This is a genomic window from Blautia caccae, assembly GCF_040095955.1.
In the GTDB taxonomy this organism is placed as follows: Bacteria; Bacillota; Clostridia; order Lachnospirales; family Lachnospiraceae; genus Blautia; species Blautia celeris.
The window spans coordinates 1-115,343 of the sequence record NZ_JBBMFP010000009.1 but is presented as its reverse complement, the minus strand read 5'-3'; the positions used below and the strand labels follow the sequence as shown (position 1 = coordinate 115,343).

Here is a 115,343-nt window from a genome sequence, read left to right as displayed (position 1 = left end):
GATGCCAAGCCAGATAAGAAGATTCATCCACATCCAGCCATGGATACTCCGGGAGCCGTGGACGGAAAGGTTGATCAAATGCCACAGTGCCGTTCCCGGAAAAATCTCTAAGAGCGGATGCGTGATTCCAAACGCTGTGAGGACCGGCGGTATTGACAGCAGAACAGCAGGAAGCAAAACGATGATCATATAATGATTGACTGAACGGGCAAAGGATGCCGCCATCAATCCCATGAGATTAAAGACAACTGCGCCAAGGAACACACTGAAGGATAAGAGCACAAGATTCACCCCGGTTCTCATGGCAGACAGAACGATCAGGTCAGCCGATACCGTTGACAGGATTGCCAGAGATACGGATTTGGACCATACGTATTCCACCGGCCGGAGAGGGGAAACGCTCCAGAAACCATGCAGGCCTTCCCCTTTTTCAAGCAGCCAGATCCCGCCCATAAAGAAAAGGCCGAGCATTGCGGGGTCTGTTAAAATGATAAGGGATGCGGTTATACTTTTATATTCCCGGGGGATGATCAAAAGCACAGCAATGTACACAGCGCTGAAAAAGGCATATAGAAAATAAAAACCATATTTTATCTGAAAACGAATATCGTTTTTTAAGGCATTTAAGAGTCTCATTGCAGCCCCCTTCCGGTCAACGCAATAAATATATCCTCAAGTGTTTGTTCTTTTGAATGAATACTTGTCAGGCTGCCTTTTTTCAGCGCCGACTGGAAATTCTGGGAATGGGCAAGACCGGAGAGCGTACAGATATTTCTTATCTCTTTTTCGTTTTCCGAAAAACTGTATTCCACTTCTGTATCGGCACCGCTTTTCCGCAGAGCATGGGGAGAGTCAATTGCTTTAATGGTTCCGTCAACGATAAAAGCGACACGGTCACACAGCTCCTCTGCATCGTGCATGTTATGGGTGGTGAGAATGATGGTTTTTCCCATTTTTTTCTGCTCTAAGATCATGTCTTTCAGTATTCTGGCGTTTGCCGGGTCAAGACCGCTGGTAGGCTCATCCAGGAAAAGGAGTTTCGGCTCATGAAGCAGGGAGCGCACAAAACCAAGCCGCATTTTCATGCCTTTAGAATAATCCGCTACCTTTTTATCCGCGTCATGGCGAAGACCCACCTTTTCTAAAAGCTCCATCGGGTCCAGGGGCTTGCGGGAATAGAGGGACGCGAAATATTTTAAATTTTCGGCAGCAGTGAATTTACTGTAAAAATTGGGGAACTCAAAATCCACACCGATATTTTCATAATAATCACTTGTTCTGTTCTTCATCTCTGTATCAAAAACACGAACATTTCCGCGATAATTCCTAAGAGTCCCCGTTAAGATTTTCTGCATGGTACTTTTTCCTGCGCCGGACGGACCGAGAAAGCCAAATATCTCGCCTTGCTGAACAGCAAAACTGATTCCGCGAATGGTATCTGATTTGGCAGATGGATATTTTAGAAAGACATTTTGAACATCAATCACCTTCATCACTTATCATCTCCTTTAACACACCGTCCAGAATAAGTTCCATGATCGTCTGTTGATCAGCAGCGTTTTCCTGCTGCAGATTCAGGAAACTGATGGCAAGTGTCTGCAGTGTTTTTGTCGCTATCTCAATGCCGCATTTGAACTGAACACCATATTCCTGAAGCTTGATAAGTTCATGTCCGTCATCCTTTGTATGTGCTTCGATCACTTCAGGGGGCAGTTTGCGGTATAAATAATCAGCCGTTTCACTGTTGGCTTGTTTCAGCATGGGATACCGCTGTAATTCTTTGAACATCCAAAGAAAACACTGTTTGCAGAGCTCCCTTGGCGGTAAAGAACGGTTTTCATTTAAGAACGCATCCATTTCCCGCCACATTTTAAACTGCAGATTTCCGGCAATGTCCATGTAAAGGTGTTCTTTATTGGAATAAAAAGAGTAAAAGGAACCTTTGGCAATACCGGCAGCCTGTACGATCTCGTCAATGGTCACCTTTTTTATTCCATATGAAGTAAACAGCCGTTCTCCTTCCTGCATCAATTTCTGCTTTATGATTTCTTTTTCCGCGTCACTGAACTTTGGCATAGATTTATCCTCCAATCTATATGACTAAACAATATGTTTTAGTCATATAGATTATATTCCTTGTATTTGGCTTTGTCAATGGAAGAGTTGGAAAATCCCGAGGCAGCCAGTACGACATGGAATCGAGTGTCCCATGTCTGTACATTGCGAAGCCTGTTGCCGGACAAGGGACAGTAACCCAGGGGTGTAGAATTACGCCTGAATCGGCAGAAAAGAAATGACTTTCCTATATGTCTGTGATAAGATATGGCTGATAGATATGGAATTTGTATAAAAAACGCAGGGATAAGCTGATTTATATTTTAGGGGGATGCTGCACATGGTATTACTGGTGATTGATACGCAGAAGCTTATTACAAACACGGATTTATATCACTATGATATATTTGTATCTAATGTAAAAAAACTGATAAAAACGGCAAGAGAGACGCATACGGAAATCATATATGTCCGCCATGACGATGGGGCCGGCCGGGCATTGACAAGGGGAACGGAGGGTTTTGAAATATATGAAGAATTTAAGCCGTGTAAGAATGAGAAGATTTTTGACAAAACCGTAAACAGCCCTTTTAAAGAGACCGGTCTTCTGGAATATCTAAACGAAAAGCAGGTTGGGCAAATGATCGTGGTGGGGCTGCAGACGGAATATTGCATAGACGCTGCTGTCAAATGCGGTTTTGAACACGGATTTGAAATTATCGTACCAAAAGAGTCCAATTCTACGTTTGACAATGCCTATATGTCTGCAGAAGAGACGTATAAATATTACAATGATTTTATTTGGAACAAAAGATACGCAAGCTGCATTACGGTGCAGGAAACCATGGAAAGAATGTGCCGATAAAATGCAGGCCCTGATAATGGTTAGAAATAGAAAGTGAACAGGTATATGTCAAAGAGGCATATGCCTTTTTTTCTGTAAAAAAATGTGAGTAAATGCCCGTTTCCTTATAAAATCCTTAAAATTGCCTGCTATCATAACATCAGTAAAGAAAAAGGAGGCAAATTATATGAAACAGAGTATAGAAAAATCGGCGGCTAAATGTCAAAGGGAGGAGCGTATGACATCCGAGTATATCATAAAAACCCAAAATGTTTCTAAAAAGTTCAAAAAGACATATGCAGTAAAAGATTTGTCACTGTCTGTGAGGAGAAATACAGTCTACGGCTTATTAGGGCCTAATGGTGCCGGCAAATCCACCCTGCTGAAGATGATCACAGGGATTATAAGACCGACTTCGGGTGAAATACAATTCTGCGGTCGCCCCTGGAAACGGAAGGATTTATCGGTTATCGGTTCCCTGATCGAATCCCCTCCGCTGTATGAGAATCTAACGGCATTTGAGAATTTAAAAGTGCGGGCTGTCCTGATGGGAATCGGGAAAAACAGATGTTATGAGGTACTGCAGAAAATGGATTTGGCAGATGCTGAGAATAAGAAGACATCGGAGTTTTCACTGGGAATGAAACAGAGATTAGGGATAGCCCTGGCACTTCTGAATGATCCTCAGCTACTGATCCTGGATGAGCCAACCAACGGGCTGGATCCTTTTGGCATTGAGGAACTGAGAAAGATGATCCGGACATTCACGGAGTCGGGGATATCTGTCATTGTATCCAGCCATATTTTAAGCGAAGTACAGCAGGTTGCTGATGACATAGGGATCATATACAATGGCTCCCTTCTGTATGAGGATAAGATTGACGCGAATGAGGATCTGGAACAGTTATTTATGGATATTATCAGAAAGGAGCGTGCGTCCTGATGTTACAAATTTATTTAAAAGCAGAAAACATGAAATATAAACGTTCCCTGTTTCAGAAACTTGCGATCGTGATTCCGGTGGTCCTGATTTTGACCTCCATGGTATTTATGTATATCGGTATGGGGTTGGGAGGTTTTTCAAGTGTCATGGTCTGCAATTGGTCCATGCCAATCGCGGCATTGTCCGTTGTGTTTATGTGCCATTTGGTAAACAATAAGGAAAAGAAGCACCAATACCATACTTTATACAGCCTGCCCATTGACCTGAAGAAGACATTTGTGTCTAAAACAATCTTGATCGCAGGGAATCTTTTGGTCATATCATTGGTGCTGGCGATTGTCACGATTATCTGCGAATGCATTTTGTCCGGTTTTGCAGACGCGGTTCGTCTTGCAGGGTATCATATCCTGGGCTACTGCCTATTATGGGTATCTCTCTTATGGCAGATTCCGTTCTGTTTATTTTTGGAACAAAAAACGGGATTTGTCGCTTCGATGATCATCAATCTGATTGCCAGTGCAGCAAGCGGGCTGTTTCTCTACCTGACACCTTTGTTTTGGATCTTTCCATACAGTTGGCCGGCCAGATTTATGGTTACGGTCTTTGGCGTATTGACAAACGGATTGTTGGCTGAACCGGGATCAAGATTGATTTTAAATATGGGAGAAAGTTTATTGCTGGTGCTGCTGAGCCTGTTTGCTGCCTTCGCTCTTACGGCTTTCTATTCCCGCTGGTATGAAAGGCAGGTGTATCGGAAATGACGGTCACAAGGGAGTTCCTTTCCAATTTTACAAAGATCAAACGGACTCCAATGCTGTTGCTGCATTTGCTGACACCCATTGTGATCACAGCCTTATTTTTGCTTTACTACGGTTCTGCCGGATACCGTATCATTCCCGATGTGCGTTCGTTCTTCCTTTTGCTGCAGATAGGGTACCCCATTTTTGCAAGCATGGCTGTGTCGATTTTCATTCATTTAGACAGAAATATAAACGGGCTTCAAAATGCACTGGGACTGGTGGAGTCCCGAAAATGTGTGTATCTGGGGAAATTGTTCTTTCTGCTGTTCCTTTCGGCTGTAAATGTGATACTATATGAGGTGTGTTTTTATATTGGAGTCAATTGGTTTTTAAATAGCAGCATAATACATTTTGATTTTTATCTTGCGGTTTTTTGTATATTTTTATTCTGCAGCCTGTTTTTATACCTGCTACACATGGCAGCTGCTTTTCGGTTTGGGTCCAGCGTTTCTGTTTTATTGGGAGTATCCGGAACCATTTTAGCAGGTATCTTTGAGAATCCCATGGGTGATAAAATCTGGACCGCTATTCCGTGGGAATGGGGAGTTCGATTTTTAAAAGAATGTATGAATGTATCAGGCATACCCGTTTTTTTCGAGGTGGTTTTGCCTATCATTATAACTTTAGCGATTCTGGTTCTAACCACCCTCTGGTTTGACAGATGGGAAGGGAAAGTGACACAGGAGTAAAGTAATGAGGAAAAATGAATGAAACTTATTATATGAGGAGAGTAATTATGCCGAAATTGTTAGTGGTCGATGATGACCCCGATATGCTGGATCTGGTGCGTGCTGCCCTGGAAAGGGATGGACATCAGGTTGACACGGAGACAGATGCCGCTGCTGTACAGCCTGCCAGATGCCGGATGTACGACCTTTTGCTGCTCGATGTAATGATGCCCGGGGAGGATGGCTTTTCCCTTTGCAGCCGTATCCGGGCAGAGGTGGACTGCCCCATACTGTTTCTGACGGCAAGAGCCGAAGACGCTGCTCTGATACAGGGCTTTGGACTTGGCGCTGATGATTATATTAAAAAGCCTTTCCGCATAGCAGAGCTATGTGCGCGGGTAAATGCCCATCTGAGACGGGAACTGCGCCAGCCAACCCACACCCTGAGACGAGGCGGTGTGCGTTTTGATATGCAGGCGAAAGCAGCCATGGCAGGTGAGCACATACTGCCTTTTACCAAGAGTGAATATGCCATCTGTGAGCATCTGGCACTGCATGCCGGACAGGTATTTACCAAAGAACAATTATATGAAGCAGTTTTCGGTTTTGATGCGGAGGGGGATGCGTCGGCTGTTGCAGAGCATATCAAAAATATCCGCGCCAAGCTGAAAACGGCCGGCCTTAGTCCGATTGAAACTGTTTGGGGGGTGGGGTATAAATGGCGAAAAGACAGCGTTCTGTAAGCCTTTCCTTTGTGCTTTTACGTTTTGCCATAGTTATGCTTGGCTGTACACTGTTGTGCGGTATGATATGGTTTTCCGGTTTGTCGCGGTTTCAAAATACCGGTATTGTTTATCGGGGAATCGTTCCCAGCCAGCAGGTGGAAAAAATGCTTGCCGGTAAGCCGGAGACCTTTCATTCTCCCGGTGAAGATTTTCTGGCAGAGTACGCTTTATTTGGAAAAAACGGTGAAGTGCTGGAATGTAATGTAAAAGGAAAAAAGCTGAAAGCTTTAAACGATCTTCTGCAGGAGGAATCTCAAGAGGCCGATACTTTGCGGTATACCTATGCGGATGGGAGTACGGTGATTTTTCACTGGTATTACAGAGCAGAGTTTGCTGACCCTGTGCTGCGTAACCGGCTGCCGCCCTTTGAATACCTGTGGATTGCTACATTTTTTGCGGCAGTGGCGTTCTGCGTACTGGGTAATACCCTGTGGCTTCGCCGGCGCCTGGCTGCCAGGTTAAAGCTGTTCAGTGAGGTGAGTGAGAAGGTAGGAGCCCAGGAACTGGATTTTGTGATTCCACATGCCGGAATCCGTGAGTATGACCAGGCGCTTGATGCTATGGAGCATATGCGGGAGGCACTGTACAGTTCCCTGTCCTCCCAGTGGGCGGCACAGCAGGAACGGGAGGCCGAGATCGCAGCGCTGGCCCATGATCTGAAAACCCCGCTCACTCTTGTGGGAGGCAATGCGGAACTTCTGCTGGAGGAAGAGCTTTCTGAGAACAGCCGCAAAATGGTGGAAAAGATCCTGTCCGGCAATGAACGGGCAAAACAGTATGTGGCCAGCCTGCTGGAAACCGCAGCCGGCACGGAAGAGACATTTGCATATACCAGCCTGCCTGCTGTGTTCGAGGAACTCTGCCGGAATACAACAGGGATTGCGGAAACAAAGGGAGTCCGCCTGCAAGCCCAAAACGGCCTGGAGGGTGGTGCGGAGATTCAGAAAGAGCATTTGCTGCGTGCCCTTGGCAATGTGGTACAAAATGCCATAGAACATACACCGGCTGGAAAGAATGTATATTTGGAAGGCAGTATGACGGACAACGGATGGCAGATTGTTGTGCGTGATGAGGGAGAGGGGTTCAGCAAGGCTGCGCTGCGTCATGCAACCGAGCGCTTATGGCGCGGAGATGCGGCACGCGGGGCGGATGGACACAATGGCCTTGGACTTTGGTTTGCGGCAGAAGTGGCAAAAACGCATGCAGCACAGTTGGAACTGCGCAACTGCAAGACAGGCGGGATGGTTATATTCAGCTTCAGATAAGCCGGCAGGAAATTATTTCAAATGCAGATCACCCCACTGTTTTATCACTTCCAGAACCGACATGAAGCTTTCGCCTAAGTCCGTCAGCGTATACTCTACGTGGGGAGGAACCTCTTTAAAATCGTACCTGTTGATAAAGCCGTCAGACTCTAATTCCCTGAGCTGTTTGGTCAGTGACGATTCTGTTATTCCACCTATATGACGACGTAACGCACCAAATCTGCGGACATTCTGCAGGCCGATATAATAAAGGATTTCGATTTTCCATTTGCCGCCCAGTATTTTTTGAACGGTTGATATGGTTAGGCATCTCTGTATAGATTGTTCTGTTTTTTTCATATTTGTTCTGCTCCTTTTCTGTATTATATAAGATGGATATGTAAAAATCAATGTACAGTATTTAGACAGGGTACTACAAAAAAGTACAGTACTTTTAATCCTCGTGTACAATGATATAATCTGTGTAGAATATAGGAAAGGAGACAAGAGATGCATTATACAGGAACAGTATGGAGGCCGCCATATGAGGCATCTTCATTACTTATAGAGGCCACAGCCGGATGTACGCATCACAAATGTAAATTCTGCACGTTATATGACGATTTACCCTTCAAATTCAGAATGACGCCGCCGGAGGTTGTGGAAGCCGATCTAAAAGAAGCAAAGGAGCAATTTCGCTTATGGAATTATAATAGGGCAGCACGTGTTTTCCTTGTGGGGGCCAATCCGTTTGTCTTAAGTGCGGCCCGGTTATTGGAAACGGCGGCTCTTATCTGCAAATATTTTCCGGACAATAAAAGTATTGGCTGTTTTTCAAGAATTACGGATATTACTTTGAAAACAGACGGGGAGCTGGCGGAATTACAGAGAGCAGGTTATGATGGGCTGACCATAGGTATTGAAACAGGGGATAATGAGGCGCTGAGGTTCATGAATAAAGGTTATGGAGCACAGGATATTCTCACACAGTGCAGGCGTTTGGATAAGGCGGGTATCAGCTACAATTTCTTTTATCTCACCGGTATTTCGGGTGCAGGAAAAGGAGAAAAAGGAGCATATGATACTGCAGCTATATGTAATCAGTTACAGCCAAAGGTCATAGGGGCGAACATGCTTACGATTTATAAAAACGCAGAGCTTTATCAGGAGATTCAAAACGGGAATTGGCAGGAAGAAACAGAAATTGAAAAATATAAGGAACTGAGAACGCTTGTGGAGCATTTAAATATTCCTGTATGGTTTGCTGCGGGCGGGGCGTCAAATGCAATCCCAATTCAGGGGTATCTGCCGCGGGACAGGAAAAAGGTATTGTCTGTTCTCGAGGAAATCATACAAAATGTGAAGGAAGAAGAATTAAGGGATTACCGAAAAAATCTCCGCCATTTATGACAGCAATAAAAGTAATTTAAGGAAGTGATTTTATGCATTTTACAGGCAGAACGTGGCGGCCGCCATATGAAGCCGATTCATTTATTATACAGGCAGCTTCCGGCTGTACATATCATAAATGCCGGTTCTGCAGTCTTTATAAGGAGGAATGTTTTCGTATGGCACCTTTGCGTGAGTGGGAGGAAGATTTAAAAGAATTGAGTTCTTATCAGCCCACTGCCAGAAGAATTTTCTGGACAGGTGCCAATCCGTTTGTTATGAGTTTTGACAATCTGAAGACAAGAGCGCTGCTGGTACATGAGTATTTAAAAGAATGTCAGACGATGGCCATGTTTGCAAATATAAGGGACATAAAGGATAAGAAAGTGAAGCAGTTAAGGGCACTGAGAAGGCTGGGAATCAATGGTCTTAGTATCGGAACAGAATCAGGTGATAATGCTACACTGCGGTTAGCCAATAAGGGGTATACGGCAAAAGATATTATTGACCAGTGCCGCAAATTAGATGAAGCCGGAATAGAATACTATTTTGTTTACATGACCGGACTGGCCGGTAAAGGAAATGGCCATCGAAATGCGGTAAACAGCGCAAAAGTTTTCAGCAAGGTAAATCCCCGCTTCATTTCTGTAGATTCCCTGACGCTCTTTGAGGGAACCGAGTTATATGAAATGGCCGAGAGGGGAGAATTTGTGCCTGCCGGTGAAAAGGAACGCTTGGAAGAACTGCAGATCTTTATTCGGAATTTGCAGATCAGAGTGCATTTGTTCGCCAATAGTGTATCAAATTTTTATCCGACTGCTGCTTATCTGCCCAGGGACAGAGAACAGGTGATTGGGGAACTGCAGTATGTTCTTGATACTGTGGGGGAAGAGGAAATGCAGAGGTATAGAAAGAATTTAAAGTCATTGGGATAGGAAAGAAAGCGTATCTGTGATAAAATACGGACAGCAGATAAACGGTATTTATGCAGGAGCAGGAGAAGATATGGTAGAAAATGTTTTGCGGGAAGTTGTTTCCGAATTAAGCGGACTGCCTTTTGTGGAAGGGATTGTTTTGGGCGGTTCAAGGGCGACGGGTATGGCGATAGAAAGTTCGGATATTGATGTGGGGATATATTATGACAGTCATTTGATCGATTTTAGACAGCTCAATCTGATCGCTAAGAAGTTGGATGATGAAAGGCGGGAAAACCTTATATGCAGCGAAGGAGAGTGGGGAAACTGGGTTAACTACGGAGGGTGGCTGACCGTACAGGGATATGATGTGGATCTGATTCTGCGTGATATAAAACGTGTAGAGGCGTGTGTTGAACAGACAGATGCAGGGGATATATCCATGCATTATCAGACAGGACATCCGCATGCGTATTTTAATGTGATGTACCGCGGGGAACTGGCATCATCAAAGGTGTTGTATGGAAATGAAAAATTAAAACGATTGAAAGAAAGAGCGGAATGTTATCCGGAAAAATTGAAGTCAGCACTCCTGTCCTTTTTTATGTTTGAAGCAAAATTCTCGTGTACACTGGCAAAGAATTATATGAATAAAGAGGATATATATTACGGGATTGGTCATATGTTCCGTTCCGTTTCTGCTCTGAATCAGGTGATCTTCGCGTTGAATGAGATTTATTGTTTGAATGAAAAGAAAGCTCTGAAGCGTATCAAAAATTTTTCGGTTTCTCCATATAATTACAGTGAGCGAGCAAATCAGGCTTTGATGCTGAATGAAGAAAATATGATGGAACATATTGAGATGATAGAGCAATTGTGCTGTGAGGCGGAAGATTTGCTTAATCAGCAGATTCGGGCTTATTGATAAATGAAAAAAGGTATTGAAAAAGTAATCTGATTAAAATTTTTTGGAGAAATGACATGGGATATCAAACGTTCCATGTCATTTCTGCGTTTATGACGGGGATATGTGAAAATGGCATGTGCCTGAGTCGGACAGTTCCTTTTGGCCCTTTCTTATATCGCGTTTTATGATTTGCATAGAGCGCACAGGTTCCTCCCACAGAGGACTGTGGGCAGAGTTCTTAAATGTATAAAATGCCTTTAGCGGGGCTTTCATTGTTTCGTAATAGTTTTTCTGTAAAGAGTAACAACAGGTATAATCGTATATGCCGCCAAAGAAATAAATGGGAATTTCAAGATAGGGAACTTCAGCATAGGCATTAAACTCCATACGGTCAGATCCAACCGGAGAAGCTGCTGTAAACTTCTTTCCGCGCCAGATATTGAGTCTTTCAAGAGGCGTATAAACTTTGCACCGAAGGCTGGGTAAGAAAATGCCTGTGATAACAGATTTCATAGTGTGCATGGTCCCCACACCAAGATTGTGCATGGCATGATCTCGCAGTGGTGACAGGCAATACTCTTTATATGCCATTTCAGAGAATGCGATTTGATATTTTTCAAAGGCTTTTACCATTCTGCCATGGTTCATCTGACGGTATTGTTCAAGCATAAATTGATATGCAGTAATCTCAGATTCCGATTGATTAACTATTTGGGACATGGCAATATAAGCATGATAAAATTCAGGATGTCTAAATGCTGCCTGAATCCCGATGCAGGTGCCAAAGGAGTGGCCCATGAGATAGATCTTCTCTTGAGAAAACCTGTTTCTTAGATATTTGGTTACAGCGGCAGCGTCAGACAGATAGCATTCGGTTGTCAGGGAATCAACATTGATATGAGAATTATAAGAAATGGATGTACCACGATATTCCAGGTAACACACAGTAAATATATCAGCTAGTTTTGAGGGATTTTGGTATTCCAGAAGATATTCCGGTATACCGGGGCCACCTCCGAGAAAGAGTAAAACGGGATTTGACCTGCTTTTTCCGGTTATGAGCAGTCCGATTTTTGCTCCGTCTACATCAATATAAGTTTTTTCTGATATGCTGTCAGGGAGAATCTTACCGTTATTATCATAGAATAACGGCATTTTTCCCGGACCGGGCGGAAATATAGCCCAGACTGCTATGACAATGCATATGATCATAATCCATATTTCCATTTTTCGCCCTCCTATTTGCTGTTTTTTATAAAATAAATATTGTTTATTCTAAAATACTGAACTATAGTTCAGGTTAATTATATCTTGTTTGTAAGCAGATGTCAATATATTCTGAATTTTGGTTCACTTTTTTCTTTCTTACTGGTATACTAATGATATTCTATATTTTCGACGGGAGGGAAGAAAATGGGCACAGAGCGTAAGAAACAGCAGCGGGCTATTGAGAGCAGGAAAAAACTTTTGGATTCTGCTTATGCGCTTTTTGCGGAAAAGGGGTATTACAATACCAATACGAAAGAAATCGTCCGTTTTGCCGGTATTTCTATTGGTAATTTCTATAATTATTATCGGGATAAAGGTGATATTTACTGCGCTTTATTAGAGGATTACTGCAGCAACTCATGTAAGGCGATGAAGGAATTGCTGGACCAACTGGCAGCATTTGAAGACAGAGCTGCTTGTAAGGAATTTCTGCTGAAGGATTTAAATTCGTTGCTGGAACGTTTTGATGGTACCAATAGGTTTTTTGAAGATTCTGTTATTATCGCGAAAGAGAACACAAGGGTACAGGAGATTATATCCAGGGCAGAGGAAGATTTCATTGCCATGGTGGAAATGTTTTTGAAGAGGCGTTATCCGGAAGTGCGGGAAGATTTCTATATCAGAGCCAGGATGATATATATCATTACAGACAGAATAGCGAATGATATTTCATGTATCGGAAATGTACAGCAAAAGAGAAAATATATGGATTTGTTTGCAGAGGAAATTCTTCGTTATACGTTTGATCTGCAGGTGTCAAACCAGGAATTTCAGGAGCAGACGGATATAGGAAAAGCATGATAATTGAAAATTGCAATTTACAATTCTTTGATTGTGTTTATCTGCGCAAGATGTTAAAATACGAATAATGACTTATGGATCATACAAAAATGGGGGTAGATCAATGCCTGTAAGTTACAATAAATTATGGAAAATCCTTGAAGAACGTAAAATGCTGAAAACAGATTTGATCAAAGCTGCAGGAATCAGTACCAATGCAATGGCGAAACTTGGGAAAGATGAAGATGTTCGTGTGGGCGTATTGATCAAGATATGCAAGACCCTGGATTGTAAATTAGATGATATTATGGACATTATTTGAAGGAAGATGAGTATGTTTAAAATTACGGAAGGCGACTTTAAAAACCAGATATACGGAGAGGAAAGTTATCTGTCAAATTGGCCGATGCTCTATATACTGGATAATGGAAAGCAAGCTTATATTGGAGAATCTAATCATGTAAAAAACCGTATGTCTCAGCATCATAATTCTTTAGATAAGAAGATTTTTGATAAGGTGCATTTTATTTATTCTTCAAAATTTAATCAGTCGGTTACATTTGATTATGAGTCAAAACTCATTCAGTATATTGCGGCAGATGAGCTTTACGAGGTTCGCAACAAAAATGCCGGAATGGCTGAAAAAGAATATTATGGCAAAAAAGAGTATGATGAAAAGTTTCAGGTCCTTTGGAGAAGATTACAGCGTGAAAAAATAGTAAAGCATTCTCTGGAAGAACTGGAGAATTCTGATTTATTTAAATATTCACCATATAAGGAACTGAACGGTGATCAAAGAACCGCTGTAGAAGAGATAATCGGTTCCTTAAAGCAAGATGGGAAGCAGACAATTGTAGTAAACGGCTGGCCGGGAAGCGGAAAGACGATCGTTGCTATCTTTTTACTCAAGTATTTACGGGACAGTGAAGAGTTTAAGGATAAAAAGATTGGCTTTGTTGTTCCGCAGACATCTCTCAGAAAGACACTGAAAGGTATTTTCAAGAGCATTTACGGTCTTAGATCATCAGATGTATTATCGCCATCAGATGTGACTAAACAGTTTTATGATATTTTGCTTGTAGATGATTGTGCGATAATAGGACTACACCGAAAAGCGGCTTAAACAAAGGCTTTTTCCGGCATAGCCCTATTTTTATTCGACCTACTGGGTGGGTGAAGATCATGGGCAGCGCTGAACATAATCGAATAACCTGACACTTCATAAGGTAGAGGGGATTACCAGGTCTCCGGGGACAGACTGCCTTTGGAAAGGTGTGAGAAATGGGACTATGGATGTGATGGCATCCGTGGTCCTTATTTTTTACCCTCATGACAATCAGAGTGGAAGGCGACAATCATATGGCAAGAAAAGAATTCAGGGAGCTCACGGTAAGTGAGTCGTGCGCCGATGCTCTGGATACAGGGAATTTGGTTCCAGGTGCTGGGATTAAATCCCGGGGATCCGGTGCTCGTGAAATGCGAGGGCGGGAAGATCATCATCACCAAGGATGAGGCATTGCAGGAACAGAAAGCAGCGAAGAAGGCCTTCCTCGAGGTAGAGACTCATAAGCTGGAGCTGAAGTTCGCAGAGGAGAAAAAGCGCCTGCGCCAGATGTGCGTAGCGGATCGGGAAGCGAGGTATGGGGCATGAGCAGAGTATTGTGATAGGCGCCATGAAGGGCGGGAGTGCCAAGACGGCCAGCACTTACAATCTCGCATACTCACTTGCGGAGCAGGGGAAACGGTTCCTTGCAATCGACTTCGATCCTCAGAGCAATCTGACGACCTGCTTCGGAGTGGAGAAGACAGGTGAGGTGCCGGTTACTATCGGGCATTTGATGATAAGCGTACTGGAAGAGGAAGATCTTCCAGAGAAGACACGATTCATATGGGAGAGAGAAGGCGTTGACTTCATACCGGCGCCCATGATGCTGTCAGCGGTAGACGCAAAGCTGCGGCTGGAGATGGGAACGGGGAAAATCCTGAGCACGATCCTCGATGTGGTAAAGGATGATTATGACTATGTTTTAATCGATACCTGTCAGTCTCTGGGAGCGCTGACCATCAACGCGCTGTCGGTGGCAGATGATGTGATCGTTACCGGCAATCCTCAGCTGCTGGCAATGATGGGCCTGCAGGATTTTCTGAAGACCGTGACGAAGATCCAGAATCGCATCAACAATAAGCTGCAGGGCGCGGGAATCCTTCTTACGATATGTGATGCCAGGACGATCCTGAGCAAGACCATTGTTGAGGAAGTACAGGAGACCTTCAAAGGACAGCTGACGGTATTTGAGAATAAGATCCCGAATACGGTGAAGGTCGGAGAGAGTATTTATTACAGCCAGCCACTGATTGAATATGCTCCGTAAAAGACCTGCGCAGCGTATATCGGACTGGCAAGGGAGGTGATCGCGAATGAAGGCTAATGCAGCAAAGAGAAAGATATTCGACGCCGCCGTGGACCTGATTTCGGGTGCCGGCGATGTAGTGGCTAGACAGAAGGGCGTTGAAATGCTTCCAGTCGATAAGAACCAGCCCTATCATAATCATCCGTTTCATCTGTATGAGGGCGAACGGCTGAAGTACATGGTAGAAAGCATCAAGGAACACGGTGTCCTGTGCCCGGTGTTTGTACGGAAGAAGGGACGAGGGTATGAGATGCTCGCCGACCACAACAGACAGAATGCGGCAAAACTGGCGGGCCTTACGGAAATTCCGGTAATCGTCAAGGAAGAACTTACGGATGATGAAGCTTATGTCTATGTGATCGAGACGAATGTGCTGTAGAGGTCCTTTTCGGAGCTTAAGCCTTCGGAACAGGCTGCAGTGATGGAGGAGCACTATGAGAAGATGTGCGGAAATCTCCGCCACGATGAGATCACGAGGGAACACGAAGTCCTGACAGAAAAGAAGATGTCGTCCGGTGGTCATAATGGCCACCGTGCAAAGAGTCGGGATCTGATGGCAGCGGAATATGGATTCTCAAGCAGGACGGCAGCAAGAATGCTGCGGCTCAATCAGCTGATACCGGAGTTTAAGAAGCTGGTGGATGACGGCAACTTGGCCCTTCTCGCAGCAGTGGACATGTCCTTCCTGCCGGAGGTAGAACAGAGAATGACATGGGACATCATCGATCGGCAGGGGTTAAAGCTGAAGCCGAAGATGGCATCGGAGCTTCGTAAGCATGCAGGAAGTATGAGCACTGAGACTATCGCAGAGATCCTCGACGCGTTATCCGTCAGGCAGCACAGCGCCAATGCAGGTGTCAGTCTGAAGCTTCCGAACACGATCTGTGATAAGTATTTCAGTGGTATGGACACGGAATAGATGGCATCCATAATAGAGCAGGCTCTGGCCGCCTGGTATGAGGGTGGCGAGGTGAGCGCCCATGTATGACGCGAAAAGTTTGGCCGCGCTGGATCGGCAGTATTTCACCATTATCTGCAGTGACGAATACGACGTCACACTGATCTCGAAATGTACAAATCATGTCTGGAATCTGCGCTGCTGCGGTTATCAGGCAGAGCAGTCTACCATCAGCTTTCATAAGCACTGTATCCGGCGTCCCTACCATGAGCACGGGAGAGCAACCAGTCTGAAGCGTGCAATTCGCCAAATCAAGGCACATGACGCTTGGCAGATGGCCGGAAGACCGGAGCATCTCAAATCAAAATAGAGATAACTTAGAAGGAGCAGCCGGGATGACCGACTGCTCCAGTTGTTGCTGCGGATATTATGCGGGATTATTCCCAGTCTTTCAGATACTTACGCAGCTGCTTCAGGTTTACCTTGCGGCGGTACGAGATGGTGGTCTGCGGCCGGTCCAACTTCTCCGAAATCTTACGATCCGAATTGCTCTCGGCAAAGAGGGTGATGATATCACGGTCTGCCGGGTCCAGGTTATTCAGGGCCTCGTGCAGGATTTTGATCTTCATCTTCAACTCGATCACATCTTCCAGGCAGCTTCCGTCTGCCACATCCAAGCCGTCATCAAACATAGTGTCCAGGGAGAGCGGTGCGCCTTCCCTGAGGTACTGACAGGTCTTGCAGTCGCCGGTGCATCGTTTGTTGCCGAGATAGCATCTGCTGGCTCGTTCCTTACGTTTATGCTCACGCCAGAGAGATCTCTTATATTCATGGTAGATCTGCTCGCTGACCTCAACTTCCTGCCCATCAATGGTTACATAAAACTTCTTGTCTTTGTCTTGCATCTTTTTCCTTCTGCGATTTGCAAAATTTCTGCGGAAATTATAGGAAGGAAAAAGCTCTTGTGATTTCTCACAAGAGCTATCCAATCGTTCGGTAGGTCAGTTGCTATGGTTCGTAAGGTTCTTAAGATTCGGGTTTTTGAAATCCCAGATTTTTTTCTTTATACACTGTTCATGCGCCGGCAATTGATATTTTCAGGCTTTTCTGATATACTATATTTTAATGGGGTTTGTTAGGAACTGGCCAGAATTGCCGCATGTGTTTTCGCGACAGTAAATGAAAATAAATCGGAGGAAAATCAGTGACAATCAGTGAGTATCCGCGTCTTAGCGGAGGCACCTTCTTCACACTGATGTTGCAGGCACTGCGGCAGCGGATGAAAACAAGGGAGCATTATAAAGACGAGTGTGATGGGCTACGTGATCCGGAAGTCCTCATCGGACTCCTTACAGTTATCAATCCGGATTATGCTGCGCCGTACAATCCCAAGGAGACGCTTCAGACAAAGGCTAACGACTTTAAGTCGTGCAAATTGTCAAAGGGCGAGTATCTTCCGCTGGGTAATTCCCAGGAAGTCAAAGCCTTCGATAAGCGGGTTAAAACACAGTATCGACTTGCTTTTGCTGCGATGACTCAGTTTGTCTCTGACTACATTGAGATAGGCATTGCCGTAAAGAAGGACCTGAACCTTGTAAAGGCGCTTATTGATCTTGTTGACAGTGACGAGAGCATTCGGGATGAGGAGCTGTTCTATATCCATCCCGATGGCAGCACAACAAAAAAGGCCGCCTTTAGCGACCTTGATAAAGTGAATCTGCTGGTTTTCCTTCTGGGTATTTGGTACTATGTTGTTGTGTTCCGCAAGAACAATAGAGTTGGAGAAAAAACATATGACGCCTGGTGCCCTCCGAACGGTGGTGGTCCACGTGAATATTCAGGAGAAATGGGGCTCAGGATCACTAAGGATATTGAGCTGGAGCCAGGTGTAGATGACACCGATGAAACCGCTTCTATGGAAGAGGCAGCAGAATCGGAGCAGCAGACAGAATACGAGCAGCAGGAACCGAATGGACCTGCACCAGAACAGAAATACCAGCAGGTAAATAATCCTGTGGTCTTCAGTTTTACTATGAATGGAAACGGCCAGCAGGTCGGTAAGATCGATACTCAGATCAACCATTTCCACTCGGGAGAGTCGCATGAGTAATGAAATTGAAAAAAGGCCAGACGGCCAACTGCAGCCGAGCGGGAATTACTCCTTTACTCACAATGGCAGCGGCATACATCCCGCCGGTGCTGAATACCGAATACTACAACCTATTTGTCGCCGACCAACGTGCGTTGGATGGGTATATAGCGATTCCACGGAAGCAAGCGCTTAATGATTTTACAGAGCAAACCATAAGAGATATTTATGCTAAGCCAGGATTGGCTGCGGCAGATGATATCAAGGCACTTCCGTTACTCTTCGTCATCCGGAATCATTACGGAAATCATACTGATGAGGGCCAGGTGGCAGGCTTTGGATACGTACAAGATATACAGATTAAGGGAGATGCAGTGATCGTTCTGGCGACGCAGCTGCAGCCGATCCAGCAGGAACGCCTTAATAGCCTTGAGCAGGAGTTGCGCCTTTTGAGCGCTCCAGAGAACAATGAGCTGGATTGCGTTCATTGGGCGATAAAGAAAGTAAATTTATTGCAATTGATAGAGGAGAAGAAGTTATTGTCGGTGATGTACCGACGACAGCGGAGGAACAGTATGAGCACAGAATATGAAGCTATGGCAGTTGAAAAATGGGTAAACCTTGAAGATATAGCCGATTATCTCAGCGTGAGTACGGATACAGTCCGAACTTGGATAAAGAACGGAAAACTACCGTATTACCGCGCCGGGAAACGTTATAAATTCAAAATCAGCGAGGTAGATGAGTGGCTTAAAGCTGGCAAAATTTCCGACGAAAAATAGACAGGCAGGTATGTTTGATGGAAAAAAGAAAATCAGCGATTGAGCAGATCACTATTACAGAAAATACATACGGGTGCGAGATGGTCACGCCTACCTTTATAAACTTCTTCTATGGCAGAAATGGCGCCGGAAAATCCACTATCGCGGAAACAATACAAAATGGCGGAGACGCTATTCAATGGCGTCCGGGACAGAGCGAAGAAGATTACAATGTGCTGGTTTATGATCAGCAGTTCATCAGCGATCATTTTTCCAACTATGATGATCTGGCGGGTGTCTTTACGCTCAATAAGGTCAATATTGATATACAGAAAAAGATTGATCAGCTGGAGAAAGATAAGATCAAGCTGCTCGATGATCTGAGCAAAAAGAACGATGAGATTGACGCCACTACGAAGGCTCGTGCGGAAGCATCCGGAGAAAGCCAGGATCGCATGATGAGCCTGACGGAAGAGGTGCGGAAAAAGTTTGATGGCGCAATGTCAGGTAAGAAAATCAAGAAAACCTTCTGCCCGGAGGTCCTTAGATGGACTCCGGTAAAGCATGAAGAAGGCGGATGGAATATGTCCTTTCTGCCATAAGCTCTTAGACCACGATTTTGAGAAGGAAATCCGAGACTGCTTTGACGAGGCTTATCAGGATAGCGTGGATGCCATCGCGACTTTCCAGTCTGCATATACCAGTTACACAACAGAGATGCTCGGCGTACTGGATGAGAATCTGAGTAACGATTTTCCGCGCCTTGATCTGGAGATGTATAAAGAGAAGCTGGAGCGCCTTCGTACCATCATTCAGAGCAATCTGCAGGTGAGCCAGAAGAAAGTGGAGAAACCCGCAGTCCCTGTAAAGCTACAGGATATTCAGTCCCTGGTCGACGAGCTGGATGAAATCATTGTATTCGGCAATAAACTGATCCAGGCTAATAATGATGCGTTTAACAAAAAGCGTGAGACAAAGGTTCAGTGCAATAAAATGCTGTGGGAGCACCTGGCTTTCCTGGTGAAAGATGAGGTCGCTGATGCCTGTGCCAAGGATAAGGAGTATGCAGAGACCCTGGTCCGTCTGGACAAGGAGAAACGAGGCATCTGTCAGGGCTACCTGGATAAGGATTCTGAGATGAAAGCCGAGAATGGGAAAACGGTCAATACCGATGCCGCATAAGAGAGTATCAATACGATGCTTAAGGATTCCGGATTCCAGGGCTTCTCTTTACGGAAGAAGCGTAATGTAAAGAACCATTATGAAGTTGTCCGGGACGGCAATAAGCTCGTCACCCGCCTCAGCGAGGGCGAACGCAACTTTATAGCCTTCCTGTACTTCTACCACCTGATAAAAGGAAGCGGGGCTGCCGGCGAGCAGGCTATTATCAGCGGAACGGATATTCAGGATGTAACCGACGATCGCGACAAGATAGTCGTCATCGACGATCCGGTCACCAGCATGGATAGTGGATCGCTGTTCATTGTGAGCTCCATGGTCCGGGAGATGATCAGCGTCTGCCACAATAACGTGGAACTGCTGCATCCGGACATCACCGGTAGCTACATAAATCAGATATTCATTCTGACCCACAATGCTTATTTCCACCGAGAAATCACCTATAACATGGTCGAGCACTATGACACGGTGACATTCTTCATGGTCCGCAAGGTGGACAACCATTCGACGGTTACTCCGTGCGTTGACGGTCCGGACAGCCTTTCGGAAGATCCTCGCAATGTTAACCCGGTGCAGAACGCCTATACCGCGCTGTGGTCGGAATATAAGGAACTCAATTCTTCCATCCCGCTGCTGAACGTGATCCGGTGTATTCTTCAGTACTATTTTATGGAGATCTGCGGCTATCATGGCAACAACATCCGGGACAAGATACTGAAGGAGAACAAGGCAGAGTTTATCAGGAAGTTGCCTGACGGGAGCATTGACGATGTCGATTATCATCTGGCCAGCTCCATGCTCTCCTACATTGATAACGAGTACAGCTTCATTGACGGGTTCAACCTTGTGCAGGAATCCGTGGACCCGGAGCAGTACAGAAAGGTCATGGAGAAGATATTCGACAAGCTGGGCCAGGGCCAGCATTACAAAATGGTGATGAGCAATGCAATCTAAGTCCGGATTATAGGACGGTGGTGTAGCCATATTTATCATAGGAATACAAGGCTTTAAGACTTGTTTTAAGACTATGGACTTTAACAGATGAAAAATCCCAAGAGGAGGAGAGGTAAGAGTGGCGCTTTCTGAATTGAATCTGAAAAAACTATATCAAACAAAAAAGGTTGATATTGTAGAAGTTATGATGGCTCCTGCTCTGAAAGAGAGCATTCACTACGATTTGGGCAGTGGCTATTTTTCCCTTGGATCGCTTGCTGAACTTGCATCCGGGCTGGTCCCATATATAAAACATGGTGGTAATGTACGAGTGGTTACTTCCGTGGAATTGAGCGAAGAAGACGCTCGGATTTTTCATAATGGTCTACAGTTACAAGAATCTGATGTCATAGCCAAAATAAAAGAAAAGGTAAATGACTCAGTAACTGATGAAAACGCTTTACTGCAACTTGATGTAATTACGAATTTGATCGCCGCTGGAAGGATTGAGCTCAAAGTGGCTTATATGCCGGATGGATTATATCATGAAAAGATAGGCTTTTTCTCTGATGCAGAGGGAAATAGTATATATTTTTCGGGATCATCCAATGCGACAGTATCAGGCATCAGAAAGAATTGGGAAAACATAACTGTTCTTGCTTCCTGGTGGGGCGATGATGAATTGATAGCTGAACAGCAGGAATACTATGAGGATTTGTGGGCAGATAATGTTGATGAATTAAAGGTCATTTCTTTCCCAGAAGCGGAGAAGGAGGACCTGCTTCACAAGTATAAGATCAGTCCAGATTTTGATACTGCAGCACAAAAAATGCTTAATGGTAATCGACGAGGACGCAAAAAGAAGGAGCTTTACGATTATCAGAAAATTGCAGTCAGTCAGTTCCTTGATAATGATGGCCGTCATTTTTTTGAAATGGCAACGGGAACAGGTAAAACGTTCACGGCGGTTAAAGCCATCATTAAACTTGCAGAAAAAAATGAGAATTTGTCTGTTGTCGTATTAGTTCCACAGATAGATTTACAAACGCAATGGGAGAAGGCCTTTTCAGATGAGAATATCTCTCCCTTGTTCCTTGGCGGATATGCTAATGGGACTGAAACCGAATACAATCTGAGCACATTCCTGATCAATGCATTTAACGATGAAGAAATTAATGTTGTGGTATCAACATATGATACATTTTTCTCGAAAGCGTATAAGCGAATAGCGAAAATGACGTCAGCTCGCTTAATAGTTGTGGACGAGGCTCATAATCTAAGCCCGAAGCAGATATCATATTTACCCAAAGGGTTTAAGTATAGATTGGGCTTAAGCGCTACCCCGGAACGCTATAATCCAAATGAAACAGACAAGATAATTGACTACTTTACCGGGCACAAAATTGAAACCTATAAATATACGATCGAAGAGGCCATCAACGCGGGATATCTTTCAGAGTATCTCTATTATCCAGTCTTTGTTCATTTGTCTGACGAGGACTTTGAGTCGTATAAGAATTACACAAAGCAGGTTATGTATGCATTAAACGAAGAACCGCGTGATCAAAAGAAAATTACAGATATATTGACGAAACGTAGCAGCGTAGTCAAAAAGTGCAATAACAAACTATTAAAACTAAGGGATATGGTAAACGGCCGGTGCCATCAGTTATTTGATTTCAAAAATTCAGTGGTGTATTGCGGGCATGGAAAAGATTACGAAACTGATGACAGTATAATAGATTCTGTTACAAGAATACTTGCTGTTGATGGAAAATATACAGTTTCGCAGTTTACTTCTAAGACGATTAATCGGGCCCAGGTTTTAGATGAATTCGAAAACGAAAATTATGGTACTCTAGTTGCCATTAAATGTTTTGACGAAGGTGTCGATGTTCCAAAGCTAGATAAAATATATATCATGGCATCTGATGCACTAAAGCGCCAGACAATACAGAGACGAGGACGTGTTTTAAGGACATGTGCTGAGGCAGGAAAAAAGGTGGCTTACATATATGATTTTGTTGCCCTCCCGCCAGAAAGTGTTTTTGAAGGACTAGGGGTTAGAAATCTAGTGATAAATGAGTTTAAACGAGCATTTGAATATGCGCGATTGGCACGGAATAAAAGTGATAATTCAATTATTCTTTCCGAAAAAATGAACGCTTATGGAGTGGCAGAGGAGGAACTTGAGGATGAATTCGAAACAGAATCTTAAATCTGTACTAGATGAATTGCATTTTACAGAAAAAGAACAAAGCGTATTTGAAGAGGCTATATCTGCCGCACGTGATTATATGAGGGACGGCGATATTGACCTTGAAAAAAAAGTGACTCAGATCGTGGAAGAGGTGGTAGCAGATGAAGTTTAAAAAAATCAAATTTGAAAACTATCGCTGTTTTCTGGATGGGGAAATCACTTTTGAGGAGCACGATGGGAAAAACATAAACCTCATAATTGGTACAAATGGTGCCGGAAAGACAGAACTACTTTTTGCTTTTTGGTGGGTTTTATATGGCTTTAATTTCAAAGCATTAAAAAACAAAGAGGCTACTCCATATTCTTTGAATTCCTCTATCTATAAAGAAATACAAAGTGGAGCAAGAGAGAGCGCAACGTGTACTGTTGAGGTAGAAATAGAAGAAGCAGGGGTTACATACATTGTTGAAAGAAAAGCAGAGTTTAAAAAGACCGCACAGAGCGTAACTAATAAAGAGTATCAATCTATTCGGTACTACAAGCCAAATTATGAATTGTCCTTACCAATTCGTGATGAAGCCGAAGTGAACAAACTACTTACTAGAATCATACCTAAAGCCATTTTAAATGGTATTGTGTTCGATGGTGAGCGCATGAAACAACTGAGCTCCGTTGATGAGACCTCTGTAAAGGCAATTGCTGGGGTTGTAAACGATATTACTAACGTTGAGCTTATTGAGCAGTGCAAGGTTACATTTGAACAGATTCAAAGGAATCTGAACAAGAAGGCAAAAAAGATTGCTAAACAAAATGGAAATGTTAGTCTTTCAGCGCTTATTGCCGAGATTGATGATCTTCAAAGGTCCGTTAATAAAGCTAAGAAAACGAAAAGCGACTTATTAGATAGCATTACCAGCCTTCGAATGCAGGCGCAAGAACTCTCTCTTCAGCTTGATGATATTAAAGAGGCAAGACTGCTAGAGGCGCAGCGCAAAGAAGCTCGTTCGGAACTGGAGAAAGAAGAGAATCATAAGACTCAGTGCATCCATGACTTTATGGTCAGCATTTGCGATGGGTATCTAATGTGCTGTGAGCCGGTTTTTGCTGATGTTGAGACGTTACTCAAAGAATATGATGTTCCTGCAGAATTAACAGTTCCAGCGGTAAATAATATTCTGGTCCGCCCTAGATGTATTTGTGGTAATAGCTGGACCCCTGAGATGAGGAAGACTCTTGAGAGTCTACGTGAAAACCTTCCGCCGGATAATATTAACAGTGCTATGGGTGAAAAAGTTCATCAACTTCGTATTCAGAGTTCCGATAAGAAAAAGGCTGTTAAGGGAGATTTTGATGAACTGCGTAGCTGTAATGAAAAGATTAAGCAACTAAAGGACCGAATTGCAAGTCTTTCTATACAGATTACAAAGAGTGGCTCTGAAGCCGCGGAGGAAATTGAAAAACGGCACGAGCGAATTCAGAATGATATCGTAGATCAAACTGCTTCGATGAAGAACATTGACGAAAGATTACCGGCTATGGAGCGTGATCTGGAAGCCAAGAAAAAAGTTAAGACGGCAATGTCTCAAAGCAAAGATGAATCTGTAGTCATCGATAAAGAGTCTGCATTTGTAGAAAAATGTATTCGTGCACTGGAGCAGCTTAACAAGATTAATCGCATGACCGCGCTTCAACAGATTAACGAGCGCCTACAAGCGGCGTATCAGATGTTGAGCGATGACTATAGTTTAGGCAGACGAATCTACATTGTTCAATACGATGATAGCTCGCGCTTCCAGCTGATTACATATTACGAAGAAAAATATAAAGAAAAAATGGATTACATGAAGGCCCAGGGCAGAATCAAGAGCCTCAAGGCTGCAGGCTTTTCTGATGCTGAGGTTGAAGAAACCGCTATTATTAGCTGCGCACAATCCAGCTCCACCGGTCAAAGCAAAATGAATACTCTTGCATTCGTGAAGGCTATTCTTGATTATGCTAACGACCCTGGTAGAGAAGGTGTTTTTGAGGTAACAAAGAATTATCCGCTATTAATCGACGCACCGTTTGGTGATATTTTCGATAAGAATTTGGAGAAGAGCGCGGAAACACTTCATCTGTTCACGCATCAGATCATTCTAATGTTAGCAAAGGAAAGTTACAGCTCCGTTCAGGGGTATATTTCCCCTTATGTAAGTACTGTGCATAAATTCACTAAGGAAGAAAATGAAGACCATTCTACTGTTGGTCCGATTGCTTTGGAGGAAATATAAATGTCGATCTATATTAATACTAAGCTACGTATTAAACGAAGCGCGGCCCAGCAAGAGATGATGCAGAAACTTATGACGGGAAATAAAGTGTTTGATGCTTATCGCGATATTCTTGTTCTTTCTGCGGTGGTTGGGTTTAATAATAAAGCATTTAAATCGATAGAAAAGCAGGCAAGCGATGGCGTGTTGATGCAATTCTTTACAGAGACAGATTATGATTTGATGGATTTAATTGCATATGCGCACACAAAGGAGCAGTCCATTCTTAAGAGTGATGAGAAGTATGAAATATTCTCGTCATATGCTAACGGAGGATTTCCGATCTTGCTGCAATTATTGGACATTGATGCATCAACAGAAATAGATGCAAATAAGCAAGAAAGCACCTTGGTGAAACTTGCAAGCATATTGATGAGTAACCAGTTAGAGATCAATCCAGAGAATGATGATCTATTTATATAAAACCACCGAGGATTCATGGAGGTCAGTATGGCAATAGGCACTGACATTGAGATTAAAGCCAAACCGGTTTTGAAATGGGCTGGAGGAAAAACACAGCTATTGAACCAGATCATTTCAAGAATGCCGGATCAATTCAATAAGTATATAGAACCATTTGTAGGTGGCGGTGCTGTATTTTTCGCGCTGGCACCTGATGAGTCGATTATCGCTGATAGTAATCCCGAACTCATAAACCTGTATAAAGAATTGGCAAAAAACGCGAGCAGGGTTATTGAGGTCCTTCGCAGTATGGAAAACACAAAAGAAAGATTTTATGAAGTTCGTTCTCTTGAATGGGAGAGCCTTGCAAGCGACGTGGCCGCTGCTAGGACAATTTATCTTAATAAAACCTGTTTTAATGGATTATTCCGTGTAAATCGCAAGGGACAATTCAATGTTCCTTATTCTAATAATCATAAAGCTAACTATTGTGATGAAGAAACAATTATGGCTGCTGCACAGGTTCTATCTAAAGCAACAATAAGATGTTCTGATTATCATGACATTTTAATAGAGTATGCCCAAGAAGGGGATTTTGTTTTTCTCGATCCGCCATATGTACCGGTTTCTGAGTATGCTGATTTTAAGAGATATACGAAGGACCAATTTGGATTAGAAGATCAACGTCGTTTGGCTGCTGATGTAGCCATGCTGTGTGAGCGAGGATGTAAGGTGATGCTCACGAATTCAAATCATCAATTAGTCCATGAATTATATGAGCCCTATAGAATTGAAGTGTTCCAGACAAAGAGGGCAATTTCTAAAGATGCGTCAACACGAACGGGAGAAGATATTATTGTTACAACATATGAATGAGATAAATCCAAATGATCAAATAAACATGTATCCGCCAACAAGATTTATGGGTTCGAAGAATAAGCTGCTTTCAAGTATATGGGCAGCCACTGAGGATTTACACTTTAATTCTGTCCTTGACTTATTCTCGGGCTCAGGCGCGGTAGGATACATGTATAAGTGCCATGGGAAAGCTGTTGCATGTAATGATTATATGGCTATGGCCGCAACTTTCTCTAAAGCAATGATAGAAAATAATTCTGTTCGCTTAAACGAGGAAGCGATCAATAAAATATTGAGCTCCGGCGATAATACTGATCATTTTGTTGCAGATACATTTTCCGGCCTTTATTTTTCTGACGAGGACAATAATCTGATAGACAATATTAGACATAATATTTCAATGCTTGATGACCCGTATGAGAAAGCTATTGCAATGACGGCCCTCATTAGAGCTATTATGAAAAAACGCCCTAGGGGCATCTTCACGTACACAGGTAACAGATATGATGATGGAAGAAAAGATCTAAGAAAATCGTTAGAGCAGTTGTTTCGCGAGGCCGCTGTTGCTGTGAATGAAGCTGTTTTTGACAATAGGAAAGTCAATCTATCTTCTTGGCACGATTCGTTAGATTTAGATCTTCCACACTATGATCTAATATATATGGATCCACCATATTACACACCAAAATCAGATAACGAGTATGTACGACGTTACCATTTTGTTGAGGGACTTGCGAGGAACTGGGATGGAGTGGAAATCCAGGAGAATACTAAGACAAAAAAATTTAAGTCTTATCCTACACCGTTTTCTACATTAAGCGGTGCAGAGGAAGCATTCGATCACTTGTTTGAAAAATATAAATCCAGCATACTGGTTATTTCTTATTCGTCTAATAGTCAGCCGGATAAGGAACAGATGCTGAGAATTCTCTCAAAGTATAAGAATAATGTGAGGGTTACTCCTGTGGAGCACACTTATTCTTTTGGCACAACAAAAAACGTGAAGCGCAATAATGTTCAGGAATATATTTTCGTAGGGTACTAAGGGGGGGGCAAAGCATGGCAAGAGCGAAGACTGAGATAGTGCAGATCAGCGATTCTGATTGGGCGGTTATTAAAAAGTACAAAAATGGAAATGTCGAAAAGCGTGTAGTGAAAGATAAGATTGATATCTGGCTAATTGGCAACACCGGCATGCGTAATCCTTGGCGCATACCGGAGGGATTTAAAATTTATGCTGAATCAGATATGGTCGGCCATCTTCGCACGCCAGAAGAACAACGAGCATTTAAACGTTTGCTTGCTTATAAAGGAGCAATAGGTGGAGACCCAGAAAAGGATAAAGATGCAAGCATAACCAGAAAGTACAGACTTATATTTAGCAAATTTGGATTCACATATCCTGAAGTGACATCAAAGGATGGTTTTTCACAGGAGGAAATCGGACCAGTAGACGACATCACCCCGTTAGGAAAGGTATTCTACCACGCTACTACAAAGGAGATGCAGCAGGAGTGTTTTCTGAGAGGGCTTATAGTTCCAATGGAAGCAATTGATAGTTCGACCAGTTTTTCACCGTTGCTATGGACGCTGCAGGTGATGCTTAAGCTATACGACATGGTTAACGACTATCGGATAAACTTTATTGAATTTGCAACCTGTGTCCAAACCAGTAATCCTTTGAGCAATATTTCTGAAGTTTGTAATAGAATTTGCGAGATCCGTACCGATCGTAGAAATGCTGAAGACACTGATGAATATGATAAAACGCTGATTCATGATGAATGGTTGCATTACTGCAAAGATGAAGATAATTTTAAGCAATATGCAGATATGAATATTCGTTACCTGAAAGCCACAGGTGTCATCCAGAGTGCTGGAAATGGAATTACATTAGTCCCCGATTATAAACCTTTAATTATTGAAATTGCGAAGAATTCGATAAGCCATGAGAATTTGTTAAAACGATACCAAGAATTGTGTAATGGCTCACCACTCTTTTTTAAGTAAAAGGAGTCTGCGCTGTTGCGATGCCGGAAATGAAATAAGGCGGGCATAGGAAAGTATATTTAAACGAGGAGAAACGTATGATCATTGCTGAATAATTAAAGCCAATACTCGCTGGGTATAAGGCGTACTTTCCGAGCCATTGGGACGATGAAAAATATAAGTGGGAGGCAATAAAACACTTCCAGGACCACTGGGATATCGAGGCTGAGAACTTCGGAGAAATGTTCAAGCAGGCTACGGATAAGACCTATAACCTGCTGGCTTCCGGTTAGGCTTATCCTCGTGGAATGATTACGAACTTCGCAAAGGCTCACGATGAGGCAATAAGAGCGATGTTTCGTGCTCTCTTTAATGAGGAGACTGACCTGGCTGTTAGAATTGATGCCTTTCAAAATGCGGCTGAGGAGCTCCGCGTAAAGTATGATGATGGTACCTGGAGAAACCATTATCGGAACACGAACGTCATCAGCACATACCTTTGGCTGCGGTATCCCGACAAGTATTACATTTACAAGTATGAGCTTTATAAGGCTGCGGCGACAGAGCTTGGAGCGGATTATGCTCCGAAGCGCAATGGGTCAGAGACAGCTTGATCGGCGGATTTCAGATGTATGATGAAATCTGTGAGGCAATCAAGCTGGATTTATCGATAAGGGAAATGATCATTCCGTCATTGACATCGTCTTGTTATCCTGACCCGGAGCTGAAAACCGCTACAATCGACGTCGGTTTTTACCTTGCCCGTTTTTATCTGGAAGAGAAAAAGAGCGAGCATGAAGCCGATGAGTGGTTCTCGAAGGACTATTCTCCTAATTTGAGTGTCGATGACTGGGTTAGCTTTTTCCAGGATAGTTCAGTCTTCACCACCGGAAGCCTTCAAATTATGAAGAGAATGAAGGACTATGGCGGCCAGGCTACCTGCACCCAGCTTTCTGTTAAATATGGCGAGTCTAAGAATTTTTATAACAGCGGATCTACTTCCCTGGCGCGTCGTATCGTTGATAAGACCGGCTGCGAAGTATTGAAAGAGAATAACGACAACGCCCGTTGGTGGCCCGTCCTGTATATTGGCCGGTATGCCGACAAGAATGAGACAGGCAGCTACGTTTGGAAATTACGTGATGAGCTGTCAAAGGCTCTGGAACAGGTGGGCCTCGGCGACATTGAACTGTATGCTTCAACTGAAGTAGTCGCCGGCTCCTGTGGCTACTGGTGGTTGACCGCCAATCCGAAGATCTGGAGTTTTACAGATATCAAGATCGGTGAAGAACAGAATTACACGCTGTATAACGAGAACGGAAATAAGAGGCGTGTGTTTCAGAATTTCCTCGATGCAAAGGTCGGGGATATTGTCATAGGCTATGAGGCAAATCCGGTAAAGAAGGTTGTTGCTTTAGGTCGCATCACCCAAGGCAATGACGGGAAAGCGATTTACTTTGAGAAGACGGGGGGCCTTGCGAGTCCAATTGATTATCAGACCCTGAAGGAATGCTCCGAGCTGGCAAAAATGGAATTCTTTGTGCAGCCGAACGGTAGCCTGTTTAAGCTGACAAAGGGTGAATATGATTTTATCATGGACATCATCCCTGAGGAGAACCCGCTCAAGCAGCCGGACAGCGTGATACAGAAATATACGAAGGAGGACTTCCTGAGCAAGGTCTATATGACCGAGGAACGCTATGATGTTTTGGAGGCGCTTCTCCGTAACAAGATGAATGTTATACTGCAAGGTGCTCCGAGCGTGGGAAAGACTTTCACAGCAAAGAAGCTCGCATATGCCATGATGGGCGAGGTTGATGACAGTCGCATAGAGATGGTCTAGCTCCACCAGAACTATTCTTATGAGGATTTCATTATGGGCTATCGTCCGGATGGATCTGACTTCAAGCTGACAGAGGGCATAATCTATCGTTTCTGCCAGACGGCCGCAAACCATCCTGACAAAGAATACTTTTTTATTATCGACGAGATCAATCGCGGTAACATGAGTAAAATCTTCGGCGAGCTCCTGATGCTGATTGAGAAGGATTACCGCGGCACGAAGGTAACCTTGGCATATAGCGGGATGCCGTTCTCCGTTTCTGAGAATATCTATATCATTGGCATGATGAATACTGCCGATCGCAGTCTTGCAATGATTGACTATGCGCTCCGCAGAAGATTCTGCTTCTTTGAGATGGAGCCCGGCTTCAATTTCGAGGACTTCAGGAACTATCAGAATTCGTTTGCCAATGAGACCTTCAATGCTCTTATTGATCAGATCAAGGCGCTGAACAAGGAGATCACAGAGGATAGCTCTCTCGGACGCGGGTTCCAGATCGGCCACAGTTATTTCTGCGGTAGAGAGGAAGCAGGCTGTTCCGACGAATGGGTGCGTTCGGTCGTCGAGTTCGATATCTTGCCGATGCTCTCTGAGTACTGGTTTGAAGAGCCGGCGAAGCTCCAGCGTTGGGAAAAGAACCTGCGTGGTGTGTTTGATGACTAAAGATAAGAGCATCTATATCAAAAACATATATTACATGCTGTCCTACGCATTCCAGGTTCTGAAGCAGACAAACTGTGACAGCGTCAGCGCTGAGGATTTTGAACAGGTCCAAGTTTTATTTGCTGCAATCTTTACGAAGGGCGTGTCGCAGCAACTGAAACGAGGTCTCTACAGGGAGTACATTACCAGGAATGAGACCTTGTCGGTGATGCGTGGAGAACTGGACTTGCAGGAAACGATCCAGAATCGGATACAGAGAAAGACGAGACTGGCTTGCGAATTTGATGAGCTGTCGGAGACCAACCTCTTCAACCAGATTCTTAAGACGACAATTCATTATCTTGTAAGGGACGACGGCGTGGATGCAGAGCGGAAAGCTGCATTAAAGAAGGTGCTGGTTTTCTTTGACGGAATTGATTTGTTACAGCCTTCGGAAATACAGCGGGTCAGGCTTCATTACCAGCGAAACAACAAGAACTATGAGATGCTCATGAATATCTGTTACTTCGTCTTGGATGGGATGTTGCAGACAACGGAGAAGGGCGACTACAAAATGGCCGCCTTCTCGGATGAGCATATGGCGCGGCTGTATGAGAAGTTTATTCTGGAATACTACCGTCAGAGATATTCCTATCTTACGGAGGCCAAGGTAGCGCAGGCCAAGTGGGATCTTGTCGGAGAAACAAGCGAGTCCATGATCCGGTTCTTACCTGTAATGCAAACAGACATCTCACTTCGTCTGGGTGATAAGATGCTGATTATTGACGCCAAATATTATGGTCGGACCCTGCAGCAGCAGTACGATAAGTACACGCTCCACTCCGGAAATGTATATCAGATATTTACCTACGTCAAAAATCAGGATAAGGACAACACCGGTAATGTGGCCGGGCTGCTTCTCTATGCAAAAACGGACGAGGCCATAACACCTGACTGCATGTTTAACATGGGCGGTAATCAGATCGGTGCTAAGACGCTGGATCTGAATGTCGACTTTAAGGTCATTTCCGCTCAGCGCGATAAGATAGCTGAGGACTTCTTCGGCGCTCAGGTCGCATAGACAATTTCATAATAAAAACAAATGGCACTGGAACCTCTCACAAGAGAGTGACCGTGCGTAAGGGTCTGAGGACATGCTCCTCGGGCCTTTATTTTATTAAAGGAAAGTTCTCCTATCGGAGAACCCTTTAATGAAAATGCAAATTAAAATTATGCATAAAAAACAAGCGGTGGTTAAAAGAATTCAATATAGAAGCCTTCTTCAAATTCATCATCGCCAAGGTCATCATCTTCAGTTAGAAAGTAATGCATATCCAATAAATCGGAATCAGTTATGCTTCTGACCAGTTTGGGTGTCATTCCTTCTGGTGGATCTTTGATATATTTTTGCCTGAGTTCGTCTATAAATTTTTGCATCATCCTCCAATCTGTGAAAAAACAGTATGGAACAGATGGGAAGAGAAGTCAAGCAGACCGGGAGCAGGGATAAAGGCCATGCTTTATCATTATCCTTTTGTATAATTCCTCCAGAGAAACCCGTTCGTTTTTATGATACAGCTCAAGAAAGAGCATTTCTTTTTTGCAGTTTGGACATTGCAGAGGGGCATAACCTATGGTGAGCAGAAAACGATTGCGCCAGGTATTAAGATCAAGGATTATCCGGTGTTTCGATCTATGGACAGCCTTGTGAAGCTACTTATCAATCTCCCGGTGTCTGGCATAAAGCCCATAGTACCGGGTCATCTTGAAATTCTTTTCCGGGATATGCTGAATGAGCAGTTTAATGAAATCAATGGCAGGAAGGGTCCTTTGAACGAAAGAGTTGTCTTCATGCTTATTGTAATGGAAAGTTACCTTCTCCCCATCGTAGGAATCGATCTTGGAAAGTGCAATGACAGGGCGTCCAAGATAGCGGCTGACATATTTAATAATGGATTTAGGGTCGCAGAGACTGGGTTTTACATAAACATAAAATCCATTTTTGCCCTTATGGTAAATGTCTGCTTTTGTCTTTCGAGGAGGTGCCAATGCGTTTTTTCAGTCTATTTAATAAAACGGTCTGAAAAGATTTACGGAGGTAGGAATAACTGAAATAGTTGACATTACGCTAAACGCCATCATCAGAAAACTCGCCTTCAGTAAGGAGGCAATGGATGTGTGGGTTCCATTCGAGGGGACGTCCGAAAGTATGAAGGACGCAGATAAATCCAGGGACAAAGTTTTTGGATTGATTCAAGGAGAAGAAGAGTTCTTTAATGACATCAGAAACAGCCTCGAAGAGGCAGTTGAGCAAGTCACGGTTCTCAAGGAAAAAATGGCGCAGGAAATCGTCAATGGTAAAGACAAGATGCCTATGTGTGCAGTTGATCAATTTGAAGGACATAGCAGTAGACCTGTCATTAGAATATTTAGCTCCACAGGTAGGGCAAAACCTGGAATGGCAGCGAAAAGGGACGAACTTAAGGTTACTGCAATGTGGACAGCCATACATGGCCCCGCCATAGGAAGGAGCGCCGCAGTTGATGACCTTTTCGATGTTTTCCAAAACAACAGGCCTAGGTTTTAAATCATATTCAATTATTTCGTAATAGTCCCTAAGAATCTTTTGTATCACATTCATGAAATTATTATGTGACAAGATGACATAAAAAACAAGCCCTAATTTCCCTCATGAATGAGGGGCTAGGGGAGTTGAGGTGCCGAAGGCACTTTCTTATATAACTGTCAAAAACAGGAGTATAACAGAAGAATTGTTAACTTGCACTACGCCATGTTTTAAGGCATTTACAACTATATTAGCACGAAAGTAAACGAGCAACCATATCGGAAGTATCGACAGCACTGTATAATTTCGGTGCGATTTGAGGCTCGGAAATGAGCCGGCGCGGGATAGAAATTGAAGGGTAATATGGTTGGGTGGTATAGAATATCCCTGGCTGAATTGAGGTTCAGAAAAAGGAGTAGGTACTCCATTTTTGAAGGGGAAAAGGCACCGATTATTGACAGTTGATGATAGTGAAATACAGGAAACAAATGAGTCGTCTATAGATGACATCACTTTTGTATATTGAGGATTGCAAGTTGAAATTTTCGATGCTTTATGATACCATCTTATGTATATTAGGGGAATTATGTAATTATAGCCGCGACGATTAAGGAGAACAGATCATGGCAGTTAAGTATGATAAACTTTGGGATATTTTAAAAGAGAGAAACATGATGAAAACAAAGCTTGTACATGCTGCAAAGATCAGTAATAATGCTATGGTAAAACAGGAAAGAACGAGGATGTCAGATTCGAAATCCTCGTAAAAATTTGTCAAACATTGGATATGAGAGTAGAGGACATTCATCATGCAATTACCATTTTCTGAAGAACTGAATATTGGATATTTAAGCAGATTGTTTGATAACACCACCAACTGTTATAAGTTCTTCTGGTTTCAGGCAATTCTGCGCAAGGTGGATCGAAATAAAAATCGTTTTACCTTCAATGAACTCATCGATGAGATGATAGCGGATGCATGGTATATGGTAACAGAATATCATCTTCGACTGGGACCTCTTGGCATTACAGACAACCTGGAAGAGGTAGTGAAATACATATATCAGAACTACCAGATGATGCCATCCGAAAAACGCGAGAAGGTCCTGGATTTTCTTAGAACTACGGAAGATAAGAATATTCTCAAATATAAGCGTGATCTGACATTGAATGTACCGTACCGTCTGCAGGTTCCATTTTACGATTCAATTGAAATTGATCGTCAAACCTGGTATGGCCCTAAGGACAACCTGACTTCATTAATCAATCAGCAGAAGCGATTGATGTATTATTTCATTATAGTCCAGGGTTTGGATACTGTTATCGAAATAGATCCACACTGGAGCAGTTATCTGGAGAAACATAAGGAGATCCTCTTTGGCTGGACTAAACTGAAATTAATACTGTATCTGCAGAATAAAAATCCAAGTGTTCCTGGTATCGCAGATAAAATTGAGGTTCCAGTAGCACGAGATATCGAGAGAGTGCGTAAATACTGGAAACTGATTATTAAAATAGATCCTTCACTGCATGATATTTACGGTAATGTGGATTTATCCAATGAAGTTATTTCTGTGGATCATTTTGTTCCATGGCAGTACGTGGCGCATGATGAACTTTGGAATCTTCATCCGACAACAAGATCTATTAACAGTTGCAAGAGTAATCTGCTTCCAAGATGGGATCAATACTTTGATAAGCTCAGTGAAATAGAATATAGAGCCTATATCATGCGGAACAGGTTTGACATTGTTTCAAAAGAATTTAAGAAATGTGCTTTGTATCATCTGAATAATCAGGAGATACGTAATCAATTGTATATTCAGGGGCTTAGTGCGTCAGAGTTCAAAGGACGATTAGAGCATGTGATTAGGCCAGTGTATGAATCAGCTGCAAACTGCGGTTTCAGGGAGTGGAGTTATGATAGACAGAACAGTGGATTATTATAATGAAAATGCCCAAAGTTTCTTCGAGACAACGGTGAATGCAGATATGTCATTGCAGTTAGAAGATTTCATAAAGTTACTGCCTGCGGGAGGATATATTCTGGACGCTGGTTGTGGAAGCGGACGTGATAGCCTTGAACTGAAAAACAGAGGATTCAAAATAGAGGCCTTTGACGCTTCTAAAGAGATGTGTAGGCGAGCTTCGGAACTTCTTGGACAGCAAGTAAAATTATTTCGATTTGAAGAACTAAATTATATCGATCTGTTTGATGGTATCTGGGCATGCGCTTCTCTTTTACATGTAACATGGGAAGCAATGCCGGATGTAATTGACCGTCTTAATAAGTCCTTGAAAGCAAATGGTGTTCTCTACGCATCTTTCAAGAAGGGGATCGGAGAGCGTTACCGTGGAGAAAGAAGATTCACGGATGCAGATGAAGCTTATCTGCGAAGTATTCTTGAAGACCGATTTGATATTCTGGAAATTAGAGAAAGTATAGATGTTCGTCCTGGAAGAGAAAATGAAGTCTGGATGAATGCATTTGCAAGGAAGAAATAATAGAGGATAATCTGTACAAATACGTGGATTTTTCACGTATATGAAGACAGAAACGAGGTGCGCCTATGGATATTTTGAAAATTACGGAAATACAAAATGGCCTCCATGCTGCATATATAGATGGTGGTGTTGCTGCGAACCTAGCATACAAACCTGGTTTTGTATCTAATAATCCGGAGGAAGGTAAGAAGGTAATCTCATCTATCGAGGAAGAATTACTCCGTTGTGAACAGTTCCAAATCAGTGTTGCTTTTATTACCATGGGCGGTGTGACACCACTTCTTCAGACATTAAAAGAGCTGGAAGAAAAAGGGATTCCAGGTCAGATCTTGACTACGAATTACCTGAACTTCAGTGAACCGAGGGCTCTTGAGAAACTGAATGGGCTTAAGAACATCACTCTCAAGATGTATGACGTGGAAGCTGCCCAGCAAGGATTCCATACAAAGGGCTATATTTTCAAAAAGGAAGAAATTTATCGAATTATCCTTGGTAGTTCTAATATGACTTCAGCTGCGCTGACAGTAAATAAAGAATGGAATACCAAGTTAATTTCTACTGAGAATGGAGAAGTGGCCCAGGAGATCGTGAAAGAGTTCAAGAGCCTCTGGGACAGCGAGTATGCGCTTACCTATGATGAGTTTTATGAGGTTTATCAGGAACGATATAACATCATAAAGCATCAGAGAGAGATAGCAAAAAGAGATGAGATCCCATCTCTTGAGAAATACAGATTAAAACCGAACTCCATGCAGGAGCAGTTTATTGTAAATCTCAGAAAAATCTTGGCAGCGGGAGAAAAGCGAGCGCTTTTGATATCTGCCACGGGAACCGGAAAGACCTATGCTTCTGCATTTGCCATGCGTGAGTTGGGATTTAAACGAGTTCTATTTTTGCTGCATAGAGGACAACTTGCGCGTCAGACGAAAAAGTCCTATGAGAGAGTTTTTGATCGTAAGTTCAGCATGGGATTAGTTGGTGCAGGCTATCATGAATATGATAAAGACTATATCTTTGCAACGGTACAGACTTTGAATCGTGATAAACATCTTTTCCAGTATCAGAAGAATGCGTTCGATTGCATTATTCTGGATGAGGCACATCACAGTAGTGCAGATACCTATCAGAAGGTAATGTCATACTTTGAGCCAAAGCTTTTCTTAGGAATGACCGCGACCCCAGATAAACGAGATGACAATATCGAAGGACGAAATATTTATGAGCTTTTCAATTATCAGATTGCTCATGAGATCCGTTTGCAACAAGCTATGGAAGACCAGCTGTTGTGCCCGTTCCATTACTTCGGTATAAGTGATTTTTATAGCCTTGATGATAATGCAATTAAGTCAAGAAATCTTGCACCACAGGATTTCAACCGTATCACTTGCGATGAACGTGTGAATCATATCATCGAGCAGGCGAATTACTTTGGATATAGTGGAGATCGCGTAAAGGGATTAATCTTCTGCAGCCGAATTGAAGAAACTATCCGACTTTCTGCGAAATTTAATGAAAAAGGATTCCGTACCATTGCATTAAATGGATCTGCCAGTGAAACTGAAAGAGAAGAAGCATTTGAACGCCTTGCTATGGATGAAGGCGAAACAAAGAATGGGAAGACTCCTCTTGACTATATCTTCTCTGTGGAAATTCTGAATGAAGGTGTTGATATCGTCGAGGTAAATCAGGTTATTATGCTTCGACCTACTCAGTCACCGATTGTCTTTATCCAGCAGTTGGGACGTGGACTTCGTAAGGCTGCAGGTAAGGAGTATGTTGTTATACTGGACTTTATCGGGAATTATAATAATAACTTTATGATCCCGGTAGCCCTTTCAGGAGATCGTACTTACAATGCAGATACCATTCGTAAATATGTTATCAGCGGAAACAGCACCATTCCAGGTACATCCACTGTACATTTTGATGAGATTTCCAAGGATAAGATATTCAAGTCCATTGATAAGATCAGAGGAATGAAGTCTCTGATCAAGGAGAGTTATATTACTCTTAAGAGACGATTGGGTCGTGTTCCGCTTCTTTATGATTTTTATGAAAATCAGGAAATTGATCCGTTGGTTATTATTAAAACATACAAAACCTATTATGCCTTTATGGAGGCAATGGAAAAGGATAAGTACCGTAATGAATTAAATGAGCAGGAAAAACTCACACTGGAATATCTGTCTAAGACAATTCTCTCCGGGGTTCGTCCGGACGAACTTGCAATTTTGAAGCAACTCCTTGCCTGCGACATTATAGAATTTGCTGATTTTGCTAAGGAATACAAGCAGACCTATGGATATGAGATTCAACTGCCTCAGTTGCAAGAAGCTGTTCAGGTATTGCAGGGGTGTTTTGTCAGCAAGGAATCTGAGTATCAGAAATTCTGCCATATTGACATCCTGGAAGCAGATAGATCTGGCAGGATAAGAAGACTGTCCAGCTATGCAGAGAGATTGGCGCATGCGCAATTCTATATGCAACTGGAGGATATTATCAAGGTTGGTGTTGCCAGATACAAGGAAAAATATCTGCCTGGCAAAAAATTGGATACGCCTTTTGTGCTTTATGAGAAATATTCCAGAAAGGATGTTAGTCTTCTCATGAACTGCGGTAAGGATTTATCTTCTGTAATGTATGGTATGAAGCGTATTGATGAAGATGTATTCATCTTCATCACTTATCATAAGGAAGAAGCTCAGGACGAGAAGAACTACGTAGAAGGCAAGCCGGACTATGCAGATGCATTTGAAGATAACCTGATTTTCAAATGGGATTCACAGATTGGCAAAGGTCCGGATAGCTCTTATATGCAGGATGTGATGGGGGCTGTCAGAAAGCATCTGTTTGTAAAAAAGAGTGATGCGGAAGTGAACTTCTACTACATGGGTCAGTTTGATGTGGTCGAGGCCAGAGGTGCTGAGAAGGAAGACAATCACGGTCGCATGCAGCCAATCACGAAGGTGACGATGAAGATGCATCATGCGGTTAGAGATGATCTTCTCAGATACTTACAGTCAAATATCATAGCATAATACAATAAGCGAGGTGCTTTTCGACATGAAAACAATTAAAGTTGTTGCAGCGATTATCTGTAATAATATGCAGAAAAAGACTAAGGTTTTTGCAACTGCCAGAGGCTATGGTGATTTAAAAGGCGGTTGGGAATTCCCTGGAGGCAAAGTTGAACCAGGTGAAACTCCGCAGCAGGCTCTTGTCAGAGAAATTATGGAGGAGCTGAACACAGAGATTAAGGTCGGTGATTGCATTGATACCATTGAGTATGATTATCCGACTTTCCATCTTTCTATGGACTGCTTCTGGGCAGAAGTGACTTCTGGACAGCTGGAACTAAAGGAAGCAGCGGCAGCAAAGTGGCTGACCAAAGAACAGCTTGATAGCGTTGCTTGGTTACCAGCAGATATCACTTTGATTGAGAAAATCCGAGCTAATATGGGCTAAATGAAAATAGGTGAATTCGATTTAATGTTTCATATTCTGCAGAGATATATGGAGCGCCTCAACGGATGATTTCACCCTACATAATGCAGTAAGTATTCCTAAGGATAGAAGTGTATGGAAGAACTAACTAAGAAACAAATCGAAGATTACAAGAAGCTCTGCAATGAGCGAGATCACGGTAGACTCCTCACCCCGGTGGACTACGCTTTATCTGCGAAGCCAACAATATGGATCCGTTTCCAACATATTTGCGAGAAATATAACAAGACATACAAAGAAGAGTTACCTAAAATAACACCTCATGATTGAGTTATAATAAGGACAAGTTAGAAAACCCTAGGAAATACAGGGGGTTGCACTAATTTAGTCCTTATTTTTAATTCCCTGAAAAGGGGATAAATGAGGCAGCGCTGTCATTCCAGAATACGAATTATTGTAAGTCCAGAACACTGGATATGGATTTGCATACCACGAAAGCGGTGATAACTGAATATACTTATTTTTAGGACTGAATTAGCTCGCACGGACATTAGTTCCGACTGTCTGGTTCAGTCCTCTTTTTTATTTGAGATCAAAGAAAGGTGATAAAGAATATGGCAAAAATTATATCAGTAGTAAACCAGAAAGGCGGAACTGGAAAATCCGCATGTGCAGCAAATCTTGGTGTAGGGTTGGCTCTTATGAATAAGAAGGTGTTAGTCGTGGATGCTGATCCGCAGTCAGATGTGTCTGCTGGATTTGGATTCCGTGACTGCGATAATAGTAATGAAACATTAACAACGCTGATGGAAATGGTGTTGAGTGATGAAGATATTCCGGAAGACTGCTTTATCCAGCATACAGAGGAAGGTATTGATATTATCTGTTCCAATATTGGATTGGCAGGAACAGAAGTACAGCTTGTGAATGCAATGAGCCGTGAGTTTGTCCTGAAACAGATATTAAACAAGGTAAAAGACCGGTACGATGCAATTTTAATAGATTGTATGCCATCTTTGGGTATGATCACCATCAATGCCCTGGCAGCATCGGATGAAGTGTTGATTCCGGTAGAAGCATCCTATCTTCCAATCAAGGGATTGCAGCAGCTTTTGAAGACGATCGGAAAAGTCAGAAGACAGATCAACCCGAAACTGCAGATTGCCGGTATCCTTTTCAGTATGGTGGATGCCCATACAAATGATGCCAGAAACAACATGGAATTGCTTCATAATGCCTATGGAAATCAGATTCATGTGTTTGACAATTATATTCCATTTTCTGTCAGGATGAAAGAAGCGGTCAGAGAGGGACAGAGTATTCTTAAATACGAACCAAAAGGTAAAGTTGCGAAAGCATATATGAATTTTACGGAGGAGGTTCTTGAACATGGCAGGTAAAAAGAAATCAACGCCAATTCCATTACAGTCATTAGATGCCCTATTCGGAACAACAAGTGAGAAACAGGCAGGCATCCAACAGATTGCTCTGGATAATCTGCATTCCTTCTCTAATCATCCGTTTAAGGTTCTGGATGATGACAAGATGATTGAGTTGTCTGAAAGCGTGAGGACGCATGGAGTTTTGGTGCCTGGTATTGTGAGAATAAAGGACACCGGCGGTTATGAAATTATAGCAGGGCACCGCCGTAAGAGGGCGTGTGAGATTGCTGGCTTGAAAACCATGCCAGTCATTATTAAAGACTTGACAGATGATGAATCGACTGTGATTATGGTTGATTCAAACATTCAGCGTGAAGAACTGTTGATCAGTGAAAAGGCATTTGCCTATAAAATGAAATATGATGCATTGAAACGCCAGGGCAAACGAAGTGATTTAACTTCTTGCCAAGTTGGCAAGAAGTTGGCGGCAGAGGATATCAGCCAAAATTCAGAGGATAGCACACGGCAGATTCTCAGGTATATCCATCTGACGGAATTACTTCCGGTTCTTCTGGATATGGCTGACCATAAACAGCTCCCGTTTAATACTGCTGTCGAATTATCATATTTGAAAAAAGAGGAGCAGGATATATTGCTTCAGTATATGGGTAACCATGAAATGGTTCCGTCCATGAAGCAGGCACAGGAAATGAAGAAGTGTTCTAAGGAACATTTACTGACATATTCGGAAATTGATTGTATCTGTTGCCAGGGTAAAACAGAGAAATTACAGGTGAAGCTGCCGGAAAAGAAGCTCCGGATGTTTTTTCCGGAGAGTTATACAAAAGAGCAGATAGAAGATGTGATTTTTAAATTGTTAGAGGAATGGGCAGACAATAAGGAGCGTGTTCAAAATGACAATCATGGATGTGATTAAGAAGGCATTGTTACCACTGGCAGCTATGGCATTCTGGCTCTGGATGGTAAAAACGATTATGGGAGTGACCGGGAATACAGATTTATTTATGTTCCTGTTCCTTGCAGGGCTTCCGTTTGGAATACATAAAATGTGTATCATTTTAATCCCCAGAGGCTATGATGTTGGGGGTACTGTTGGAATGATCGCATTGAGTGTTATTGTGGGTGGTTTATTGGGAAGCCTTATGATCCCATATTATATTGTGAGGGCAGTCTATGTGACCATCCGGTATATAGTAAAAAGATAATGAATAGTAGATTTGAGGCAGGCTTGCGAAAAAACAAATTCGTAAGCCTGCCTTTTTTTGTGCGATAAAGCTGGAAAGTACAAAGCCAAGATTGTTTTGGATTTGTATTTGACGGCTAACGGTCATTGAGCAGCAAAGCTGCGAAATGTGCGATAAAGCAGGCAATTCAGGGGGAATCCCCTTTTGCATAAAGAAAAAGTTGGAGGAGAACGAACATGAGAGAGAGAATCAAGAACAAACAGATTACTAAAGAAATCAGAGGGCAGCTTCCGGTTATTACACCGGCTATGTTCCGGGAAAGAGGCTGTTCCTATTGCCCTTATTATGCAGGAAGTTATGAAAAATTTCCAAGATGCATGATGGCAGCCTGTGCCTGGGATGATGAAGAAGAACATTTCCATCCGGTTCTTCGCCAGATGCTTCCGGAATTTAAAAGGAAGATGGAGAAAGCAGAAGAGAAATATCTGGAATTAAAAACTGCCTATGAACTGCTTATGAGTATGTTTGAGGCTGAAATGGCACAGGAGGAACTGGAAAAGGATGAATGTTACGACTGTTGTTATGCCAAGTGTGGTCCATGTATCGGGCTGTGCTATAAAACACTGAAAGGATAGGAGGATCCGAGGTAATGAATACAGCAATTATTTCCGGAAGACTGGTTCGTGATCCGGGCTATAACGAGACACAGAATGAGAAAGGTCTTCATAAGATTGCCAAGTTTGTACTGGCAGTCAGAAGGAATTACTCAGACGATGTCAGTTTCATTCCGGTGAAAGCCTTTGCAAAAAAAGCGGAGTTTGTCCGTGATTATCTGGTGCAGGGGACAAAGGTAATGGTAGAGGGTGAAATCGTAACCGGCAGTTACGATAATAAAGAGACCGGCAAAAAGGTATATACGACAGAGCTTTTTGCAGACCGTATCGAGTTTGCCGGTGCAAAAGTGCAGGAGAAAATGCCGGAGCCGATGGAAGGGGATGGTTTTCTGAACATCCCGGAATCTATGGAAGAAGAAATGCCATTTCGATAGGAGGATAAGCCAATGGTAATGTTAAATAAAGAGTACATGATCAACCACATGAGAAATGAAAACGGTTCCATCAATATCAAAAATGTAGTATTGGCGGCTGCCTGTGAAGCAACCGAGCTGTTCCAGTGCCTGATTGTAATGGACAGCAACTTTACAGATTGGAGCCGTTTCGTTGACCGTCTGGAGAAGAACGTGGAGAAACAAGACTATGAAAAAGTCCATGAACTCTGCCAGACCATGTATGCCATGAGGCATCTGTCAGAAGAACTGGAAGGGTTGTATCTGGTAAGGGAAGATGCAGAGCTTTGTTCCCTGTATTATCAGATTTTTGTGGGAATGCTGGATTTGACTGTTTTCTCAACAGAGGCAATGGTCGATCTGAATGGAGGGAAGCATGATGAGTAATCAGGATTATATGCCGGTAGAGTGCCTGCTGGTGCCTAAGGCACTGTTTAAGGATGCGAGATATTGCTCTTTATCCACTACGGCAAAGGTATTATACAGCCTTATGCTTGACCGGCTGAGATATGCAGCACAGAACAGATGGATTGACCAGAAAGGGAAACTGTATGTGATCTATCCCAAAAGTGAAATGATCAGGGATCTGAATAGCACCAGGTACCGGGTAGATTACGCTGTTTCGGAACTGGAAAGTATGGGAAACATGGTTCGGGTTGTTAAAGACAATGGCAGACCGAACCGTTTCTATATAAATGATATTTCAAAGATGAATGAGGAGGAAAAGACTATGATGACAATCAATGATTTAATGACAATGGTAGGCCCGGAGGAGGCAGAAGAAATCATGGACAAGATGGTGACAGCTGCCAGGGAAATTGTGGATGACCTTATGAAAAAAGGCTACATCGAGATTATAAGGGAAGGCTGTCCGGAGGGAGGGCCTCTGGAGGATGGTGTACCGCCAATTGATCTGGGAGAGGACGAGTTTAATCCGGAAGATTTAAGTCCGATGGAATTCAGATGCTACTGTGATGAGAACGGTAACCTGGATGATGAGGCAATCGAAGATGATGCCAGTGAATTTGGTATGGACCTGGCTTTCGGTGTCATTGAATTACTGGAAAATGATCCGGATAGAATTGAGGCAATCCGCCAGTATTTCAACCATGTTTACAAGATGGAATCCATGAAGAGATTTATGGCTGTCGTAGAGACAACGGCTGTGATCTGCGGAAATTCCCCGGAATGGATCGAAGATATGCACGCCTGCAACAAAGGTGCCAGACGAATCTATCTGAAGGAACTGGTGAGTGTGTTCAACATGTACCTGAATATGTTCAAGAACAAAGAGATGGAATAATGAGGATGAAAAAATGGATTATGAATACTTCCGGGTAGAAGAATCCGAGCAGTTTTCATTTTTCCGTATTCCCAAGGCACTGTTTACAGAAAAGGAATTTGAAGGTCTGTCCACGGATGCAAAGCTTCTGTATGGTATCCTGCTGGACAGAATCAACCTTTCAAAGAAAAATGGCTGGGTGGATGCTGACGGTTATGTGTATATCATCTACACGGTAGCTGAACTTCAGGAAGTGCTGAACATGTCACACACAACGGTCACAAAGCTTCTCAGGGAGCTTGACAGTGTACATGGCATCGGTCTGATCGAACGGTATCGACAGGGCTGCAACCGTCCATCGGTGATATATGTGAAGAACTTCGTAAAACGCATCCGGGCAAAACCGGCAGTTTATTATCCTTCTGGAACGCAAGAAATTTGCTGTCCGGAACGCAAGAATCTGGCAGTCCGGAATGCAAAAAACTTGCTGTCCGGAACGCAAAAAAATGGAAGTCCGGAGTGCAAGAATTTTGCCACAAATAATACTGATATAAATAAGACTGATAAGAATGATACTGACAGGAGTAAGAGCCGCTCTTCGGAAAAGGAAAGCACCTGTCTGTACGGACGGTTTGGAAATGTCCGGCTTTCCGTGGAAGAAAACCGGGAGCTGCGGAAACTGTATCCGTATGACTTCCAGAGGATGATTGACCAGCTTTCTGCTTATATGAAATCCACTGGAAAAACCTATCAGGATCATTTCGCAACGATTCTTCTCTGGGCAGGAAGGGAAGAACTGAAAACCGGTTCTGGAAGATATGACTTTGAGGAAGGAGAGAGTCTATGACAGATAGCAGGAATGTGGCTGATTTTCTTGGGGAAGACGGATGCCTCCGGTGTGGTGTATGCGGGAAACGGAAACAGCTGAGGATCAATTTTATGGGAAGGGACCGTGTAGTGGGCTGCCTGTGTGACTGCGAGGCTCAGGCAAGAAAAGAAAAAGAAGAGCAGCTCCGCAGGGAAGAAGCCCAGAGGGAGCTTTACCAGAGAAAATCGGTAGGACTTAGAGACCGGAGGTTCTGGGAATGGCGATTTGAAAATGATAATGGGTCAAATGATAAGATGCTCATTGCCAGGCAGTATGCAAAAAACTGGGAGAAGATGAAAAAAGAAAATGTAGGGCTTCTCCTGATGGGTCCGGTGGGGACTGGGAAGAGTTTTTTTGCCGGGTGTATTGCCAATGCCCTTCTGGAACAGGGGGAGCGGGTGATGATGACGAACTTCTCACGTATCCTGAATGAAATGACAAACTATCAGGCAGATAAAAACCAGATTGTGCAGAATCTGGTGGATTACCCGCTTCTGATTATTGATGATCTGGGGATAGAACGTAATTCAGAGTTTGCCCTGGAGCAGATCTATAACGTGATTGACAGCAGGTACTGTAAAATGAAGCCTCTCATCATCACAACAAATCTCGGGTTGAATGATATGAAAGATGAATCGCTGGATGTAGCCCATAAGCGGATTTACAGCAGAATATTGGAGATGTGTGTGCCTGTCTATTGTGGCGGGGCAGACAAAAGAAGGGAAGAAGGAACGGAAAAGCTCGGTCGGATGCAGAGTCTGATCAGAGTCTGATCGGTTCTTTTTTGATGAAAGGGGTGATACCAATGGTCTTAGGTTGGGACAGCACGTAATACGCTGAAAGGAGGGAAATTCATGCAGGAAGAAGTAACACAGAAAACGGTGACTTTTTGTGTGCGTACCACAAAAATGACGGCAGATGTGCTGAAAAAAGTGATTGCCGCATACCTGCGGCATCAGAAACAGAAAAGTGCTGAGAAAAAAGCACAGAAAAATCAGCCGAAACAGGGGAAAATCACGGTGAGGGAGCTGGCAAAGCAGAATGCCGGGATGACGAATATTGAGATCACACCCAAGAACATCAAGTCTTTTGAACGGTATGCCAGAAAATACGGGATCAATTATGCCCTGAAAAAGGATAAGACCAAAGATCCGCCGGTTTATATGGTGTTCTTTAAGGGACGTGACCAGGATGCGATCACCGCAGCTTTCCGTGAATTTTCCCAGAAAGAGATCCAGAAGGCGAACCGCCCTTCCATCCACAAACGTCTGGCAGCATACAGGAGTATCGTTGCAGGGAAGACGAAGGGCAAAGCCAGGAATAAGCATCAGGAGGTATCCCGGTGAGAAAACTCACAATAGGGGGTCTGACCAACAAGCTGAAAGCAAAAGCCAGAGTTACGCTGTCCGCTTTGGATATGAAAAAGCTTGTTCTGACCAATGTTCCATATCTTTTCATCTTTTTGTTTGCAGACAGGGCATCCTGTTTGTATCGGGCAAGCCCCGGGGTAGATATGGGGAACAAACTTTTATATGCCATGGAGCACGCTGATCGGATCCTGACCGGGTTCCTGCCAAGTCTTTACTACGTGGATCTTCTGGTGGGGGCCGGGATTGCGGCAGTTGTGAAGATACTGGTCTGGCAAAAACAGGCAGATGCAAAAAAACTCCGAAAAGGAGTGGAGTATGGTTCAGCCAGGTGGGGAACAGCGGAAGACATCAAACCATTTATGGCAGATGATTTCTGGATGAACATTCCGCTGACGGCAACAGAATCCATTACCATGGAGAGCCGTCCGAAGAACCCAAAGTTTGCCAGAAATAAAAACATCTGCGTCATCGGCGGTTCCGGTAGTGGAAAAACAAGGTTTTTCGTAAAGGTCTCTATTATGATGATGAACTGTTCCATGGTCATCACAGACCCGAAGGGAACACTGATCGAAGAATGCGGGAAGATGTTAGCCAAAGGACCGCCAAAGAGAGACAAGCATGGAAATGTTGTGAAAGATAAATCCGGGAAGGTGGTGCATGAGCCTTATGTGATTAAGGTCTTAAATACTATAAACTTTTCCAAATCGCTCCACTACAATCCGTTTGCCTACTTAAAATCTGAAAAGGATATCCTGAAACTGGTGACGGTTATCATTGCCAACACCAAGGGAGAAGGGGAAAAGGCAACCGAAGATTTCTGGGTCAAAGCAGAAAAACTGCTGTATACGGCACTGATTGCTCTGATCTGGTATGAAGGAGACGAGGATGAGAAGAATATGAACACCCTGATCGACCTTCTGAATGAAAGCGAGACCAGGGAGGATGACGAGAATTACAAAAATCCAGTGGATATGCTGTTTGAGGATCTGGAAAAAAGGAATCCGGAACACTTTGCGGTACGCCAGTATAAGAAATACAAGCTGGCGGCAGGTAAGACAGCTAAATCCATCCTGATCAGCTGTGGTGCCAGACTGGCTCCGTTTGATATTGCCGAGCTTCGGGAGATCATGAGCTATGATGAGATGGAACTGGATAAGGTGGGAGACCGAAAGACGGCACTGTTTCTGATTATGTCAGATACAGATACTACCTTTAACTTTGTGATCGCCATGCTGCAGTCCCAGCTTTTCAATCTGCTCTGTGATAAGGCAGATGATCAATATGGCGGCAGGCTGCCGGTCCATGTGCGGGTCATCTGCGATGAGTTTGCCAACATCGGGCAGATTCCACAGTTTGATAAGTTGATTGCCACCATCCGAAGCAGGGAAATCTCTGCTTCTATTATTTTGCAGTCGCAGAGCCAGCTGAAGGCAATGTACAAGGATAGTGCGGACACAATTCTGGGGAATTGTGACACGATGTTGTTCCTTGGGGGCAAGGAAAAGACCACCCTGAAAGAGATGAGTGAGCTTCTGGGGAAGGAGACGATTGACCTTTATAACACCTCGGAAACACGCAGCAACCAGAAGTCATTCGGGCTGAATTACCAGAAAACCGGGAAACAGCTGATGACGGAGGATGAGATCGCAGTCATGGACGGCGGGAAATGCATCCTGCAGATACGTGGTGTCCGTCCGTTCTATTCGGACAAATACGATATAACCAAACACCCCAATTACCGGCTCCTTGCGGATTACAGTGAGAAGAACCGGTTTAAGGTGGAAAAGGAACTGGATCCGAAGTACTCACCGAAACCTGATGATGAGGTGGAAGTGATGGAAATGGATCTTTCAGAAGACGGGAATGAGCAGGAAAATAATGAGGAAAGGAATAACTAACAGGGTGCGCCGGTATTGTTACCGGCGTTTTTCATTCCCGGTTACACCCGGCAAAGTTAGTTTTGGTGATTTATATGGCATTTTTTACCAGTGCAATTACTACTCTGAAGACCCTGGTCGTAGCAATCGGGGCGGGCCTTGGCGTATGGGGTGTCATCAACCTTCTGGAAGGTTATGGGAATGACAACCCCGGCGCAAAGAGCCAGGGAATCAAACAGCTCATGGCAGGAGCTGGAATCATGCTGCTGGGAACTACCCTGATTCCCCAGCTGGCAACGCTGTTCGGTTAATGGGGTAATGGATGAACACCATTATCGAACGAATCACGGAAGCCATCAAGGAGATCCTCATCGGGATGATCCAGAATGGTCTGGAAGGGATGTTCGTGGAGGTCAATGATAAGGTGGGAACGATTGCCAGTCAGGTAGGGCAGACACCGCAGGGATGGAACACAGGGGTTTTTAACCTCATTCAAAACCTGTCTCAGACGGTGATCGTGCCCATCGCCGGTCTGATCATTACGTTCGTGCTTTGTTATGAGCTGATCACGATGGTCACACAGAAGAATAACTTCCATGAGTTCGAAACTTACAACATTTTTCTCTGGATCTTTAAGGCATATGTGGCGATTTACCTTGTGACGAACACATTTAATATCACAATGGCGGTATTCGATGTGGGGCAGCACATCGTAAACGGTGCAGCCGGTGTGATCTCCGGAAGTACGGCGGTGGATGCTTCTGCCGCCATTGCTACCCTGACGGAATCTTTGGAAGAAATGGAGATCGGGGAACTGTTTTTGCTGGCAATGGAAACACTTCTCATCAGCCTTACCATGAGCATCCTCTCCGTGATTATCACGGTGATCATGTATGGCAGGATGATTGAGATCTACCTTTATACTTCCGTGGCACCGATCCCGTTTGCCACCATGACCAATAAGGAATGGGGCAATATCGGGAACAACTATCTGAAAGGCTTGTTCGCCCTGGCATTTCAGGGATTCTTCATGCTGGTCTGTGTCGGTATTTATTCCGTATTGGTCAATGCGATGACCATATCCACGAACCTGCATGGGGCAATGTTTTCAGTGGCGGCATATACGGTCGTACTGGCATTTTCACTGTTTAAGACCGGAAGCCTCAGTAAATCAATATTCAATGCCCACTGATGGGCAGGAAAAGAAAGGAGTACTACCTATGGCGTATGTACCAGTACCAAAAGACCTTACCAAGGTCAAGACAAAAGTAGCATTGAACCTGACAAAGCGGCAGCTGATCTTTTTTTCGCTTGCCGCAGTAGTGGGAGTCCCGTTATACCTGCTGGCAAAGAAACCCCTTGGTTCCAGTGTGTCAGCGATCCTTATGGTAACTGTCATGCTGCCATTTTTCTTTATGGCAATGTATGAAAAAGACGGTCTCCCTTTTGAAAAAGTGATGGGAAATATCATCCGCCAGAAATTCATCTGTCCGGCGAAACGTCCGTACAAGACGGAGAACTTCTATCAGGCGGTGGATTCCCTCGTAAAGAAGGAGGGCGTGCCGGATGGCAAAAAAGAAGAAACAGGCACAGCAGCAGTGCCTGGAAGCGGCGGCAAGAAAAAACCGTCAGGAAAGAAGAAAAAGAAACGACAAAAAGGAAAGGGAAAAGGAAAAGCTTAGGAAAAAACAGGAGAAAGAAAGGAAACGGCAGAAGAACATTCCCCATACTGCCCAGCAGAGCATCCCTTATCAGCGGATGTTTGCGGATGGCATCTGCCAGGTATCGAAAAACTTTTTTTCCAAAACCGTACAGTTTTACGATATCAATTACCAGCTTGCCCTGAATGAGGATAAGACCACGATCTTTGAAAACTACTGTGATTTCCTGAATTACTTTGACTCGTCCATCAGTGTGCAGCTGTCTTTTATCAACCAGCAGGTGGATGTGGCAGAGTTTGAAAAGAGCATTGATATCCCGGACCAGAATGATGATTTCAACGAGATCCGGGAAGAATACCGGACGATGTTAAAGAACCAGCTTTCCAAAGGGAATAACGGTCTGGTGAAATCAAAGTATATTACGTTCGGGATTGAAGCGGAGAGTTTAAAGGTGGCAAGACCGAGGCTTGAGCGGATTGAGGCGGATATCCTCAACAACTTTAAAGTGCTTGGGGCACAGGCTCATCCATTGAACGGGGTGGAGCGTCTTGAGATCATGTACCATGTGTTCAATCAGGACCGGATCGAGCCGTTCCGGTTCAATTACAAGATGCTTCCACAGACGGGACTTAAGACAAAGGATTTTATCGCACCGACATCCTTTAATTTCTCAAAGAATTCCTCTTTTATGATGGGAAAAACACTGGGAAGCGTCAGCTACCTGCAGATCCTCGCACCGGAACTGACTGACCGTATGCTGGCAGATTTTCTGGATGTGGATGAGAGCATCAATGTGAATATCCATATCCAGTCTATTGACCAGACCTCTGCCATCAAGATGATCAAGAGTAAAATCTCTGACCTGGACAAGATGAAGATTGAAGAGCAGAAGCGGGCGGTGCGTTCCGGCTATGACATGGATGTGCTGCCATCTGACCTTGTGACCTATGGGGAAGAAGCGAAGAACCTTCTGGAAGACCTGCAGTCCAGGAATGAGAGGATGTTCCTTGTCACTGTCCTTGTGATGAATACGGCAAAGAAAAGGCAGAAACTGGACAACAACATTTTCCAGGTGCAGGGCATCGCACAGAAGTATAACTGTTCCCTGCGTCCTTTGGATTACCAGCAGGAAGCGGGGCTGATGTCCTGTATCCCACTGGGAGTAAACAGAATCGAGATCCAGCGTGGGCTTACCACCTCGGCAACAGCGATCTTTGTGCCATTTACGACACAGGAACTGTTCCAGGAAGGGGAAGCCCTTTATTATGGTCTGAATGCGTTGTCCAACAACATGATCATGGTGGACCGGAAGCGGCTTAAAAACCCAAACGGGCTGATCTTAGGTACACCGGGTTCCGGTAAATCCTTCTCAGCAAAAAGGGAGATTACCAACTGCTTCCTCATTACGGAAGATGACATTATCATCTGCGACCCGGAAGCAGAGTATTACCCGCTGGTGCAGGCACTGCATGGGCAGGTAGTCCGTATCTCACCGGTATCGACCCAGTATATCAACCCGATGGACTTAAACCTTAACTATTCCGAGGAGGATAATCCTTTATCTCTGAAATCGGATTTTATTTTGTCTCTTTGTGAGCTGATCGTGGGAGGAAAGAACGGTCTGGAACCGGTGGAAAAGACCATCATTGACCGGTGTGTGCGTCTTGTGTATCAGGAATATCTTTCCGATCCGGTGCCGGAGAAGATGCCGATCCTTCAGGATCTGTATGACCTGCTCCGGGGGCAGGATGAACCGGAGGCACAGCGGCTGGCAACCGCACTGGAAATTTACGTTACCGGTTCATTGAATGTGTTCAACCACCGGACAAACGTGGATATCAATAGCCGGATCATCTGCTTTGACATTAAGGAGTTGGGAAAACAGCTGAAAAAGATCGGGATGCTCATCGTCCAGGACCAGGTTTGGAACAGGGTAACGGTCAACCGTTCCGCCCATAAATCGACCCGGTACTATGTTGATGAATTCCATCTGCTTTTAAAGGAAGAGCAGACGGCAGCCTACAGTGTGGAGATCTGGAAGAGGTTCCGTAAATGGGGAGGTATCCCGACCGGTATCACCCAGAATATCAAGGATCTTCTGGCAAGCCGTGAGATTGAGAACATTTTTGAGAACTCGGATTTCATTTACATGCTCAACCAGGCATCCGGTGACCGGCAGATCCTGGCAAAGCAGCTGAACATTTCACCGACCCAGCTGTCCTATGTGACGAACAGCAATGAAGGTGAGGGACTTTTGTTCTATGGAAATGTCATCATCCCGTTTGTGGACAGGTTCCCGAAGAACAAACTGTATCAGCTATTAACCACCCGTCCGGAAGAGACGGGAGATCAGGCATAGGAGGAAAAACGATGCATGTATTAGCATATTTTCTGACATTTACAGCAGGTATGGTATGTGGTCTGGTTCTTACCTGTATCGTGCATGCAGGAAAAAAATGAAGGAGGTAACAGATGGCAGAACAGAGAATGAAAGCCAGGGAGAAAACTGTCCAGAAGATGACAAAGGACGGTTTAGTGGAAGAAAACCTGGCAGATAAATCCACTGTTCGTGTCAGCAGCCGTACCCGGGATGTGCAGATGTCAAAAAAGGATACCGGAAAAGGGATGGATCTTTCCAACCGGAGAGGGACGAGAGAGGACAGTACGGATCCGGTCAGGCATTCTGTGCAGAACTCCAGGGATGCACCGGCAAAGGCACAGACAGTAGACAAAGCAAAATCCCGGAAAATGATCCGGGAACAGGCAGAGGGCAGTTCCAAACTGTCACTGGAAGAGAAGAAAAACGGCAGTGGGAAACTTCAGGAGAAGCATACAGACCTTGCCCAGTCAAGGGGAGATGCGAGGAAGAAACAGAACGGAGGAAGTAAAAAGCCGGGGCAGAAGCAGAGGCTGAAGTTTGCCTATGAGGAGACGGCGGAGGCAGTCAGGGATGGTAATTCTTCAGCTAAACTGAACCGGATGGATGCGGACGGGGTAAATTTCCGCCATGATGCCCAGAAGAAACGGAACCAGAAGATGGCTCACACGGAGGCAGAAAGGAAGAACGCACCAAAGAAGCATTCCATGAAAGAAAAGGTCTATCAGGAAAATGCAGAAAGTGCAGGGGCGAAAAAGAAAAGCCGGCTGAAATTTGAAGGGGAAAGCCCGAAAGATACTTCCCTTGTCAAAAAGGCAGGCACCGCTGTGGCAGTATCTGTCCATCGCCAGGTCAGAAAAAATGATGATGGCAATGCGGCGGTGGAAGGCGCAAACAGTTTAGCAGAAGGTTCAGAGGGGCTTTACCATCTGGAACAGAGAAGTGCCAGAAGGCGGAACCGGAGAAAAAGCCGGTCAAGTGCTTATCAGGCAAAGAAAACAGCGCAGGCTGCGGCAGAATCTTCCATAAACCAGGAACGGTCTTATTTGAAGAAGCTGATCCAGAAACAACGGATCAAAAAGGAATATTCCAAAGCAAAACAGAGTGAGCAGGCAATGGGGACTGCAGCGGTCGGCACGATTGACTATATCAAGAAGATCGGCGGCAAAGTTACCAACTTTTTCAAGGAACACCGGAAGGTATATATCAGCATCGCTGCCCTGATCGGGATGATGTTCCTCATCATGACCAGTGTAACGTCCTGTTCCTCGGCATTTATGCAGAGCCTGATCAATTACACCGGAACCAGTTATATCTCTTCGGATGAGGCAATCCGGCAGGCAGATCTTTACTACACACAGCTGGAAACAAACCTCCAGGAGAGGATCAACCAGATGGAATCGGAAGAGCCGGGACATGACGAATACCGGTACAATATCGGACCGATTGAGCATGACCCGTTTGTTTTGATCAGCTACCTGTCTGCCAAGTATGAAGAATTTACCTTTGAGCAGGTCAAGCCGGAACTGGACAGGCTGTTTGCACTCCAGTACCAGCTGGAGACAGAAGTTGTGAATGAGACTGTGACAGAGACAACGACGGTCCGGGTAGGGGAATCCCTTGGAAATGTTGTGACGAGCGGTTACTGCAACTGCCCGATCTGCTGTGGCATATGGTCAGGAGGACCGACGGCATCCGGGGTGTACCCGACAGCGAACCATACCCTTGCGGTAGATGCGTCCAACCCGTTTGTTCCAATGGGGACAAAGGTGGTCATGAATGGTGTGGAATACACGGTAGAAGATACCGGGGCATTTGCCCGTTACGGTGTCCAGTTTGATGTGTATTATGACAGCCATTCGGCGGCATCCGCACATGGGCATCAGACCTGGGAGTGTTTCCTTGCGGATGATAACGGAAGCCGGGAGGTGGAAGTGACACGTACCAGGGATGTGGATGTTTTGAATGTGACGTTAAATTCCGGCAGCCTGACAGGCATCTGCCAGAGCCGTCTGGGGATTTTCCAGAGGGAACTGTTTGCCGCCTATAACGAAACAAAGGGCAACCTGCAGATGTTCGGGACACCATTTGATTTCAACTGGTATTACAACGTAAGCAGCTATTACGGATACCGGATCCATCCAATCTCCGGTGCAAACCAGCTCCACAATGGAGTGGATATCGGAGTGCCGGAAGGTACGGAGGTACTGGCAGGGCTGACCGGTACGGTAACAACTTCTGCCTATAATGACAGCTATGGCAATTATGTGGTGATCAAAGACAGCAAAGGCTATGAACTGCGGTATGCACATCTGAAAAGCAGAAGTGTTTTTGCAGGGGCTGCCATTACCAAGGGGGATGTGATAGGGCTTGCAGGAAATACCGGCAATTCCACAGGAAGCCATCTCCACATGGAACTTCTCAAAAACGGGGAACGCATGAACCCGATCTTCTATCTGGAAACAGGGGAAGGAACCATTTTTGGTGGAAATGAGTACACCAGTGAAGCAGCACAGAGGCTACTGCAGGAAGCAGCCAGATATCTGGGAACCCCGTATGTATGGGGCGGATATTCCCCAAGCGGGTTTGACTGTTCCGGTTTTGTAAGCTACTGCCTGACCAATTCAGGGGTAAGGAATACCGGAAGGCTGACTGCCCAGGGGCTTTATGATATCTGTACACCGGTATCAGAGTCCGATGTCCAGCCGGGAGATTTGATCTTCTTTACCGGAACCTATAATGCAGGTGTGCCGGTAACGCATATCGGTATCTATGTAGGCGGCGGGCAGATGATCCACTGCGGGCATCCGGTACAGTACACATCCATTTATTCATCCTACTGGCAGAGCCATTTTTATGGATTTGGAAGATGGTAAAAAAGGGCGGTGGTCATGCCGCCCGGAAAGGAGCAGTATGAAGAGCCTTGAAAAAGCAGTTGCCGATTATGAAAAGGCAAAGGAAAAAATGGAGGCATCCAGGGCACGGTATGAAGCAGACCTGAAGCGGTTTAAGGCTGCGGAAGCGGCAAAGACAGAAGCGGAGAACTTGGAAATCGTGCGGATCATCCGTGGCATGGATATGACCATACCGGAACTGAATGCGTTCCGGGAGAGAATGAAAACGGAACTGCCGACACTGGCAGGATTCCAGAAGGAGGAAACAAGAGCTGATGATGAATTTAGAGAAAATGAAAGAACAGAGGGCACCGGGCAGGCACAGGAAATGGGGCAGTAACGTAAAAAGAGGCGTTTTTGCAGTTACCACATTTTTATGTATGGCAACCCCGTTTTTTTCTGCCCGGAGCATTTATGCGGCGGAGAGCACAAACCCTGCCATCGCCATTGAAAAGCCGGACGGGTGGAAACAGGGAGATACTTCTGTTTCCATTACTGTAGATGCCAGCCAGATGGGGGAAGGCTTTAAAGTCGCAAAAATCGAAGCAAAGACTGGGAAAGATGGGAGCTGGCAGGACGTTACGGAGTCCAGAAGCATTACCATCAACGGAAACCAGACAATCTATGTGCGGGTGACGGATGCAGAAGGGACGGTGTATGAACAGAACCGTTCCATCCGCTGTTATGATACGGAAAAACCAACGCTTTCTGCCTCCCTTACGGATGGTGTGCTGACCATCCAGGGAAATGATGCGGTATCCGGGATCTCTGCGGTAACTGTCAACGGTACTACCTATACGGAACTTTCGGATGGAAAACTGAAGGTCCAGCTTACACAGAAAGATTTTACCACAAAGCAGATCGAGATCACAGTGACGGATGGTGCCGGGAATACTTCCGATAAGTACACTCTCCAGAACCCGTATTATGAATGGGCGGTACGTCAGGCACAACAGCAAAGTACAGCGAACAGCGATATGAGTACCACTGGCAGTGCTGCCACAACGGAAGAAACGGCCACATCCCCGCTTCCGCAGGACGCACAGGCATCGGAACCGACGGAGGCAAGGGGAACCGTGGATGACCGTACTGTGACGGGGATTGAAGAAGAACTGGCAGCATCCGGGGAAGATGCAGAAAACATTACACAGACAGCAACGGAAGGGACGAAAGAGTTTTACACCATTTCCACCAAAAGCGGCAAGGTGTTTTATCTGGTCATTGATAATTCCAGGTCGCAGGACAATGTGTATTTCCTGACGGAAGTCAGTGAAAAAGACCTGATGAACTTCACACTTTCCGATACGGTAACGCTTCCGGAGGTAGATACTGTGTATGCAGAACCGGAAACAGAGGAACCGGAGCCGACGCAGGAGCCGGAAGAGGAAGAGCAGGAAACAGAGGAAGTGCAGATGCCGGAGGATAAATCCCCGGTTGGTTCCTATCTTTTGATCGGGCTGGCAGCTGCCGGTGCGTTGGGTGCCGGATATTACTTCAAGGTCTATAAGCCGAAGCATGAATACGATGATGAGGATGAATATGAGGATGATGAGTCCGAAGAAGCGGAAGAACCTGCGGAACCGGATGATGCGGAAGAAGAGACACTTCCGGATGAAGAGGATCCAGAGGAAGTCCTGGAAGATGAGGAGGAATCATAATGGGGTGTTTTGATGCAGATGAAAAAATATCCGGTTATCTATGCAGATCCGCCGTGGCAGTACCGTGTGTATTCCAAAAAAGGATTAGGGCGGAGTGCAGAGAGCCATTACCCCACAATGGGGATTGATGAGATCCGTGCCCTGCCGGTGGCGGAGCTGGCAGAAAAGGATTGTGCCCTGTTTTTGTGGGTGACGATCCCGTGCCTGCTGGAAGGGCTTTCCGTCCTGCAGGCCTGGGGATTCCAGTATAAGACCATTGCTTTTGTCTGGATCAAGCAGAATAAGAAAGCGGACAGCCTGTTCTGGGGAATGGGTTACTGGACAAGGAGCAATGCCGAATTCTGTATCCTGGCAACCAGAGGTTCACCGAAACGGCAGTCTGCCGGAGTCCATCAGGTGATTGTATCCCACATCGAGGAACACAGCAAAAAGCCGCAGGAAGCAAGGGAGAGGATCGTGCAGCTGATGGGTGATGTGCCCCGCATTGAGCTGTTTGCCAGGCAGAAGACGCCCGGATGGGATGTCTGGGGGAATGAAGTAGAATCCGATATTGATATGGAAAGCAGAAAGGATGAGTGAGATGAAGTTAGTAATAGCAGAAAAGCCGTCTGTTGCGATGGCTCTGGCAAAGGTGGTCGGAGCCAGGGAACGGAAAGACGGATATGTGGAGGGAAAGGAGTATCTGATATCGTGGTGCGTCGGGCATCTCGTAGCATTTTGTGACGCATCGGAATATGATGAACGTTACAAAAAATGGAGATATGAAGACCTCCCGATCATACCGGAAGAATGGAAAAGGAAAGTCCTTGACGGGACAAAGAAGCAGTTCCAGATTTTAAAGAAACTGATGAACAGCAAAGAAGTGGATGAGGTCATCTGTGCCACAGATGCCGGAAGGGAAGGGGAGTTGATCTTCCGTCTGGTCTATGAGCAGGCAGGATGCAAAAAGCCGGTCAAAAGGCTTTGGATTTCATCCATGGAAGAACGTGCAATTAAAGAAGGTTTTGCATCGTTGAAAGACGGTTCGTGTTATGAAGACCTTTATCAGTCAGCTTTATGCAGGGCAAAAGCAGACTGGCTGGTAGGGATCAATGCGAGCCGTCTTTTTTCCGTCCTTTACAACCAGAACCTGAAAGTGGGCAGGGTGCAGACCCCGACCCTTGCCATGATCGTGGACAGGAACCAGAAGGTGAAGGAGTTTGTAAAAGAAAAATACTATGTAGCCCACTTAACATTCGGGGAGTTTGATGCTGTCTCTGAGCATTTCCAGAAAAAGGAAGAAGCGGATCAGGTGGCTGCCGACTGCAGCGAACGCATGTGCCAGGTGGAGAAAGAAGATGTGCAGACGAAAACCGTGCGGGCACCGAAACTGTATGACCTGACTTCTCTCCAGAGGGATGCCAACCGTATCTTTGGTTACACGGCACAGCAGACGTTGGATTCTGTTCAGGAGATGTATGAAAAGAAGCTGGTGACGTATCCCAGGACAGACAGCCAGTATCTGACAGATGAGATGGGGAACAGTACGAAACAGCTTATTCAGTTGCTGTTATCCAGGATGCCTTTTGCGGAGGGTATTGCGTATGAACCGGATATTTCTAAAGTACTGAACTCTAAAAAGGTATCAGACCATCATGCAATTATCCCCACTTCGGAAGTGGAGAAAGCAGATCTTCAGAAGCTGAAAGAGAAGGAGAGGAACATCCTGTATCTGATCAGTGCCAGGGTACTCACTGCAACGGCGGATCCCTATATTTATGAGACCCATAAGTGCCAGCTGACCTGCAACTTCCATACGTTCTATTTCAATGCAAGGAAGACAAAACAGGAAGGGTTCCAGGCGATAGAGAAGAAACTGAAACAGTTTTTAGGTGTCAGGGAACCGGAACAGGAAGCGGAATATGACCTTTACCTTGGAAGGAATATCGGTCCGTGCAGCACTTCTGTTTCAGAAAACTTTACCCAGCCGCCCCGCCAGTATACGGAAGACACGCTTCTGGCGGCGATGGAGCGGGCAGGCAATGAAGAACTGACAGAGGATACGGAAAAGAAGGGGCTTGGTACACCGGCAACGAGAGCCGGGATCATTGAAAAACTGATCCAGTCCGGCTTTGTAAAAAGGGAAAAGAAGAATCTGGTGCCGACAGATGCGGGGAATGTACTGGTCACAGTCCTTCCGGATGAGATCAAGTCCCCGAAGATGACAGCAGAGTGGGAGATGGCATTAAACCATATCGCACAGGGGACAGAGACGGCAGAGCATTTCTTAAATGGGATCACGGATATGATGGGAGGATTGATTTCCCGTTACCATTCGATTTCAGAGGAGGAAAGCAGCCGTTTTCCGGGAACCGCCAGGGGAGAAGTAATCGGGAAATGCCCGGTCTGTGGAAGTGATGTCCGGGAAGGGAAGAAGAATTATTACTGCACCGGGCAGGAATGCCGCTTTTCTTTGTGGAAGGATGACCATTTCCTTGCAAGCCAGGGGAAGAAGATGGATAAAGCAACGGCAAAAAAATTCCTGAAGAAAGGCAAAGTCCATTACAAAGACCTGGTATCGAAAAGAACCGGGAAAAGTTATGAAGCTACCGTAGAAATGGTAGTTGACAGTGAGGGAAAAGCACAGTTTAACCTGCATTTCCCACAGCGGTAGTTAGGAACCAGGCAGCTAAAAGGCTGTCTGTTTTCATATAAAAATGAAAGAGAGGACATGATCTATGAGAAGAACAGGACATTTAAGGAGACTTGTATCCGGATTTCTGGCAGGGCTGACGCTGTTATCCACGGTGTTATCGCCCATGACAGCGTATGCGGCAGAACCCAAAGCGGAAGAAAAGCCGCCCCTTTATGAAGAGGTCAAGGATCTGCTGGACGAAGATGAAGTGGTAAAAGCCAAAGATTATGAAATTACCGTTGGCAGTGAATTTGATGTCACCTGTGATTTTACCGGGCTGGAGATCAAAGATGACAAAAAAGTAAAAGTCACTTTTGAGGAAGCTAAGAATGAAGAGGGAAAGGATTTTGCTTTAGACCACGCAGACAGTTATAAAGCCGTCTACTACGTGGAGCCGGTCAATGAGGCACATCCGAAGTACCAGATCAGCAGAAACCTGATCGTTAAAGAGGCGGAAACAGAAGTGCAGGCTGCTTCAGAAGGAGGCGGCGAAGATGCCGGTTCCAGCGGTACAGAGGAAGCGGCAGATGATGATGAGGCAGACTCGCAGACGTTATCTGCAGAAGAGAGTGAAACAACAGAAACTTCCATGGAGACGGAAGCTGCCACAGAACCAGTCACAGAGGCTGAACCAGAAACGGAAATAGTAGAAAGCACCGAAGTTCTTCCGGAAGAGGAACTGGATGCAGCACTGGAGGAAAGCGAAGGGCAGGAAACCGTTGACCCGGAGACCGGGCTTTCCGTATCTGATGTACTGGAACAGGGCGAAGAACAGGGAATTGATATGCTGAGCCTGGAAGAAGGCGAGACGGTACAGTTTCAGGCACAGGCACTGTTTGCAAGTGCCAGATCCACGACCTCCGTCAGTGTAACCAGAGGGGCATATTACTATTATGCAGATTATGGTCTGGGTTCTTACCTGACCGCACCTTATACCGTTAAGTTTGGTGATGTTACTGCTACTGCCTATTGCGTACAGCCATCCAAGCCGGGGCCGGGGGATGGAACTTATACGATCACAAAGCTCAGTGACGGAAAGACTTTAGCGAAAGTCTGCTATTACGGTACAAAAGCCAGCGGGGATGAAGGATTTTTCGCAGAAAAGCATCCGGATTTCTCTACCGGAAAGCGTTTTATCATTACCCATCTGGCAGCCGCTTATGCAAATGGAAGCAGTGATGCCTTTTCCGGCACCAACTCCACCGGACAGGCGCTGGCCATGGAACTCTATAACTACTGTGTGAGCCAGCCGGAGATCCCGGACGTGGCGATGTCCTTTTCCAATGCGAAGGTAAAAGCCTATATTGACGGCAATTCCCAGAGAACGGAAGAGATCACTTTTAAGGCAGATGCGCTTCAGACCATTACGATGAAGCTTCCATCCGGCGTGAAATTCCACAACGTTTCAACCGGAAAGACCAGTGCGGCAGGGGCAAGCGTAGAAGTATCCGGCGGCACAAAGTTCTATCTTTCCGCACCGCTGACACAGGCGGAAGATGTAAGCGGCTCTTGGGCAGTGACCATGAAAGGAAGCATTACCAAGGATTATTCCGCTTATAAGATCACCACAGGGTCATCCACTCAGGATCTGGCACTGGTATTTGGAGAAGGTGTCACAGATGAGAAGTATGTGGATTTCAGTGTGGAATGGGTGAAGATGGCAAAGATTGAGATCGTGAAAAAGGATGCCGGAAGCAATGCAAAGGTAGCTGGTGCGGTGTATGGCATTTACAGTGATGAAGCAGGAAAAAACCTGATCGCAAAGATGCCTGCAACCGATGCCAATGGTGCATCCAGTATCACCATTGAAAAGACACAGAATACCGTGTACCTGAAAGAGATTTCCGTACCGAACGGCTATGTGCTGGATACCAAAGCCTATGGGATCAACCTGGTCATCGGCGGGACTACAAAGAAAGACGTAACTGATAAGGAACAGTTTGCAGACCTGACCGTTTATAAGGAAGGGGAAGTGCTGACCGGTGCTTCTGTCACAGATTCCGGCGTGGTGTTCCAGTACACAAAACAGAGATTGAAAGGCGCTGTTTATAATGTGTATGCCGGAGCGGATATCAAAGCGGCAGATGGAAGGGTTATTTTCCAAAAGGGTGCCCTGGTAAAAGAGGGGCTGACCACCGGTGAGGATGGCAGTGCAACCCTTAAGAACCTGCATCTTGGCACTTACGTTGTAACAGAAACGAAAGCCCCGGCAGATTATGTGTGCAAAGGGGAATCCAAAACCATCACCTTAAGCTATGCAGGACAGAATGTGGAAGTGGCAGTAGGAAATGTGACCTTTGCTAATGACCGCCAGAAGGCAAGCGTATCTGTGGTGAAACAGGACGATACCACAAAGAACCCGCTGTCCGGAGGAATTTACGGACTGTATGCGGCAGAGGATATCGCTGACGTATCCGGGAATGTGGTAGTGAGAAAAGATACCCTGATTGAAAAAGCAACAACCGGAACCGATGGAAACGCTGTATATCAGGCAGACCTGCCGATCAACCACAGCTATTATGTGAAAGAGCTGCAGGCACCTGTGAACTACTACCGTAACAGTGAGGATGTATTCTCTTTCAGATTTCAGTACACCAACGATAAACAGGCATCTGTCGCATTTACTCATACGTTTGAGAATGAACGTGTCAATGCGACGATCCATCTGGTCAAGAAAGATAAAGAGACCGGAAGAAACACCCAGGGAGACGCCGCCTTTGAAGGCGCTGTTTATGGAGTGTATGCAAGAGAAAACATCATCCATCCGGATGGAAAAACCGGCATCCTCTATAAAGCAGGAAGCCAGGTGGCAACCATGACGGTTGATAAAAAGGGTGATGCTTCTGTAGTAGACCTGTACCTTGGAAAATACTATGTGAAAGAGATCACACCGCCGATTGGATACCTGATCGACGAGGGTGAGTATGACCTGGAATGCAGTTATGAGGGAGACCTTGTAAAAACTGTGGAGCGCAGTACGGAATCTTCGGAACAGGTCATGAAACAGCCGTTCCAGGTGATTAAAGCGGCGAACAATGGAAAGACAGACGCAGACCTGTTAAAAGGTGCCGGATTTACTGCTTACTTAAAGAGCAGCCTTAAGACCAATCCGGACGGCAGTTACGATTTTGCTTCTGCCAAGCCGGTAGTACTGACCGCAGATGGAAAAACAGAGATGTTTACCGATGCCAGAGGCTATGCCTGCAGCATCCCGCTTCCGTATGGTACTTACCTTGTGAAGGAAACAACAACCCCGCACAATTATAAGCCGGTGGATGACTTTCTTGTTACCATCAGTGAAAACCATCCGGATGAGCCGCAGATCTGGCGGATCCTTCTGGATGATGAATTTAAAGCAAAGTTAAAGATCGTGAAGAAAGACGATGAAACAAAGAGACCGGTGCTTGTGGCAGGTACAGAATTTAAGATTTATGACCTGGACCATGAGAAATATGTGGAACAGGTAACGACTTACCCGACCACTGTTACCCACAAATCCTATTTCACAGACAGCCAGGGTTATCTGATCCTTCCGAACAATTTAAGCATCGGACATTACCGGATCGAGGAAGTGACAGCCCCGGATGGCTATACCTTAAACCAGAATTACGTGGAGATCGCAGTGGATTCCAATACGGCATACCAGATGGATTCTGTCAGCGGGGATGTGGTGATTGAAGTAGATTACGAAAACCATCCGGTCAAAGGAAAGCTGACTGTTTACAAAAAAGGTGAGATGCTTGCTGGATTTAACAAGGATTTCATTTACGAAGAGCAGTTTCTGAAAGATGCCGTCTTTGAGGTGTATGCGGCGGAGGATATTTACTCCCCGGATTACCAGAAGGACGCAGATGGAAACTGGATTGTAGTCTATGCAAAGGATACACTGGTGACTACGATCACAACCGGTGAGGATGGAATGGCAGTGGCAGAAAACCTTCCGCTTGGTGCTTACCGGGTAGTGGAAAAAACAGCTCCGGAAGGGTTTGTGTTAAATCCGGAGGCTGCAGAAGTTGTCTTTGTCTATGAAGGCCAGGATACTCCGGTAGTAGAGCAGGAAGTGACCGTCGGTGATGAAAGACAGAAGGTAGCGATTACGGTTGAAAAACAGGATGCGGAAAATAGTGCAGTTGTGGCAGGTGCAGTATTTGGTATCTACAACAAAGAAGATATTACCGCAGACGGCAAAGTAATTGTTGCGGCAGATACCCTCCTTCAGGAAATGACTTCGGATGAGAAGGGGCAGGCAGGCTGTACACTGGATCTTCCGCTTGGAAGCTACTATGTGAAAGAGCTGAAAGCCCCGGCAGGTTATGTATCTTCCAATGAGGTCCTGAACTTTGATGCTTTCTATCAGGGACAGGATGTGGAAACGGTTGTTTTGAAAGCCGTGAAGAAAAACCAGCCGACCACAGTGGAGATCACAAAATCTGACATTACCACTGGAACAGAACTGGATGGTGCAAGCCTGAAAGTGCTGGATAAAGATGGGAATGTTGTGGATGAATGGACTTCTGTTAAGGAAGCCCCACATGTGATCAAACGTCTGGTAGTCGGGGAGACTTACACACTCCGGGAAGAATTTGCCCCGTATGGATACCTGAAAGCAACGGATATCACTTTTACTGTTGAGGATAACGGTGATGTCCAGAAGGTTGAAATGAAGGATGAAGTGCCGACCGGGCTTCTGATCATCAACAAAAAGGGTGAATTCCTGGATAAAGTAACGCTTCTGGATAATGCAAAAGGCACGGTGGAGCATCTGTTTGAGTATATCACTGGAAGCCTTACCGAAGTTACTTTTCACGTTTATGCCGCTGAAGATATCAAAGCGGCAGATGGTGTCAGCGAGGATTATTTTAAAGCAGATGAACTGGTGGGAACCATTACCACCGATGCCAATGGTATTGCACAGCTTGGGGATCTTCCGGTTGGAAAATACTATGTGAAAGAGGCAGAAACTGCCCATGGTTATGTGCTGGATGGGGAGCCAAGATATGTGGATTTAAGTTACCGTGACCAGGATACCCCGGTGGTAACGTATGATGAAGCATGGCAGAACAACCGCCAGAAAGTCAAAGTGACCGTCCTGAAAAAGGAAAAAGACACGGAGCGTGTACTGGCAGGCGGTATCTTCGGATTGTTTACAAGGGAGGATATCAAAAATGCCAGTGGTGATGTCCTGCTGGAAGCAGATACGCTCATTGAGCTTAAGACCACGGATGAAAACGGTCAGATTACCTTTACGGCAGACCTGCCGGTAGACGGAAACTATTATGTGAAAGAGCTGTATGCTCCGGATGGTTTTGTGACCACCAATGAGGAACAGGATTTCACCTTTGAATATGCCGGTGCGGACCAGGCAGAGGTAAGCTATGATTTTACCTTTGAAAATGAGGCTACAACCGTGGAACTGACAAAATCTGACCTGACAACAGGGGATGAGCTTCCCGGTGCCCACCTGAAAGTGACCGATGAGGACGGCAATGTGGTGGATGAATGGGTATCCACAGAAGAAGCCCATGTGATCAAAGAGCTGGTAGTCGGCAAAACCTACACAATGACAGAAACCAAACCTGCAGATGGATATGTAACCGCAGAAAGCATCGAATTTACCATCGAGAATACTGCGGAAATCCAGAAGCATGAAATGAAGGATGATGTGACAAAGGTACAGATCAGCAAGACAGATATCACCGGAGACCAGGAGATCCCTGGTGCGAAGCTTACGATCCTGGATGAAAATGACCAGGTAGTGGAAAGCTGGACTTCCACAGAGGAGCCGCATTATGTGGAGAAGCTGCCGATTGGCAGATACACACTCAGGGAAGAACAGGCACCGAAAGGATTTATCCTGACAGCCGATGTCTCCTTTGAAGTGAAAGATACCGGCGAGATCCAGACGGTTGTTATGAAGGATGATACCGCAAAGGGTAAAGTGATCCTGAATAAAACAGATAAGGAAACCGGAGAGCCATTAAAAGGCGTGGAATTTGAACTCCGTGACAGCAAAGGGAAGGTACTGGAGACCTTAAAGACGGATGCTGCCGGTCATGCGGAGAGCAGCCTTTATGAGATCGCAGATTACAAAGACGGTAAATATGCCGGTGAGAAGAAATATTATCTGGTGGAAATCAAGACGCTGGATGGATATACACTGGATGAGACCGAGCATGAGGTGGTATTTGCCTACAAAGATGACAGCACACCGATTGTGGAAGTGACCTTTGACCTGACAAATGACAAGCCGGAAGTGCCACAGACAACGGAAGGTACGCTGGGAACACCGTCAGCAGGTAATCCGAAGACCGGTGATGAGACGAATCTCTGGCTTCCGGTGGTACTGCTGGCAGTATCTGTAAGCAGCATTGCCGGACTTCTGGCAGACAGAAGAAAGAGAAAAAGAAAATAGAAACCTTATATGAGCAGGGAGCCTTGATTTGAGGCTCTCTTTTATCATAGCAAAATCAAGAAAGGACAGGTAAAGAATATGAAGAAAACAATGAACACAGTGCAGGCAGGGAGAGAAATGCAGGAGAGATCATTCAAGAGAATGATGGCATACCAGAAAAAAGCAGAGCAGGCAGTCAACAAAAAGAGAATGAACCAGCACATGATCAGAAGGGGGTAATTGCGTATGATGAACAGAAAAGATTTTTTTGAATATGTGAAGGACAATGTGAAGGACTATCTTCCGGAAAAATATGCGGATGCCAATATCCATCTGCAGGAAGTAGTAAAGAAGAACGGGCTGACACTGACGGCGGTGGTCATTCCCGCAAAGGACACCAATATCACACCGAATGTATATCTGGATTCCTTTTACCAGGAATACCGGAACGGGAAAAGCCCGGATGCCTGTGTAGGGGATGTGGCAGACCTTTGGATTGAAAAAATGGATACGGATCTGGACGTTGATGTAAATGGCATGATGGATTACGGGAATGTCAAGGACAAGCTGCAGATCAGGATGTGCGACCCGGAAAAAAACAAAGAATGGCTGGAAGATAAAGCTGTGACCATGCATGGGGATTTCGCAGCTTATTATACAGTCAACCTGTCGGAAAATAAAGACGGCATTGCTTCTGTTTCCGTGACCAAAGCACTTTTAGAGGCGTGGAAGATTGATGTCCAGACACTCCATCAGGATGCGATGGCATCGGATAAAAACCGTGGACCTGCATTATACGCAATAAATGATCTGATGGAATCCTCGATTATGGGAGAAAAACCTCAGAATCTGTTGAACGGAGACAGGAGGGCAGAGGAATTTTTCATGCCTATGTTTTGCCTGACGAATGAAACAAAAATGAATGCGGCATCCCTGATCCTGCATGAGGATATCCGAAAACAGATCGGGGAGTTTATGAAGGGTGATTTTTATATCCTGCCTTCTTCCATCCATGAAACACTTCTTTTGCCGGATAATGGAGATTTCGATGTGAAAGCCCTGAATGCCATGGTAAAAGAAGTCAATGCAACAGAAGTAGCACTGGAAGATATTCTTTCGGATAAAGTGCAGTTTTGTGATGGCAGAACAGCGGTGATGGAAAATGCGGAGAAACGGGAAGCACGTCTGGAAAAAGAAAAAGCGGCTGCGGCAGAAAAGCCGGCAGAGAAAACCGGGATTCATGGGAAGCTGGAAAAGGCGAAGGAAGAGATGAAAGCCGGGGATGTCCTGGTAAAGCCACAGGGTAAAACGAGAGATACGGCTATGGTAATGTAACAATAATAAGCAGAGTTATAAGGGGACTTCCATTGTGGAGGTTCCCTTATATGAAGGAGGATGTATATGTCAGAGTGGTGCTTATATGGTGATGATATAAGAGAAAAGTTTGAAAGACGGTTAGAACCGGATAGCCTTGAAGGCGAGTTGATCAGGTATAAGGAAGTTTTGGGTGAAGAATTTGGACTCAAAGAACTTCTGGCTCTTCAGGATTTAAAGGTAAAAGCATTGATAGCGGAAGCAATCAACAATGTACCGGAATTCTTACTGGATCAGATTGGAAAAGCCAGGAACAGTTATGAGTTCCCTTCGCTTGTAAGGGAATTGGAACGGATTGCAGATGTTATGGAAGAGGTCGTAGAGGGAGAAGGGGAATGAGCAACAAAATGAAAGAGGAAGAAAGAAAAAGGTTATCCGGACATATCCGGAAATGCCTGGAGTCACAAAAAGACCAGGAGTTTATTCTTCAAATCCCCTTAAAGAGAGGAGCATCAGAAAGTGAGAAGAAAATACGGAATTGACCAGGTATCGGTTCGGCTTGTAAAAGAAGCTCCGCTCCTGAGTGAGGAAGAGATCTCTACACCGGAAGATGCGATCCGGGTATTGGGAGATACCTTTAAAGACTATGACCGGGAGGTGGTAGGAGTGGTTCATCTTCGGAGTGACAATGTTCCCATCAACATGACCATCATCAGTATGGGGACACTGAACCAGTCACTGGTGCATCCGAGGGAAGTATTAAAGGCGGCGTTCTTATCGAATGCCGCTACCATTCTTTTGTTCCACAACCATCCAAGCGGCAGCCTGAAACCCTCGAAGGAGGACATTGCACTTACAGGCAGGATGCAGAAGCTTTGTATGCTGGCAGGAATCCCTGTGATTGACCATGTAATTCTTGGAAATGACCAGTCCTATTTTTCTTTCCGGGAAAAACAGATCCTTCCTATGGAGCAGATTCAATACTCTGTGGATTTGAATGATATCAATCTGAAAGTGGCGGAAAAGGAAGCAGAGAATTATGGATATAAGAAACCACATAAAAAATCAATCAAGGAATCCCTGGAGGAAAACCGGAAAAAGATCACATCCGGTCAGAAAACATCCGGTGTGAAGAGAAAAAGGGAAACGACGATAGAATGAGAGGAGGATGAACAGATATGGCAAATAAATTATATGCCATGGAACAGCTGACGGAAGAAGTCGCAAAGGACATCGCAGCAAAGCCGGAAGAGTGGATGCGTTTTCTGGATACCGCATCCCGGTTATATAAATACACCTTTGATGAACAGCTCCTGATCTTTGCTCAGAGACCGGAAGCAACCGCTGTGGCATCCATGGAGGTATGGAATAAGCGGATGTACCGATGGATCAGGAAAGGCTCGAAAGGCATTGCCCTGATTGATTATACATCCAGCCCGAAAAACCGCCTGCGGTATGTGTTTGATATTTCGGATACTTATAAGGTTCGGAATCTGGGGAAAGACCCGGCTTTGTGGGTGCTGCCACAGGATGACCGTTTTTTTGCGGCAGATTATCTGCAGAGAGCGTATGGATTGGACGAAGGAGATGGCGGGCTTGCCGGAACCCTGCATCAGGCAGCACAGGAAAGTGTGCGGGAGTGGCTTCCGGATGCGTTTGATGAACTGAAACAGGATGTGCAGGGGACATTTCTGGAAGAACTGGATGAGCAGAACCAGGAAGTGGAGTTCCGGAACCTTATGACGGACAGTGTATGGTATGTCCTGTTAAAGCGGTGCGGGATGGATACGGAAGAGTATCTGTCTGCGGATAGCCTGCGGCACATCACGGATTTTAATGATCTCCGTGTGCTTGGGCACCTTGGCACAGCGGTTAATGAGATCTGCAGACCGATTCTGATGCAGCTTGGACGGTATGTCCTTATGGATCTGGAAAATGACAGGAAAACGGTTGCAAAAGAATCGGAAGTGGTCTATAATGAATTTAGCACGTTAATTCGTGAAAGTAAAGAAATTACCAGAGAGACAAAGATAGAAGAAAACAAGGAGGAAACAGAGCATGAGAGAGATCACTTACAGCAGGAACGGGGATTATCTGATTCCGGATATCAAACTGGAGGAGACCAGGGGAACCATCGGGAAATACGGGATGATGCGGAAGGAATATCTGAGGAACCACAAGAAAGCCAGATTCAGCATACTGGCACTGCAGAACAGGCTGGACAGACATCTGATGGAAGTGGACAGCGAAGCCAGACAGAAAGTGGAAGACCTGACCATACAGCTTCTGGAGAAAGACCCGGCACCGGAGAAATCAGCCGACAGCATGGCATGGACCCGTCACATGAACCGGATCCGGGCACAGGCAGAGGAGATGGTGGTTCAGGAGATTATATACAATTAAGCCTGTTCCCCACAGAGGAAGAACAGTTTGGAGAGATCAGGAAAGCGGCAGCTGCACTCACACAGCCAGCCGCTTTTTTTGTTTCGGATGAGATCGTGGAGGATGTGCTTCGTACCGGAAGCGGACGGAAGAATACGTTATTCCATATCACTGCAAAGCTTGTGGAGGGAATTGACCATGAGGAACTGAGAAGCTTTCTCATCCAGGAATATGGTACCGGCGGGAAAGGGTTTGAGCTTTTCGGACAGAAATTCAGTGTCTGGTATGACGGGGATGGTATGCGTTTCCGACGTGGAGAATCCGCAAGGCGCAATTATGACCGTATGCTTACCTGGGAAGAGGCGGCAAACCGCATTCAGGATATGTATGATGCGGGGACTTATGTTTCCAACGTGATTATGCAAAATTCCATTAAAGTGGAATGTGATGAGCTTTCCAGCCAGCTGGCACTCCATTTCCGGGATACCGGGGCTATCAGGGGGATATACAGCCATACAGAAACGACTGAGAGGTTCCGTGCAGGTCTGGATGACCGGGAACAGACAAGGGAGTATTACCAGATGCTTGTGGAACTGGAACGAGATATGGAACGTCATCCGGAAAACTATATGAGGTACCAGATCCGGAATAATCCGATATACAAGCAGAGAGTATATGACCTTGGAAGGACGCTCGATTGGAGTCGGCAGGAAGAAACTGTAACACCGCCGGAAATGGCTTTTATTACGCAGGATGAGATTGATTCTGTTTTACGAAGAGGTGGAAATGTAGCTGGCGGAAGGAACCGTATCTATGAATTTTTCATGGAACATCACGATGAAAAAGAAACAGCCGACTTCTTAAAACATGAGTATGGAGACGGAGGATGCACACCCGGTATCCAGGGAAGCGATCTTTCCGATGAGTGGCATGACGCAAAAGGGATCCGTTTGAGCAAAGGACAAATTTCCAACCCAAGCCTGACAACACTGGTCAAGTGGAAACAGGCAGCTTCCAGGACGAGACAGCTGATCCGGATGGATGATTTTTTGTCACCGGAAGAACTGGAAAAGTATGAAGAACGGCAGGAAGCCCAGCGGCTTGCTGATATGGAAGAGGTAAAGCAGTCACTGGGAACAGAGGAAGTTTCGGAAGAGGTTGAGGAAGTTCATGCGGAAGAAAATGTGGAAGATAAGCCGGAAGAAAGCGGGCAGCCATTAAGGGCAGAAGATGTGCAGAACCTGGTCTTAGTAAACCGCCAGTATTCCTCTGTGAGCAGGACGACGGAGTATGACTTTACCTGTGAGATCCGTGGGGAGCAGGATATCCTGCATTATATGGTGGAATACCACGATGACGGGGAAGGGTTTACCATCCATACGGAAAAAGATGATATCTGGGAGCGGATGTCCGAACCGGAACTGGAACGGCTGGAGAGGGTACTGGAACGGGAAGCCCTGTATTTTCAATACCATGAGGATATTGAAAATGCAACGAACCTGGAAGAACTTCAGGAAGTCAGCTACAGTATCATGGAAAATGAATCCATCTATTTCCGGCAAATATCGGATCGTGTCTGGAATGAGTATGGGCAAAGAGAACGGGAATTGTCTGTTGAGATACCGCCTGTCAATTTTCATATCACGGATGACCAGCTGGGCTATGGAACAGCAAAAGAAAAATTCAGAGCCAATGTGATGGCAATCCAGGTTCTGAAAAAATGTGAAAGAGAGAACCGTTATGCATCACCAGAGGAGCAGGAAATTCTGTCAAACTATGTTGGCTGGGGAGGATTGCCGGATGCCTTTGATGAAAGCAAAGCTTCCTGGAGTGAGGAGTATCAGGAACTGAAAGATCTGCTTACCAAAGAGGAGTATGCGGCGGCAAGGGAATCCACGTTGAATGCCCATTATACACAGCCTGTTATCATCGAGAGCATGTATCAGGTGATTCAGAATCTGGGATTTGAAAAGGGAAATATCCTGGAACCATCCATGGGTGTAGGAAACTTTTTTGGAAGGCTCCCGGACAAGTTACAGCAGTCCCGGCTTTATGGAGTGGAACTGGATAGCATCAGCGGCAGGATCGCAAAACTGCTTTATCCGAACGCTGATATCCAGATCAAAGGATTTGAAAAGACCGATTATCCCAATGACTTTTTTGATGTGGCAATCGGAAATGTCCCTTTTGGTTCCTATAAAGTGAATGACCGCCAGTATGACAAGTATAATTTTATGGTCCACGACTATTTCCTTGCAAAGACCATTGACCAGTTACGGCCGGGTGGCGTGGCTGCCCTGATCACAACAAAGGGAACTATGGATAAAGCATCGTCGGAAGTAAGGAAGTATCTTGCAGAGAGGGCAGAACTTCTCGGTGCGGTCCGTCTTCCGAACAATGCTTTTAAGGCGAATGCAGGAACCGAAGTCAGTGCCGACATTCTGTTTTTCCAGAAGAGGGAGAGCATTTCCATGGAAGAGCCGGAATGGGTTGCTCTTGGAGAGGATAATAATGGGATTACCATAAACCAGTTTTTTATTACCCACCCGGAAATGGTACTTGGAACGATGGCAGAGGTATCCGGACCATATGGCATGGAGACTGCCTGCCTTCCGCTGGAAGGGGCAGACCTGGCGGAACAGCTGGAAGATGCTGTTGCAAAAATCCATGGAACGATGGTTCCTGCAGTAACGGCAGAAACAGAACTGGATGAGATCATGGAGAGCATTCCGGCAGATCCGTCTGTCCGGAACTACAGTTTTACCGTGGTGGATGACCAGATCTATTACCGGGTAAATTCCCTGATGAATCCGGTGAAGCTGCCTGCAGCCACGGCGGAACGTGTAAAGGGTATGGTGAAGATCCGTGAGGTGGTCCGGGAGTTGATCGCCCTGCAGATGGAGGAAAATGCAACGGATGAGGCGATACAAGAGCTTCAGGTCAAACTGAATCAGGTCTATGATACCTATACGGAAAAATACGGGGTCATCGGAAGCAATGCAAACAAACGGGCATTCTCCGATGACTCTTCTTATTGTCTGCTCTGTTCGTTGGAGGATCTTAATGAAGATGGTACGTTGAAACGGAAAGCAGATATGTTTACCAAGCGGACGATTAAGAAAGCAGTGGCTGTGACCAGTGTGGAAACTGCGGCAGAAGCCCTGACGATTTCTTTGAACGAGAAAGCAAGGGTTGATCTTCCTTATATGGCAGGGCTGACAGGTAAGACGGAAGAGAAAGTTGCAGAAGAATTGACAGGAGTAATCTTTCGGGATCCGGTCAATGGACAGTGGGAGACTGCGGATGAATATCTATCCGGGAATGTCCGGGAGAAGCTGAAAACGGCAAGAATCTTTGCGGAAAACCATCCGGAATATACCAGCAATGTACACGCCCTAGCACAGGTGCAGCCGGTAGACCTGGATGCATCAGAGATTGAAGTCCGGATCGGTGCCACATGGATTGCCCCGGAAATATACCGGGATTTTATGGAAGAACTATTTGATACCCCGGGTTACCTGGTTGGAAGGGTGATTGATATCCGGTATTCGGAAGCCAGCGGTGCATGGAATATCAGCGGTAAAAATGCGGACAGTGACCGGAATGTGCTGACCACAGCAACGTATGGCACCAGCAGGATCAATGCCTATAAGATTCTGGAAGAAACCCTGAATTTAAAAGATGTCCGGATCTATGACACAAAGCTGGATGCCGAGGGAAATGAAATCCGTGTGTTGAATAAAAAAGAAACCATGCTGGCAACCCAGAAACAGGATGCAATCAAGGAAGCATTTAAGGACTGGATCTTCAGGGATCAGGAACGGAGGGAGAAACTGTGTCGTATATATAATGAACGCTTCAATTCCATCCGTCCCAGGGAATACGATGGCAGCCATCTGACCTTTCCGGGAATGAATCCGGAAATAGAGCTTCGTCCGCACCAGAAAAATGCCGTTGCCCATCAGCTTTATGGGGATAATGTCCTGCTTGCCCATGTAGTGGGAAGTGGAAAGACCTATGAGATGGTAGCTGCAGCTATGGAGAGCAAACGACTTGGTATTGCCCAGAAAAGCCTTTTTGTAGTTCCCAACCACCTGACGGAGCAGTGGGGCGCAGAGTTTCTACAGCTTTATCCGGGAGCCAATATCCTTGTGGCAACGAAAAAAGATTTTGAACCGGCAAACCGTAAAAAGTTCTGTGCCAGAATCGCAATGGGCAGCTATGATGCAGTGATCATCGGGCATTCCCAGTTTGAGAGGATCCCCTTATCGGAAGAACGCCAGAAAAAGATCATCGAAGAGCAGATCGAAGAACTGGAAGCCGGAATTCAGCAGGCAAAGCTGGAAAATGATGGCAGCCGTTTTACGGTAAAACAGTTGGAAAAGACCAAAAAGAGTCTCCGGAGGCGTCTGGAAAAGCTGGAGAACAAAGAGAAAAAGGATGATGTGGTAACGTTTGAGGAACTTGGGGTAGACCGTCTGTATGTGGATGAAGCTCATTATTACAAAAATGCATTCCTTTACACAAAAATGAGGAATGTGGCAGGCATTGCCCAGAATGAAGCACAGAAATCGGCAGATATGTTTAGCAAATGCCAGTATCTGGATGAGATCACCGGCGGGAAAGGCATTACATTCGCAACGGGTACACCGGTCAGCAACAGCATGACGGAACTTTATACCATGCAGCGTTACCTGCAGTATGGCAAACTGAACCGGATGGGGCTGGGACATTTTGATTCCTGGGCATCCACCTTTGGTGAGGTTGTGACCAGTATCGAACTGGCTCCGGAGGGTACCGGATACCGGGCAAAATCCAGATTTGCCAGGTTTTACAATATCCCGGAACTTATGAGTATGTTTAAGGAGATTGCCGATATTAAGACGGCAGACCAGCTGGAACTTCCGGTGCCGGAAGCGGAATATGAAACGGTGGTTTTAAAACCATCCGAGCACCAGAAAGAGATCGTGGAAAGCCTTGGAGAACGTGCAGAAGTAATCCGGGACGGTGGTGTGGATTCCTCTGTTGACAATATGCTGAAAGTGACCAATGATGGAAGGAAGCTGGCACTGGATCAGCGTCTTGTGAATCCATTGCTTCCGGATGATGGGGACAGTAAAATCTGTGCCTGTGTGGAGAAGAGCTTTGCTATCTGGAAAGAGACGGCATCAAAACGGTCTGCCCAGCTCATTTTTTGCGACCTCAGCACACCGAAAGGGGATGGAACATTCAATGTTTATGATGACCTGAAAAAGAAACTTATGGCAAAAGGAGTGCCGGAAGCAGAGATCGCATTTATTCATGATGCCAATACGGAAGTGAAGAAAACGGATCTGTTCAGTAAAGTAAAATCCGGACAGGTTCGTTTTTTACTGGGTTCTACCGCTAAAATGGGTGCCGGTACCAACGTGCAGGACCGTCTGATTGCCCTGCATCATCTGGATGTAGGCTGGAAGCCTTCTGACCTGGAACAAAGGGAAGGGCGTATCATCCGTCAGGGTAATATGAATAAGAGAGTGCATATCTATCGGTATGTGACGGAAGCAACTTTCGACAGTTACATGTGGCAGCTGATCGAAAGCAAGCAAAAGTTTATTTCTCAGATCATGACCAGTAAATCTCCGGTGCGAAGCTGTGAGGATGTGGACGATACGGCGTTGTCCTATGCGGAAGTAAAAGCCCTGGCAACGGGGAATCCGGAGATCAAGGAAAAAATGGCACTGGATGTGGAAGTATCAAAGCTGAAACTGCTGAAAGCGAATTTTGTGAGCAACCATTACCGGCTGGAAGATGATATTGCAAAGAATTTTCCGCAGCAGATAGCAGTACTTAATAAGAGTATCGAAGGATATAAAGCGGATCTGGCAAAGTATCAGGCAAATAGGATCACGGATCCGGAGAAATTTGTGATGGAAGTCGGTGGCACTGTCTTTTATGAGAAAAAGGAAGCGGGAGCAGCCCTTCTTGCTGTCTGCCAGTCCATGAAACAGGCGGATGCCATGATTAATGTCGGACAGTATCAGGGATTTTCCATCCGCTTAAAGTTTGATTCATGGAACAAGGAATTTATCCTTTCCCTGAAAAATGAAAATGTATATCGTGTCTGCCTTGGTTCCGATGAAAATGGTAATATCATCAGGATCAATAACGCATTGGAAGCAATCCCGCAAAAGCTGGCGGAAGCAGAGCGTAAGCTTGAGACAGTGCAGGGACAACTGAAAAATGCGATGGAAGAGGTGAAAAAAACGTTCCCGAAAGAGGAAGAACTGAACCAGAAACTGGAACGTCTGTCGGAACTGAATGCCTTGTTGAATATGGATGAAAAGGAAACTGTGATGGAAGTGGAAGGAGAGCAGGACGAGGAGAAAGAGGAACACCAGTCTCTTCATGACAGAATTACTGCCATCAAGCAGAACCGTCAGAGACAGGAGGGAAAAGAGCCTGCAATGAGAACTACGGAAACGTGTATCGGGTGATCTTTTGATATACAAGACAGGTTATAAGGTGTAAAATGGGAGCACAGGGGTTGTGTCCCTGTTTTTGCATATAACCATAAAAGACGGAGGTTGATAAAAAATGGAACAGGTAGAAAAATTTTTAAAAGAAGCTGATGTATATTATCTTGCTACCATGGAAGGTGACCAGCCACGTGTCAGACCTTTTGGTACTGCCCATATTTTCGAGGGAAAACTGTATATCCAGACAGGGAAAGTAAAAGGAGTATATAAGCAGCTCAAGGAAAATCCAAAAGCAGAGATCTGTGCCTGCATCAAAGATCAGTGGCTGCGTGTTTCTGGCGAATTAATTGAAGATGACAGAAGGGAAGCATGCCAGTCCATGCTGGATGATTACCCATCTCTTCAATCCATGTATTCTGCGGATGATGGCAATACAGCAGTATTCTATTTTCAGAATGCAACAGCAGTATTCAGCAGCTTCCAGGCAGAGCCGGAAGTAATTAAGTTTTAGCACTAATAGAAAAAAGGGAGATGGTACCGTTGTCCCGAAAGAACCATAAAATGATTGATGGCAAACTTCTTCAGACGGATAAGAAATATTCTCATCTGAAACTGAAACAAAAGGAAAAAATAGCTGAATGGATGTATCTGGAGACAAAGGCATATTATGAGAAAACCTATACATTTCCCGGGGATAAGCAAATCGGGGATGTTATCTCAAAAGTATATGATCGGATCACCGACGCAGACATATGGATTCCTTATGGCGAAGTTGTGAAACATTATAAGAAAAAGAGGGCTGATATTAACAAACGTGTGAGACGTTCCACTAACCAGCATGAAGAGCAGAAAACGGAAACGGTCTGCTTTATGAATCTATGTATGTTGCAGGATGGAAAAGGGAATGTACTTGCATTAGATAAAGTAAATGACAGTTATACCGGAACAACGTTTCCGGGTGGACATGTGGAAAAAGGAGAGATTTTTACAGATGCTGTCATCCGTGAAGTTTACGAAGAGACGGGACTTACGATTGAAAATCCTCTGTTCTGTGGCGTATATCATTGGAATAAATCGGGTACGCATCATGTGATTTTCCTGTATAAAGCAGATCAATATTCAGGAATATTACATAGCTCTGACGAAGGAAAAGTTTACTGGATTCCGGTGAATGAATTTAAGGAAAAAGAACTTGCGACTGGTATGGAATATGTTTTGCAGATGATGGAATCTACACAGATGAATGAGTGCTATATGCATCTGGAAGATGGAAAATATGTAGGTACTTTATATTAAGTTATGGCATTTGCCGGCAGTGAAATAGCTGCCGGTTTTTTTATGTCTCTTTTGAAAAAATATTATCATATGCCACCCTGTTGTCGCTGCAATATGATATGATGAGTATATGTCTATGAAAGCGAGGAGACTGGACATGAAGAAAGTATTTGCTCCAAATGGGAATTACATTATAGTACCAGATGACAGAGTAATGACATTCGGGCTTACTAAAATGCAGAATGAATCGGTAGGAAAAGTATTGCCAATTAAAGAATGTGAGTTATATGTAACAGACGTACCAGAAGATTTGATTGCAATTTCAGCTTCTGCAGTGATTATCAATGCTGAAAAACTTTCAAAATCAAATGTTGATATGATGTTTGATTATTATACAGAAATCGGAAAAAGTGCGGATGAAACGGTATATTGGATTGGAGTGCCTGAACCTCCTAAACAATTACAGAAAGTAATCAGAACATATAGCTGTTTTGATGAGTTATCTGTTGAATTGAAGTATCAGTTATTGACAGCATATCGTAAATCCAGGAAAGCGAAAGATTTCAGCAGAAAAATGGCAGACTGCATTAAGATTATTTCTCTTGTTAAGGCAAGACCAGGAATAAAAACACAGGAAATTGCTGAAAGATTGGAGGTATCTACAAGAACAGTACAAAGATATATTTCAACACTCCAGGTTGCAGGAGAAGGCATTGAATATGATAATACAAAAAAGGGATGGTTTTTACCAGGAAATTATTCTATTTTGTTTGAAGGGTAGGAGATAAAGAATGGCTACAAAGAAAAATATAAGCTTATTTAAGGATCGGATAACTAAATCAAGTCGTAAGGAAATGGCAAGGGAACTAATTACTGCAATTGATACCGGAAGTAATGCAGTTCATAAGCTTTTGTTTGGTTCAACTGATATTGATGAATATTCTAATCATGGTAATTACAAAAAGGGAATGCATGATTATTGTTCAAAACTGAGTGGAGATAGTTTTACTGAAAAACGATTGTGCAGATGTATGTATTACAAAAACAGTAATCATGGGACTGAATGTGAAGCATGTGGATATCGGGATCGATTTAAGGTAATAGGTGATTATCAAATTATTGATTACGAAGTTCCGGCATTTTATTATGGCGATGGAATAGGGGAAATTGATTTGGTCATCAGTGATGGTGCAGATTACTATGCAACGGAGGTAAAACCATATAAGAATAATAAGGAAACCTTGCTTCGTATGATTGCAGAGATTATGACTTATACTGATGGTTACAAGGAAGGGGTTTACAAAAAAGCCATTGCATTTTTTGAAAAGAATTGTGACGATGGGAGCGTTACCTCACAACAGAGAGAATATGATGAAAAAGAACTTGAAACCAGTGAACTGATTAAAAAAGCTGATATTACAGTTTTTCGTTTTGAAATAACAGGAGAAAATGAATTTAGAATATGCAGATTATAATTTATCGGGGAACCCATCAGATTGGTGGGGTGGCAACAGAGATAAAAACAGAATCTTCCAGGATTTTGATTGACATAGGGGATGAATTGAGCCAGGAAGACAATTATGTACCTCAGCAGTTATCTATTCCAGGAATCACAGACTCGGAAGGTATGTGTGATGCTGTTTTTATTACGCATTATCATGGTGATCATATAGGGCAGCTTGTGAATGTCCGAGAAGATATTCCGATTTATATGGGATGTCTTGCTAAGGATATTATGCTTGCAACGGCAGGAAATAACGATGGATTGATAAAACGGATTGAGAAAGCCCATACATTTCTCCCGGGTGTTAAGATTCAGATCAGAGATATAGCAGTTACACCTTATTCAATCGATCATTCTGCCTGTGATAGCTATATGTTTCTGATAGAAGCGGAGCATAAGCGTATTCTTCATACAGGAGATTTCCGGTTCCATGGATTCAGGGGGAAAGGTGTTCTGAAATTATTAGATATCAGAATTGGGAAAATTGACATGCTAATCACAGAAGGAACTACCTTATCAAGAACAGAGCAGGAAATGATGACTGAGCAGGAACTGCAGCACAAGGTGAGGGAATACATGGAACAATACAAGTATGTTTTTGTACTTTGTTCCTCGACAAATCTGGAAAGAATATGTGCATTGTCAAAGACGGTTCCATATGGAAAATATTTTGTCTGTGATGAATATCAGAAAAAAATGCTTGATCTTGTAGAAAAACATTGGGGAAAATATTCAGAATTGTTCAGAAATATAAAGATTACAACATATGGGGAAAATCTTCTGGCAGGTTTGAAGGAAAGAGGCTTTTTAATGGTTGTTCGTGATAACCGATATTTTCGGGAAATCATGCAGCATTTTGATGGCAAACAGAGCATCATTCTATATTCTATGTGGGATGGCTATCGCACAAAACCCGGAAGTAGTATTCCAGAGTTGTTGGAAACATTTCATAACTGGCAGCCATTACACACAAGCGGTCATGCTTCCTGTAAAGATATTCTGACTGTGATTGAGAAAACAAAGCCAGAAACTATTGTTCCCATCCATACGGAAAAACCCGAGCTTTTGCGGGAACTCTGTTCTTGTCAAAATGTTATGATCGTAAAGGATGGAGAAAGAATTTTTCTTTAGTCATAATCAGGAAAACTTTGTTTGAAACAGATTTTTATGAATCAGAGGGAAAAAATGAGTGATAAAGAAAGATATAAATTGGATATGGAACAGCTGTATTCACATTGGAAACTCAAGGAACCTGCAATACGGTTTGTTCCTACTAAGAGTGGAGAAGGTGAGAAAATAATTATCAACCATAGGAATAATATATTTATTTCAGATGGTGTTGTATTTCCAGAATTATGGTATTCACAAAATGTAAGAATCTTGTTCTTGTTAAAGGAAGCATATACAAAAAATGGTGATAGTGATTGGGATTTAGTAAAAGATCATTTATTGCTTAAGGAAAAGAAAATGAGCCATTTGTTTAAAAGAATATGTCAGTGGACACAAGGGCTTTTGAATACAAGTCAAGATGATATTCCGGCATTTTTTTCAGGAATGTCTGATATTCACTACGGAAATGATATCTTGAAGCACATTGCTGTTGTGAATGTGAAAAAAAGTGGTGGAAAAGCGAATTCTTCCATGGAAGAAATTAATCAGTATGCAGAATACGACTCTGAGGAATTAAAGAAGGAGTTGGAAATTATTGATCCAACGGTTATAGTATGTGGATATACAATTAGTTCACTCAATATAATTATGGGTACAGAAATTAAAGATTATGATAGTCCAAATGAGAATTGGTTTTATAGTACACAGTTAAATGATCACGATGTAATTGTATTGGATTATTATCATCCGGCAAATCAGTATCCTGATTTATTGAATTATTATGGCTTGTTGGGAATTTATCAGCAAGCATTAAAAAACATCGGTAAAGATAAATAAATAGAAAACATGAATAGGCAAAAGCCGGCAGTGAAATACCTGCCGGTTTTTTCATGCCCGGAAGGAGGAACTGTGTGAAGAAAACAGAAAAAGTATTATTGATGGTGTTTCTGGTTGTTTCGGTGATATGTGGAAAATGTCTCTTGGATTACTGGCAGGATTCTTATGATAACAGACAGAACTACCGGCAGGTGGAAGAGATAGCGTTTCCGGAAAAGGATACAGAGGATGATGATACAGAATCCAATGTGGATAACCCAATGACAGCAATAGATGATTTTGATTATCAGGCATTGCTGGATGAAAATGCAGACTGTATCGGGTGGTTGAAGATTGCTGGTACCGATATCAGTTACCCGGTTGTGCAGGGAAAAGATAATGAATTTTATCTCTACCATGATTTTCAAAAGAACTATGCCATCTGTGGAACTCTGATGTTGGACAACCGGAATGATATAGATGCCAGGCAGGAGCATCTGATTATTTATGGTCACCAAATGAAAGATGGCAGCATGTTCAAGCAATTAAATGGGTATAAAGAAGAAGCGTTTTATCATGAGCATAAAGAGATCACGCTATATCTGGAAAACCAGAAATACCAGTATGAAGTGGCTGCTGTGTATGTGACGAATGTGGAACAAAGCGGCGGTTATTATGATTATTTACACAAAGAAACACGAAAACAGCAGATGGATTATTTACAGCAGATGGCAGCTTATCAGCTTTATCCGACGGGTGTTACCGTCAGGGAGGAGGATGAGCTGCTTTCTTTATCTACCTGTGAATATTCCAGCACAAACGGCAGGCTGATTGTACTTGCCAGAAGAATTGGACGATAGGGAGGAAAATGAATATGGCAATGAACAGGAATATGACAATGGCAGAAAAAGAAGTCCGGGATTATGCCAAGAGACAGATGGAACGTGCAGAACAGCGGATAAACATTTTATTTTCAGAGGAACAGAAAGAGCTGGTTCTGGAATATGCGGCTATGACGGGGGATGATTATGATATCAGGAAAATGGTCAGAGACCTTGCAGACGCTGTCCGTTCCTCGGATGAAGAGAAGGTGAATGAAATCTTGTGGGATGCCAGAGAAGAAATTGACGGATTCCCGGATCGTTCCGTTGGTATGGCAGAACTAAAGAGATATGGCTATACCGCAGATGATATGTTTCCTCTTCGTCAGGAGATGGCACTGGAGCTTCATCGTGTCGGGGAAAAGGTGTACTGCTTGCAGTCAGATGGCTCCCATGGGGACTATGCCAGCAGAGAGATGATACTGGAACATGAAGGTCTCTATGGAATTGAAAAAGAGGCATGGCAGCGTATGCAGGAGCAGGAGGATGAAATAGATTTTGAGGAAGCTGGATTGTATCAGCCTCTAATGATAGATCTTGATAGAGACGAAGCATTAAGAATGTTCAATGCGGGGGAGACAGTATTTCTGATTACCACCTATCCAAGACCGATTGCGGTGCGGGAACGGATGGAGATTGAAAGAGGACCGGAGCATTATCAGATGGAGAGAGAGGATGTGGAACGGATCAGGACGTTGGAAAAATGGATGCAGGAGTATCCACAGATAAAGTCGCTGAAAGAGGCAAAACTTCTTCTGGGGACAGAAAACAGGTATGGAATATACCAGATCGTTGAGGGCAGCCCCGGCAGAGAATATGAATTTATGGATCTGAATTTCATTGAAAGGCATGGGTATCAGGTGAAAAAAGAGGACTATGAGCTAATCTATTCCGATAAAATGCTTTATGGCGATACGTTGGATTCTCTGTATGAGAAATTCAATATTGCCCATCCGGCGGATTATACCGGGCATTCCTTATCGGTAAGTGATATTGTAGTCCTCAATGAAAATGGAAATGTAAAAGCATATTTTGTAGACAGTATCAGCTTCCGTGAATTGCCGGATTTCCTGCAATTGGAGCCGGAACTGAACCAGGAGGAAGTGGCTTACCGAATCGGGGATCAATACTTTTCGATTCAGGTGGCAACGGAAGGATATGATTATTCCTTTTATGATAAGGAGTATAAACTCATGGACGGAGGCATTTTGGATGATCCGGATATTTCTATGAGACAGGCTATTCAGAATATTTTAGAAGATGAAGGGCTGGAGCAGTTAGAACGGATACCGGTAGATTATGATGAACTTCAGGAAAAAGCGGAAGAAGTAGAGAAAGAGATTCTTCAGGAAGCAAGAAGCCAGAGAAATCGTGTGCCGGTCATTTCTGATCATACGGAAGCGGAAGCCGGATTAAATGGAATGAGCCGGTCAGAAATCGAAGAGAACGTATGGGCGATTGCACAGGCAGAGATTATTGAAAATGACCTGGATGCCAAGATACAGGCTGTGCGTGTGTATGGAAGCCGAACAAGGGATGGGTTATATCATGAGGATTCTGATGTGGATGTGGTAATTGCTTATGAGGGAACTGTCCGTGAGGATGAGTTGTTTTCCGTATTGAATGAAGCTGGGTATAAGACTGGTAATATGAAAGTGGATATGAAACCGATCAGACCGGATAAGACTGGTACGTTAGAAGATTTTCTTGAAAAATCTGAACGGTATCTGGATGAAAAAACGGAGCAGATGAAAGCCAGAGGGGAGTACAAGCCATTGGCGAAAGTAGAAGAGCTGGAGGAGGCAAATTACAATATGATCGATAATGTCCTGAACAATATGCCTCCGAAGAAAGAGCCTTATCTGGAATACTATGCTGCAGAATGTGATGAATACCATAGCCTTGGGAAAATATATAAGAGTACTAATTTGGATGAAATAGTTGCAAAATACCGGGAAATCATTGATGACCCAACATTAAGTTATTATGGAAACGGCATGGGAATTATCTACCGTGACCCGAATGATACTTTTTATGATGAGGCGGAGGTATCTCTGGTCAGCAGGAAATCTATCCGGGGAGACAACCTGGATGATGTGGCATTTCTGGCAGCACTTCCAATGGTACATGAAGCACTGGAAAAGATTGTAGAGGCGTTTCCGAATTTTCGATATTATCCCCCGAAAGAATTGAATGTCCATTATTATCCGGAGAAAATGACTGCGGATGAACTGGCGGCGGCACTGGATCAATTAGCGGAAGACTTTGACCATTATGATTATCATGATAACTTTAGCCCGAAGGAAGATATGGTGGAAACTGTCGCATTGGAATTAAGATGTGGTTATGCCCATAAGTACATTCCGTTCTTGAAAGATATTATAGATGAGGAATGCGAAGAATCTCCACGGGCAGAAGAACTTCTGGAGAAATTGAAAGCCTATCAGCCTGAGATACCGGAGACAGCAGTACCGGTTGTCCGCATCAATTTCTGTGAGGATAAGGAAATGGACATTTCCGGTTATCAGAAACTGGGAAGACTGGATGAAATAACAACCAAAATGGATACAGAACTGGCTTCACAAGCAGATCCAAAAACTGGAATGCCGGAGAAAACTGTACAGATGTACTTTACAATTTACTATCCGGATCGTGACCAGATGCAGGAATTAAAAGGAAAAATTAATATCGGAGATGGAAACGGCGGTATTGTGAGCCAGTTGAAGAACCAGAATGAAATGAAGCTACATGATGAAAGCTGGCTGAATTACCAGAAAGCAAAGGGTGAAGAATCCTTTCAGGCATATATGGCGGATCTTACAGATATGCAGGAGCATGTGCTGCCGTATTTGCAGAGTTTTTGCAGTCTGGAAGAGAAGACATTAGAAAAAGTAGAAGGAGCAGTTAAAGCATCTGTAACTGGAGAAAAGAAGTCACCTGAAAGAGCAATGTCCGATAAGGGAGCCCTAAAACAGGGCTCCCTTTTAGAAAACAAAAAAACAATGAAGAAAAAGAAATCCATTCATGAGCGATTGAAAATCAATAAGGAGATTATTGCAAAACAGCAGGGAAAAGATAGCAAAGCGAAAGGGGTTGAGCTTGCATGAGCATGTAGAATATAAAGAAACCTTGTCACATAAATATGAGAGAGATTACCATTGGTTGGGTAGTCTCTTTTTTTATTGAAATATAATCTCTTTATTTATGGTTAATTAGTTATTGAAAGTAATTTAACGTAACTGCTTGATAAAAAATAATTGACTTGTCTCATTTATTGGGTTAGAATTAAACAAACCTATAGAGAGTGCGTGAGAGACAAGCTCGTTGACCGCACAGCAACCTGCTTTGAAAGGTAAGGTGCTAATGCTTGACCGATGGGGATTATATTCGATTTTTTGTATCACCCTCGGTATCGATGGGTGTTATTTTTTGCCTCTTTTTAGGTTAAATCTATATTTTGGAGGCAAAGAATGAATACGATTACAGAATTAAGTAAAATGGATGGACGAGTGTATGTGTATTTAAGAAATGAAACTGTTGCCAAGAAGTTTCTTTTAGATGCTGAGGCAGAGGGTTTTTCTTTTGGTGATGGTGAAAAACCAACAAGTAAGACGATTAGTGATTTATATGTAGTAAATCGGGATTGGTCGTTGAATTATGTTGGATTTATTGGTCATATAGCATACAAGTCAGCGAAAACAGTTGGAAAGTCGGAGCTGATTAGGGTGGATTATGAGAAGTATGTTTTGGGATTTAGTGATTTTATTATTCAGTAACACAAGATGATTCTGTAAAATAGGGTACGTGTTATTAAGCGTTAAACGTGAATTAGAAAGTGTCCTCGGATTGTAAACATAGGGTCATTATGATATAATATTTTACAGATTGCAACATAAGTTATAGTTATTCTGCAATTTGTGTGAGGGTGATTGTATGGCCAATATAGCATATGTAAGAGCTACATCTGTTGATCAAAATGCAGATCGGCAGACAGAAGCATTACAAAAATATCACATTGATAAATGGTTTTCTGATAAGGTATATGAAAAAAATAAGACGGATAGAAAACAGCTACGGGATATGTTGGAGTGGGTAAGAGAAGGAGATACGGTTTATGTTTTTAATTTCTCAAGTTTGGCTCGATCTACGAAAGATTTATTATTTATTGTTGAGAAATTAAATGAAAAAAATGTTCATTTGATAAGCATGAAGGAAAATCTTGATACTTCTACTCCTAACGGAAAACTTATGGTGGCTATGATTGCAGATATCAATGAATTTGAACATCAGAATCTTCTTGAACGCCAGGCAGAAGGTATTGCCATTGCCAAGAAGAAAGGTGTTTATAAGGGAAGAAAACGTATTGAAATTAAAGATTTCGGAAACTATTATGATGCGTACATGAATAGAGAGATATCAAAATCTGGGATAGCAAAGAAATTAAATGTAAGCAGACCGACTGTGGATCGGTTAATTAAAGAGTATAAGGATGGTGTCAATGGAGATTGATATTAGAGAACAAAACATTAAGGATATCAGCCCAGACCTTTTAAAAATCCTTCTTTCTGATAAGACGACAAAGAAATTTATTCGTTGGGGAAGTGATAATTATATATCCTACGGAGCAGAGTATCATACTGATCAGGAAATGGTTCCGGATTTGATTACTGGTTCATTTTCTTGTGTAATTCAGCCAAGGATTTTGAAAACTGAAGGGGAAAAAATTAAGCGTACCAGAGATAAGGCTGAAGTATTTACACCGTCATGGGTTTGTAACGAACAGAATAATCTTATTGATGCAACTTGGTTTGGTTATCAGGATGTTTTTAATCATGCTGAGGATAAAACGTGGTGTAGTAAAAAAGAGCCTGTAAAATTTCCTAAAAATAAAGTTTGGAAGGATTATATTGATGCTAGAAGAATGGAAGTAGCCTGTGGAGAAGCTCCATATCTGGTAAGTCGTTACGATACTGTTTCTGGGCAAGAAATTCCTATTAGCGAAAGAATAGGTCTTTTGGATCGAAAACTTCGTATTGTAAATGAAAATGCAGAGAATGATGATGAGTGGTATGAATGGACAATCAGAGCATTTCAGAGCTGCTATGGATATGATTTCCAGGGTGATAATGTTCTTTTGGCAAGAGAAAATTTGTTATATACATTTATAGAATATTATCAAGAGCGAATGAAAAAAGATCCATCGTTGTTGCAGATAAAGAAAGTCGCAAACATAGTTGCCTGGAATATCTGGCAGATGAATGGTATTACTATGACAGCGCCTTTCAGTTTAGCAGAAACTGTTTATAAGCAGATTTCAATATTTGATTTATTGGAAATTGAAAATACGGAAGAAAAGCCAGAACCGGAGTTAGATGAAATCCCATGTAGGATATTTGATTGGAGATCGAATAAGAGCATCGAATTCCGGTCCATGGTAAAGGGGGAATGAAATCATGGATACAACTTTTAAGAATGCTTTTGAATATAAAGTAATCTATGTATTCACAATTGATGACCAGGCTCATAATGGTCTAGTCAAAATTGGAGATGCTACATTACATACAGTTACTCCGGTTGACCAGTTGACTCCAAATAGTCGTGAATTAAATCAGGCTGCTTTAAAAAGAATAAGAGCTTATACTAATACTGCAGGTCTCACTCCGCATCTTCTCCATTCAGAAATCGCCGTGAGAACAGTGAAAGATAAGAATGGGACATTGAAAATTGAAGCCTTCAGAGATCATCATGTTCATGAAGTACTGAAAAATTCCGGATATACTAACGTTCAACTTGGAGAATCATCAGGGAAAGAATGGTTTTCTGTAGATTTGCAGACTGCTCAAAAAGCCATTGATGCCGTTAAGAAGAATTATTCTAATTTGAGTAATTCCGATATAGTAAAACATTCGCCTATTATTTTCAGACCGGAACAGGCTGCATGCATTACAAAAGTTGTTAAACATTTTAAAAAAGCTGACCGTTTCTTAATTAATGCAAAAATGAGATATGGAAAAACTTTCGTTTCCTTGGAAATTGTTAAACAATGCAAATTCAAAAAAACTATTATTCTGACACACCGACCTGTAGTTGATGCTGGATGGTATGAAGATTTTACTAAAATTTTTTATGGTGTAGAGGATTATATTTACGGTTCAAAGGCAACTGGATATACTGCTGATAAGCTCCTTTCTTCCGGAAAGAACTTTATTTATTTTGCTTCCATACAAGACCTACGTGGCTCGTCAGAGGTTGGCGGAAAGTTTGATAAAAATGATATTATTTTTGATACGGTTTGGGATTGTGTAATTGTTGATGAAGCACATGAGGGGACTACTACGGCACTGGGAGAAGATACTGTAAAGGCAGTATTTAAAGATGGATCTGGAACTAAACTACTTGCATTATCCGGAACACCATTTAATATTTTGACTGATTATGATGAAAATTCTATATATACATGGGATTACATCATGGAACAGGAATGTAAATCTGAATGGGATAAATTACATTTTGGTGATCACAATCCGTATGATGAGCTGCCAGAGCTTAGAATTTATACATATTCACTTGGCGACGTGCTACATAATAGCAATTATATCACTTTTGAAGACAAGGCTTTCAATTTTCATGAGTTTTTCCGTACATTCACTGGAGATTTTAGTAAAGATTATGCAGACATGCCAGAAGGTGCAGAGGTAGGAGATTTTGTACATGAAGCAGATGTTTGGTCATTTCTTAATCTGATGACAACAGAAGATGAACACAGTCAGTATCCATATTCTAACACTGAATACCGTTCTCTTTTTAAGCATTCTCTTTGGATGGTTCCAGGTGTAAAAGAAGCCAGAGCATTAAAAAAATTGATGTTAAAACATGAAGTATTTGGAAATGGTATGTTTGATATTGTTAATGTGGCAGGTAATGGAGATGAAGAAGAGAAGTCCGAAGAGGCTCTTTCCAAAGTTCGTGCAGCAATTAAAGAGGCGAAAAAAAACGATACATATACAATCACACTCTCATGTGGAAAGCTGACTACAGGGGTAACTGTAAAAGAATGGACAGCTGTATTTATGCTCGCCGGATCGTATTCTACATCTGCTGCAAACTACTTGCAGACTATCTTCCGTGTACAGTCTCCGTGCAATGAAGACGGTAAAATAAAAGAAACTGCTTATGTATTTGATTTTGCGCCTGACCGTACACTTAAAATGGTTTCAAGTGCTGTTCAGGTATCTGCAAAATCAGGGAAAACTAAAATAGGTGATAAGCAGTTAATGGGTAAATTTCTCAATTATTGTCCTGTTATAGCTGTATCCGGGTCGGAAATGAAAGAATATAGTGCAACAAAGCTTCTGCAGCAATTAAAACGTGCATATGCAGATAAAGTTGTACGAAATGGTTTTGATGATACCAATCTTTATAATGACGAATTATTCAAACTTACTGACATTGATATTAAACGTTTTGATGATTTGAAAGGAATTATTGGTTCCTCAAAGGCAGCTCCAAAAGCTAATGATATTACTGTTAATGATCAGGGACTTACCAATGAAGAGTACGAAGAAAAGGAAAAACTTGAAAAAAAGAAAAAGAAAGAACTGACACCAGAGGAGAAAGCCAGACTTGAAGAACTGAAAAAGAAAAAGAAAGTACGTAATGATGCTATTAGTATCCTGCGAGGTATTTCTATACGTATGCCTTTGCTAATATATGGTGCAGATATTCCTTATGATGAAGAAATCACCCTGGATCGTTTCGTTGATATTGTAGATGATTCTTCTTGGAATGAATTTATGCCAAATGGAATAACCAAAAGTAAATTTAAAGAATTCCAAAAGTATTACGATGAGGAAGTTTTTATTGCAGCTGGACGGCGGATTCGTAATATAGCTAAAGAAGCTGATACACTTGATCCAATGGAAAGGGTAAAGAAAATCGCTGGATTATTTTCTTATTTTAAAAATCCAGATAAAGAAACAGTATTGACTCCATGGCGTGTCGTTAATATGCATATGAGTGACTGCTTGGGTGGATACTGTTTCTATGATGAAACATTTACTGAAGAAGGTAAATTGGATGAGCCAAGATTTGTAGATCGTGGAAAAGTAACTGCTGATATTTTTGGAAAGTTGGATAGCCAAATTCTTGAAATAAATTCAAAAACCGGTTTGTATCCATTATATGTGACCTATAGTGTGTATAGAAGAAAATTGCAAGAATTTGTTAATGAAGAACTCACAATAAAAGATAAGCAAGATATCTGGTTACAGACAGTAGACGAAAATATTTTTGTGATTTGTAAAACTCCTATGGCAAAGGCTATTACAAGAAGGACTTTGACGGGGTATAGTGGTGGGAAAATCAATGCTCACTATTTCGATGATCTCATAAATACAATGTCTAATAAGCCGCAAATGTTTTTGGATAAAGTTTTACGACAGAATTATTGGAAGAAAGGAAATAACGTTATGAAATTTGATGCAATTGTTGGAAATCCGCCGTATCAGATTTTGGATGGTGGCGGAAAAGGTTATAGTGCGAAACCGGTTTATAATTATTTTGTAACACAAGCAAAAGCCTTGAATCCAGCATATGTATCTATGGTTACGCCATCCAGATGGTTCTCTGGTGGAAAAGGTTTAGATCAATTTAGGTCGGATATGTTAGCTGATCGTTCAATGAGAAAAATCGTTGATTATACTGATAATGAAATGTTGTTTAAAAATGTCAGTATAGTGGGTGGTGTTAATTACTTTCTTTGGGATCGTGACTACAGTGGTGACTGTGAAATAACTTCAATACGTGGAGAAAAAGTTACTACAATGATGAGACCATTAAATGAATATGATATTTTCATTAGGAACAACGAGTCAATTAGGCTAATAAAAGAGATTGAGAACAGTAATGATGTTAAAATGGACACGGTTGTTTATGCTCGTAACGTATTCGGAATACCTTCTGACTTTAGGGGTAAAAATGCACCAACTACAGAATATAATATAGCTATGTTTTGCAGCCAAAAAAGCAATAGTATGACATCTACATATATTAGGATGTCTGATGTTATTAAAGAACATAGTTTAATCCCCAAATATAAGGTAATTATTGGAAAAGTTGTTCCAAGAGGTGGAGAAGTTGGCGTGGATCCATCAATAGGATATAGAGTTATCTCAACAATACAAGTGCTTCCACCAAATTCTGTATTTACAGATTCTTATCTTCTTTTGGCTGCTTTCGATACAAAAATAGAAGCTATAAATTTTGCAAAGTATTTCTGTTTAAAATTGCCCCGATTTTTATTGCATGAAACGTATTCTTCAATGAATATTTCAAAAGCAAACTTTAGATTTGTTCCATTTCTTAACTATACAAAAGAGTGGAGCGAGAATGATTTGTTTGAAAGATATCATTGCTCAAAAGACGAAAAAGAAATGATTACGTCTTTAATACGTCCAATGGAATATGTAGTACATGAGTAAGTGGTTTTAAGAAAAGAGGAATATAGTGTACGATATAGAAAAAGCAAAGGAATATACACGGGAGCAGTCTGATTGGATCGCTCATCGTAATGGGTATTTCTCAATGAAAGAATGCGTGTACTTTTATCATAAAGGGCAGGCTATATTCAATCCATGGTTGGATTTGATGGGAAATTCTATTGAAGATCCTTTTTCTTACTATGGAAAGGAGAAAGTGGATGAGTTCTGCAGGCGGATTGTTGCGAAAAAAGAAGGAATAATGCAGGCCCATCAGGTCACTGTGGATAGTAATATTTTAGAGTTTTTGAAGATGCTATATTTCGGAGTAACTGATAATCCGTTTGAGGCAGCCAGCCGGAGTGCGTATACGGATATGTGCAGAACTATTCGGTTTCATGGTAAAAATGGAGACGCTTTGAGAAAGTCTGTTGATGTTCTTTTGGAAGAAAGAATACCAGAACTGATTGACGTAGATAATTCGGAAAAATATACACAGTGGCATTATTCAATTTGTAAGCTGATAGTAGACCAATATGAAGCAGAGGGAATAGAATTCTATATCGGACAGGCACAAAAATGGGTGAATATGACGTTGAAGTATTTATATGTGCTTGTGCCGGATGTAGTGGAACCATTCTACCGTTTCTTACATATTCCATTGGACAATTATATTATGGATATCGCCAAGAAACAGTATGGGGTACCTGTTTTGACTACTGCTTGGAGCAGAATATCAGATTATCAGGTTTACTTGGATTATGAGCAAATGCTTATGGAAGTGATAGACGAGGTACCATTGGACTGGGAGTTTAGAAAATGGGTAGAATCTGCCCGTTTTCAGAAGTCTACTAAAAACAGCTGATACTGGGAGGTGCTGTATGCAGATACATTATTTTCAGAGATATCATTCAAAAGAGAATGTAGATACATCCAATACGATGCTGATGTTATCACGGTTATATAATTATAATGCGGATCGTTTTTTTCTGATGTTGAACTCACTTATTCTCGGAGAAAAAGAAAGTCCGGAAATTACATTTGATTTACAGGTCGCAGGCGATGAGAGTGTACCGGATGCAGTGATCAGCCAGAAGAGTTTTAAGATAGTTGTAGAAACAAAATTGTATAATCAGTTTACAAAGCAGCAGTTGGTAAATCATCTTAATCAGTTTGGCGCAGAAGATATTAAAGTATTGTTGACGATTGACCCGAAACCGATGAAGAGACAACTATCTGATGAGTTGGAAGAAGAACTAAAAAAGTTCAATAAAGAGAATATGGATCGACTTGTTCACCCGATTAAGCATGTAAATCTGACTTTCGAGCAACTTGTAGAAGCAATAGAAGAAGTGATTGATGAGAGAGATACAGAAATCATGGCTGTCTTGGAAGATTTCAAAAACTATTGTTTTGATGAGAAACTGATACCGGACCGCTATAAATGGATGAGAGCAATAGTGGCAGGAACGACGTTTCAGGATAATCTGGATCTGAATCTGTATTATGATCAGGCTGAACGAAAATATTCTGATCATGGATACGTGGGACTCTATAAAGATAAAAGTATCCGGGCTATTGGCAAGTTGCAAAAAACGATTCTAGCCGTAGAAGTTAATGGTGAGATGACATATCATTCTGAAAATAGTGAACCGGTCAAACAGGATGAGGTAGATAGGATTAATGAGGCAATTCATCGTGCAAGGGACTATGGATACAACCTTCGGTCAGTATGTCATAGATATTTTATGGTAGAAAAGTTTTATCCAATAGATTTTAGAAAAAACAGTAAAAATCCAATCCAAAAGAGTAAATTTTTCAACCTTGCGGAAATGTTAAAGTATAAAACAATGCCGGACACTGAGAAAATTGCTTCTGACCTGGACGGTAAAACTTGGGAGGAACTTCAATAATTTCGGGGAGGTATGTTTGGAATGGGATATTTAGAGCAAGTTAATGCTTTCGCAACGAAATGGGTTGATAAATTCAGAGATCAAAAAATATCATATACAGATCTTGTCGATCATTATCTGGCGGATGAGTGTGAGGCTCTTGGATTTCAAATGGATTGCGGACATTCTTTCTCTGAAAGGTATGGAAAAGCGGAAAGTAAATATGATGAGCTTGATAAGGTTATTGATGAAGTAAATGATATTCAGCTTCTTGGTTCAGCCATTTATTCCCGATGGAGATACTTTAATCATTGGGCATATGATGCAACATCAATCTTGGAATTTGAAAATCGTTCATGGTTTATTCTTGCGTTGAGCCGTCTGGCAGTATTATCGGGGGAAAATCCTTTTATTTTCAAAGGAAAGCCCAAAAAAGTACGCATAGTTTCTAATCGTCTGGGGTATGGTCTGTGTCCGGAACCGGATGAGGAAGTAGAACAGCATCTAACCATCAATTCAGAAGGACGGGTATGGTATTCTGTATATGTGGTTGGACATAGACGTGATGGGCATTATGAAAAGTCCAGAACAAAGAATTTTAAATTGGAAAAACGAACTGCAGAGAGAGTACTGGAGGCAGTTTCTGATTATTTCAGCGAGGGCTATATAGAAGTCTTTGCAACTGACGTTGGGGACTGGAGCTTGGAGCTAACAAATACAGAAGGGAAGATATTTAAGTTCCGTGGTTCTTTATGTTCTGAATTTGAAGTACAGGGTGAGGATCTCTCTGAGCTGATACGTGACAGCCTGGGAATGCCAGAGCTTTATGTGTTTGATGGAAATTATAAGCCAGATATCGTAAATAGAATAGAAGTAGATTATCATAGGATTACCCAAATAATGCCGAAACAATCAGCCGTAGAATTGGATAGAGTTGTCTGGAATTATACAGAATCTTTAGTCATAGACAGAAACCAGGAAAGTATCGAACAGATTCAGAATATCGGAACTGGATGTTCGGTTTCACATAAATATATGGTTGAGGACGGAATTGACAGCCTGCTGGATGATTTGGATGTAGATGTACTGTTTGGACACATTGAAGGAAACCCGGTAGATGTAGTAGATGATCCGAATGAAATCAGAGATTATACTATCAAGGTTATCACGAAAAAAGGAAAAGAAAAAATAATCCGGGGAACTTATGACAAAAAAGGTCTGCCCGATGGTTGGGAAGTGTTTATTGATAGTGTTTTTGAATTTATGGCTTTCTATGGCTGGGGAGAAATCATGGATCCGTCTGTTTATGGAAGGATAAGGAGATGCCGTAGCGACATAATATTCTGTAGTGTGACATTTGAGGAGGGATACAAAAGATATTATTATATTGCGGATGATGATTCCATTGAGGTTGGGGATTTTGTAATTGTTCCAGCAGGGAAAGATAATCACGAAGCAGTAGTGGAAGTTGTGAAAAAGGAATACTTTTCGGAGAATGAAGTGCCTCTTCCGTTGGATAGAACAAAGCACATTATCCGTAAATGCACAGAATCTGATTTGAATTTGCCAGAGTAAAAGAGGTATAACAGATGAGTGAAAAGCATAAGTCGTCATCTGAAGAACAGGTGATTGCAGAACAATATATTTTTGAGGCTATTGAGAAACGGCTCCAAATTAAATTAGAGCATAACAGAAAGATATATCTTGCAGATAATCCATTTACATACATGCAGCCTGATTTTTATTCAGAAGAGTTATGTATTGTGGGAGAAATTTTTTCTCATATTGGAAAACCAAAGAAAGCACAGAATAATAAAATTGCAAATGATATTTTGAAAATGCTCTTACTAGATAGGATAACCGGAAAAACATATCGGAAAATCATTGTAGTTTGTGATGAGATAGAGTGGAAGAAATTAAATGGAAAATCTGTTCTGGCAGAAACTATCCGCCAATTTGGGATAGAAACTATAAAGATTGAAATTGAAGATGAGATGAGAAATACTATATTGGAAGCCCAGAAACGTCAGACTATGGTGAATGCATAGGTTAAAACAAATAACAGATCAATATGTGTATTTGTAATTCATAAAGGAATAAGATATGTATGAGATTAAAGAACAGCTGAAAAATTTGAAATTACCGGACATTTGCGTGTCTGATGGGAAAGAATATTTCTTGGATCCGGTGCGTGACAAAATGATATTGAAAACCCCGGAAGAAGAGATCCGGCAGGAGATAATACAATTTTTGTTAAAGGTGATTCATGTGCCATCTAATATGCTGCAGGTGGAAATGCTTTTATCAAAGTATGGTGTGGACAGCATAAGACGTGCGGATTTGGTAATTGACAGATATACAAAAAGCAAAGATGTAATTTCGCCATTAGCAATTGTTGAGTGTAAAGCACCAGAAATTATGCTGGGTGATGCAGAAATTCAGCAAGTATGTGATTATGCAGATTGCCTTGGGGCAGATTATATTGCGGTTACAAACGGTATAGATATGATTGTTGCAAGGTATAGTGAAGAGAGAAATCAGTACATAGAGCTGAAATCATTTCCGGAATATGAAACCATGTTAAAAGGAGAAGGGGATGTGCTGCTGGTGGAGCCTCCAAAACCCCGTTTTTCGTATGATGAGTTGGAGAACAATAGGGATTATTATTGCGGTTATGAATTTAATCCGGATACTCCGGTATCAATGAGGTCATTTTTGACAAATTTGTGGGAATGCTTTCTTGATACCAGTCATAGTCTGCCGGAGAGGGAGTATAAGATTTTCACGTTGCTTAAGGATTATGGTATTAGAATGTTATCATGTGGAAATGCATCCGGTGGAACATATCAGGGGGCATATAGATCATTCCTGATAAAATATCACGAAAAGACTTTTTTTATGAATTTGAGTTTTTTTGATTATGGAACATCTACAATTCTTACAGTTTCAGTGGATCAGGATAATCATAGACCGCATAATGCACTGCAATATTCTGTTGACAAAAGTATTGTTCGGATTGGAGAAGCGTATCATTTTTACCATAATGGCAGAATTACTGTTGGAAAAATTGGAAGTGGCAAGTCTGCTGAACTAAAAGAATTGCTTGAAAATCTATATCCTGTTATTATTAAAAATGGAAAAATAGAACTGGGAACGGTATATAATAAAGAATTATTGTATATGGATACGCCTGAAATAATTACTCTGGTGGAAAATTTATTGTCATATGCACTGATAAGGGATGAGTACAGGGAGATATGTAAAAGGAAAAGAGAATTTGATAAATAAGAGAAATAATTGTCGAAATCCGGCGAATCATGTCATTCATTGTTATTTGACATTGAGTTCATATCTTTGTACAATTTAGTCACCAAATTGGTGATCGTATAGTACAGGAGGATGAAAAAGAATGGATTTGCTTACGAGAGAAGTATTGAACCAGACAATAGCGGAAGCTATTGATGCAACCAGAAACAAGATTTGTGCAGAAGATGAGATATTTCAACAAGATGAGAAAGATCTGGATGAATTGACAAAGAGAGTTATGGATCTTGATTTGCCGGAGCATGACAGAATGATAATCAATGACTATATTGCCTGCTTACAAACAGTAGATTGTCGGTATGCGGATATTTCGTATATGGCTGGTATTGAAGATGCCATTACTTTCTTAAAGAAGATGGATTTGATAAAAAATACAATTGAATAGGCATTAAGAGCTGCTTTTCTTTTTTTTACCCAAATACTCAAGCATACTAGAGTATTTAGATAAGTAGTATGGTTCTAATCTTTTCGCTGATTTGTGGTTACAATGAATGTAAAAATAGGTCAGAGAAGAGGTGTAAAATACTTGCGTATAGAAGAGTATATTCCAAAAAGAATCTCTGAATTATGCAGAAAACGTGGGTATTCTAAATATCGACTCTCACAGCTTACGGGAATGTCGCAGACAGCATTAGGAAATATAATGTCCAGAGACAGCATTCCGACGATTCCAACGCTTGAGAAAATATGTGATGCATTTGGAATATCGTTAGCTCAGTTTTTTGCAGGAGACAGTGGCAAATTAGATTTGACATCTGATCAAACAGAGTTATTGGATATATGGGATGGATTGGAAGTTAAAGAAAGAGAGATTGTGTTATCTCTTATGAGGAGTCTAAAGAAATAAGAGCAGTTCAAGAAAAAATTGGACTGTTCTTTTTTTTGTGTGTTGGAGAAGGTAGGAATGAAGAAAAAAGGAATACTTGGTGCAATTGTGATTGCACTGCTTTGTACGGGATGCGTACATAAATTGAATGTGGTAACAACAAAAGCAGAGAATAATTTTCAAATTCCGGATGTAAAATCTGAAATTAGCCAGAAAGAGTGCTGCATTTGCGGAAATAATGAAAGAAGCTTGATGCCATATTACAGAAAATCGGGAATGTTGGGTTTAGTATGTTTGAATACAATGGAAATATCAACATTAGATACTCGTGTATATTCTGATGATGGTACGGAAATCATCAGTGATGGGGGATTAAGTATTACGTCATCTTCACATGGAGAGGAAGAGTGCAGTTTCCAGATCAATGGGATGCCCAACCATGGGATTTTTGAGGGTAAAGTGAATTACGGAGAAAAGAGTATACCGGATTTTGAAGTGATAAAAAAATACTTGTGCCAGGATTGTCTGGATAAAGTCCTTTCCATGTATCAGGATGAAATGGAATGGAGCGATTCCAAGGGTAGATTTCCGGAAGTATGTATTGTGGATTTTCAAACAAATGAACTGTATACATTGGGGAAAAGCCACACGGGGTATTGGATAAGAGATTATTGGATACATATTGATCATGATGATGGCAGTAGCAGTATAATGGCTATATATGCACCAGAAGATAAAATGGATAGCGGGAGTGAAGAGAGCCGATGAAAAAAACAAAAGATATTATTTCTCAGGAAAACAAATTCTTGCGAATGTGTGGAGATAACTATAGAGATAAAATCAAGAAAAGAATTCCGATGACAGTCGGGGATTTTAATAAATTTATGTACTTGTTTGATGCGCTGGGATTGAGCGAGTATTCGATTTATTTCTCCATGGAAATGTTTCCGGAGTTGCTGGTAGAGTATGGAGAACGAAGTAAAGATTGCGACTGGGATATAGGATATGGGGAGTATGATTTTCCTGTAGAAGAAATGGTATCTATATGTGAAGAATGGATGCAAGAGTTTTGTGATCAGATGCCATTAGAAAGCCAAAGAAAGAAATACCGGAAAGTCTTTGAAATTGATGAAGAGTAAAAAATGAGCTAGGGTCAGTGATGTACAGTGTATTTGACCTTAGCTCATTACATATGGAGATTATTATAAATCATGTTCCGCTTGTCGGTGTTCAGAAGTGTTCTTAAAATGTGCGTCATTGGATAACAAGGTGTTGAAATTGGCAGTTATGGTATTTATCGTTGAGCGCTTTTTTTCCAAATCTTGCTTTTCCTTGACAGCAGAGGAATGTTCATTTCTTAGATTATCAATTTTTTTCTGTAGCCTCTCCGGGGAAGGTAATTTGGTAATGCCCAGTTCCTGTAATTGCTGTTTTAAGGAATCATGCAGTTTGTATTCTGACTGGTGAGCGGCTTTATATTTCTGAGGATCCGGTGCTGTTTTTGCATCTTCTACTATTTTTCTGCAGGTACGGTAGGACGAACAATGTTTCTGAATAAGTTCCTGGTGGGATATTTCAGAGCTTAATTCAGAAATTCGCTGTTCCGTAGCAATAAAAGAATTATCAATATCTGCAATATGCTGCCTAAAGTCTTCGTAATTCAGCAAATTGTTTTCGGATAGATAATTGAAGGTTCGGGCTGCTTCTTTCAGATTATTGAGTTGTGCCCACCGTTCAAATCCGGCACGATTGCCGGTACTCACGTAAGCAGAGATGCTGACAAAAAGCCGTACTTCTCTGGAGACGTTACGTGGAGATTTTGTTTTATGCCGGTTCTTCTCAAGGCGGAGTAATACATTTTCTTCCGTGTAATAGCTACCCAGAGATTTCATATTTGTAAAGTTTTTTTGCTCCGGTGCCCGGAAAGCCAGGTTCTTTCCCTGACGGATCTCATATCCGGTAAGCTTCATTTTTTGAAGAAACTCATCATAGTTTATGGATGACCAGATCGCTTTATCTACAGCGACTTTTAGTTTTGCTTTCCAGCTGTTCCCACGATGGTATTCCATATTTTCTTTATAAGATTTTCCTTTTTCGCCGGTTGGCATACTGGTGACCAGACCGTTTTCCTGACAAATACGGTTGCCGATCCGGCAGATCTTATGATAGCTGCGTTTGTTGGAGACATATTTATGATGATCAACAAAGCTGGTAGCATTAAGTAGGCTAAGTACCCAGCGCCTTGCCGCATTGCTGCGGTAGGTTTCCGAGCACTCGCCCCCGAACCGGACTTACAACTCTCGCTGTATCCGGCTCTCTATCCATTCACAGTCTGCGCCGTGAATTTTGGCGTGGCAGCTTTCGCAGACCACCAGAGTTTTCCGGTTAATCTTCTTCATAAAAGCTGCCCACGGTTGACTTTCATCCAGCTCTTTCAGCGTTCTTACCTGGTGCATTACCAGCGCTGAAGTTTCTTTTCCGCACCATTCACACCGATTTGCTTTCAATCGTGCGCCAAGACTGGGCTTTTTCAAGATGCCCTTGGGCTTATGGATAATGTCCGCTTCTTTTCCCAGTGGGTAGGGGTCTCTGGCGAGACTGCCTTTCCACAGTAGTCGAATGCGCTCATTGCCATGCTTGTCTTGAAATTTTACGCCGATGTCTTTGCCGATACGATATTGAGCAATGATTCTGCGTTTTGTTGTACGGTATTTACAGGCCAGAGTTTTATAAAAACTGTACTCCATGATATAGCGGAACTTGTGGAGCTTAGAGCGATTGTTTGCAATCGCATAATAATTACAGAATCCTCGTATCTCGCCGTTGTACTGGTCAAGAATACTCAGGTCTGTTCGCCCAACAAGTTTTCCACGATGCGTGGGTTGCCAAATCTCTGTTCCATTGCGAACATCGATTTTCATGGCTCCCAGTTCCAGCAACTTTTTCTGAACGGCGGAAGTCGGGACTTCCAGCATTACATGGCCGCTGTAATTTCTGGCTGTAGAACCGCTTTTTGTTTTCTTGGTGTGATTGCTCTGCGGTGTGACCCTGATTTCAAATCCTAAAAATTTTGCCCGGTCTGTTGCCTTGGTTACCAGCGTCTTTTCGTCCGACAGTTCCAATTTCAACTGTTCGGCAATATATGCGCCGATTTCCTGTTTAACAGCCTGTGCATCCTCTTTGGCTCCGATGATACCGATAAGGAAATCGTCAGCGTAGCGGACATATTGCAGTCTGCGGAAATTTGTATCCATTGGATTTTTACAGGGGATGGATTTGTGTACCTTATCCAGTTCCCGGATGCTTTCCAGAAGGGATTGCTTTTCTTCCTCGGACTGCGCCTTTGCCAGCTTTCTTTTGAGTCGGATTCTCTTATCGCTCAGCTTGCGGTATTCCACATTGACGGCTCGCTTGTTCCCACGGTCAAACAGTTTCTTGTATTCGGCCATATGCTTGTCGAACTGGTCGAGATAGATATTGGCAAGTATGGGGCTGATGATGCCGCCCTGCGGAGTGCCGCTGTAACTCTGATGCAGTTGGTTATCTTCCATATATCCTGCGTTGAGAAATTTACGGATAAGGCGCAGAAAACGCTCATCTTTAATTCTCTTGCGAAGGATGCCAATCATGACATTATGATCGATATTGTCGAAGAAGCCTTTAATATCTCCTTCCACAAACCACTTGCACCGGGTAAAGCGATTTTGAATCATTCTCAAAGCCGTGTGACAGCTTCTATTAGGTCGGAAGCCATGGGAGGTGTCTTCAAAACTGTTTTCATAGATGGATTCCAACAGCATACGGACAACTTCCTGTACCAGCTTGTCGTCAATGGACGGGATACCCAGAGGACGGAGTTTTCCGTTCTTTTTGGGAATATATGCCCGTCTGGACGGCTTGGGCTGGTAGGATTCGTCTTTCAGGGTAGCAATGAGCCTGTCGATTCTTTCAAGGCTCATTGCATCGATGGTTTGTCCGTCTGTGCCTGCGGTCATGTTTCCCTGACTGGCATAGATATTTTGATATGCCTGTAAGAAAAATTCCCGGTTGAACAGATTGCGGTACAATCTGTCATAGACATAGCCGGATTGAGCTGAATGCTCTTGCAGACTGTTCAATACATTTTCTGGATTTCTCATAGTGCCTCACGCACCTTCCTTTCTTTTGCATTGAATTGAATGAACTGCCGCCCTTCGCCATGTGCGTGCCATTAACACGTTCGGACTACTACGGCGGCTCCGTTGCCATATTGGATATTCAAGGCCTGCGCCCATAGCTCTTGCGAGCGTTCCAACTTAGGCAATCCCCATTTAGTAGCAGAGTAAAAAGCAATGTTCATTGTCGGATACGGTTTTCGTCCTTTTATGCTGATACATACGGGCTGCACATTGGTTTCGCTCCTCCCAGTCATTTTTTCTGATGGAGATGCACAGCGCAACGGATGTAGCTGTCTTCCGTTACGACCACCACAAATGTCCCTCGGACTGCCGTTCAACCAGTGTAGGCTTTATCCTCATATGAACTTTGGTCTTGCTGCTCAGTCGTGGCATGACAACTTGCCAACTCGCAGCTTTACGGTCGTGCTATTGTCCCCTTTGGGTTTCCCCATCCAGGTTAGCCGTTGACCACAGGCATGAAACCTCACGCCTGCCGCTTGCTAAGCGGATTTACTCTGCACCTTATGGGCGCACAAATGATATGGTTATGAATATGGTTTTGGTCAACATGGGTACTGATGACATATTCATATTTCCCTTTTAGTACTTCGTCAGCAAATTCTTTGCCGAGCTTATGTGCGGTTTCAGCATCAACCTCTCCAGGCTTAAAAGATTGAATTAAATGAAATGCCAGATTGTTGCCTTTGTCCATCACGTTCTTTTTACCTTCTTCTCTGGTAAAAGCAAATTCCAGATCAGCAGATTCTGGGGAACAGGCGAAACTGGAAATCAATAATTTCTCTTCGGTTTTGTCCGGATTCATAATATAGTCTAGGGCTTTTTTGTCAGTTACTTTAATGGGGAAGATTTTAATATACGCCATATCTTGCTTACCATCCTTTTCAATTCTTCCATTTCTTCCGGGTACAAATCACCGGTGGTATTTACCTTTTTTGCAATCTGATTGATGTTCACACCGATTTTGTGCATCTCTTCATAAACCTGCTTTATAGGGGCTGTGTCGGTATTGATGATGTAACCGTCGATAGCCATTTTTCTAAGGTAGGCGCCCATGTTTCTTGTCTTTGACAGAATCATCTTTTGGCGGATCAGCTTCTTTTCCTCTGGAGTAACACAAAACAATATTTGGATGTTTCTTTTTCTGTTTGACATGTCCATTTTCTCCTTCTGTACGTAATTCGGTTTTGGGGTGCTTCGAGGTTTTCAATTTAGGGCAGGGTTCCCTAAATTGCCATTTTTGTGGAAGTGTATATACACTTCCTGTCCTTGCTGTTCTACCCTCTAATAGATAAATTCAGGTGAAATAGAGAATTGCAAAAGAATTTGAGAAACTGAACAGGTAGTGCAGCTCATGAAAATGTGGTATGATTATTTCAAGATACGAGAATATCCAGAGGTGAAAAAAAGAGTGGATAGAGAAGAAATCTTTGAATATGTGAAGAAGCAGTATGGAACAATACCTGAATATTTGTGGAGCAGTTCTCCAGATAGTGCAGTGCTTCGTCATCATAATGGAAAATGGTATGCGGTGATCATGAATGTTGAGAGATCCAAACTTGGATTGGATGGAGATGATACCGTGGAAATTATAGATGTTAAATGTGATCCGGAAATGACAGGAATGATTATCCAGACCTATGGTTTTCTGCCGGGCTATCACATGAATAAGCAGCATTGGATTACGATTTTGTTGGATGGAACAGTAGGAGAATCGAAAATATTGGATTTTCTGGATATGAGTTATGATTTGATCGATGGATTGCGGAAATGATAAGAAGCTTTGAAAATAAGGATTTGGATCAGGTAATGTCCATATGGCTTCAGGTCAATATGGAGTCACATTCTTTTATAGAGACAGATTATTGGAAAAATAATTATGAAATGGTCAGAGAAATGATTCCAAAAGCTGAAGTATTGGTGTCAGAAGAAAATGGACAGATCAGAGGATTTATCGGTTTGATTGATACCTATATTGCAGGGATTTTTGTAAGAGCAGCGGAACAATCGAAAGGTGTCGGGACGGGACTGCTTCATACCGTTATGAAGTCACGAGATAATTTGAGATTGAATGTTTATAAGAAGAATATGAGAGCAGTGTCATTTTACCAGCATTATGGATTTCAAATTATTAATCAGGGAATAGATGAGAGTACATCAGAAGAAGAATATACGATGGAATGGCATCATTAGGTGATTAAAAATGTTTCTTATGAGCAAGAAAAAAGATACAATAAAGATTAAGATGGAGAGGAAGGTGGAACCATGGCAGTAGGACAGATTACGTGGGAACGATTTATCACGAGCAATAATGATGCACGTGGCGTTAGATATAAATTTGAAGATTTGAGCAGACAATTATTTACATATGAATTCCTTTCTCAGAATAACGTGTGCAAATATGTTCATAGTAATCCGAATAATCCAGGAATCGAATCAGAACCTATATTGGATGAAGTAAACAACAGATACATTGGTTATCAAGCTAAATTTTTTGATAATGATGCTGATTACAATCAAATCAGAGAGTCGGCACAAAAAGCAGTTAAGCATTATAAAGGAAAGTTAGACCTCATCTATTTATTCTGTAATAAGGCGCTCACAACTACCTGCGATAGTTATAAGGGCATTGAAAAATTGTTAAACGATGCCGGTATTGCATTACAACCGATAACGGATACAACTATACTTGATCTTGTTCGAAAATATCCGTTTTTGGGGAAATATTACTTTGATGATCATGGTATTTCACATGAGTGGTTTGTAAATAAGGCAGCTATAACAGTTAATATTCTTGGTGAACGTTTTAATGCCGATTTTAATGTAGATACAGAGGCATCAAGGAATTTATCTATTTTTTTGCAAAATCAGAGTGCACTAGATTATTACAATGATAGAAAAAGAAATCTTGTCGAAGAAATTGCTTCATTACGGTGGGAACTTGATGGTGATAGCTTATATAAATATGCTCGTAAACTTTCTGAATTCATTGTCACAATACCAGATGTGAAGTTCGATTGTATTCATGATGTTGAAAACTGGCAAGGAATGATTTCTACAGAATTTGAACATGATATGACCGAAATAGAAACAAAAATTGCGGATGCACAATTTGAGTATGAAGAAATAAAAGGTAGGGACAAAAATAAGGCAGCTGGATTAATAAGATATCTGGGGAAATTAAATAAACTCAAGAATTTGTTTTATCGGTTAGAGTTATCTGAAATTGAGAGGAATCTGCTTAACAAAAAGATTCTGATAGTTGAAGGAAAAGCTGGTATTGGCAAGACGCAACTCTTTGCAAATGAAGCGATTTCGTTACTTAATGCAAACGAGAATGCTTTGTTAATCATTGGGAGTGATTGCCTTTCTGATATCAACATATTCGAACAACTAAAGAATAATTTGAGATTAGATTTTGATTTTGAGGACCTCATTGATATTTTAGAAGTAATTGGAGAAACAAATGGAAAAATAGTGCCAATTCTTATTGATGCATTAAATGAAAGCTGGAAACCACAATTGTGGAAATCTGTTTTGCCTATATTGTACAAAAAAGTAAGTGAAAAGAACTACGTCCGTTTGGCTGTTTCGTTTAGAAGTGAATATCAGAATTCAATTCTTCCAGAACGATTCCTTGAATTGGATAATGTTGCGAAAATGGAGCATAGGGGATTCAGAAACAATCCACTTGAGGCTGCAAGAAAATTTCTTGGTTATTATGGAATACAGTTTACTCCACTGCATATGTTCACTGCCAATATTGACAATCCATTGTTTTTAACGCTGTATTGTAAAACATATCAAGGTGATGAAGTGGAGTTGCCGGTATTGTATGAGAGACTTTTAGAAAAGGCTAATGACAAGCTTCATATGAAATTGGAAAAAGCTATTGAAACAGCAGGTTACGATCAATCAGATAACTTAGTTCTGCCTATAGTGGAAGCTATATCTAAACAGACTCTTCTTACAGGAAAGCGTCATTTTGAAAAAAGTGAGATAGAATCGATGCCAATTTGGGATTCATTGGGATTGGTAGCCAGGCCGTTTATTACGCAGCTCATACGGGAAAATATTCTTCACGACTATGAATCGGATGGCAAGAACTATGTGTATTTTTCGTTTGATCAGATGAATGACTATTTCTCGGCAAAGACAATTCTTTCAATGTTTCAGACTGAAGAAGAAATTAGAAAATATGTTTATGAGCATGTGTTAGGTATTGTTGATGGGGAGTTTAAAAACTGGGGAAGCGAAGATTTGTTCGCACATGTTTGTGCTTTATATGCTAAAAAATTTGGAAAAGAATGTATAGATATTATACAATCTATAAACGATGAATCAGAAAGAAAGGATTTGTTTAGAACATATATTGAATCTTTTGAGTGGAGAAGTAAAAACTATTTATCCATTCCGGAATTGTTAAAACTGTGTAACGAGTATTCTATAGAACCGTCTATTTTATGGAATGCCTTTATAAATAATTCGGTAAAACAAGGCCATCTGTTGAATGCAGATGCCTTATACGATGTACTGAAGAGGTATTCCCTTGCCAAAAGAGATTATCTTTGGACAACATTCATTAATGGAAGAAATTCAGATGATGATCGTATTGTCCAGTTAATTGAAATTTACAACAAAGGAGAAGTGCTTGAGGTTTCTGATAAAGAACAAATCAGGCTGTTACTGATTCTCTTCTCATGGGTACTTACTTCTTCAAATCGCTGGCTTCGTGATACAACGTCGAAGGCTATGATTGAAATTTTAAAAGATCATTTTGAGTATACAGAGTATCTTTTAAAAATGTTTTCTGATGTAAATGATCCTTATGTGATTCAAAGACTTTATGGGATTGCATTTGGAGCTTGTGTAAAACGTAATTATGAAAATAAGGAAACATTTAAGTCATTGGTTTGTTTTGTGTTTGAGGACATCTTTAATAAGGATATGATATATCCGGATATTTTATTAAGAGATTATGCAAGACTTATTATTGAACGATATTTGATGGAGTATCCAGGTGAACTTCAAGATTATGAATTTGAAAAAATAAAACCACAGTATAAATCAATTCCTATTCCAGATATAGATGATCAAAAATACTCAGATAAAGACTTTAAAAACGGTTTATTTTATATTCAGCATTCTATGCGATTCGAAGGAATCGGTATGTATGGAGATTTTGGTAGATATGTTTTTCAAAGTGCATTACGAAATTTTGAGGTAGATGACTACAAAATATTCAATTATGCCATGTATTATATCATTAATGAACTGGGCTACCAGGGAGAGTTATTCGATGATTATGATAGATTTGTGAGCCGTTTTTCATATGACAGGCATCGTGTGTTAAAGACAGAACGTATTGGGAAAAAGTATCAGTGGATTGCTATGTATAATATCTTAGCTCGAATCTCAGATTATTATCCCATGAAGAAACGGTTTTCGATGGAAGAGGAGATTGTATCATACGATGGTCCATGGGAGCCTTATGTAAAAGACTTTGATCCAACATTGAATGCATATAATTTATTATGTGATGATGCCCCTTATTTTTCACAAATCAATGAGCATATAAGGGAGTCCGTTCAAGAGAATCATACTGTTAAAGACGATTCTGCATTTGATGAAGATATATGGACGAACTCTAATTCAATTTTTTTTGTACATCAGAAAGAAGACTTATTATTAACCGATGATGGAGGAAATCAATGGGTTGTTCTGTCTAAATATGCCGATACCGGTAGAAATGATCTAGCATATGACAAACTGATGGTGTGGAATTGGTTGTATGGATATTTTGTTACGGATGAGCAATTGGCTATATTAAAAGAGTATGCAGGTAAAAATGTGAATCTGCTTAATAGTGATATCACTGGGATTCCAGAAACGTATACTCTGTATAGCAGGGAGTATCCATGGTCGAGTGGTAGTAAATCTGTGTTAGGCTGGCAATTGAAAGATATTGAATTAAGAACTGGTGAAACAAAATCGGTTACTAGTACAGTTGAAGAACCACAGTTTTCTTGGATAGATACATTATTGAAGAAGTACTCAGGTAAAGCTGATGCTGAGGAAGTAGAGTTTGAATCGGAAATAGATTTAGATGAAAACTTTAAAATTCCGACCGTTACCAAAACATACACAAAAGAAGAACCGGTGACAATAGACTTGGGTAAAGTGCTAAATGCTACGCAAGACTTAATATGGGAGGAAGAATTTGATGCATCTAAAGAAGATGCCCTTTCGTATTTCCATCCATGTGCAGAAATCATTAATACGTTGAAACTTAGGCAAAAGAAGTATGATGGATATTATTACGATGAAGCAGGTGTACTCATAGCTTTTGATACTGATTTGACAAAACAAAAAGCTGGATTGATTATTCGGAAAGATGCTTTGGACAAATTCTTAGATATTAAGAAGTTTCATCTTGTATGGTTTGTAAATGCATCTAAAGAGATACATGACAAAACTCTCATGATTACCAAGTTCACAGATTGGACTGGATTATTGGAATATACCGGTGATTCTGTACAGGGCGAGTATTATACTATAGAGTCTTGACAACTTAATGGCAAATGAGGATTGGCCGGTGGAACAAGTTTGGGTGTATAAGGAAGTAGAGGTGTACCGAAACTAAGTCATTGGAAATGAAATACATCAATAGATTTATGTTGAGGAATCAAAATTATTAATACAAAAAAACCGGGGATTCATTCCTCGGTTTTTTCTTGACAAGAAGTGTCATCGTCCAATTTGAAAATCTCTTCCACGCTCATATTCAGATAATGGGCAAGTCGGATTGCCATTTCCAACGAGGGGTTTCGCTCCCCACGTTCAATTCTGCCGATGGTACGGCTGCAGGAGCCGGTTGCTTCTGCAAGGTCTTCTTGAATTAGATTTCGCTCCACACGAATGTCTTTCAGAATGTTGCTGATTGCCATCCAATCACTTCCTTTAACTTTATTATTGTTTCAACAGCCGGTTTGAATGGCACGGACTGTATTACGATTATTGAAAACCGGGGATGTCGGAAGCATCACACTTGCCGACAACTCTGCCGAATATTTTAAAAGAGTCCGATTCCTGAATTGCGATAGGTTTGTATTTTTTATTCAGGGAGATCAGGAATAATCCATCTGGTTCATCATGGAGTTTTTTGATGTAGGCGTCTCCATTGAGATAGAAAATGCCAATCTCTCCATTGCAGATGCTGTCTTTTTGTTGAATCCATGCAATTTCCCCGTTGTGGTATTCCGGTTCCATACTGTCACCAGATATCCGGACTCCGAAGTCTGCATTGTCCGGGGCAAGATCGCCAACTTCATAAGATTCTTTTGGCGCATCTGTCAGGAAATTACCGGTACCTGCAGAAACTGCATCTCCGAAGATATCCATAAAAATTTCTTTTTTACGGAAAGGAATAATGTTTGCAACTACCGGTTCAAACAAGCCGGAGGCTTTTAGTATTTTTGCGTAGTCTTTTATCTTATCTTTTCCTTCCTGATTCAGACCGTCCATTACACTGTATGGATTTTTCCCGAAATAAGCATCATAAATATCTTCAATATCCAACAATTTACAGAGAGTTAGAAAAACATGCAGTCCTGGTTCTCGTGCATCTGTCTCCCATTTGGAGATTGCCTTCGCTGTAACGTCAATACCCTGCTGTGAAAGCAGTTCCGCAAGCTTTGGCTGCGAAAGCCCTTTCTTTTTTCTGTTTTCTGCAATAATCCTGCCAATAGAACGCATATATTCGCCTCACTTCTATGAAATTCCGTTAGATTCTTATAGGTGCATTATACAGCACATATACAAGAAAATCAAGAAAAATCTCCAATATGTAGATTATACAACCAAAATGTCAGTTGACTATCCCCATAGTGTCGGCTTATACTAACCATGCAAGGAATGATAAGAAAGCCGGACGGAGGTGAGAAAAGGATGGGTGACAGGACAATTTTACATAGTGATATGAATTGTTTTTATGCCAGCGTAGAAATGCTGCATCATCCGGAACTAGCGGGAAAGCCACTTGCTGTAGGCGGCGATCCGGAAGCAAGACATGGTATTGTGTTGACGGCAAATTATATTGCGAAGAAATGTGGTGTAAAAACCGGGATGGCGCTCTGGCAGGCAAAACAGGTTTGTCCGGAAATCATTTTTGTGCCGCCAAGGATGGATCTGTATTTGAGGTTTTCCAGTATGGCGAGAGAAATTTATTCAGAGTATACGGACAAAATTGAGCCGTATGGAATAGATGAAGGATGGCTGGATGTGACGGAAAGCAGCAGTATCAAAGGTGATGGAATGAAGATTGCCCAGGAAATCAGTGACCGGATTAAGTACGAACTTGGCATTACCGTGAGTATTGGCATTTCCTGGAACAAGATATTCGCAAAACTTGGCTCTGATTATAAAAAGCCGGATGCCATCACACAGTTTCATCGTGGCAATTACAAAGAAATCGTCTGGGGTCTGCCGGTGTCAGATCTGTTGTATGTCGGCAGGCAGGCAAACAAGAAGCTGCAGAAGTTGGGGATCCATACCATTGGCCAGCTGGCACAGACAGATGAAAAGTTGATGGACAGCCATTTTGGAAAAATCGGTCTGGTGTTATGGGCATTTGCAAATGGATATGATTCGGATCCGGTTTGTACGGAAGGATATGAAGCTCCGGTCAAGTCCATTGGAAACAGTACAACGACACCGAGAGACCTGGAAACAGATCTGGATGTTTGGATTATTCTGATGGCATTATCGGAGAGTGTATCTGCCAGATTACGGAAACATGGTTTTAAATGTAAGGTGGTGGAAATATCAATCCGGGATAACGGGCTGAACAGCATCACAAGGCAGAAGCGTATCAGCCAGCCGACGAATATTACGGATGAAATTGTAAAAGCAGCATTTGAATTATTTAAGAAACATTACAGATGGGAGCATCCGATACGGAGCCTTGGCGTGAGGGGGTCTGATCTGGTAATGGAAGATATTCCGGTTCAGCTTGATCTATTTGATAATCAGGAGAAACGGGAAAAATTAGAAAGGCTGGACCGGGCTGTGGATGAGATCAGACGACGGTTTGGATATTTCAGCATACAGCGGGCAGCAATGTACCAGGATAAAGTCTTATCCCACTTGGACGCCGGTACACATACGGTCCATCCTCACAGTTATTTTCATGGATAATGGGAGGGATAGATTTGAAAAAGACATTAACCAGAAAACAGGAAGAAAGCTATCAGTGCATTGTAAGATTTACTGAGGAGCATGGATTTCCGCCAACAGTCAGGGAACTGGGGGCATTACTGGGAGTTGCTTCAACATCAACGGTATTTTCCAGGATCAGGCAGTTAGAGAAAAGTGGATATATCCGGAGAGTTCCGGCATCTCCAAGAGCAATCGAAATCCTGTGATGGAGGTGCGGCATGAATAAGGTATATGTTGATGTGGTAGCAGAGTTCAGTAAAGAAGGATGCCTGATTCCAATTTTATTTGTTTGGGAAGACGGCAGAAAATACAAGATTGATAAGGTGCTTAAGATTGAACGCTGCGCCAGCAGGAAAGCAGGCGGTGTTGGTACGATGTACACCTGTATGGTACAGGGGAAGGAAAGCCATTTGTTTTTTGAAGTGGATAAATGGTTTATGGAAAGGAAGATTTCATAATTAAAAGGAAGAATATTAACCGGCGGAGATAGTCACTTTCCCTTTATATCCCGTTGGTTTTACATAAGGATCCGTATTCTGATCAGCTGGTATTCCCCACAAATACCATTTAGGATATGGATCCTGCAAAGAGTAATTTAGATTGCTTTCCATCAAAATCATGGGGAAGGCGAACTGGTCTGCAAGACCTACCAGTTAGTGTGATTGTTGATAAGGAGAAATAAAGATTTATGACAGACAGAGATTATGCAATTAAATCAATGAAAGAGGTTACGTTCCAGATGGCGACCCATGCACAGGATTATCTGGAAGTAACCATGGACAGGCATCATGAAGACATAAAGGCATTGATGGTGAATTACCAGAAACTGATATTGGAAAATAAGATGGTACTGGAAGAACTGGAAATGGAGTGCCAGGAGAAGATCAATGAGGATATGGCATATGCGTTGAGCTATCTTGATGTTTACGGGAAACAGCTGAATGTAACGAAACTGAGGCATGAAATGAACAATCTGATGGTCATATATGGATTGTCGGATATGGTTTACCGGGGGATTACACTGGTAAAGTATTATGCCCCGGACGGAGTGATGCTCAGTGAGATTATCCATTCCTGTTTTTGCAGCCATTACAATAAAACGGATGTGGAAGTCCAGCAGGAACTTGGCATTGGAAGGACTTCGTTTTATAAAATGAAGAAACAGGCATTGCGGTATCTTGGCTTCTACTTTTACGAGATCGTAGTGCCGCAGGCAAAAAACAAAAGATTCAAACCCTCCTTGGGTGTGGAAGAAGAGTAGGTGAGTGGGATGAGATACGAAAATTCAATGGTAAAGATTGCAGATGATATTATCCGGGATCAGCAGGCAGAGAGGAAGGTTCAGAACAAAAAACAGAAATGGCATGATGAATATGCGACCTTGAAATTCTTTCGGTACATATGCAGAAATGTTGGAAACCTTCAGGAAGGAGAGATCCAGCGTTTGATATGGCAACTGAAACAGTCAGATAAGAAAGCAGTCGAAAAGCATTTAAAAGGCTATGCGTGGGAATTTGATTATGAGAAAATGTTTTCTATATTGACGCAGAATCCTGTTTGTCAGAAAGTATGTCAAAAAAATAAATATACAAGCTGGATGCATCTGATCAGCCGATACTGTACAGAAGATTGTTAGGAAATAGGACACCTTCTTGCGGCTATCAATGGATGGATTATTTTATGGAATAAATCATGTATTAGTTCTATAGAACGATAACTTGTTTTGCAGCTTCTGTATATCGCAACAGTCGGTAGTTATACTAACTTTAGACCGAAAAATAGTTCTAAAGGAGGTGCTGCGATGGATCTGAAAGCTGTAGGACAGAGAATTAAGATGGCAAGGGAAGCAAAAGGTCTGACACAGGAAGATTTGGCTGCCATGGTGGAATTAAGTCCGACACATGTAAGCGTGATTGAGCGGGGATTGAAAGCCGCAAAACTGGATACGTTTGTTGCGATAGCCAACGCTCTGGAAGTTTCTGCAGATTCACTTCTGATAGATGTTGTGGCACATTCTGTAACTGGTGTGACGAATGAATTATCAGAAATGATCGGGAAACTTCCAAAAGAAGAGCAGAAGAAAATCATCAAAGCGGTCAGGGCATTAACAGAATAGTTTTTATGAGGAGGGCGGAAGCCCTTCTTTTTTTGCGGTTTTTGTCACAATTTGTCAAACGAATGGGGATTCTGTTTTGTTTTTATCTGTGCTATAGTAGTTCTAAAGAACTAATACTAATTCAAAAAGAGGAGATATAAAATGCACAGAAAAACTATTTTTGAGAAGGTTGCTGAAAAATTCCATACCACTCCGGAAGAGGTATATGCGGAAATCCAGAGAGCGATTGATGCCGGATTTGATAGCCCGGATCCAGAGGTACAGGCAGAATGGCGCAAAGTTAAAATAAAGGGGGATCGACCAACACCGGAGGAAGTAATTAACTATGCAGTAGGTACTTTAACAGCAGAACAGAGGTGATTATTAAATTGAAGAGGAAAAGTATGCGTTAATATGTCTGTTATTGGCAGTAGCCTTGGTTTCGGGTTGTGCGCAGAAACATAAAGAGGGAGAGCCGGATGTCATTAGCAGTATGAAAATGAATCAGGATGAAACACTTACTGTTGTGGCAAACAGAAAACAGATTGAAGATAAAGAGGATTTTGCAAAACTCCTTGTCAAAAAATGCAAGGATAATTCTTTTCAGTCTGTTAGATTCTCTACAGATTATGGGTATGCCACCAGCCTGAATCTTAGAGTATATCTCTGGGAAGATGAGATAGAAGGACAGGAGCCGGTAATGGTGGTGGAATATAAGCCTGTTGAATGGGGACAAGACTATGATATTGTCCATGATCCGGAAAAGTTCCAAATGTATGTGGATGGAGAGCTGATGGAAAATCCTTAGATTTTCAGATAAAAAATGGATGAACTGTTAGGGGAAAAGAGGAAGTGAACATTTCCCTTGAAAATGTGTACAATCCAATGAGAATAATGAACTTTTAAGCCCTGTAAACGGACACTTTCTGAACTTTACTCTGATACAATGGTTATGCTGATGAAAGAAGGCATAGAAAACTGAATTAAATTTGAGAGACGGAAGCCTCAGTAGTTAAAAAAGACTACTGGGGCTTTTTTTCGTGCCTGAATTTTTCAGCCAATACCTGCAGGTTTTACCTGGCAGTAGTTGGTGGAGCAGGCATGAACCAGATCAGAGGACCGCCTTCTGAATTTGAAACTAACAAACAAATTTCAAATTCAGGAGGACGGATATGTATATTGAACATCCATATAAATACGACGGGAAATACTACGCAAATGTAGATGGAAAGATGATTGAAATCACAAAGGAAGTGGCTTATGCCATGAATAATTTTTATCGAAGCAGCCAGCCAAGGAAGATCGAAATTAAGAATGAAAAAGGTGAGGTTGTTGAACGGAAACTGCGGGAAATTCCTTACAGCGAGACGAATGGACAGGATTATGAATTCTCTATCGAGGATTTTCCGGACTATAGCTGTGATGTGGAAGACAGCGTGATCAGCAGTGTGGAGAGACGAGATATCCACAAGGTAATTAATCAGCTGGATGCAGAAGAACGGATGATTATTTATGGCATTTATTTTGAGAATAAAACGCAGGTACAGCTGGCAGGGATTATGGGAGTGTCCCGGCAGGTTCTGGCGTACAAGCTGAATACAATTTTAAACAAGATGCGGAGAATGTATCAGGAAAATATTTTTTAAAAAATCAGCAGATTTTTTTGCATCCGGGCAAGTCAGTTGAATTTAGTAATTAGAGAGAGTTTTAAGGACTCCTCAAAAGCACATTGGAAACTGAATACCCAGTAATAACTGACGTGACATCTTATGCAGGAAGCACAAGGAAACTGCCGCCATGACTCTGATGAACATCGGACGAGCGAATAAGCACTGACCGAAAATCAACTGGCAGGTTGATGATGCGACGATCTGTATAGGGTGCGATACACTTGTGGACTGTGAAAAGTCTGTAACCGGCAAACCTATGAACTGTCGGAGCCTGTGTGCGGGAGCATTTGGGTTGTGATCTGGCGAATGCAGTCAGATAGGTTATTATTCCCTGCCTGCGTCAGCAGGATAAACGATTCGGGGTATCGAGGATAAATAGAATCGAGCGAGCACTGTTTAATAATCGAAAATTGGCTATAGAGGTTATGCGGCAGAGTATTCCTTTTGAATGTCTCTGCCGTATTCCTGTGGAGCTAATAATGGATGCTTTGCGATTAAATTTCAGGAGATGGGAGGAACGAATAAATGAAAATTGAAAGAGGCGATATCCTTATGGTTAATTTGGGACAGGTTCCGGGTACTTCCCTTCAGAGTGGA

109 protein-coding genes, 3 pseudogenes and 1 riboswitch (1 of these 113 running past the window's edge) are annotated in these 115,343 nt (G+C 42.8%); of the genes and pseudogenes, 98 read left to right on the top strand and 14 right to left on the bottom strand.

Annotation, left to right across the window (positions count from 1 at the left end; translation table 11 throughout):
* The 3 genes in view from WMO65_RS11805 to WMO65_RS11795 are tightly spaced (each overlapping or abutting the next) and all read right to left on the bottom strand, a layout consistent with a single transcriptional unit that may run on beyond the window.
* On the bottom strand, positions 1-636 hold the 5' portion of the coding sequence (locus tag WMO65_RS11805) for a fluoroquinolone export ABC transporter permease subunit (protein WP_148391556.1). The gene continues 66 nt to the left of window position 1, outside the view; the window shows 636 of its 702 coding nt (coding positions 1-636); it begins with the start codon at positions 634-636; its stop codon lies off the left edge, out of view.
* Complete coding sequence (locus WMO65_RS11800) at positions 633-1,487, bottom strand: ATP-binding cassette domain-containing protein (RefSeq protein ID WP_148391655.1); 855 nt, start codon at positions 1,485-1,487, stop codon at positions 633-635. Before WMO65_RS11800 ends, WMO65_RS11805 begins: the two co-directional genes overlap by 4 nt.
* Positions 1,480-2,076: a TetR/AcrR family transcriptional regulator gene (locus WMO65_RS11795; protein WP_033140467.1), complete on the bottom strand. Its 597-nt coding sequence runs from the start codon at positions 2,074-2,076 to the stop codon at positions 1,480-1,482. The genes WMO65_RS11800 and WMO65_RS11795 overlap by 8 nt, the downstream gene beginning before the upstream one ends.
* A 319-nt stretch (positions 2,077-2,395) precedes the next feature.
* On the opposite strand from WMO65_RS11795, the gene WMO65_RS11790 reads away from it, so the two are divergent.
* The 6 genes from WMO65_RS11790 to WMO65_RS11765 all read left to right on the top strand — a co-directional run bounded on the left by WMO65_RS11790 (position 2,396) and on the right by WMO65_RS11765 (position 7,360).
* Positions 2,396-2,920 carry a cysteine hydrolase family protein gene (locus tag WMO65_RS11790; RefSeq protein WP_148391555.1) on the top strand — a complete coding sequence of 175 codons (525 nt, stop codon included), beginning with the start codon at positions 2,396-2,398 and terminating at the stop codon, positions 2,918-2,920.
* Positions 2,921-3,137: 217 nt separating this feature from the next.
* Positions 3,138-3,842, top strand: coding sequence for a lantibiotic protection ABC transporter ATP-binding protein (locus tag WMO65_RS11785; protein ID WP_148391654.1), 705 nt, complete (start codon positions 3,138-3,140; stop codon positions 3,840-3,842).
* A complete protein-coding gene (locus WMO65_RS11780; RefSeq protein WP_148391554.1) occupies positions 3,842-4,603 on the top strand; it encodes a lantibiotic immunity ABC transporter MutE/EpiE family permease subunit in 762 nt (253 codons plus the stop codon). Before WMO65_RS11785 ends, WMO65_RS11780 begins: the two co-directional genes overlap by 1 nt.
* Positions 4,600-5,331 (top strand): lantibiotic immunity ABC transporter MutG family permease subunit, encoded by a 732-nt coding sequence (locus tag WMO65_RS11775; RefSeq protein WP_148391553.1) that lies wholly within the window; start codon positions 4,600-4,602, stop codon positions 5,329-5,331. The genes WMO65_RS11780 and WMO65_RS11775 overlap by 4 nt, the downstream gene beginning before the upstream one ends.
* A 47-nt stretch (positions 5,332-5,378) precedes the next feature.
* A complete protein-coding gene (locus WMO65_RS11770) occupies positions 5,379-6,053 on the top strand; it encodes a response regulator transcription factor (protein ID WP_148391552.1) in 675 nt (224 codons plus the stop codon).
* Positions 6,029-7,360, top strand: a complete 1,332-nt coding sequence (locus WMO65_RS11765) for a sensor histidine kinase (protein WP_148391551.1) — start codon at positions 6,029-6,031, stop codon at positions 7,358-7,360. Before WMO65_RS11770 ends, WMO65_RS11765 begins: the two co-directional genes overlap by 25 nt.
* A gap of 12 nt (positions 7,361-7,372) precedes the next feature.
* On the opposite strand, the gene WMO65_RS11760 is transcribed toward WMO65_RS11765, so the two are convergent.
* Positions 7,373-7,699 (bottom strand): winged helix-turn-helix transcriptional regulator, encoded by a 327-nt coding sequence (locus WMO65_RS11760; protein ID WP_054351136.1) that lies wholly within the window; start codon positions 7,697-7,699, stop codon positions 7,373-7,375.
* A gap of 150 nt (positions 7,700-7,849) precedes the next feature.
* Between WMO65_RS11760 and WMO65_RS11755 the strand changes: the two genes are divergently transcribed.
* From WMO65_RS11755 to WMO65_RS11745, 3 genes are read left to right on the top strand one after another with little or no spacing between them, the layout of a single operon-like run.
* Positions 7,850-8,749 (top strand): radical SAM protein, encoded by a 900-nt coding sequence (locus WMO65_RS11755; protein WP_148391550.1) that lies wholly within the window; start codon positions 7,850-7,852, stop codon positions 8,747-8,749.
* Between the two features lie 32 nt (positions 8,750-8,781).
* Entirely contained in the window at positions 8,782-9,663 is an 882-nt protein-coding gene (locus WMO65_RS11750) for a radical SAM protein (RefSeq protein ID WP_033140459.1), read from the top strand.
* A gap of 16 nt (positions 9,664-9,679) precedes the next feature.
* Positions 9,680-10,567, top strand: a complete 888-nt coding sequence (locus WMO65_RS11745) for a nucleotidyltransferase domain-containing protein (protein WP_435380244.1) — start codon at positions 9,680-9,682, stop codon at positions 10,565-10,567.
* Between the two features lie 90 nt (positions 10,568-10,657).
* Here the strand turns inward: WMO65_RS11745 and WMO65_RS11740 are convergent, their stop codons facing one another.
* Positions 10,658-11,704, bottom strand: coding sequence for an alpha/beta hydrolase (locus WMO65_RS11740; protein ID WP_226441941.1), 1,047 nt, complete (start codon positions 11,702-11,704; stop codon positions 10,658-10,660).
* A gap of 258 nt (positions 11,705-11,962) precedes the next feature.
* Between WMO65_RS11740 and WMO65_RS11735 the strand changes: the two genes are divergently transcribed.
* The 8 genes from WMO65_RS11735 to WMO65_RS11700 all read left to right on the top strand — a co-directional run bounded on the left by WMO65_RS11735 (position 11,963) and on the right by WMO65_RS11700 (position 16,277).
* A complete protein-coding gene (locus WMO65_RS11735) occupies positions 11,963-12,619 on the top strand; it encodes a TetR/AcrR family transcriptional regulator (RefSeq protein WP_148391547.1) in 657 nt (218 codons plus the stop codon).
* A gap of 103 nt (positions 12,620-12,722) precedes the next feature.
* On the top strand, positions 12,723-12,920 hold the full coding sequence (locus WMO65_RS11730; protein ID WP_033140458.1) for a helix-turn-helix domain-containing protein: 198 nt from the start codon (positions 12,723-12,725) through the stop codon (positions 12,918-12,920).
* Positions 12,921-12,932: 12 nt separating this feature from the next.
* Entirely contained in the window at positions 12,933-13,721 is a 789-nt protein-coding gene (locus WMO65_RS11725) for a DEAD/DEAH box helicase family protein (protein ID WP_243128777.1), read from the top strand.
* Positions 13,722-13,991: 270 nt separating this feature from the next.
* Entirely contained in the window at positions 13,992-14,249 is a 258-nt protein-coding gene (locus WMO65_RS11720) for a SymE family type I addiction module toxin (RefSeq protein WP_187370522.1), read from the top strand.
* Positions 14,239-14,970, top strand: coding sequence for a ParA family protein (locus tag WMO65_RS11715; protein ID WP_148391546.1), 732 nt, complete (start codon positions 14,239-14,241; stop codon positions 14,968-14,970). Before WMO65_RS11720 ends, WMO65_RS11715 begins: the two co-directional genes overlap by 11 nt.
* Positions 14,971-15,016: 46 nt before the next feature.
* Positions 15,017-15,388 carry a ParB N-terminal domain-containing protein gene (locus WMO65_RS11710; protein WP_243128776.1) on the top strand — a complete coding sequence of 124 codons (372 nt, stop codon included), beginning with the start codon at positions 15,017-15,019 and terminating at the stop codon, positions 15,386-15,388.
* Between the two features lie 42 nt (positions 15,389-15,430).
* Positions 15,431-15,928 carry a hypothetical protein gene (locus WMO65_RS11705; protein ID WP_243128775.1) on the top strand — a complete coding sequence of 166 codons (498 nt, stop codon included), beginning with the start codon at positions 15,431-15,433 and terminating at the stop codon, positions 15,926-15,928.
* Positions 15,929-15,989: 61 nt separating this feature from the next.
* A complete protein-coding gene (locus WMO65_RS11700; protein ID WP_148391545.1) occupies positions 15,990-16,277 on the top strand; it encodes a hypothetical protein in 288 nt (95 codons plus the stop codon).
* A 67-nt stretch (positions 16,278-16,344) separates the two neighbouring features.
* On the opposite strand, the gene WMO65_RS11695 is transcribed toward WMO65_RS11700, so the two are convergent.
* A complete protein-coding gene (locus WMO65_RS11695) occupies positions 16,345-16,812 on the bottom strand; it encodes a sigma-70 family RNA polymerase sigma factor (RefSeq protein WP_148391544.1) in 468 nt (155 codons plus the stop codon).
* Positions 16,813-17,111: 299 nt separating this feature from the next.
* Here WMO65_RS11695 and WMO65_RS11690 point away from each other — a divergent pair, with 299 nt between their 5' ends.
* The 15 genes and pseudogenes from WMO65_RS11690 to mcrC all read left to right on the top strand — a co-directional run bounded on the left by WMO65_RS11690 (position 17,112) and on the right by mcrC (position 32,193).
* The gene (locus WMO65_RS11690; protein ID WP_148391543.1) at positions 17,112-18,017 is read left to right on the top strand and encodes a hypothetical protein; all 906 of its coding nucleotides are present in this window, start codon (positions 17,112-17,114) and stop codon (positions 18,015-18,017) included.
* Complete coding sequence (locus WMO65_RS11685) at positions 18,017-18,778, top strand: helix-turn-helix domain-containing protein (RefSeq protein ID WP_306799868.1); 762 nt, start codon at positions 18,017-18,019, stop codon at positions 18,776-18,778. Before WMO65_RS11690 ends, WMO65_RS11685 begins: the two co-directional genes overlap by 1 nt.
* Before the next feature lie 17 nt (positions 18,779-18,795).
* Entirely contained in the window at positions 18,796-19,359 is a 564-nt protein-coding gene (locus tag WMO65_RS11680) for an AAA family ATPase (protein WP_148391542.1), read from the top strand.
* Positions 19,322-20,890 (top strand): annotated as a pseudogene (locus WMO65_RS11675) (AAA family ATPase). Before WMO65_RS11680 ends, WMO65_RS11675 begins: the two are co-directional and overlap by 38 nt.
* A gap of 118 nt (positions 20,891-21,008) precedes the next feature.
* A complete protein-coding gene (locus WMO65_RS11670) occupies positions 21,009-23,087 on the top strand; it encodes a DEAD/DEAH box helicase family protein (protein WP_148391539.1) in 2,079 nt (692 codons plus the stop codon).
* Positions 23,065-23,241 (top strand): hypothetical protein, encoded by a 177-nt coding sequence (locus tag WMO65_RS11665; RefSeq protein ID WP_187370521.1) that lies wholly within the window; start codon positions 23,065-23,067, stop codon positions 23,239-23,241. The genes WMO65_RS11670 and WMO65_RS11665 overlap by 23 nt, the downstream gene beginning before the upstream one ends.
* Entirely contained in the window at positions 23,231-25,339 is a 2,109-nt protein-coding gene (locus tag WMO65_RS11660) for an AAA family ATPase (protein ID WP_148391538.1), read from the top strand. The genes WMO65_RS11665 and WMO65_RS11660 overlap by 11 nt, the downstream gene beginning before the upstream one ends.
* Positions 25,340-25,801, top strand: coding sequence for a DNA phosphorothioation-associated 4-like protein (locus WMO65_RS11655; protein WP_148391537.1), 462 nt, complete (start codon positions 25,340-25,342; stop codon positions 25,799-25,801). It begins immediately after the preceding gene.
* A gap of 27 nt (positions 25,802-25,828) precedes the next feature.
* Positions 25,829-26,656 (top strand): DNA adenine methylase, encoded by an 828-nt coding sequence (locus tag WMO65_RS11650; protein WP_243128774.1) that lies wholly within the window; start codon positions 25,829-25,831, stop codon positions 26,654-26,656.
* Complete coding sequence (locus WMO65_RS11645) at positions 26,637-27,683, top strand: DNA adenine methylase (RefSeq protein ID WP_243128773.1); 1,047 nt, start codon at positions 26,637-26,639, stop codon at positions 27,681-27,683. The genes WMO65_RS11650 and WMO65_RS11645 overlap by 20 nt, the downstream gene beginning before the upstream one ends.
* Positions 27,684-27,697: 14 nt before the next feature.
* Complete coding sequence (locus WMO65_RS11640; protein ID WP_148391536.1) at positions 27,698-28,648, top strand: AlwI family type II restriction endonuclease; 951 nt, start codon at positions 27,698-27,700, stop codon at positions 28,646-28,648.
* Between the two features lie 332 nt (positions 28,649-28,980).
* The gene (locus WMO65_RS11635) at positions 28,981-29,241 is read left to right on the top strand and encodes a hypothetical protein (RefSeq protein WP_148391535.1); all 261 of its coding nucleotides are present in this window, start codon (positions 28,981-28,983) and stop codon (positions 29,239-29,241) included.
* Between the two features lie 14 nt (positions 29,242-29,255).
* Positions 29,256-30,470, top strand: coding sequence for an EVE domain-containing protein (locus WMO65_RS11630; RefSeq protein WP_330641552.1), 1,215 nt, complete (start codon positions 29,256-29,258; stop codon positions 30,468-30,470).
* A 33-nt stretch (positions 30,471-30,503) separates the two neighbouring features.
* Entirely contained in the window at positions 30,504-31,133 is a 630-nt protein-coding gene (locus WMO65_RS11625) for an AAA family ATPase (RefSeq protein WP_334304668.1), read from the top strand.
* Positions 31,126-32,193: a 5-methylcytosine-specific restriction endonuclease system specificity protein McrC gene (gene mcrC / locus WMO65_RS11620; RefSeq protein ID WP_256157771.1), complete on the top strand. Its 1,068-nt coding sequence runs from the start codon at positions 31,126-31,128 to the stop codon at positions 32,191-32,193. Before WMO65_RS11625 ends, mcrC begins: the two co-directional genes overlap by 8 nt.
* 173 nt (positions 32,194-32,366) lie before the next feature.
* On the opposite strand, the gene WMO65_RS11615 is transcribed toward mcrC, so the two are convergent.
* Entirely contained in the window at positions 32,367-32,552 is a 186-nt protein-coding gene (locus WMO65_RS11615; RefSeq protein WP_148391533.1) for a hypothetical protein, read from the bottom strand.
* A 45-nt stretch (positions 32,553-32,597) separates the two neighbouring features.
* Positions 32,598-33,753 (bottom strand): annotated as a pseudogene (locus WMO65_RS26650) (IS91 family transposase).
* 548 nt (positions 33,754-34,301) lie between these two features.
* On the opposite strand from WMO65_RS26650, the gene WMO65_RS11600 reads away from it, so the two are divergent.
* From WMO65_RS11600 to WMO65_RS11335, 54 genes are all read left to right on the top strand, one after another.
* Positions 34,302-34,445, top strand: a complete 144-nt coding sequence (locus WMO65_RS11600) for a hypothetical protein (RefSeq protein WP_243128772.1) — start codon at positions 34,302-34,304, stop codon at positions 34,443-34,445.
* Positions 34,436-34,507, top strand: a complete 72-nt coding sequence (locus WMO65_RS11595; RefSeq protein ID WP_243128781.1) for a hypothetical protein — start codon at positions 34,436-34,438, stop codon at positions 34,505-34,507. Before WMO65_RS11600 ends, WMO65_RS11595 begins: the two co-directional genes overlap by 10 nt.
* The gene (locus WMO65_RS11590) at positions 34,488-35,627 is read left to right on the top strand and encodes an HNH endonuclease domain-containing protein (protein ID WP_227211121.1); all 1,140 of its coding nucleotides are present in this window, start codon (positions 34,488-34,490) and stop codon (positions 35,625-35,627) included. Before WMO65_RS11595 ends, WMO65_RS11590 begins: the two co-directional genes overlap by 20 nt.
* Positions 35,599-36,183: a class I SAM-dependent methyltransferase gene (locus WMO65_RS11585; RefSeq protein ID WP_148391531.1), complete on the top strand. Its 585-nt coding sequence runs from the start codon at positions 35,599-35,601 to the stop codon at positions 36,181-36,183. Before WMO65_RS11590 ends, WMO65_RS11585 begins: the two co-directional genes overlap by 29 nt.
* A gap of 65 nt (positions 36,184-36,248) precedes the next feature.
* A complete protein-coding gene (locus WMO65_RS11580) occupies positions 36,249-39,221 on the top strand; it encodes a DEAD/DEAH box helicase (RefSeq protein ID WP_148391530.1) in 2,973 nt (990 codons plus the stop codon).
* A gap of 25 nt (positions 39,222-39,246) precedes the next feature.
* Positions 39,247-39,648 carry a (deoxy)nucleoside triphosphate pyrophosphohydrolase gene (locus tag WMO65_RS11575; protein WP_148391529.1) on the top strand — a complete coding sequence of 134 codons (402 nt, stop codon included), beginning with the start codon at positions 39,247-39,249 and terminating at the stop codon, positions 39,646-39,648.
* Between the two features lie 114 nt (positions 39,649-39,762).
* Entirely contained in the window at positions 39,763-39,957 is a 195-nt protein-coding gene (locus WMO65_RS11570) for a cytochrome C (RefSeq protein ID WP_256157774.1), read from the top strand.
* Positions 39,958-40,241: 284 nt separating this feature from the next.
* Positions 40,242-41,027: a ParA family protein gene (locus tag WMO65_RS11565; RefSeq protein ID WP_118743337.1), complete on the top strand. Its 786-nt coding sequence runs from the start codon at positions 40,242-40,244 to the stop codon at positions 41,025-41,027.
* Entirely contained in the window at positions 41,017-41,946 is a 930-nt protein-coding gene (locus tag WMO65_RS11560; RefSeq protein WP_118743338.1) for a ParB/RepB/Spo0J family partition protein, read from the top strand. The genes WMO65_RS11565 and WMO65_RS11560 overlap by 11 nt, the downstream gene beginning before the upstream one ends.
* On the top strand, positions 41,924-42,235 hold the full coding sequence (locus WMO65_RS11555; protein ID WP_118743339.1) for a DUF6050 family protein: 312 nt from the start codon (positions 41,924-41,926) through the stop codon (positions 42,233-42,235). The genes WMO65_RS11560 and WMO65_RS11555 overlap by 23 nt, the downstream gene beginning before the upstream one ends.
* 215 nt (positions 42,236-42,450) lie before the next feature.
* Positions 42,451-42,849, top strand: coding sequence for a hypothetical protein (locus tag WMO65_RS11550; protein WP_118743340.1), 399 nt, complete (start codon positions 42,451-42,453; stop codon positions 42,847-42,849).
* A 14-nt stretch (positions 42,850-42,863) separates the two neighbouring features.
* Complete coding sequence (locus WMO65_RS11545; RefSeq protein ID WP_002587864.1) at positions 42,864-43,262, top strand: single-stranded DNA-binding protein; 399 nt, start codon at positions 42,864-42,866, stop codon at positions 43,260-43,262.
* 12 nt (positions 43,263-43,274) lie between these two features.
* Positions 43,275-43,667, top strand: coding sequence for a hypothetical protein (locus WMO65_RS11540; RefSeq protein ID WP_118743341.1), 393 nt, complete (start codon positions 43,275-43,277; stop codon positions 43,665-43,667).
* Entirely contained in the window at positions 43,657-44,583 is a 927-nt protein-coding gene (locus tag WMO65_RS11535) for a replication initiator protein A (protein ID WP_118743342.1), read from the top strand. Before WMO65_RS11540 ends, WMO65_RS11535 begins: the two co-directional genes overlap by 11 nt.
* 13 nt (positions 44,584-44,596) lie before the next feature.
* Positions 44,597-45,409: a replication initiator protein A gene (locus WMO65_RS11530; protein WP_118743343.1), complete on the top strand. Its 813-nt coding sequence runs from the start codon at positions 44,597-44,599 to the stop codon at positions 45,407-45,409.
* A complete protein-coding gene (locus WMO65_RS11525; protein WP_118743344.1) occupies positions 45,406-46,203 on the top strand; it encodes an ATP-binding protein in 798 nt (265 codons plus the stop codon). The genes WMO65_RS11530 and WMO65_RS11525 overlap by 4 nt, the downstream gene beginning before the upstream one ends.
* Before the next feature lie 81 nt (positions 46,204-46,284).
* Positions 46,285-46,776 carry a PcfB family protein gene (locus WMO65_RS11520; protein WP_118743345.1) on the top strand — a complete coding sequence of 164 codons (492 nt, stop codon included), beginning with the start codon at positions 46,285-46,287 and terminating at the stop codon, positions 46,774-46,776.
* Positions 46,777-46,847: 71 nt separating this feature from the next.
* Complete coding sequence (locus tag WMO65_RS11515; protein ID WP_243107804.1) at positions 46,848-48,698, top strand: VirD4-like conjugal transfer protein, CD1115 family; 1,851 nt, start codon at positions 46,848-46,850, stop codon at positions 48,696-48,698.
* Between the two features lie 74 nt (positions 48,699-48,772).
* A complete protein-coding gene (locus tag WMO65_RS11510) occupies positions 48,773-48,988 on the top strand; it encodes a Maff2 family mobile element protein (RefSeq protein WP_002587871.1) in 216 nt (71 codons plus the stop codon).
* An 11-nt stretch (positions 48,989-48,999) separates the two neighbouring features.
* Positions 49,000-49,869 carry a VirB6/TrbL-like conjugal transfer protein, CD1112 family gene (locus tag WMO65_RS11505; protein ID WP_032511037.1) on the top strand — a complete coding sequence of 290 codons (870 nt, stop codon included), beginning with the start codon at positions 49,000-49,002 and terminating at the stop codon, positions 49,867-49,869.
* A 28-nt stretch (positions 49,870-49,897) separates the two neighbouring features.
* Positions 49,898-50,359 (top strand): PrgI family protein, encoded by a 462-nt coding sequence (locus tag WMO65_RS11500; protein ID WP_022615249.1) that lies wholly within the window; start codon positions 49,898-49,900, stop codon positions 50,357-50,359.
* Positions 50,244-52,697 carry a VirB4-like conjugal transfer ATPase, CD1110 family gene (locus WMO65_RS11495; RefSeq protein ID WP_172970820.1) on the top strand — a complete coding sequence of 818 codons (2,454 nt, stop codon included), beginning with the start codon at positions 50,244-50,246 and terminating at the stop codon, positions 52,695-52,697. Before WMO65_RS11500 ends, WMO65_RS11495 begins: the two co-directional genes overlap by 116 nt.
* A gap of 128 nt (positions 52,698-52,825) precedes the next feature.
* A complete protein-coding gene (locus WMO65_RS11490; protein ID WP_118743367.1) occupies positions 52,826-55,591 on the top strand; it encodes a CD1108 family mobile element protein in 2,766 nt (921 codons plus the stop codon).
* Between the two features lie 37 nt (positions 55,592-55,628).
* A complete protein-coding gene (locus WMO65_RS11485) occupies positions 55,629-55,949 on the top strand; it encodes a DUF4315 family protein (RefSeq protein WP_002585007.1) in 321 nt (106 codons plus the stop codon).
* Complete coding sequence (locus tag WMO65_RS11480; RefSeq protein WP_330365797.1) at positions 55,885-57,267, top strand: CD1107 family mobile element protein; 1,383 nt, start codon at positions 55,885-55,887, stop codon at positions 57,265-57,267. The genes WMO65_RS11485 and WMO65_RS11480 overlap by 65 nt, the downstream gene beginning before the upstream one ends.
* Positions 57,268-57,285: 18 nt before the next feature.
* Complete coding sequence (locus WMO65_RS11475; protein WP_032511075.1) at positions 57,286-57,846, top strand: MT-A70 family methyltransferase; 561 nt, start codon at positions 57,286-57,288, stop codon at positions 57,844-57,846.
* Between the two features lies 1 nt (position 57,847).
* A complete protein-coding gene (locus WMO65_RS11470; RefSeq protein ID WP_118743346.1) occupies positions 57,848-59,920 on the top strand; it encodes a DNA topoisomerase 3 in 2,073 nt (690 codons plus the stop codon).
* A gap of 64 nt (positions 59,921-59,984) precedes the next feature.
* Complete coding sequence (locus tag WMO65_RS11465; protein ID WP_118743347.1) at positions 59,985-66,353, top strand: LPXTG cell wall anchor domain-containing protein; 6,369 nt, start codon at positions 59,985-59,987, stop codon at positions 66,351-66,353.
* Between the two features lie 78 nt (positions 66,354-66,431).
* Complete coding sequence (locus WMO65_RS11460) at positions 66,432-66,572, top strand: hypothetical protein (protein WP_002585002.1); 141 nt, start codon at positions 66,432-66,434, stop codon at positions 66,570-66,572.
* A 6-nt stretch (positions 66,573-66,578) separates the two neighbouring features.
* Positions 66,579-67,667 carry a DUF5688 family protein gene (locus WMO65_RS11455; RefSeq protein ID WP_118743348.1) on the top strand — a complete coding sequence of 363 codons (1,089 nt, stop codon included), beginning with the start codon at positions 66,579-66,581 and terminating at the stop codon, positions 67,665-67,667.
* Between the two features lie 66 nt (positions 67,668-67,733).
* Positions 67,734-68,045 (top strand): HrcA family transcriptional regulator, encoded by a 312-nt coding sequence (locus WMO65_RS11450; protein WP_243107801.1) that lies wholly within the window; start codon positions 67,734-67,736, stop codon positions 68,043-68,045.
* A gap of 120 nt (positions 68,046-68,165) precedes the next feature.
* Entirely contained in the window at positions 68,166-68,807 is a 642-nt protein-coding gene (locus WMO65_RS11445; protein ID WP_118743350.1) for a JAB domain-containing protein, read from the top strand.
* A gap of 17 nt (positions 68,808-68,824) precedes the next feature.
* Positions 68,825-76,504: a helicase-like domain-containing protein gene (locus WMO65_RS11440; protein WP_118743351.1), complete on the top strand. Its 7,680-nt coding sequence runs from the start codon at positions 68,825-68,827 to the stop codon at positions 76,502-76,504.
* A gap of 100 nt (positions 76,505-76,604) precedes the next feature.
* Positions 76,605-76,997, top strand: a complete 393-nt coding sequence (locus tag WMO65_RS11435) for a pyridoxamine 5'-phosphate oxidase family protein (RefSeq protein WP_118743352.1) — start codon at positions 76,605-76,607, stop codon at positions 76,995-76,997.
* Positions 76,998-77,026: 29 nt separating this feature from the next.
* The gene (locus tag WMO65_RS11430) at positions 77,027-77,782 is read left to right on the top strand and encodes an 8-oxo-dGTP diphosphatase (RefSeq protein WP_118743353.1); all 756 of its coding nucleotides are present in this window, start codon (positions 77,027-77,029) and stop codon (positions 77,780-77,782) included.
* A gap of 136 nt (positions 77,783-77,918) precedes the next feature.
* Entirely contained in the window at positions 77,919-78,542 is a 624-nt protein-coding gene (locus WMO65_RS11425) for an HTH domain-containing protein (protein WP_158588540.1), read from the top strand.
* Positions 78,543-78,552: 10 nt separating this feature from the next.
* Positions 78,553-79,236: a hypothetical protein gene (locus WMO65_RS11420; RefSeq protein WP_118743355.1), complete on the top strand. Its 684-nt coding sequence runs from the start codon at positions 78,553-78,555 to the stop codon at positions 79,234-79,236.
* Complete coding sequence (locus WMO65_RS11415; protein WP_118743356.1) at positions 79,224-80,396, top strand: MBL fold metallo-hydrolase; 1,173 nt, start codon at positions 79,224-79,226, stop codon at positions 80,394-80,396. Before WMO65_RS11420 ends, WMO65_RS11415 begins: the two co-directional genes overlap by 13 nt.
* A 54-nt stretch (positions 80,397-80,450) precedes the next feature.
* The gene (locus tag WMO65_RS11410; protein ID WP_147396155.1) at positions 80,451-81,212 is read left to right on the top strand and encodes a hypothetical protein; all 762 of its coding nucleotides are present in this window, start codon (positions 80,451-80,453) and stop codon (positions 81,210-81,212) included.
* Between the two features lie 74 nt (positions 81,213-81,286).
* A complete protein-coding gene (gene srtB, locus WMO65_RS11405) occupies positions 81,287-82,051 on the top strand; it encodes a class B sortase (protein ID WP_118743358.1) in 765 nt (254 codons plus the stop codon).
* Between the two features lie 14 nt (positions 82,052-82,065).
* A complete protein-coding gene (locus WMO65_RS11400; protein WP_118743359.1) occupies positions 82,066-85,179 on the top strand; it encodes an LPD16 domain-containing protein in 3,114 nt (1,037 codons plus the stop codon).
* 185 nt (positions 85,180-85,364) lie between these two features.
* Positions 85,365-85,453: riboswitch (SAM riboswitch) on the top strand.
* 89 nt (positions 85,454-85,542) lie between these two features.
* Positions 85,543-85,848 carry a hypothetical protein gene (locus WMO65_RS11395; RefSeq protein ID WP_115623655.1) on the top strand — a complete coding sequence of 102 codons (306 nt, stop codon included), beginning with the start codon at positions 85,543-85,545 and terminating at the stop codon, positions 85,846-85,848.
* Positions 85,849-86,005: 157 nt separating this feature from the next.
* A complete protein-coding gene (locus WMO65_RS11390; RefSeq protein WP_115623654.1) occupies positions 86,006-86,581 on the top strand; it encodes a recombinase family protein in 576 nt (191 codons plus the stop codon).
* Positions 86,571-87,521, top strand: a complete 951-nt coding sequence (locus tag WMO65_RS11385; RefSeq protein WP_199688316.1) for a restriction endonuclease subunit M — start codon at positions 86,571-86,573, stop codon at positions 87,519-87,521. Before WMO65_RS11390 ends, WMO65_RS11385 begins: the two co-directional genes overlap by 11 nt.
* Positions 87,522-87,525: 4 nt before the next feature.
* On the top strand, positions 87,526-91,551 hold the full coding sequence (locus WMO65_RS11380) for an Eco57I restriction-modification methylase domain-containing protein (RefSeq protein ID WP_115623653.1): 4,026 nt from the start codon (positions 87,526-87,528) through the stop codon (positions 91,549-91,551).
* A 25-nt stretch (positions 91,552-91,576) separates the two neighbouring features.
* Entirely contained in the window at positions 91,577-92,413 is an 837-nt protein-coding gene (locus WMO65_RS11375) for a hypothetical protein (protein WP_115623652.1), read from the top strand.
* 16 nt (positions 92,414-92,429) lie between these two features.
* Positions 92,430-93,461: a hypothetical protein gene (locus WMO65_RS11370; RefSeq protein ID WP_115623651.1), complete on the top strand. Its 1,032-nt coding sequence runs from the start codon at positions 92,430-92,432 to the stop codon at positions 93,459-93,461.
* A 21-nt stretch (positions 93,462-93,482) separates the two neighbouring features.
* On the top strand, positions 93,483-95,015 hold the full coding sequence (locus WMO65_RS11365; protein WP_118743360.1) for a hypothetical protein: 1,533 nt from the start codon (positions 93,483-93,485) through the stop codon (positions 95,013-95,015).
* A gap of 14 nt (positions 95,016-95,029) precedes the next feature.
* Positions 95,030-95,488 carry a hypothetical protein gene (locus tag WMO65_RS11360; protein ID WP_115623649.1) on the top strand — a complete coding sequence of 153 codons (459 nt, stop codon included), beginning with the start codon at positions 95,030-95,032 and terminating at the stop codon, positions 95,486-95,488.
* A gap of 55 nt (positions 95,489-95,543) precedes the next feature.
* Positions 95,544-96,728: a type I restriction enzyme HsdR N-terminal domain-containing protein gene (locus tag WMO65_RS11355; RefSeq protein ID WP_118743361.1), complete on the top strand. Its 1,185-nt coding sequence runs from the start codon at positions 95,544-95,546 to the stop codon at positions 96,726-96,728.
* 121 nt (positions 96,729-96,849) lie between these two features.
* Positions 96,850-97,149 (top strand): hypothetical protein, encoded by a 300-nt coding sequence (locus WMO65_RS11350; protein WP_115623647.1) that lies wholly within the window; start codon positions 96,850-96,852, stop codon positions 97,147-97,149.
* 102 nt (positions 97,150-97,251) lie between these two features.
* The gene (locus tag WMO65_RS11345; protein WP_322255256.1) at positions 97,252-97,611 is read left to right on the top strand and encodes a helix-turn-helix domain-containing protein; all 360 of its coding nucleotides are present in this window, start codon (positions 97,252-97,254) and stop codon (positions 97,609-97,611) included.
* A 57-nt stretch (positions 97,612-97,668) separates the two neighbouring features.
* Positions 97,669-98,358, top strand: a complete 690-nt coding sequence (locus WMO65_RS11340) for a hypothetical protein (protein ID WP_118743362.1) — start codon at positions 97,669-97,671, stop codon at positions 98,356-98,358.
* Positions 98,355-98,729: a hypothetical protein gene (locus tag WMO65_RS11335; RefSeq protein ID WP_118743363.1), complete on the top strand. Its 375-nt coding sequence runs from the start codon at positions 98,355-98,357 to the stop codon at positions 98,727-98,729. Before WMO65_RS11340 ends, WMO65_RS11335 begins: the two co-directional genes overlap by 4 nt.
* A 63-nt stretch (positions 98,730-98,792) precedes the next feature.
* Here the strand turns inward: WMO65_RS11335 and WMO65_RS11330 are convergent, their stop codons facing one another.
* The 4 genes and pseudogenes from WMO65_RS11330 to WMO65_RS11315 all read right to left on the bottom strand — a co-directional run bounded on the left by WMO65_RS11330 (position 98,793) and on the right by WMO65_RS11315 (position 102,920).
* Complete coding sequence (locus WMO65_RS11330) at positions 98,793-99,698, bottom strand: relaxase/mobilization nuclease (protein WP_243107803.1); 906 nt, start codon at positions 99,696-99,698, stop codon at positions 98,793-98,795.
* A gap of 183 nt (positions 99,699-99,881) precedes the next feature.
* On the bottom strand, positions 99,882-101,729 hold the full coding sequence (ltrA, locus tag WMO65_RS11325) for a group II intron reverse transcriptase/maturase (RefSeq protein ID WP_199688317.1): 1,848 nt from the start codon (positions 101,727-101,729) through the stop codon (positions 99,882-99,884).
* A 547-nt stretch (positions 101,730-102,276) separates the two neighbouring features.
* A pseudogene (locus WMO65_RS11320) lies at positions 102,277-102,630 on the bottom strand (relaxase/mobilization nuclease domain-containing protein); the annotation flags it as partial.
* Complete coding sequence (locus WMO65_RS11315; protein WP_118743364.1) at positions 102,597-102,920, bottom strand: MobC family plasmid mobilization relaxosome protein; 324 nt, start codon at positions 102,918-102,920, stop codon at positions 102,597-102,599. The pseudogene WMO65_RS11320 and the gene WMO65_RS11315, both read right to left, overlap by 34 nt.
* A gap of 256 nt (positions 102,921-103,176) precedes the next feature.
* Between WMO65_RS11315 and WMO65_RS11310 the strand changes: the two genes are divergently transcribed.
* The 3 genes from WMO65_RS11310 to WMO65_RS11300 all read left to right on the top strand — a co-directional run bounded on the left by WMO65_RS11310 (position 103,177) and on the right by WMO65_RS11300 (position 108,332).
* Complete coding sequence (locus tag WMO65_RS11310) at positions 103,177-103,539, top strand: MmcQ/YjbR family DNA-binding protein (RefSeq protein ID WP_038273536.1); 363 nt, start codon at positions 103,177-103,179, stop codon at positions 103,537-103,539.
* Positions 103,536-103,958, top strand: coding sequence for an N-acetyltransferase (locus tag WMO65_RS11305; protein WP_002584951.1), 423 nt, complete (start codon positions 103,536-103,538; stop codon positions 103,956-103,958). Before WMO65_RS11310 ends, WMO65_RS11305 begins: the two co-directional genes overlap by 4 nt.
* A gap of 72 nt (positions 103,959-104,030) precedes the next feature.
* The gene (locus tag WMO65_RS11300) at positions 104,031-108,332 is read left to right on the top strand and encodes an NACHT domain-containing protein (RefSeq protein ID WP_118743365.1); all 4,302 of its coding nucleotides are present in this window, start codon (positions 104,031-104,033) and stop codon (positions 108,330-108,332) included.
* A 149-nt stretch (positions 108,333-108,481) separates the two neighbouring features.
* Here the strand turns inward: WMO65_RS11300 and WMO65_RS11295 are convergent, their stop codons facing one another.
* Together WMO65_RS11295 and WMO65_RS11290 are read right to left on the bottom strand one after the other, a co-directional pair.
* Positions 108,482-108,712, bottom strand: coding sequence for a helix-turn-helix transcriptional regulator (locus tag WMO65_RS11295; RefSeq protein WP_002584946.1), 231 nt, complete (start codon positions 108,710-108,712; stop codon positions 108,482-108,484).
* Positions 108,713-108,779: 67 nt separating this feature from the next.
* Complete coding sequence (locus tag WMO65_RS11290; RefSeq protein WP_002584945.1) at positions 108,780-109,520, bottom strand: helix-turn-helix domain-containing protein; 741 nt, start codon at positions 109,518-109,520, stop codon at positions 108,780-108,782.
* Between the two features lie 192 nt (positions 109,521-109,712).
* Here WMO65_RS11290 and dinB point away from each other — a divergent pair, with 192 nt between their 5' ends.
* The 9 genes from dinB to WMO65_RS11245 all read left to right on the top strand — a co-directional run bounded on the left by dinB (position 109,713) and on the right by WMO65_RS11245 (position 114,722).
* Positions 109,713-110,960 (top strand): DNA polymerase IV, encoded by a 1,248-nt coding sequence (gene dinB, locus WMO65_RS11285; protein WP_002584944.1) that lies wholly within the window; start codon positions 109,713-109,715, stop codon positions 110,958-110,960.
* Positions 110,961-110,974: 14 nt separating this feature from the next.
* Positions 110,975-111,187 carry a LexA family protein gene (locus tag WMO65_RS11280; RefSeq protein ID WP_038273524.1) on the top strand — a complete coding sequence of 71 codons (213 nt, stop codon included), beginning with the start codon at positions 110,975-110,977 and terminating at the stop codon, positions 111,185-111,187.
* Between the two features lie 12 nt (positions 111,188-111,199).
* Positions 111,200-111,439 carry a hypothetical protein gene (locus tag WMO65_RS11275; RefSeq protein ID WP_002584942.1) on the top strand — a complete coding sequence of 80 codons (240 nt, stop codon included), beginning with the start codon at positions 111,200-111,202 and terminating at the stop codon, positions 111,437-111,439.
* A gap of 230 nt (positions 111,440-111,669) precedes the next feature.
* Entirely contained in the window at positions 111,670-112,242 is a 573-nt protein-coding gene (locus tag WMO65_RS11270) for an ArpU family phage packaging/lysis transcriptional regulator (protein WP_002584941.1), read from the top strand.
* A gap of 9 nt (positions 112,243-112,251) precedes the next feature.
* On the top strand, positions 112,252-112,617 hold the full coding sequence (locus WMO65_RS11265; RefSeq protein WP_002584940.1) for a hypothetical protein: 366 nt from the start codon (positions 112,252-112,254) through the stop codon (positions 112,615-112,617).
* A 165-nt stretch (positions 112,618-112,782) separates the two neighbouring features.
* Complete coding sequence (locus tag WMO65_RS11260) at positions 112,783-113,097, top strand: helix-turn-helix domain-containing protein (protein ID WP_002584939.1); 315 nt, start codon at positions 112,783-112,785, stop codon at positions 113,095-113,097.
* Positions 113,098-113,238: 141 nt separating this feature from the next.
* Positions 113,239-113,457 carry a sporulation initiation factor Spo0A C-terminal domain-containing protein gene (locus tag WMO65_RS11255; RefSeq protein WP_002584938.1) on the top strand — a complete coding sequence of 73 codons (219 nt, stop codon included), beginning with the start codon at positions 113,239-113,241 and terminating at the stop codon, positions 113,455-113,457.
* A gap of 118 nt (positions 113,458-113,575) precedes the next feature.
* The gene (locus WMO65_RS11250) at positions 113,576-113,884 is read left to right on the top strand and encodes a hypothetical protein (protein WP_002584937.1); all 309 of its coding nucleotides are present in this window, start codon (positions 113,576-113,578) and stop codon (positions 113,882-113,884) included.
* 364 nt (positions 113,885-114,248) lie between these two features.
* Entirely contained in the window at positions 114,249-114,722 is a 474-nt protein-coding gene (locus WMO65_RS11245) for a sigma-70 family RNA polymerase sigma factor (RefSeq protein WP_002584936.1), read from the top strand.
* The last annotated feature ends 621 nt before the right edge of the window (positions 114,723-115,343 follow it).

Coding starts and splice junctions, on each gene's coding strand:
- WMO65_RS11470 (WP_118743346.1), top strand. CDS start 57,848: ATGAAGTTAGTAATAGCAGAAAAGCCGTCTGTTGCGATGGCTCTGGCA.
- WMO65_RS11345 (WP_322255256.1), top strand. CDS start 97,252: ATGAATGTAAAAATAGGTCAGAGAAGAGGTGTAAAATACTTGCGTATA.
- WMO65_RS11475 (WP_032511075.1), top strand. CDS start 57,286: ATGAAAAAATATCCGGTTATCTATGCAGATCCGCCGTGGCAGTACCGT.
- WMO65_RS11725 (WP_243128777.1), top strand. CDS start 12,933: ATGTTTAAAATTACGGAAGGCGACTTTAAAAACCAGATATACGGAGAG.
- WMO65_RS11435 (WP_118743352.1), top strand. CDS start 76,605: ATGGAACAGGTAGAAAAATTTTTAAAAGAAGCTGATGTATATTATCTT.
- WMO65_RS11730 (WP_033140458.1), top strand. CDS start 12,723: ATGCCTGTAAGTTACAATAAATTATGGAAAATCCTTGAAGAACGTAAA.
- WMO65_RS11515 (WP_243107804.1), top strand. CDS start 46,848: ATGAAAAAGCTTGTTCTGACCAATGTTCCATATCTTTTCATCTTTTTG.
- WMO65_RS11275 (WP_002584942.1), top strand. CDS start 111,200: ATGAATAAGGTATATGTTGATGTGGTAGCAGAGTTCAGTAAAGAAGGA.
- WMO65_RS11315 (WP_118743364.1), bottom strand. CDS start 102,920: ATGTCAAACAGAAAAAGAAACATCCAAATATTGTTTTGTGTTACTCCA.
- WMO65_RS11680 (WP_148391542.1), top strand. CDS start 18,796: ATGGAAAAAAGAAAATCAGCGATTGAGCAGATCACTATTACAGAAAAT.
- WMO65_RS11740 (WP_226441941.1), bottom strand. CDS start 11,704: ATGCCGTTATTCTATGATAATAACGGTAAGATTCTCCCTGACAGCATA.
- WMO65_RS11790 (WP_148391555.1), top strand. CDS start 2,396: ATGGTATTACTGGTGATTGATACGCAGAAGCTTATTACAAACACGGAT.
- WMO65_RS11260 (WP_002584939.1), top strand. CDS start 112,783: ATGGATCTGAAAGCTGTAGGACAGAGAATTAAGATGGCAAGGGAAGCA.
- WMO65_RS11765 (WP_148391551.1), top strand. CDS start 6,029: ATGGCGAAAAGACAGCGTTCTGTAAGCCTTTCCTTTGTGCTTTTACGT.
- WMO65_RS11780 (WP_148391554.1), top strand. CDS start 3,842: ATGTTACAAATTTATTTAAAAGCAGAAAACATGAAATATAAACGTTCC.
- WMO65_RS11565 (WP_118743337.1), top strand. CDS start 40,242: ATGGCAAAAATTATATCAGTAGTAAACCAGAAAGGCGGAACTGGAAAA.
- WMO65_RS11655 (WP_148391537.1), top strand. CDS start 25,340: ATGTCGATCTATATTAATACTAAGCTACGTATTAAACGAAGCGCGGCC.
- WMO65_RS11665 (WP_187370521.1), top strand. CDS start 23,065: ATGAATTCGAAACAGAATCTTAAATCTGTACTAGATGAATTGCATTTT.
- WMO65_RS11500 (WP_022615249.1), top strand. CDS start 49,898: ATGGCGTATGTACCAGTACCAAAAGACCTTACCAAGGTCAAGACAAAA.
- WMO65_RS11695 (WP_148391544.1), bottom strand. CDS start 16,812: ATGCAAGACAAAGACAAGAAGTTTTATGTAACCATTGATGGGCAGGAA.
- WMO65_RS11460 (WP_002585002.1), top strand. CDS start 66,432: ATGAAGAAAACAATGAACACAGTGCAGGCAGGGAGAGAAATGCAGGAG.
- WMO65_RS11490 (WP_118743367.1), top strand. CDS start 52,826: ATGAAAGCCAGGGAGAAAACTGTCCAGAAGATGACAAAGGACGGTTTA.
- WMO65_RS11775 (WP_148391553.1), top strand. CDS start 4,600: ATGACGGTCACAAGGGAGTTCCTTTCCAATTTTACAAAGATCAAACGG.
- WMO65_RS11370 (WP_115623651.1), top strand. CDS start 92,430: ATGCAGATACATTATTTTCAGAGATATCATTCAAAAGAGAATGTAGAT.
- ltrA (WP_199688317.1), bottom strand. CDS start 101,729: ATGAGAAATCCAGAAAATGTATTGAACAGTCTGCAAGAGCATTCAGCT.
- WMO65_RS11265 (WP_002584940.1), top strand. CDS start 112,252: ATGAGATACGAAAATTCAATGGTAAAGATTGCAGATGATATTATCCGG.
- WMO65_RS11590 (WP_227211121.1), top strand. CDS start 34,488: ATGCAATTACCATTTTCTGAAGAACTGAATATTGGATATTTAAGCAGA.
- WMO65_RS11520 (WP_118743345.1), top strand. CDS start 46,285: ATGCAGGAAGAAGTAACACAGAAAACGGTGACTTTTTGTGTGCGTACC.
- WMO65_RS11600 (WP_243128772.1), top strand. CDS start 34,302: ATGGCAGTTAAGTATGATAAACTTTGGGATATTTTAAAAGAGAGAAAC.
- WMO65_RS11705 (WP_243128775.1), top strand. CDS start 15,431: ATGGAGGAGCACTATGAGAAGATGTGCGGAAATCTCCGCCACGATGAG.
- WMO65_RS11365 (WP_118743360.1), top strand. CDS start 93,483: ATGGGATATTTAGAGCAAGTTAATGCTTTCGCAACGAAATGGGTTGAT.
- WMO65_RS11660 (WP_148391538.1), top strand. CDS start 23,231: ATGAAGTTTAAAAAAATCAAATTTGAAAACTATCGCTGTTTTCTGGAT.
- WMO65_RS11760 (WP_054351136.1), bottom strand. CDS start 7,699: ATGAAAAAAACAGAACAATCTATACAGAGATGCCTAACCATATCAACC.
- WMO65_RS11415 (WP_118743356.1), top strand. CDS start 79,224: ATGCAGATTATAATTTATCGGGGAACCCATCAGATTGGTGGGGTGGCA.
- WMO65_RS11420 (WP_118743355.1), top strand. CDS start 78,553: ATGGCTACAAAGAAAAATATAAGCTTATTTAAGGATCGGATAACTAAA.
- WMO65_RS11635 (WP_148391535.1), top strand. CDS start 28,981: ATGTTTCGTGCTCTCTTTAATGAGGAGACTGACCTGGCTGTTAGAATT.
- WMO65_RS11270 (WP_002584941.1), top strand. CDS start 111,670: ATGACAGACAGAGATTATGCAATTAAATCAATGAAAGAGGTTACGTTC.
- WMO65_RS11640 (WP_148391536.1), top strand. CDS start 27,698: ATGGCAAGAGCGAAGACTGAGATAGTGCAGATCAGCGATTCTGATTGG.
- WMO65_RS11335 (WP_118743363.1), top strand. CDS start 98,355: ATGAAAAAAACAAAAGATATTATTTCTCAGGAAAACAAATTCTTGCGA.
- WMO65_RS11395 (WP_115623655.1), top strand. CDS start 85,543: ATGAATACGATTACAGAATTAAGTAAAATGGATGGACGAGTGTATGTG.
- WMO65_RS11630 (WP_330641552.1), top strand. CDS start 29,256: ATGTATGATGAAATCTGTGAGGCAATCAAGCTGGATTTATCGATAAGG.
- WMO65_RS11585 (WP_148391531.1), top strand. CDS start 35,599: ATGATAGACAGAACAGTGGATTATTATAATGAAAATGCCCAAAGTTTC.
- WMO65_RS11300 (WP_118743365.1), top strand. CDS start 104,031: ATGGCAGTAGGACAGATTACGTGGGAACGATTTATCACGAGCAATAAT.
- WMO65_RS11540 (WP_118743341.1), top strand. CDS start 43,275: ATGGTAATGTTAAATAAAGAGTACATGATCAACCACATGAGAAATGAA.
- WMO65_RS11785 (WP_148391654.1), top strand. CDS start 3,138: ATGACATCCGAGTATATCATAAAAACCCAAAATGTTTCTAAAAAGTTC.
- WMO65_RS11385 (WP_199688316.1), top strand. CDS start 86,571: ATGGAGATTGATATTAGAGAACAAAACATTAAGGATATCAGCCCAGAC.
- WMO65_RS11575 (WP_148391529.1), top strand. CDS start 39,247: ATGAAAACAATTAAAGTTGTTGCAGCGATTATCTGTAATAATATGCAG.
- WMO65_RS11770 (WP_148391552.1), top strand. CDS start 5,379: ATGCCGAAATTGTTAGTGGTCGATGATGACCCCGATATGCTGGATCTG.
- WMO65_RS11440 (WP_118743351.1), top strand. CDS start 68,825: ATGGCAAATAAATTATATGCCATGGAACAGCTGACGGAAGAAGTCGCA.
- WMO65_RS11715 (WP_148391546.1), top strand. CDS start 14,239: ATGGGGCATGAGCAGAGTATTGTGATAGGCGCCATGAAGGGCGGGAGT.
- WMO65_RS11390 (WP_115623654.1), top strand. CDS start 86,006: ATGGCCAATATAGCATATGTAAGAGCTACATCTGTTGATCAAAATGCA.
- WMO65_RS11545 (WP_002587864.1), top strand. CDS start 42,864: ATGAATACAGCAATTATTTCCGGAAGACTGGTTCGTGATCCGGGCTAT.
- WMO65_RS11710 (WP_243128776.1), top strand. CDS start 15,017: ATGAAGGCTAATGCAGCAAAGAGAAAGATATTCGACGCCGCCGTGGAC.
- WMO65_RS11550 (WP_118743340.1), top strand. CDS start 42,451: ATGAGAGAGAGAATCAAGAACAAACAGATTACTAAAGAAATCAGAGGG.
- WMO65_RS11340 (WP_118743362.1), top strand. CDS start 97,669: ATGAAGAAAAAAGGAATACTTGGTGCAATTGTGATTGCACTGCTTTGT.
- WMO65_RS11525 (WP_118743344.1), top strand. CDS start 45,406: ATGACAGATAGCAGGAATGTGGCTGATTTTCTTGGGGAAGACGGATGC.
- WMO65_RS11355 (WP_118743361.1), top strand. CDS start 95,544: ATGTATGAGATTAAAGAACAGCTGAAAAATTTGAAATTACCGGACATT.
- WMO65_RS11410 (WP_147396155.1), top strand. CDS start 80,451: ATGAGTGATAAAGAAAGATATAAATTGGATATGGAACAGCTGTATTCA.
- WMO65_RS11400 (WP_118743359.1), top strand. CDS start 82,066: ATGGCAATGAACAGGAATATGACAATGGCAGAAAAAGAAGTCCGGGAT.
- WMO65_RS11305 (WP_002584951.1), top strand. CDS start 103,536: ATGATAAGAAGCTTTGAAAATAAGGATTTGGATCAGGTAATGTCCATA.
- WMO65_RS11245 (WP_002584936.1), top strand. CDS start 114,249: ATGTATATTGAACATCCATATAAATACGACGGGAAATACTACGCAAAT.
- WMO65_RS11330 (WP_243107803.1), bottom strand. CDS start 99,698: ATGCCAACCGGCGAAAAAGGAAAATCTTATAAAGAAAATATGGAATAC.
- WMO65_RS11570 (WP_256157774.1), top strand. CDS start 39,763: ATGGAAGAACTAACTAAGAAACAAATCGAAGATTACAAGAAGCTCTGC.
- WMO65_RS11755 (WP_148391550.1), top strand. CDS start 7,850: ATGCATTATACAGGAACAGTATGGAGGCCGCCATATGAGGCATCTTCA.
- WMO65_RS11560 (WP_118743338.1), top strand. CDS start 41,017: ATGGCAGGTAAAAAGAAATCAACGCCAATTCCATTACAGTCATTAGAT.
- WMO65_RS11255 (WP_002584938.1), top strand. CDS start 113,239: ATGCACAGAAAAACTATTTTTGAGAAGGTTGCTGAAAAATTCCATACC.
- WMO65_RS11615 (WP_148391533.1), bottom strand. CDS start 32,552: ATGATGCAAAAATTTATAGACGAACTCAGGCAAAAATATATCAAAGAT.
- WMO65_RS11530 (WP_118743343.1), top strand. CDS start 44,597: ATGGATTATGAATACTTCCGGGTAGAAGAATCCGAGCAGTTTTCATTT.
- WMO65_RS11505 (WP_032511037.1), top strand. CDS start 49,000: ATGAACACCATTATCGAACGAATCACGGAAGCCATCAAGGAGATCCTC.
- WMO65_RS11465 (WP_118743347.1), top strand. CDS start 59,985: ATGAGAAGAACAGGACATTTAAGGAGACTTGTATCCGGATTTCTGGCA.
- mcrC (WP_256157771.1), top strand. CDS start 31,126: ATGACTAAAGATAAGAGCATCTATATCAAAAACATATATTACATGCTG.
- WMO65_RS11455 (WP_118743348.1), top strand. CDS start 66,579: ATGATGAACAGAAAAGATTTTTTTGAATATGTGAAGGACAATGTGAAG.
- dinB (WP_002584944.1), top strand. CDS start 109,713: ATGGGTGACAGGACAATTTTACATAGTGATATGAATTGTTTTTATGCC.
- WMO65_RS11735 (WP_148391547.1), top strand. CDS start 11,963: ATGGGCACAGAGCGTAAGAAACAGCAGCGGGCTATTGAGAGCAGGAAA.
- WMO65_RS11380 (WP_115623653.1), top strand. CDS start 87,526: ATGGATACAACTTTTAAGAATGCTTTTGAATATAAAGTAATCTATGTA.
- WMO65_RS11290 (WP_002584945.1), bottom strand. CDS start 109,520: ATGCGTTCTATTGGCAGGATTATTGCAGAAAACAGAAAAAAGAAAGGG.
- WMO65_RS11360 (WP_115623649.1), top strand. CDS start 95,030: ATGAGTGAAAAGCATAAGTCGTCATCTGAAGAACAGGTGATTGCAGAA.
- WMO65_RS11580 (WP_148391530.1), top strand. CDS start 36,249: ATGGATATTTTGAAAATTACGGAAATACAAAATGGCCTCCATGCTGCA.
- WMO65_RS11480 (WP_330365797.1), top strand. CDS start 55,885: ATGATGAATTTAGAGAAAATGAAAGAACAGAGGGCACCGGGCAGGCAC.
- WMO65_RS11510 (WP_002587871.1), top strand. CDS start 48,773: ATGGCATTTTTTACCAGTGCAATTACTACTCTGAAGACCCTGGTCGTA.
- WMO65_RS11350 (WP_115623647.1), top strand. CDS start 96,850: ATGGATTTGCTTACGAGAGAAGTATTGAACCAGACAATAGCGGAAGCT.
- WMO65_RS11485 (WP_002585007.1), top strand. CDS start 55,629: ATGAAGAGCCTTGAAAAAGCAGTTGCCGATTATGAAAAGGCAAAGGAA.
- WMO65_RS11700 (WP_148391545.1), top strand. CDS start 15,990: ATGTATGACGCGAAAAGTTTGGCCGCGCTGGATCGGCAGTATTTCACC.
- WMO65_RS11535 (WP_118743342.1), top strand. CDS start 43,657: ATGATGAGTAATCAGGATTATATGCCGGTAGAGTGCCTGCTGGTGCCT.
- WMO65_RS11495 (WP_172970820.1), top strand. CDS start 50,244: ATGGCAAAAAAGAAGAAACAGGCACAGCAGCAGTGCCTGGAAGCGGCG.
- WMO65_RS11555 (WP_118743339.1), top strand. CDS start 41,924: ATGACAATCATGGATGTGATTAAGAAGGCATTGTTACCACTGGCAGCT.
- WMO65_RS11450 (WP_243107801.1), top strand. CDS start 67,734: ATGTCAGAGTGGTGCTTATATGGTGATGATATAAGAGAAAAGTTTGAA.
- WMO65_RS11625 (WP_334304668.1), top strand. CDS start 30,504: ATGGGCTATCGTCCGGATGGATCTGACTTCAAGCTGACAGAGGGCATA.
- WMO65_RS11685 (WP_306799868.1), top strand. CDS start 18,017: ATGAAATTGAAAAAAGGCCAGACGGCCAACTGCAGCCGAGCGGGAATT.
- WMO65_RS11250 (WP_002584937.1), top strand. CDS start 113,576: ATGAATCAGGATGAAACACTTACTGTTGTGGCAAACAGAAAACAGATT.
- WMO65_RS11425 (WP_158588540.1), top strand. CDS start 77,919: ATGAAGAAAGTATTTGCTCCAAATGGGAATTACATTATAGTACCAGAT.
- WMO65_RS11750 (WP_033140459.1), top strand. CDS start 8,782: ATGCATTTTACAGGCAGAACGTGGCGGCCGCCATATGAAGCCGATTCA.
- WMO65_RS11650 (WP_243128774.1), top strand. CDS start 25,829: ATGGCAATAGGCACTGACATTGAGATTAAAGCCAAACCGGTTTTGAAA.
- WMO65_RS11295 (WP_002584946.1), bottom strand. CDS start 108,712: ATGGCAATCAGCAACATTCTGAAAGACATTCGTGTGGAGCGAAATCTA.
- WMO65_RS11795 (WP_033140467.1), bottom strand. CDS start 2,076: ATGCCAAAGTTCAGTGACGCGGAAAAAGAAATCATAAAGCAGAAATTG.